Genomic DNA, 115343 nt, shown 5'->3' on the forward strand with positions numbered 1-115343 from the left:
AAAGTTCGATCACTTCGTTATTGCCTGCAAACATAACTGAGTGATCTCCCACTATATCGCCGCCCCGGATAACGTGCACGCCAATCTCTTTTCCTCTCTCACCAACCATGCCTTCGCGCCCGTACATCTCCTCGCGATCTCCTGCTTCCTCTTTGATTATCTCAAGGATTGTCTTTGCAGTGCCGCTTGGTGCATCCTTTTTGAAGTGGTGGTGGGCTTCAGTGACCTCAATGTCATAATCTGAGAGCTGTTTTGCAGCCTCACGGACAAGCTTCCAGAAGATATTTACGCCAACGCTGAAGTTGGTTGAGATTACTGCCGGAATAGTGCCCTCGATATTATTTCTGTTCTCTTCCTTCTGTTCTTCAGAAAAGCCTGTGGTTCCGACTACAACTGCAATGCCGGCTTTCGATGCGGCCTGAATGTTCTTCACCGCAGCACCTGCTATGGTGAAGTCTATCAGGACATCCGGTTTATCCTCAGCCAGAAAAATATCAATGTCATCTGAGCTGACAACCCTTTTACCGAATAGGGTGCCTTCTCCGACATCCACTCCGCCGACAAACTCAAGCGCAGGGTCTTCGTCAATAAGGGTTGCAATGGTCTTTCCCATGCGCCCCAGTGCTCCGCATATTGCTATCTTAGTCATACTGTGAAAGCACCTCCTTAAGTGCGCTGACCTTTTCGTCTTCCATGTAGTCGAGCGGAAGCCTGAGCGGCCCTGCGGCCATGCCAAGAATTCCTGATGCGGCCTTAACCGGAATCGGATTTGTCTCTATGAACATGGATCTGAAAAGAGGTGACATCCTGTAATGGATCTCCTTTGCTCCTGCAAGATCTCCGGACTTAAATTTCTCATACATGGCAACCATCGGCTCAGGCATGATATTCGCTGCAACGCTTATAACTCCGCTTCCGCCGAGTGCAAGGAGCGGAAGGCTCATTGCATCGTCACCGGAAATTACACTGAAATCCTCATCAGCAGTATCTTCAATGACTCTTGACATCTGAACGATATCCCCTGAAGCTTCTTTGACTCCGACAATAGAGGGATGTTTTGCAAGTTCGGCTATCAGATCCGTTGCAAGGTTCTGGCCTGTCCTTCCGGGGACATTATACACAATTACCGGAATGTCAAGATCGGCAAGTTTTGTATAATGCTTAACCAGTCCTGAACGGTTTGGCTTGTTGTAATAGGGGCTTAATACCAGAACACCGTCCGCTCCGAGATCCTTTGCCACTTTGGTGAATCTCAGGGCTTCTGAGGTGTTGTTGGAGCCAGTTCCCGCAAGAACCGGCACGCGACCGTTTACGACCTCAATCGTCCGGCTGATAACTACCTCATGCTCTTCAAAAGTCAGAGTTGCTGATTCTCCGGTTGATCCACAGGGCACTACCCCGTGAACTCCTCTGGAGATAAGAAATTCAATGTTGGAAGACAATCCTTCAAGATCAAGATCTCTCTCTGAATTGTCCTTAAAAGGAGTGATTAATGCTGGATATACACCCTCAAACATGGAGTGTTTATATGACTCTCTTCCTATTTACCTTTCTTGTAATATTGCCGGCTACTCTGTTGCGTACCTTCTTTGAGCTTATCACTGCAACTTCAGATACAGCCAGCTTGTTTGCGTCAAAATCGTTTGTAAACTTCTCACCGTGCTTTGCCAGAAGTTCCTGGCAAAGTGCCTTTATGTATGTTGGTTTAATTCCCATGTTGATTACCTATTGGTTTTTATTATTTATGCGCCTTTGAAGATTAATAATATTTCTGACTGTCTCTACCGGATCTTCACCAAAGATCAGTATTCTGCCCTCTCTTAATGTGCTTTCACGGTTAAAAATAACATCGGGAATATTGTCCTCCCCGCAGCATGCTGCAACGCCCCAGTCCATTGATGCAGCTGTTGGCGGCTCTCTTTCCGGGTCAAAAGATCTGACATCAGGAAAGTAGTCCGAAACTGCCCTGATGAGTTCTTCTGAATATCTGATATTTGCTGCAGATCGTATTGTTCTGTCATATTTCACTGCAGTGAGAATTACTGCTGAGATCTCCTCATCCGCGCCGGGCACAATTCCGGAAGGGATTGTTATCTTCTCTTCAGATACTGTAACTCTCTCTGACGGGCCAAAAACCTCCTGTGGATCTATTGCATTCTCCAGTGCAAAGGCGATGGCCATTCCTGATTCTGGTATAATTTCCGGTTCTAAATCATCTTTAAGGATTTTTAACGCTGTTTTTATCCGCCGGAATATCTCTTCCTTCTCTTCGTTCATCCAATCATGAAATTTCTGTTTTTCAGATATTATATGATCCCTTTGGCTCTATGTATAGGATTGCAGAACAGTTGCGGATGGGTGACTTATTTTACCTTTGAATAAAAGATTATTTTTATGAATCAGCAGGTCGTTACAGATTGCTCAATAGCGGTTGTAAGTTTAATCGCACTTATTATCAGTCTTGCGTTATTTCCGGTCTTCATCCCCGGCGGGTATGCAGTTATTGCTTCCATTGTCCTGTTTATTATTGTTATGACAGCCGGAGGATTTTACATATCAGGGGCATTTCCGGATAAGAATTAACTGTGATTAAAAGGGGGCAGGGTCAATCACCGCTGACTGCACAGGGAAACGTCCTGCCTGAAAAGTTAATTGGTGAAGATATCTGCGGGTTTTCCTGTTGTTAAATATGAATTACAGTCAGAATTTTATTTTTTCCGGAGTGTTAGTACTCCGGACAATATTATTCAGTCGGTAATTTTTCTCTTATTATTGCTTTTATTTCCGGTTTTGGATTTTATTTCTCCGATTCTGGATTTTTTATTTCCGACATTTCCGGTTTTTGTCTTCCCTGCCTGCTCTTTTTTCTGTAATCTGCTTTTATTCTTCTCATCCCAGGCCTTTTTCTGGGCAGACATCTTTTTCTTCTGCTTGTAGTACCACAGTGGATGGGTAACAGATTTGTTTTTGCAGATGGCATCCGGGTTTATGCACAGTCCGTATGTTTTCATTGTCGCGCATCCGGGAGGTGTGTATTCTGTGCCGCCCCTTCCGGAGATATGCTCGACCTGGTACATTGTCTTCTGTACGTCAAAATCCGGTGCTCTCGTATAGACTTCGACTATCTGGTGAAGGTCCATTCCGATTGTGTGCATAAATGCCGTCACGGCAAACCTTGCGGTATGTGGGATGTTTGTCCCTTCAGAGACTGCCGCAATTATTGCTTTCATGCACGGCGGGAATGATCCCTCGTCCAGAGTTCCGAACTGCTCAAATATCATCTGCTTATAATTTACTGAAATTTCTTCAGTTGCCGGTTTTAATAGATCGCATATGGAGTCAGACACAGGAAAAGGAAGCTGCTGGTGGAGTACGGTTCTTATTCTCTCTTTTAACAGCTCATTTCTCTCTTCATTTGTTATTCTGACCATTCCGCTACTCAGTTCACGGTTTATGAGCTGCCATTTTGAATCTCTTAAGTTTGGGACAAGACTTACATATCTGTGCACCGGAATTTCATCAGATGACGGGTCAATTCCCATGCTTTGGGAGATATAATCTTTCTTGTCCTTATCTTCGGTCTGAAGGTAAAAATATGCTTTTTCAGATTCATAGCGGCATATTTTATCTATTACTGCTCTTTCCTTCATGCACGAGACAATTACCCTTGAGATGGCATATGCCATAATCTCACCCTCCGGAAATTCGTTGCGTATATTCTCAAATATGTAAGGGGGTTTTATAGCCTTTTTTACCCTCTCTGCTGCATTTTTTGAGATTTCAGTTCCAGTGCGGCTTTTAAGGAAGTTATCCAGTGAATACGCACTGCTGCTGACGATCTCATGCGCTTCTTTTAAAAAAGGATATTTTGCCAGATCTTTTTTGTCAAATTCGACAGGCATTTTCAGTCTGTTTCAATACGGGGTGCCAGAAGGAATTCAACTTTTCCATTGCCCTGAGCAATTTCAAAGCCGAATTTTACAGGGTGATCCATACCAATATCTATCTCCACTCTGTCTGATTTTCCCATAACTTTCCCCATGTCGCGCAGATAGTCAAGAGAGAAGAGGGATTTTGCTTCAGCAGGTGTGATAGATTCAAGCTGGTCCTGTTCAAGCTCAAGATTGATGTGATCGGTATCTCCGTCTGCCTCCATGAAGAATGTGGGCTTTTCCGGGTTGATTCCAAAGGCAATCTTGTCTGATACGAGTGATGCAGCTTTTATGGAGCTGTTTAAGTCTGAACCTGAGATTACTGCCTTTCCCGGAAGATCAATTGACGGGGGATTTGGATCTTTTCTCACCGTATTTACGTCCAGAAGGGCGATTGAATACTTGTATCCTCCGAATGCCATCTCCATCTTGTGACTGTCATCGGGAATTTCAAGTGAGAGTATTTCATCTTTGCCCATCATTCCAAGAATATTTTTCACCTTGTTGATGTCAAGACCGATCTCGGTTTCGGTTGCATCGTAGGATGTAAAAGCTCCTGAACTGAGGGTTAAAGAGATCATTGCAACGTTTGCCGTATCAACGGCGCGTGTGGTTATTCCGTCAGGGCTTATGTGCAGCCGGCACTCTGTTACCAGGGCGGCGATTACATCAATAGCCTCTTTAAAGACATCTGTGTTTATTTCTGCTTTTAACATTTCTTTCCCCTTTACAAAGTCTATTATAAACTAGATTAGCATAATTTTTAATTATATCTAATGTTTGAACTTTGATATTTAAAAAAAGGAGGATAAATACGGACAATGGGTTCTCAATGGGGAGCAGATAAGTACTATCGCAGGTCAAAGAGCGAAGGTTACAGATCAAGAGCTGCTTACAAACTGGAAGAGATTCAGAAAAAATTCGGACTGATACGTGAGGATGACAATGTGGTTGACCTCGGTGCGGCTCCCGGCAGCTGGATGCAGGTCGTAAAGGGCATTACCGGCGGAATGATCATTGGTATTGATCTCAATACCATAGTTCCCTTAGATGGAACGCATTCAATCAGAGGTGATTTCACAAAAAAAGAGATTCAGGATAAGGTCATCGCTCTGACTGGCGAGAATAATGTTGGTATTGTTCTCTGTGATGCCGCGCCGCAGTTTGCAGGTAATAAGTCATATGATCAGGCAAGAGCTATCGGGCTTAATGAAGGGGCGCTTTACTTTGCGTGCCGGATGTTAAAGCCGGGAGGGAACTTCATCATAAAGTCTTTTCAGGGAGAGATGTTTCAGGAACTTCTTAATGAAATGAGACAGAATTTTTATGCAGTAAAGGTTTACCGGACCAGGGCATCGAGAAGGGGGAGCACTGAAGTATATATTATTGCAAAAAATTTCAAAGGAAAAATAAATGCAGAAACTGACTGATAATTATGGCAGGAAAATTTCAAATCTGAGAATCAGCATCACTTCCCGGTGCAATCTTAACTGTATGTACTGTCATCGTGAAGGGGAGGATAATCCAGGCGCGGAGATGTCACTTGAGGAGATCTCAGATATATTTAATGTGGCATCCGGTTTTGGAATAAGTAGTGTGAAGATTACCGGCGGTGAGCCGACTGTCAGGAAGGACATCTGTGATATTGTCGCTGCGGTTCCTGACTCAATGGAGTCTTCAATGACTACAAATGGTACTCTCCTTGCACCTATTGCGCATGATCTGAAGGATGCCGGGCTTTCAAGAGTAAATATAAGTCTTGATTCTTTAAATCCGGAGAAATATAAGGAGATTGCCGGAAAGGGTATGCTCTCTGATGTTCTCGAAGGCATTGAGGCAGCTGTTGAGGCAAAACTTACGCCCGTTAAGATCAATGTCGTTATGCTTAAAGGTGTAAATGATGATGAGCTTGAGGATTTTGTGGACTTTGCAAGAGGAAGGCGGGAAATTATTCTTCAGTTTATTGAACTGATGGATTTTAATGACCCCGGTGCCATTACAAATGTCGATGAACTTGAGAAAGATCTTCAGAACCGTTCAAAACTGATAATTACGCGCCGGATGCATCACCGGAAAAAGTACTGCCTTGACGGCGCAGAGATTGAGGTTGTCCGCCCTATGCACAATAAGGAATTCTGTGCAAACTGCAACCGTCTCAGAGTAACTTCGGATGGCTGCCTTAAACCATGCCTGCTGAGGCATGACAATCATGTGAATGTCAGGGGCCTTTCTGAGGATGAAATGAATAAAGCTTTTATCCGGGCTGCGGAATTAAGAGAGCCGTATTTTAAGTGATTTCTCTTATAAATCGGTAAATTCCGACAGAATTAATTAAATTCTGTTTTTTGAATTATTTCATATGCTATAGTATAGATTGATGTATTTTTTATTCGCGGCTTATTTGCCGGAATTCTGACTGAGTGATGTCATAATTGACGATTCTGATGTCATAATTGACAGTTCTGGATGTCTTCCTGATGATGGTTCTGTTTTGTTTTATTATCTCTTATTCAGATGCCTGTTCCCTGATCTTTTTGCAAAATTATTTTTTAACAGGGGTTTAACTGGTAGTTATGCTATATGAAAAAAATGAATATAACCATGTGCTGGATAATTTATACAGTAAATCACTTGTTCTTGAGTGTGTAGGTGATTTTAATCCCGTATTGTACTTCTATTTCATGGATTCAGTTGCACATATTGATTATTCCATATGTATTCTTGCATATAATTACCATAACCTCAGGAATAAGATGAATATGGAATACATGCGCTGGAGAATTGATGAGGAGAAGAAAGGGGATCGCGTTTATTTCCCTGAATTTATAAACTGGATGAAGGAGAATCACCGGGATAAATTTGATGCACTGCCTTCACTGTGGAAGGCGATATATGATAAGAGGACTCCGGCGGCTTACAGGAGTTACAGGATTGCAATTGATCCGGATTCAAACCAGCCTACTGAGGTCAGGATGTTTAACAGGTGGATTGATGAGTTCTTCTCATTACAGTTTATCAGAAGTATGTACAAAGGTGCATCTCTGGACCTGCTCTTTACAGAGTTTATGAACTCCCGGCAGAAGTAGGAGAGGGTAGCCGGTTTATACTGAGAATATCGGGGTGTCTGTGTTATGGAAGTTGAAAGGTTATGCTCTGAACTTGTTAAGATAAATACGGAAAATCCTCCGGGGAATACGGAGAGTGCAGTCTCTTTCATTGCAGAACTCTTTGATGAGAGGAAGATTCCGTATGTCATTACCGGAAATGAGGGTGGAAGAGATAATATACTGACTGATTTTGGTGAAATGCCTCTTCTTCTTGCCGGGCACCTTGATGTTGTCCCTGCGATTGCGGACCGCTGGGAGAGAGACCCATTTGGAGGGGATATAGATGGCGGTTTCGTTCACGGCCGTGGTTCGACTGATATGAAGGGCGGTTGTGCGGCCCTACTGTCGGCTTTTTTTATGGAGTATGAGAGAAAGGGCCGGGTCAATGCAAATCTCTGTTTTGTCTGTGATGAGGAGAATGGTGGCAGATACGGGATGAGGCATATTGTTGAGGAGAAGCTCTTTGAACCATGTGACTGCCTTATAGCTGAACCGACTCCTGCACTTAATCCTTCAATCGGGCAGAAAGGTCTGCTGAGGATAAATCTGGACTTTACTGGTAAGCCGGGTCATGGTTCATTATATCCTCATGTAGGTGATAGTGCAATAATGAATGCCCTTGATTTCATGGGTTTTGTCCGTGATCTTGGCAGCCGGGATTTTGAGGTTGAACCCGGATTTTCGGGTCTGATTGATGATTCTGCTACACTTTTGGGAGATATCTTTGATATTTCCGGTATTGAAAATGTGCTCAGGAGAATTACATATAATCCGGGTACGATTAGTGGCGGGGAGAAGACAAACATTGTTGCTGAAAAGTGTTCTCTTGATCTGGAGATGAGGATTCCCTGGGGGTGCAGCCCTGAAGAGCTTTTATGCGAAATTACGGATCATGCCGGTTCTGCCACTATAAAAATTATGGAGTCCGGGAATCCGTCTGTTACGGGAGCGGATACGGATATTGTTAAAAATACCTGTTCTTCCATTGAGGGTGTTTACCAAAGCAGGTCATTTCCTTTTGTTCAGTGGGCGGCTACTGATGCAAGGTTTCTTCGTGATGTGGGTTTTTCTGCCCTTGAATATGGGCCTGGTGAGATAGATCTCCTTCATGCAATTGATGAAAAGGTCTCTGTTGCAAATCTGCGCAGATCGGTTGATGTTTACAGTAGTCTGATCCGCAGGTATGTGTGAATTACAGGTGTGGATGAATTGTTATAAATAAGAGTGTGTTGATCCTGTGTCTGGATTTTTTCCGGTTAATGATGCGGCACCCTTTCGTGATCTTTCTCTGCGCCGGATGTCTGAATATTATATTTTTGGAATCTAGTGGTGTTTTTTTCATTTTAACTGTATTTTTAGGTTTGTTTTTGTCTGATCTGTGTTGTGAATTATTCTTCTGCCGGTCGCGCTTTTTTAATATCTGTGTATCTGCCCATAATGTGGCTTAAAAGACCGGACAATAATTAATTAATATCTGTATTGATCGTTACATGGATATACCATAATGCTCCAACCAGATCCATTTATCCCGAATTTGCTATTATTTCAACAATTGTTGGGGAAGTTATTTATACTATTGGTGTTAATTATGGTCTATGACAGTTGTTAACGGTGTGAACAAAGTTCGGCTTCCTCCATCAGCAAGAACGGTTCTCAACCTGCTTGAAGATGGTGAGCCCAGAACATTCAAGGACATGACTGAAGTGGCAGAGATTGCCCCGAGGACCATACGCTACGCATTAAAGCGCCTGAAAGAGAATGGATATATCATTGAGAAATTCAATTTCCGTGATGCCCGTCAGGTTCTTTACCAGAAGAAGATTCTTATCGAGGATTCATCTGAAGCGGCTACAGCATGAAGTACCCTGTCTGTAATATCACGATATGTGATGAGATTGTCAGAGATTATCTCCCATACATACGGGCAGAACTTGTCTGCCGGCTTGTGCATGATCGTGGTATTCCACAGGTGAAAGTAGCAAAGTGGATGGGTATCTCCCGTTCAGCAGTGTCGCAGTATCTGAATAAAAAAAGAGGGTGCAGAGATGTCAAGATGTCTGAGGAACTTGACAGAATTATAGATTCATGGGCAGATGGTGTCATTAGTGGTGAAGGAGCTGTTACTATATGTGATATCTGCCGCTGTGTTTATATGATGAAAGAAAATTCCGGCTTTTTTATTGAATCTGGTAATAAAGCGGAATCTAAATAATAATTCTTTTTTAGAGAGTTCTTCCTGAATTTTATTGTTAGTCGGCCTCTGTTTTATCGCCCTTTTGTCCCGGTTTTATCTCCTGCTCCGCAGGGTGTGGATAATTTGGGAGGCATTGGGTGCTTTAGCCTTGGTTTTATGGCCGAATCTATTGTATTTGCCTGTTTCCGGCTGGAAAGCCTCCTGTGTAAGTAGGCGATGTCAGTTAAGGGCCGAAATTTATTTTATCTTCTCTTCTCTGTAGTATGAATCAGAATTTCCCGATAATCCTGTCCGGAATTACAGACTCTGTAAATCTCCGCTCAAAATAACTGTCTGTCATGCCGGCTATGTAGTCTGAGACGATCTCAGAAGATGACGCATTTCTGAGATAATCGGGATTTTTACCATATGTTTCGATAAATTCTGAATATATCCTGGATTTTTTATTCTCGTTTTCGAGGTCCTCAAGATAGGTCTCAAAGAGAAATTCATACATAAATACAATCTTTTTCTTCTGTGATGTAAGTTTTTTATTGTTGTATATATATTTATAATTGAATTCTTTAAGTTCCCGGAGTGCACCGGCTGTTCTGTCTGAATAACCTATTGTGGGTTCATCCTCAGTGGAGTTTTTACCGGGATTTTCAACGGGGTTTTTAACTGAATTTTTGCTGGTACCCGGATAGTCTCTGCTGCTGTTTTCAATAAGATCCATAATCAGGCTGTTTACAATCGTCCGGTTGTCAAGCCCAAGTATTTCAGCGGCGCTGCCGGGAAGTTCTACATCTGCCGGCAGAAGACCTATCTCTATAGCGTCCTGAATGTCCCTTCCGATATATGCAATAGTGTCTGCCAGCCTGACCACACAGCCTTCCGGTGTTGAAGGATAGAGACTACTCCCTCTAAGATCTCCGTTTTGTGCGGCATAGATCTTCTCATCAAAGATGTTCCATGAAGAATATCTGCTGTATGAGAGCCGTCCCTGATTTGATTCTCCGTCATGGCATAATATGCCGTCAAGCACCTGAAGTGTCAGGTCTGAATCTTCAATTATGTCCAGGAACCGTATGCTCTGGACATTGTGCCTGAATCTGTATGAATCGTGTTTTTCACTCAGTTCTGAAAGAATTTTCTCTCCTGTATGGCCATATGGCGGGTGACCTATGTCATGTCCGGTGGCGATAGCCTCAATCAGATCTTCATTAAGTCTGAGCTTTCTTCCGATTGTTCTGCCTATCCTTGATACAATCTGTACGTGCAGTGCCCTGTGCGTTATGTGGTCATTTGATACAAGATAGAATACCTGTGTCTTGTCGATATATCTCGAATATGCCCGTGAGTGAATTATCCTGTCACAGTCGCGGGAAAATTCGGTTCTTATATCTTCCGGATATCTCTTCTTTCTTCGTACTGCGTGGGAGTTAAGGGTTGCATAAGGCGAGTAGAATTCTTCTATTCCTTCCTGTATCTTTGAATATGATTTATATGTGCCTTCCTGTGTCTCAGGGTCTGATTTTTCTTTTGGAATTATCTGTCTGGAGATTTTCATGGCTGTATTCTTTCCCGGAAATTCATATCCTGAGTTCACCGCATTAATATCGTTGTATCTTCCGGTTTTTGCCGGTGTTATCTATTCAATAATCAGGTCGGTTATCAAATCTTTTTCCAGTTTTTCGATGCTGATACTCTATGCATATATAATTCCGGAAATAATAAATGGTTTCTGCTGCCGGAAGATGCTGTGCATCTCTGAAAGTTCTGTGGAGATTAGATTCACAATTGTGTATATTTCAAAGTAATTTATCCTGAATTTTCTTTTTTTTATTCCTGAATTCACTTTTTTTGATTAATGCGTGTTTTTAAAATTTGACTCCGATATATCTATGATATTTAAGATTATTCTGAATTCTCTATGCAGAAATTGATACCTTTATTTTTAAAAGAAATTCAATATTAGATCATAATAAATTTTTTTGGAGAAAAATATGGCAGATAACAATAATTCCGAATGTGACGGAAACTGCAGCAGCTGCCCTTCAGCAGCAGGATGCAATGATCCAAAGAAGGCTGAGTCAGGAATTGCGAAGAAAGTGGATATGAATGTGAGGCATGTCATTCTTGTACTGAGTGGCAAAGGTGGTGTCGGCAAGAGTACTGTATCAACAAACCTTGCAATGGCACTCTCCAATAAGGGCTACACTACCGGTATTGCCGATATGGATATTCACGGCCCGAATATCCCTAAGATGCTTGGAATTGAGGCTGAAAAGCTTACATCCTTTGATGGCAAGAAGATCTCACCTGTAAAGATTACCGGTAATCTGTCAGTAGTATCAATGGCATTTCTCCTTCCTGAAAAAACAAGCCCGGTCATCTGGCGCGGCCCGATGAAGAATACTGCAATTAAACAGTTCCTTGAGGATACCGAATGGGGAGAACTTGATTTCCTGGTGGTTGACCTTCCGCCGGGCACAGGGGATGAAGCCCTTGCTGTTGCTCAGCTTGCACCGAATATTGCCGGTGCGGTCATTGTTACAACTCCACAGGAAGTTGCTATCCTTGATTCCTCTAAGTCTGTGAAGTTCATTGAGCAGGTAAACCTCAAAGTTCTTGGAATCATTGAAAACATGAGTGGATTTACATGTCCACACTGTGGTGAAGCGATTGATCTCTTTGGCAAGGGAGGCGGAGAAAAAGCAGCTGAGGAGCTTAATGTTCCGTATCTTGGTTCAATTCCGCTTGACAAAGAGATGTGTGAAGCTGGTGATTCCGGAAAACCATTCATTGTGAGGCGTGACGGAACAGAGCAGAACAAGGTCACCTGGCAGCACGTTGATGATGTAATGGAAAACATTCTGAAGCAGATCAAAGATTAAAAATTTTAAAATAATTACTTTTTTCTGATTATCTATTTATTCTCTTAATTCTCATCAATAATTAATGAAAATAGGTATTATTGGCGGCACAGGTGATATCGGGGAAGGCCTTGCCCATCGTCTTTCGCATGAGCATGAGATAATAATAGGGTCAAGGAATAAAGAGAGGGCCTGTACCATGGGAGAGTGCCTCACTGAAGATCTCCGTGGGAAAGGGATAGAGGCAAAATGCATAGGGGCGACCAATCAGGAAGCTGTTGATGATGCAGATATCGTTATTCTCTCAGTCAATTATAAGCATCTGGAGTCAACACTGGCAGGACTTACCGGTTTTGAAGATAAGATTGTGATTACACCGGTAAATCCGATCTCTAAAAAAGATTACTTCTTTTTTGATCCGCCGGCAGAGGGATCAGCTGCACTTAAGATAAAGAGTCTGCTTCCGGAAAGTTCATGTATAGTTGCGGCATTCAACAACATCTCTGCACAGAAATGGAAGAGGATCAGTGAAGAACTAAACTATTCTGTAGTGGTATGCAGCGATGATGAAGATGCCAAAAAGACTGTGATGGACCTTGTAAACAGCATATCTGAACTGAAAGCTCTTGACGGCGGCCCGCTTGAGATGTCCGGCATTGTTGAGAGTATGACTCCTCTGATTCTGAATATTGCAAAATATAATAATATGAGAGATGTCGGGATTAAGTTCTTTTAACTGAAATGCTGCCCGCTCACGCGGTGAATTTTATGTCTGATATGTTAAAATTCCGGCTGGATTGATCTTTTCCTCCCGGAAATATCACCATTTTTCAGACATCATGTTTTTCTTATTTATGGGTGTCCTGCTGAATTTTAGATTTCCGGGCCGGAAATTCAGGTTTTGACTATGAACTGATATTCGGATCTTCCGGCAGATATTATTTTTTTACTGGTTGCCCGTCATCTATGTTTATCAGTTGTGTGTGTAGATATTATTATATATTGATAGAAGGAAGTAGTTTATTGTCAATTGTTGCCTGTGCCTCTGTTTACCGGCAGGGTAATTCTGATCACTGTCATCTGTTATGGTTTCATATGCAGATGTTCCGGATCAACTATTATAAGTTCTGAGTGTTATCAACAGATGACAGAACCGGAGGAAAAATTATGGCAAATTTAAAAACCCCAAATTCAGATGATGCTGTGCATACATCAATCCGCTCAAAAAATGTAGTTCCGATGTCCGGAATGTGCTCACGCTGTGTTGACGGCTGTAAAGGCAGCTGTGATATCTGGCTTTCATCATTCAGGGGCCGTGAAGTGCTCTATCCAGGCCCTTACGGTGAGGTGACGGCCGGGGCAGATAAGGACTATCCTGTTGATTATTCCCATCTAAATATTCATGGCTATGCTGTTGGTGCAAAAGGGCTTTTAAAAGGTGTAACTGCAAGCCCGGATACGGCAGTCTTTGAGGATGTCAATACGGAGACTGAATATGGCTGGGACATAAAGGTCCCGATGAAAGTCCCCATCTTTACCGGAGCACTGGGTTCTACTGAAATTGCCCGTGTGAACTGGGAGCACTTTGCAGTAGGGGCTGCAATTTCGGGGATAACAATCGTCTGCGGGGAAAATGTCTGCGGTGTGGATCCTGAACTTAAGCTTGATAAGAACAATAAAGTTGCATCATCACCTGAAATGGACAGAAGGATTGAGACCTATAATAAATTTCATAATGGCTATGGTGAGATTCTTGTGCAGCTCAATGTTGAGGATACGCGCCTTGGCACTGCTGAATATGTCTCATCAAAGCATGAACTTCAGACTATTGAGATGAAATGGGGTCAGGGTGCAAAATGTATCGGTGGTGAGATCAAGGTTGATTCACTTGAACGTGCCCTTGAACTTAAAAAGCGTGGGTACATTGTTCTTCCTGACCCCACAAGGCATGAGGTGCAGGAGGCGTTTAAAGCAGGCGCTATACATGAATTTGAGCGTCATTCAAGGCTTGGATTTGTCACAAAAGAGGGGTTCCTGGAGGAGGTGGATCGCCTGCGTGATCTCGGTTTCAGGCGTGTTACCCTTAAAACGGGAGCATACTCTATGAAAGAGCTTGCAATGGCGCTGCGCTATTCATCGGAGGCAAAGATAGATCTCTTAACAATAGACGGAGCGCCGGGCGGGACAGGCATGAGTCCGTGGCCTATGATGAATGAATGGGGTATTCCTACCTTCTACCTCCAGTCGCTTGCATATGACTTTTCAAAACAGCTTGAAACGAAGGGACTGCATGTGCCTGATCTTGCAATTGCAGGAGGTTTTGCAGATGAGGCGAATGCTTTTAAGGCACTCTGCATGGGTGCGCCGTACTTTAAGGCGGTCTGTATGGGGCGTGCACTTATGATCCCCGGAATGGTGGGCAGGAATATCGGCAAATGGCTTGAGAAGGGTGAACTTCCAAAGACGGTATCGAAGTACGGAAATACTGTTGAACAGATCTTTATCTGCTATGAAGAGCTTAAGGAGATGTATGGTGAGGGTATTAAAGAGATTCCTCTTGGTGCAGTTGCCCTTTATACATATACTCAGAGGTTTAAGACCGGAATGCAGCAGATTATGGCCGGAAGCAGAAACTTTAACCTGGGTACAATATCAAGAAATGATCTCATGGCACTGACACCCGAAGCGGCTGAAGTCTCCGGTATATCATATGTGATGGAGTCGTACAGGGATGAGGCTCTGGATATTCTGCTGGATTAAATTCATCTTTTTCTGATCAATTTGCATAAAATATGTGGATATGCAGTATTATGCCGGAATTTTCCCGCGGGATACTTTTTCTGACAAATATGCTTTTTTTTACATTCAGCAGATGATCCGTCAGGGCTTAATGCAGTAATGACTGGTATTATTGCTGATTGAAGCCTTTAATACTGATATAACTGGTGAATTCCCTGCTTTATCTGCCCGGAATTTTTCATAATATGAGGTTTTAATTCTTGTTTCTGCCATCTTCGTTAAAGGAAATGAAAAAGTCCGGTTACGACGAATGTGATGTAATCATTGTAACTCCGGATGCCTACGCTGATCATCCGTCTTTTGCAATGGCGCTTCTGGGCCGGTTTCTTCAGAGAAACGGCTACAGAGTTGGCATAATATCACAGCCTAAATGGCGCAGTCCTGAATCATTCCTTAAACTTGGAGTGCCACGCATTGCCTTTGCAGTCTCCGGCGGCCAGATGGACTCAATGGTGCTGAATTATACGGCAACTAAGAAGCCGAGGCATGAAGATTTATTCTGCGAAGGGGGCAATCCCTATTTTTCAAAGAAAGGGGAGGATAAGAAGTACCGCATACGCCCTGACAGGGTTTTGAATGTCTACTGCAGCCAGATAAAATCGGTATGCAAAGAAAAGCCGGTTATAATCGGCGGCATTGAAGCGTCACTAAGAAGGACTGCCCATTATGATTACTGGTCAGGGAAGGTGAAGCGGAGCATTCTCTTTGATTCAAAAGCTGATATGCTCGTCTATGGTATGGGTGAGTATGCTCTTTTAGATGCTGTCAGGGGTTTTGAATCCGGAATTTCAGCCGGGGATATGCAGGTTGGGAATACTGCGATTGCTGCGCGGAGCACTGACGGATATGAAGATCCGGTAATTCTGCCCTCGTTTGAGGATGCAAAAAATTCAAAAGATGATTTTGCGAGGGCTTATTCTCTCTTTGAGAAGAACCATGATGATAAGGTGCTCTTCCAGAAGCAGGATTCAAGGTATATTATTCAGTATCCACGCCGGAAGATCAGCCGGGAGGAACTGGATTTTATTTATGACAGCCGGTTCATGAGGAAACTTCACCCGGCATATCATGATGTTCCTGCCTTTGAGATGATTAAAAATTCAGTAACATCCCACAGGGGCTGCTTTGGCAACTGTTCTTTCTGCTCTATTGCCTCTCATCAGGGTTCTGAAATTGTGTCAAGAAGCCGTGAGTCGATACTCAGTGAGATCAGGGCAATAGCTGCCATGGACTACTTTAAGGGGACTATTACAGATGTCGGCGGCCCTTCTGCCAATATGTATGGCGCAGGATGCAGGGTTGGCGGCTGTATCTCTCATGACTGCCTTAAGGATGGTTCTGGGTGCAGAAATTTAATTTCCGGAAATTCTGAATATCTTGCACTGTTAAAGGATGCAGGAGAGATAAAAGGCGTTAAGCATGTCTTTGTCAATTCCGGACTGAGGTTTGATCCCTGCCTTATGGATGAGAAATTCCTTGAAGAGATGCTGATTAACCATATCTCAGGCCAGATGAAGGTTGCGCCGGAGTCCGGGTGTGATAAAGTTCTGAAACTTATGAATAAGCCGGTTACATCTGTGTTCTCCGGATTTTTGGCTCAGTTTGACCGGATTAAAAAGAATAACAGTATACGGAAGTATGTTATTCCGTACATCATAGTAGGGCATCCGGGTGAGGGTGATAAGGAGGGTGGTGAAACTGCGGAATTTTTACTTAAAAACAATCTGAAGGGCAGACAGTTTCAGATATTCACGCCCACTCCGGGGACGCGATCGACTGCGATGTACTATCTTGGTTTTGACCCGATAACCGGAGAAAAGACTGTAACTGAGAAGAATATCGGAAAACTTGAGTTGAGGAAGGATAAGATCATCCGGAAGATCTCATGATTTTTCATGTGCTTTGGGCAATGCCTGTAGGAGTCGATGGAATCAGATATTTAATTTCAGGGCAGATATCTGATTAAGAGTTTTGCAGACATTTTGAGATGTTTCTGCTATCCGGATGGTTTTGGTTATGAATAAAAATTATATTCTTGGTTTTGTCTTTGCAGTTGCTCTGATATTTTTCATTTTTTCTGCTCTGTCGTATGATCCTTCCGCAAATAATGATGATTCTGTGTATGTCTTTTCTCCGCTTGAAAAACTGCTTAAAGGGGATTACAACGGGACATCTGACTACTCTGATGTTATGCTGCATGGTGATACAGGACTTGGCACTTTTGACCGCCTTAATGGTGAGATGGTTGCAGTGGACGGTGAATATTATCAGGTGTTTTACAATGGAACGGTTGGTGAAGTCTCCGGCAGTCAGACTGCTTCTTTTGCCGAGGTTAAGGAGTTTAGTCCGGATATTGCCTTTGCGCTTGAATCTCCGGTAAATTATTCCGGCATGAAAGAACTGCTCAAAGGTGAATTTGAATCTGACAGCGGCCTTTCAGTAGTATATGCAGTCCGTCTTGACGGCTATTTCCGTGAGGTTAAGACGAGAAGTGTAAAGGAACAGTCTGAGCCTTACAGACCGCTTGAGGATGTCCTCTCAACAGGCGATCAGGCATTTTTTGAGAGAACGGGTGTAAAGGGTACGGCTGTAGGGTATTATCATCCCTCTTATATGAAAGATCTCACTTCAGAAGGTTTTCATCTTCATTTCATAAGTGATGACCGGAAGTTTGGCGGCCACCTTGTTGAATTTAATATGGATTCCGGAGTTATATCTGCTGACCGGACAGAGAAGGTCGTGCTCAGAACTGCCAAAGAGTGATTTAAATTTAGATGAGTAAAATTCATTCAATATGTTTTTTCCGGCAGAGATAATTATTGATAAAGTCAATTTTTCATGAAGATGAAACTTGGTGTCCTTTTTTCCGGAGGGAAAGATTCAGTATATGCGTGCCATATGGCACTCTTAAAGGAGGAGGTCTCCTGCCTGATAACTCTCAGGTCTTCCAACAAAGAGAGTTATATGTTTCATACCCCTAATATCGACCTGACCATGATGCAGGCTGAGGCGGCAGAAATACCACTATTAAGATATGAAACTGCGGGTGAGAAGGAGAAGGAGCTAACAGATCTGAAAGCGGCAGTTTCTCTTGCTAAGGATAATTTCGGCATTGAAGGTATTGTTACCGGAGCGGTGATGTCGGTCTATCAGGCATCGCGTGTTCAGAAGATCTGTGATGAGCTGGAGCTCTTCTGTTTCAATCCGCTCTGGTATGTAAACCAGGAAAAATACATGAACTCGGTGATTGAGGATGGCTTTGAGGTGATAATTGCCGGCGTTTACTCCTGCCCGTTTGATGAAAAATGGCCCGGCAGGGTTATTGACAGAAAAACCCTTGCTGAACTGAAGAAGATAAGGGATAAGTATCATATCACACTCACTGGCGAAGGCGGGGAATATGAGTCATTTGTCTGTGATGCGCCCTTTTTTAAGAGGAAAATTGTTATCGATGAGTCCTCATGCAGTTACAGAAATTACAATGGCACACTTTCAATAACCTCGGCACATCTGGAGGATAAATGATCATCAGTTATGGCCATCTGAATGCCGGATGTTCACATTATAATCATATCTGGCCCGTTATACTTTCCGGCTTTATGGCTCTTAAACAACCTGAGATCTGCTCTTATTATAACCACATTTTCTCTACAGGACGGCCAGAATCCCGGAGTGAAATATGATTCTTATTACTGATCTATGCTACAAAAAAGGTTCTCTCTCATATTATGAATATGTAAATCCTGTCTGTGAAATCATTGAGGACTCAGGCTTTGAATATGATGTTATACATTACTCTGAACTGTCCGGAGAGATTCCTGAAAAATATTCATCTGTGATATTCTGCGGCACTGCCCTTAAGGACAATCTCTTTATTGAGGATTTGTCACTTATGCAGGCAGTCAGAAGATATAATAAACCTGTAATCGGGATCTGTGCCGGAATGCAGGTTGTTGCTTCTGCATACGGTGGAGATGTGAGGGACTTTAAAAAGATTGGAATGAGCCGGATCAGGTTCTCACCCGGAGATCCGATATTTAGTGATATTCCGGACTTCATCACCAGATCGGGAGCAGTGGCTGAGGATAATTCTGACATGACAGGTAATTCCGGCAGCCCAGTCTATGAATTTGAGGGTTATGAGGTTCATTCACGTATACCTGATATGCCTGAGGATTTCATACCGCTTGCAGAATCCGAAGTTTTTCAGGGTGCATGTGGTCCGTTTGGATCAGCCATATCACCGGTATCCTCCGGCTCAGAAAGATATCCTGAGTTGATCAGGCACAGGGATAAACCGGTATATGGCATTCTTTTCCACCCGGAAGTCCGGAATGTCTGGCTCATCCGGAATTTTGCACGGCTTTCAGAGGGGGGTGAATTCTGATATGGCTGATTCAGGGAAAAATCATGAAATTGCGGGTGTATATCCGGATTACAACGAAATCTGGAAGCGTGCTGTCCGCCTCAACAACTCTTCAAAGGGTACTTCTGACTGTGTATCGCACTGGAGGGATAAAGAGAGTGTCTATGAATTCATCAGGTCAGATGAAATTCTTGGCGGTGAGAGAATAAAGTGGGTTGTGGAATCTCTGGGTCTAAAACCCGGAGACAGGGTTCTTGATATAGGTGCAGGACCGGGAACGATATCACTTGAGATTGCAAAGGTCTGTTCCCATCTTACGGCTGTAGAACCTTCAGATGTGATGGCAGAGGTATTTAAGGAGAGAGCCTGTGAGGCAGGCATTTCAGATTATAATATTGTACAGAAGAGATGGGAGGATATTATTCCCGGAAAGGATATTTTTGGCATGTATGACATTGTAATCTCATCCTTTGCACTTGGAATGGAGGATTTGAGGGATTCGCTGATAAAAATGAATCAGGTATGCCGGGGTTCTGTTCATATCTATTATCATGCAAATCCTCTGCCCTGGGAGGATATGAGAAGTGCCCTGTGGAAGCGACTCCACGGTATAGAATATGTCCCTGTGCCAAAGGCTGATCTCCTGATGGCAGTGTTATATCAGCTTGGAATTTACCCCGACCTTTCCTGCCGGAAATTTGTCTCTGAAAACGATTTTGGCAGTGAAGATGAGATGGCTTCATTTTATGCCTCTAAGATGAGAGTTACAGACGATGCCGGGAAAAAAATAATTGTTGAATATCTTCTGGATATTGCAGATTATAATGATAATAATGGTCAGTTTGTAATTGAGGAGACCGGTATAAAAGCGCACCTGTGGTGGAATTTCCGGCACTGAACAGATCTAAATCATATTTTTTTCCTAAATCTGAATAGATCTGAATATCTCATTTATTCCTTAATCTTGACTTTATCTGCATTTTTTCAGTGCAGATATAAATTCCTCAACTGAACTGTATCTGTTATCCGGATACTTTTCAAGTCCTTTCAGGATGAAATCATCGTATTTCTGTAATTCCGGACTGTAATAAGATGGCGGCTTTGGCTCGTCAGATATTATTGCGGTGGTGAACTCTCCTATTCCATCGCCGGAGAAGGGCAGTTCTCCTGTCAGGAGTTCATAACAGATTACGGAGAGCTGGAATATATCCGTTCTTCTGTCACATCTGCCAAATCTCTTTGGCAGCACCTGTTCCGGTGCAGCATAATGGAGCGAGAAGGCCATTGTGCCTGTTTCAGTATTCTCCATTACAAGTTTTCCAAGACCCCAGTCGGCAATCTTTGGAATATTATCTTCTGTAAGCAGTATATTCTGGGGTTTGATGTCCCTGTGGACTATGCCTCTTTCATGGGCATAAGAGAGGCCCTCTGCAATTCCGGAGATTATGGCGGCAGATTCCCTTTCATCTGCCGGTTTTTTGAGGCCGGCCAGCGAATCTCTGAAATATTCCATCTCCACAAATGGCACCGGAAGAATATTCAGGTCAAAGACGTGGACAATGTTTTTGTGGTCAAGATTTTTCCATATGTTCATCTCCCGAAAGAGGTTAATTCCGGTCTTCTCATCAAGATAGATGGGAATTTTAAGGGCCACAATTTTGCCGTCTCTTCTTCTCTTCACCTTAAAGACCTTTGCCATACCTCCCCTTCCGATAAATTCGTCCTGCATATATCTCTCTTTTAAAATATCGGGGAATGATGACAGTTTTGTATTCTGATCCTTCATCAGGTTTTTATCACTGAAATATTCGGAATATCTCCGGTCGCTGGTGCCGGTAATTACTGTATCATTTGGGTTGAATGCCGGATATCTCTTTATCATAGCAAAATATGAACCGTTTATCAGTAATGCAATAATTCCGGTTGCAACCGTCATATATATCTGCACTTCTGAATCCGGGCGAATTATAAAGAGGGTTGCAGAGAGCAGAAGAACTGTCAGAATCATCGTCAGGCACCAGACAAAAATTCCGTTCCTCTTCTCTATTATTGAATATGCCATGTAAATACACCCCAGTGAGAGCGAGAGGGAGATCCAGGATATGAAGAAGTTTTCAAGCGGACCTGTGCCTCCGATATCTTCAAGTCCGACCCCTGAGGTCATTGTAATGGTGATAAAAAAGAGGTACAGCCCCTGAAGCATATATGCAAGTATGAGAAATGCAGTGAGAAATGGCTTTTTTTTGTAGGTATATCTCTCAGAGGACTCTTTTTCGGCAATGTGGGCAAGAAGCACAACCCATGCTGATATAAAGAGGATCAGAAGAAAGTAGATGTTTGAGAAAAATCTGATTGTATATTTGTCAGTGTATTCATCCAGTGTGCCTGTTGTACTCAGATTCCCGGACTGATTCTCTTTACCTGGCTGATTTTCTTTGCCGGAATAATCTGTTTGAAATCCGTTATCAGCATTGAAAATTCCGTTTACATCGTTGCTATGTGATATTACATTGTTTGTGTCTGATATTATTGTCTCATCATTTCCGGAATGATCCGGATATAATGAATTATTTGCCGGACTACTGCCTGGTGTCTGATTTATGCTGAATGGAAATATTTCATTGTCATCTGCACAGACAGGATTTGCAAGTAATACTAATGAGATTATCAGCAGGAATAAAATCCCTTTACTGCTATTTGTATTTATATCCAAATTCATTACGTTTCCTTTCATTATAATCTCTGCAAACTGTGGCGTATGATCGTTTTGTGCAATATTTCCGTCCGGTTCTGAATTTTGCCACATGATATTTGTTATATGTATGTGTGTGTATGGGCCCAATCATATAATATTCGTTTGATGAAATTTTACCGGAGATTCTATTATAATTTATGATGTATTGATATATTTAAGATTATTTTGAAATATTCTTTGGGGTAGTAAATGCAGTTTTTATTATTATTCCGGATGGCAAAAAGCAGAAAAATGGTTTTAGAACTTATGCTGTAATTATACCTTTCTGCCTGCACAGAAGATCATCTTTCCGCCTTTTGTGCTCCTTGAAAGTTCAATGGTGTTACCATCAAAGATCTCCGTTCTTATTCCTTTTTCTGCTTCATCTCCATTAATATACGTCCCGCCTGTGCTCTTAATATCCTCAATAAACCAACTCTCATTCTCACGTATTATCCGGCAGTGGGGTTTTGATATTCTTGATACAGCGGAATGGAACTCTGAGATGATTACATCCCCCTCTTCTGCTGCATATGTTGAGTCATTGTCTGCACGGCCGATTCTTATCTTATCCTCTGAAATTGGCCATATTCTTCCATCTTCAGGCCCTCCTATGATAATTACAGCCGGAATATCAGGCCTGATTCCTGCCATAATCTCCTCTTTAAGTGCATTCACTCTCTCGCTGATATGCTCAGTTCCGGGTGTCAGGTTAAAGCATGAGAAGATCTGAAGGTTACTGAATACTGAATCAAGCCCTCCGGGCATAAGTGAGTATTTCCATACCGGATGGATGCCTTTTGATGATCTGCTGCTGATGCCTGTCTCCTTTCTGATAACTCCGGCAGTATTCAGTTTCTGAATGTGCTTCTTTGTATTTTCATATGATACACCTACTTCATATGAGATCTCACGTATGTCTTTCGGGACGTTTTCAATGGCTTTAAGGATTTTAAGCCTTGTAGGGTTTGAGAGGACATCAAGGTAATCTGAAAGCTCTTCCAAAAATTCGTCATCGTTTTCAAGATAGACAGTCTCAGGGTTTTTTTCTGCAGGCATTTTCTCTCCGGATCTATTAATTCAGATTATTATGATATTTCAACTTTGATTAAATTGTCTATTTAATCCATCTGAAATATTAATGTTTTTTTATTGCAGCCAAACCATTTTTATCCTGGTTTTTTAAGGGTGATTGTAAGCAGGAATGCTGCTTAATTTATTATCCTGAATTGCTGTCAGTACTATCACTGTTAATAATATAATTATTATGTCCGGAACTATTCCTCTTCCGGTATTGTTTATTACCCGTGTATAACTCTCAGGTTATACTGAATTTAAGAAAATCCGGATTCCGGGATTATAATCAATTACGTAACTTTCAATAATCAGGCTTATTACATCCCGAATACATTTGCGGATGGGATGGAAGGGTGTTGTGTTACACCCAAAGAGATGTCTGGTTTACATCTTATGATTTCAATTGATAACAGGTTTATCAATTTTCATAACATAACTTTCTGATATTAGCTATGTCATCCTCTTCAGGTTCAGACATATTTAAAAATTTAGCGTAAATCCCCTTGGTCTTTAGCCAAGGGGATGTAAGCGACATCATCTTTGTTCTCATATATATATTTCGTAATTGTAGTTTTACCAGAAAATATATGGGGGGTTGAAATCAAACCAGATATATATGTTGAGAGCCTACAAATACTGAATCTATCCTAACAAAGAACAGGAGAAAATGTTCTTTCAGCATTTTGGTGCCTGTAGGTTCATCTACAATTGGGGTTTGGAAAATAAAATCCGAACTTATGAAACAGATGGAAAATCAATATCGAGATTTGCATTACAAAAAATGCTACCTGATTTGAAATCAGAGCATGCATGGATGAAAGATGTCAATTCACAATCAATACAGAGTGCATTGTTAAATCTTGAGAATGCATTTACTCGTTTCTTCCGGGAAAAGAAAGGATTTCCAAAATTCAAATCCCGGAAAGATCCAGTGCAGTCATTTTCAGTTCCACAACACTACATTGTGAATTTTGATGCCCATAAAATTAAATTACCTAAAATTGGATGGGTTAAAACAAAATTACACAGGAAATATGAAGGAGTTGAAAAAACTGCAACAGTGTCAGTCACCTCAACGGGCAAATTTTTTATTAGTATTTTGATAGATGATGGGCAGGAGCAACCTCCTGCACAATATTTTGATGTAAATACAACCGTGGGTGTTGATGTAGGTATCAAAGATTTTGCAATACTTTCCAATGGGGAAAAGATTGACAATCCCCGATATTTGAAACAGTCACTTCTCCGAATGAAAGTGTTACAAAAACGATTGAGTAGAAAACAAAAAGGTTCTAACAACAGAAATAAAGCAAAAAATGCAGTAGCAAAAATTCATGAAAAAATTCACAATCAAAGAAGCGATTTCCAGCACAAACTCTCTTTTAGATTAGTATGCGAGAACCAAGCAATTGCACTGGAAACTTTGAATGTTGAAGGGATGCTAAAAAATCATAAACTGGCACAACATATTGCTGATGCATCATGGAGTTCATTTGTTACTCAATTGGAATATAAAGCACAAAAACAAGGTAAAACTATCTTACGGATTGGACAATTTGAACCATCTACAAAAATCTGTAGTGAATGTGGATATTACAACAGGGATTTGACTTTATCTGATAGGGATTGGATTTGTCCGGATTGTGGGATACATCATGACCGGGATATTAATGCCGCAATAAATATCAGGAAATTTGCTCTTGATAGACAAAATCTAATTGGAATATAATATTTTTACACCTTCGGAACGAGGGGAAGGGCCTGTGGACTTACGAACAATGGTTCGAGGTATGAAGCAGGAAGCCTCTGGGTCTTTAGCCCAGAGGTAGTTCACCAGATAAATAAAGTATCACTGCAAAAGAGGAGAGATGAAAGCGTGGCGCAGTTCACGTAAAAGATCTGATGAAAAAAAATGTGATTAATTTATTTTTTACTGGAGGAATTTTTGTCTGTTTTTCGTGTTGTATTTCTTAAAGCTATTCACTCATCTCTGACAGTGAGGCATTTTTCAATGTCATAAACAAAGATCTTTCCGTCACCGTTCTTTCCGGTATGTGCGTATGTCTTAATGATATCCACAATATCATCTACATTTTTATCTTCAGTCACAATCTCTATCTTTACTTTGGGTATGAGATCTACCAGTATCTCTTTTCCCCTGAACTGAAGTGCAATTCCGCGCTGGGCACCACGTCCGCGTACTTCAGTTACTGTCATTGCATGATGTCCCTTATCCAGAAGGGCTTCAGATACTTTTTCAAGTTTTTCCGGACGGATTACTGCTTCAATTTTCTTCATAATATACCTCACATGCGCACTGATTCACCGTGCTGGGCAATGTCGAGACCGACATATTCCTCTTCCTCTTCTACACGGAGTCCGATCGTCTTTTCCACAAGCATTGCAATCACATAGGTCACAACGAATGCATATACTACTGCAACACCTGCATCAATCAGCTGGATTACAAACTGGTTTACGTTTCCATATATTAACCCATCAATTCCGCATATTGCAGCGGTTGCGAATATTCCTGTTGCAATGGCACCCCAGAATCCTCCTACTCCATGTATTGCCCATGCGTCGAGGGATTCATCAAGGCCCTTCTTTAAACGGAAGAGAAGTGCAGCGTAGCAGAGCAGACCTGCAACAGCACCTATTACAATTGCGGACATTGTGTCAACAAAACCGCAGGCGGGTGTTATTGCCACAAGTCCTGCTATTGCACCTGAGATCATTCCAAGTGAGCTTGGTTTGCCCTTAATCCATGATGCTCCCATCCAGGCAAGTGCACCTGCTGAAGCTGCAACAAGTGTTACTGTGAATGCGTTTGCTGCAATTCCGTCTGCTGCCAGTTCACTTCCGGCATTGAAACCAAACCATCCAAACCAGAGCAATGCTCCACCAAGCAGGGTAAGTGGTATGTTTGCAGGCTCCATAGTCTCCTGCCCGAAACCGAGGCGTTTTCCGATTACAAGGGCAGCGGCAAGCGCTCCAAAACCGGAACTGATGTGAACAACTGTTCCGCCGGCAAAGTCAAGCGCTCCGAGCTGAGATGCCCAGCCGCCTCCCCATGCCCAGTGTGCAAGCGGGTCGTAGACCAGTGTTGTCCAGAGAAGTCCGAATACAATAAATGAACTCAGCTTCACCCTTTCAGCAAAACCTGATGTCAGGATTGCCAGTGTAAGTCCGGCAAAGACAAGCTGGAAGACCATGAACAGAATGTCAGGTATTCCGTCACCATCAAGGCCGACTCCGGCAAGACCAACGTGATCAAGTCCACCTATAAAACCCGCAATGTCGGGGCCAAATGCAAGTGAGTACCCGAAGAGAACCCACTGAATCGAAACAACCGCAAAGGCAACGAATGCAAGAGTGATCATTGAGATGACACTTTTTCTGCGAACCATTCCTGCGTAGAACAGTCCGACACCTGGTGTCATCAGCATGACCATTGCGGTACAGATTATTATAAATGCTGTATCTCCACTGTTAATCATTATTACGTCTCCATTCCGTCATTATGCATTGTGGTATATACCTTTTTACTGCAAATTCCGGATGACTGGTTTTTTGTTGTAATTTGACAGATAGAAGTTGCCTTCCACCATATTTAAATATTCCTCTCATGTCTATATAGATCACAATAATTGGGATAATATTCAGGAAAAGATTATTTTGTTGGAAACAGATGTATTAATTTCTGTCAATCAGTCTCAAAATATTAGTTGAATGGCAGAGGCTGCTGCATCAATGAAAACCAGTGGACAACTGAATAATTTGCAGGTACAAACGGATGCGGTCATTCTTCAAAGTTATGTTTATAGTGATGTAAATATGATGAATTCATATTGGTATGATAACATATCCGGTGTAACCGGATAGAAACTTCCGTTTACATATTAATATATATTTGGCTAATCCAAGTTAATTAGCAATTCGTATAATATCAATTATCAGAATCGGCGGATAGATTGAGTATGTGTGGAATTATCAGTGTAATAGATCGCTCCGGTTCGTCTATGGATGGCGGGGCGATAAAAAAAGCCCTCGCACAAATGAATGAGCGTGGAAACGGAGAGGGTGCAGGATATGCCGTTTACGGGGCATATCCTGATTATAAAGAATACTATGCCCTTCATGTCTTTTATGACAACCTTGCAGAGTCAAAGACTGCGGTTGAGGCCATACTTGAAAAGTGGGGTCACATAGAACATTCTGAAGAGATACCGACGTATGAGCAGTCAAGGCTTAAGAAAACCCAGATCCCCTGGAGGTATTTTTTCAGACCGGACGCTTCACTAATTAGTGGCGGAATTTCCGGTGAAAAGGACGCAGTAATCAGAATAATCAATACTGTTAATACTTCAGTTAATGGTGCATTGATCTTCTCCTCAGGCAAAGATGTAGGTATTTTTAAGGCATCAGGGTGGCCTGAGGAAGTTGCTGACTTTTACAGGATTGAAGATTATGAGGGATATATCTGGCTTGGACATAACAGATACCCCACAAATACAGGTGGATGGTGGGGCGGTGCACATCCTTTCAACCTTCTTGACTGTAGTGTTGTCCACAACGGTGAAATAACATCGTACGGCACAAATGTGCGCTATATTGAAAGCTTTGGCTATAAATGCACAATGCTTACAGATACCGAAGTTGTGGCATACCTGCTTGACCTTCTCGGAAGGAAGCATGAACTGCCCGTTGACCTGGCAGTCAAGGCGCTTGCGCCTCCTTTCTGGGATGAGATTGACAGGATGGATATCAGCAAAAAAGAGCTGTATACTGCCCTGAGGATGGCATATGGCTCAGCACTTATGAACGGGCCATTTGCCATTGTGGTTGCAAATTCTGACAGCATAATGGGCTTCACGGATCGTATTAAACTGAGGCCCATGGTAGCCGCAGAATATGGCGATCGTATGTATATCTCAAGCGAAGAAGCAGCAATAAGAACGATGGAGCCTGTTCTTGATTCTGTATGGATGCCAACAGCCGGAGAACCTGTTATCGGGAGGCTTAGAAGATGAGTATCGGAAGTGTTCCTGTCAAATTCAAAGTGACAATTGACAATGATCGCTGCATGCTCTGTGAACGGTGCATTGAGAACTGTTCATACGGCGTTTTCAGAAGGGAAGGGCAGAAGATAGTCCCTGACTCCAGAAAATGCACGGCATGCCACAGATGTGTTGCCATGTGCCCGCGTGATGCCATTGACCTTGAGGAGAAGCCCAATGACTACAGGAGCCATCCTCTCTGGACAAGGGAAGCCAGGGAGGCAATATATAATCAGGCGAAGAGCGGAAAGATCATTCTCTCCGGAATGGGTAATGCTCTTGATTATCCAATAATTTTTGACAGGCTTGTTCTTGATGCCTGTCAGGTTACAAATCCAAGCATTGATCCATTAAGGGAGCCGATGGAGCTTAGGACATATATCGGGAAGAAACCTGAACGGATAAATATTAAAAAGAATAATTCCGGAGATTACGATCTTAACACGGAGATTGCTCCGAATCTGAAGCTTGAAACTCCTGTGATGATTGGCCATATGAGCTATGGTGCAATATCCCTCAATGCCCAGAAGGCACTTGCAAAGGCTGTGAGCAGTGTAGGGACGTTCATGGGTACAGGAGAAGGTGGTCTTCACAAAGATCTCTACCCATACCAGAGCAATATGATTGTCCAGGTCGCATCCGGACGTTTTGGTGTTGATATCAATTACCTTGAGAGAGGTGCGGCAATTGAGATCAAGATCGGACAGGGTGCAAAGCCGGGTATCGGCGGCCACCTTCCCGGAGAGAAGGTTGCTGAAGATGTCTCAAAGACGAGGATGATTCCGCTTCACAGTGATGCAATAAGTCCTGCACCTCATCATGATATCTACAGTATTGAGGACCTGGTGCAGCTTGTAAGGAGTCTAAAGGAAGCTACAGAATGGAAAAAACCGGTCTTTGTAAAGATTGCTGCGGTTCATAATGTAGCTGCAATCGCAGCCGGAATCGCCCGTTCATCTGCTGATGCGGTAGTTATTGACGGTTTTAAGGGCGGAACAGGTGCTGCACCGAGAGTATTCCGTGACCATGTGGGCATGCCTGTAGAGGTTGCAATTGCGACAGTTGATAAGATCCTCAGAGAACAGGGCATCAGAAATGAGGTGTCAGTCATTGCAAGCGGTGGTATCCGTGACAGTGCTGATGTCACAAAGGCTGTTGCACTTGGTGCAGATGCGGTGTACATCGGTACTGCCGCACTTATTGCAATGGGCTGCCGCGTCTGCGGCTCGTGCTACAGAGGGCTTTGCCCATGGGGTATTGCAACTCAGAGGCCGGAGCTTGTCAGCCGGCTCAATCCTGATGAAGCTGCTGTAAATGTTGCAAACCTGATTAACGGGTGGACACTTGAGCTTGCAGAGCTTATGGGTGCTGCCGGTATCAATTCGATTGAAAGCCTGAGAGGAAACCGTGATCGCCTCAGAGGCTATATGCTTGATGAAGGGATTCTGGATGTTCTTGACGTAAAGATGATAGGTGCATAATCATGGCAGAAGAACTTGTAATTGATGCAGATGGCATTCACTATACCCCGCTTAATAAGATGATCAGGGGAGCCGCTGCTTCAGGCGTTAAAAAAGTTATTTTAAAGAATGTATGCGGGCAGCGCTTCATAGCAAACGGTCTTAAATGTGATGGCATTGAGATTGAGATCCAGGGTGTACCCGGCGGAGATCTCTCAATGTTCATGAACGGGCCGGAGATAACTGTCTATGGCAATGCCGATCATGCGCCGGGCAATACAATGGATGGTGGAAGGCTTATCATTCACGGAAGCACCGGAGATGCCGTTGCACACAGTATGAGAGGCGGTGAGGTGTATGTCCGGGATGATGTCGGCTACCGTGCCGGAATCCATATGAAGGCATATATGGAGAAGAAGCCCGTTCTTGTTGTTGGAGGACAGTCCCGGTCATTCCTCGGTGAATATATGGCCGGCGGAATTCTGGTTGTTCTAGGTCTTGATAAGGACTGTCCGGTTGACGGCAGAGGTGTTGGCAGTGGAATTCACGGCGGCGCAATATATCTGAGAAATGTCTCTCCCGAAGATGTTGATGCCGGAATCGGGGCTAAGGTTATTGTTGCGGATGAGGAGGATATGGAAGTGATTAAGCCATATATTCTGAATTTCTGCAGATACTTTGATGCTGATCCAGAAGAGCTGATGAACAGTCCGTTTGTCAAGATTATACCATCAAGTGCCAGACCTTTTGCAAATAAATACTGTTGGGAGTGAGATTTTTATGAAAAGAAAAAATTATGAAGATTTGAAGGCTGAAGTGTGGGATACCGGCAGATGCTCAGGCTGCGGTGCCTGTATTGCAGTTTGCCCTGCTGACGCAATTGTCTTTTCAACAGATGACGGATCTGATAATCCGGTGAACACAGGCTACTGCAAGGAAGTTGTTGACTGTGTTCCCTGCGGTGCATGCTATGCTGTATGTCCAAGAACTGATGCTGTCACAATTCCAAAGGATGTAACCGGAGAATACAGAAGGATTGTTCCGGCAAAGTCCTCCTTTGAGATTACCGGAAAGCAGAGCGGTGGTGCAGTCTCTGCCATTCTCCTTGACGGGCTTGAGCGCGGGACAATTGATGCGGTAATTACCATCTCTGAGGATGGATGGACAAGAAAACCATACTCTGTAATGATAACTTCAAAGGAAGCAATTCTTATGAAGGCCGGAAGCAGGTACAACTGGCATGTTCCTGTTCTGACTGCGTTAAACGAAGCAGTTGTAGGCAGAAAGTACTCAAAGATAGCTATAGTCGGAACTCCCTGTGTCGTTCAGGCTGCAAGGCTGATGAAAGAGAGCACAAACGATCTTGTTAAGCCGTTTGGCAATGCAATACGCCTCATTGTCGGTCTTTTCTGCACTGAGTCTTTTGATTATGATAAGTTAATGCAGGGTAAACTGAAGGCTGAAATGAACATTGAACCCTGGCAGATCAGACGAATGGATGTTAAGGGTAAACTTGAGATTACCACTGACAGGGAAGTTGTGGATCTTCCTCTTGCAGAGCTTGAAGACTGTATTAAGGAAGGATGCAGAATCTGTACTGACTTTACCGGTCTTATGTCTGACCTCTCGGCCGGATCTGTTGGTTCTGAGCCGGATTATACCACGCTTGTCATCCGGAATGATGCCGGAGAAGGTTTTGTATCCAATGCTGTTGAGAGTGGAAAGCTTGAGATCTCCGGAGAGATCAATCTTGGGCTGATTGAGAAACTCTCACGCGCAAAGCTTTCAAGGGCTTAAATAAAACATATTTTTTTAACCATACTGTGATACTTCATCTCATTTGTACGGAGGTATCGGCAGTAATGATTCCGTATATCCTGTTTACTTATCAAATCCGTTAAATGTGGATTTTTAAAGATTTTTGTTGTCAGTAATTCATTGAAGTCAGATTTCTGAAAATAGATATATGCTAAAAAAAGTTGAATTTATTTCTTTGAGCCGGCAGCGCCGACAACAATTGTGAGTGCTGTTGCGATCTCGTCAAGCTTCTCAACCGGAATTCCCATGACCATGAGATCGTCTTCTATGCCGGAGAATTTTCTCGAACCGTCACATCCGAGTGATACGTTTGGCTCGCCTGTCATGTATGGCTGTGCACATGCGTCTGCACATACTGACTGTATGCCTGAGAATTCAGCCTTGAATCTTCCGCCTGTATGGTATAGGACTGACTGTGCAAATTTCAGCAGTGAGATTGGCTGCGCAATCACTACAACTACATGCGGGTCAAAGGGTGTTTTGTCAAGCGGAGCGTAGAGTGATGCGTAGGTTACGGGTTTGTCGCCTACAGGGTTTTTGATGCGCGGTATGCTTGAGATTGTTCTGCTGCATGCTGCCCATGTATCAAACTTTCCAAGTTTGTAGTAAAATTCACCGCTCTGAAGTGTTGGTGTCAGCTCCTTTAATCCAAGTGCCCATGCACCGCCGGCGCAGAGATGCCTGTCAGGTTTTGCATAGAATATTTTGTCTTCCTTGCCTGCGGAGACAACCATCTGGCAGTGCCTTGCCGCCTCTTCAATCTCCGGAACATTCTCCGGAATTGCATCCTCTGATTTTGCAAATTTGACTGCAACAGGTTTTATCCTGAGGTGCAGGTTGTCAACAAGTGTCTTTGATATCGTTTCATAATCAATTTTTGTTCTCATTTCGTCAGCCATTTTATATCACCATTAATTTTTCTTTTTTGATTGAATTTATAATCCTAAGTTCTCCAGAACATAGATAAAACCTGCCCCAAGAATCAGTATGACTGGTATGAGGTATGCAGGTTTTATCCCAAGCATCTCCGGGACTGTTGTATAGCTCATCTTTTTGTATATGAGGAGGTTTTCTTTTATCTTCGGATAGATGAGTGCAAATAGTCCTGCTCCGAGCATTATGCCTATTATGCCAAAGAAGGCATCAAGGGAACCCTGCCCCAGTGCACCTGCGACAGTGCCCGGGCATAGTCCAAGTACTGCAAACCCGGCACCGAATATCAGCCCGCCGATTACAATAGTTGATACCGAACCGATGTTAATATGCAGTTTTGCATGTTTCAGGTGAATCAGAAGATATACTCCCGGCATCCCGACAAGAATTGCAGTCACCATCAGTTTGACAACCGTAAAATCAGTCAGGAGCAGCTGTCCCAGAATGACATCATAATAGGTGACACCACCCTTTTGCAGGAAGATTCCAAATGCTATGCCTGTAATCAGCCCCAAAATCAGCTGGAATGTCCTGTTTTTGTGATAATCCGAAAGCATTTCAGGTAACTCCGTATATGACAAATGCTGTGGCAATTCCTCCGGCAAACATGAATACAACGGTCAGAATGCTTGTAATATTCATCTGTGTAATTCCGGATATTCCATGCCCGCTTGTGCACCCTCCGGCAAATCTCGCTCCGAATCCCAGAAGTATTCCCCCGGCAGCAGCGAAGAGTGCCCTTAGAAGAGCGTTGTCGCCAAATCTGACCGCAAACATATCAGGCACCATGGATATGGCAAAGATGCCGGATGTCCAGGCTGAGATGAATGCGCCTATGATTATTCCGAGGACAAGCATGACCTGCCAGTCTATGCCTGGTACAAATTTTTCATAGTAAGGATTATCCTCTCTTTTCCCTTTTTTGAATGTGCCTCTTATCATTCCAAATGCCCTTAAATACGAAGTGGAACATCCAAGTGGTTTATCTGCAAAAGCAAATGATATCCAGCTTAATACACCAATTCCTGCACCGGCGATGTAGGGTGACCACTGCTCTGCTGTCAGAATTTCCAACATTTTAATCAGGTTTTCCTCATACTTATTAGATTATAAATATTGGCCTCATCTTTTTGGGCTGAAATATTTATTCCGGAGTTCTCAGGCAGGATGTCATTTCAAACATCCTTGAAATGTATTTTTGCATTAAGAGATATTATATCTTTTGGTTTCTAATATCTTTGAAATGACTTCTGCTGATTATGAAAGCTATGGAGATGATGTCCCACGGGAAATAATTGAGGAAATTGAGGCCAGAGGTGGCATTGAGGGTATAAAAATGAGCCTGCCGGATGATGAATGCTCTGAAAATCAGGCGATAATGCACAGGGCCTGCACCGATCCTGTGCGCCTTAAGATACTGGCGCTCCTGAGCGGAGGGCCGCTCTGTGTCTGTGCAATAAAGGATGCCCTTGAGCTTCCGGATTCAAAACTGTCATACCACCTCAATGTCTTAAAAAAAGCCGGTCTGATCTCCGGAAGGCAGAAATACCGCTGGATTATTTACAGTCTTACTGAACAGGGAGAGATCTGGACCGGATGCGTATGCCGCAGCCGTGATGCTGTCAGTGCCGGACAAAAGATCTGATGCCGGAGAATTGTCCCGTGCAGATTCAGCCAAATGGTAACAGAGAGCAGATTTTTTCATATGATTCCCGGAAATTCTGACATACAGATTCAGCAGATGTTAATCATATTGGATCCATACATTAAAAGGAAATAATATGGATAATGTCCCGCTGAAATTTGTAAACCATAAGATTGAGGAGAATGCCACAAAGGTCACATACAGGCCTGCTGAAAATACCGGTACAGTAATATACAATCTTTCGCTGATTGACAGTGCTGACTACGAATTTGCGGTTGGCATTTTCAGGGAAGCCTTCAGGGCCGGACTTGTAGTGAGTGACAGGGTTTCATTTTTAAAAGAGGGAGATGAGATTGAATCATATAAAATTCCGGAGGGTAAGACCGGCATATGTACAATATGCAGTATGACACTTGATTCTCTGCTTCTCAGAAAAGGTATTCCTATAAATCCCATTGGCGGTGGCATGGTTGAAATTGAAAATATGGTTCCCAGACGGTTCACTGCAATGCTGAAATATGAATATACCACCATTGATCCGATTTCGGTTATGATCTCGCAGGGTAATACAAAGGTGAATGAGGTAATTAAAAACGGCAATGGTTCAATCACCGGAAATATCAGGGAATTTCATATGGAAGCCGAAAGTACGGTCTTTGGTGTTATTGAGGAGCTGAATTCATCCGGATTTACGGGTGTCCTCGATGTCGGTGCACCTAATACGTCACTGCTTGGTGTGCCGGTCACTCCGAACTATCAGGGCTTTGCAATGATAGGCGGCACAAATCCGGTTGCGGCAATTATTGAGTCCGGCAGAAGTGCTGAAGTCAGGTCAATGAAGGGCCTGATTGATATTGGTAAGATAAATTATCTCTCTGATTACTGATAATTTTCTATTTTTTCACCGGATTTTTGGCTGTAAAAATAATCTGTCTGCCTGACTGAACCTCTGAAAATTCAGTGGCCTGTGGACTTGTGGAGGTTGCTCCGGGGTATGAAGCAGGAAGCCTCTGGTCTTTAGCCCAGAGGTGGTTCACTTAAATTCAAATTTAGAATATGAAATATTTCCTGCACCGATCTCGGTTTTAATATTGTATCCTCTCTCAATTCCACAGCCAATCAGGTTCATTCCGGAATATGCTATTATTGAGGTTCTGTAAGGATCCGGCCTGACATTCATCACTCCGCAGCCGGTTGTCACCGGAAATCTGAATCCTGCTTTCTGCATTGAGGCTGCAATTGACATTACTGATACCTCAGAACTTTCAGGAATTTCGCGCACATTTGCAAGCATTGTTCCGTTTCCTGTCTGTGTGGTTTCACTGATAGAAGTCATGCCGGAATTTATAAAGAGCATCAGCGGGTCCACTGTCGTTCCCCGGTATCCAATCAGCTCAGTAAAGCCCATTGGTCTGTTATCCCTGACTTTCATTGTGCCTCCGAATGCCATTCGCACAGGAATGCCGTTCTTCTGGAGGATGCCATCCATTGTTACACTGCATACAGTGATGAAACCAACGTGGCCCTTGGGTATCCTTGGATCACTGTCAATTATTTTATATGATGTAAAGAATCCGTAATCTGATCTGATTACATCATCAAATGCTTTTGTGACTCCTTCTGCCTCTTCTTCAGGAACAAAGGAGAGGTTGTATGCAACATTTCCTGTGCAGGTTTCCGGGTCAAAATTGCTCCGGAATGCAAGTTTTTCAAGCTTTGATATTACAAATCCCACCCTTTCATCCACAAGGGCATTTTCAGATTCTGCGATTCCGGCTTTTGTAAGAACCCGGCCTCTGTTTCCTATCTTTCTTGTAAATCCTGTATCGTCAAGATAACTCAGGTAATACTGCACTGCCCTGTCTGTCAGTACAAAACCCCGTGCTGCCATCATCTCAGAGAGTCTTTTTGCTCCGACAGGTTCCTGGTAATCTTTCAGAATCCTTAATATTTCAATACATTTTCTCTCAGATCTGACAAAACTCATGGTGTGGTAAAAGCTCCTTATATTGTTGATGAAAAATCCGGATGGCCCGCTGATTCTTCTATTTATGTATAATTAATTGTTCTGAACCGGATATAATATATCTGTATTCAAAAAAAGTGGTGTCCATGCTGCAAATCCGCAAAAAAATATATTTAATGTCTGCCCAAACGGGCATCATATTCTCCTGTCCGGCAGGTGGGCCGGTTTTCCGGATGGTTCTTCCTGACGTATGTCTGTTATTACCGGCAGGGTGTGAATTAATATCTGGTGAGATACTGTTCAACTTCCCACGGGTGGACTGCTGTTCTGTATGAATCCCATTCCATCTCTGCGATTGAATTCAGGCCCTCTGTGACATGTTTTCCACATGTACTGCAGAGCAGATCATCTTCCATAAAGTGCCTGTTTGCTGTGATGAGGTCACCTGGCAGTGTGTCTATGTGCGCCTGCTGTCTTTCAGCTTCTGTCATATGGAAGATGTTCTTGCTTGCGTCTGCCGGAGGTTCGATCTCATTCTTTATTCCCTCAATTCCGGCTGCAAGGATTGATGCAAAGGTCAGGTACGGGTTGCAGGTCGGATCAGGGCTGCGCAGCTCAATTCTGGTTGAATTTCCTCTTGGTGCAGGGACACGGACTAAGGCTGTCCTGTTTGATGCACTCCATGCGATGTAAACCGGAGCTTCATATCCGGGGACAAGGCGTTTGTAGGAGTTTACTGTAGGATTTGCAACTCTGGTTATACTCTTTGCATGGTTGAGCACACCTGCAATGAAGTGCTGTGACACTTTTGAAAGCTGAAGTGGTGCATCAGGGTCGAAGAATGCATTCTTGCCATCTTTGAAGAGCGAACAGTTCACGTGCATTCCGCTTCCGTTTATTCCATAAACCGGTTTTGCCATGAATGTTGCATGCAGGTTGTTTAGAAGTGCAATTGTCTTTGTTGCGAACCGGAATGTTACCACATTGTCCGCGGTCTTCAGTGCATCGCCGTATTTGAAGTCTATTTCATGCTGACTCTCTGCCACTTCATGGTGTGATGCCTCTATCTCAAAGCCCATATCTGTAAGTGCCAGTATGATGTCGCGCCTTACATTCTCTGCAAGGTCAGTCGGTGCGAGGTCAAAGTAGCCGCCATGGTCCTGAAATTCTACACTTGGTTCTCCGTTTATCATCTTAAAGAGGAAGAACTCAAGCTCCGGACCTGTGTTGAATGTGTATCCCATCTCTGCTGCTTCAGCAAGGGTCTTTTTCAGGATATATCTTGGATCACCTTCAAACGGAGTTCCGTCAGGTCTGTGGACATCACAGATAAATCGTGCAACACGGGCTTCTTCCGGTCTCCACGGCAGGACTGTATATGTGCTGTGGTCGGGCCTGAGCAGCATATCAGACTCTTCAATGCGGGCAAATCCTTCTATTGATGAACCATCAAAGGATATTCCCTGTGTGAGTGCTTTTTCGGCCTGCATGGCAGGTATCGCGACATTTTTTATCTGGCCCTGGATGTCTGAAAACTGAAGTCTGATGAATTTGACTTTGTCTTTCTCTATCTTTTCCAGCATTCTGGATATTTCTGACATGATTATTACTTGAAAAAAGGTGTATTTATATTTTTCCCGACTTTCAATTTAGCCCGGATATGATCTATATAGATCTAAATATTGATTGTTATTGGCGTATGGCCTGCTTATTTGTCATTCTGAGTTCATTACGTAATAATTTATGGATGTTTCGCATATTACTCCGGAGTATTCGCTCACTCTTTTAAAGTTTTCAACTATGTATGCAAACGGAACAATTCCCGGTTTGTTTGTATCGAAGAAATCATAGGATATTTTATTACATTTCTTTTTGAATTCTTCTATCTCTGCCAGTGTATTATTTGTGAGGTTTATATCTTCGTTAATGAAGGATTTTACGGATGAATTGAGGAGATTTATGGATTCATATGATAATCGGGTAAGGGTGTCCATCATTTTTCTTTCAACGGGGGTGTAAAGGAGTGATTTTATGTTTTCCGCGATATGAACTATCTGATCGCCCACTCTTTCGAGCACTCTTGATATCTGGAGATAGTGGATGGCATTGTCCACATTTATTCCCATTTCCCTTGACAGTGAGACATTTTTTAATAGGAGGTTGTACTGCCTTGAGATCAGCCAGTACATTCTGTTTATATCTCTGTCTCTCAGTATTATGTCATCAGTAAGCTCGCTGTCGCGGGTTTTTAATGCAAAGATGGAATCTTTTGTCATTCCTTCAATGATGACAGTCATTCTTGAAATTACGTTTTCAAACGGCATTTCTCCCGGATTCAGGAGATCCTTTATCACAATCGTCTTTTCAGTCTCTTCTGAGACCTCCTGGCCGATTGAGATCTGGATGAACATTCTGACAACTCTGTGGGCAAAAGAGGGAAGTCTTGTCTGTGATTTTATTTTTATCCGGTTATATCCTGTGACGTAAGCTCCTATGAGTAGTCTGTACAGTACATCCGGATCTTTTATTTCCTTCATATCGAACTCTTTTTCTCTCTCTGCTGCTTTGCCCGATATTTTTGGAGTTATTGTGAGGGTGCCGTCCGGCTGAACAATGAGTCCGAGGGGATCATTTTTTTTAATGTCTGATTTCCTGATCCAGTCTTTTGGCAGGGAGACTATATACGAAGATCCGCCGGTTATCTGAACTTTTCTTATTTCCATGCCTGTTTCACCGTTTTATTGTAGATACGGGTTTTTTAGAATTCTGAAATTCCTGTTATTTTCCGGATTTATTTTTCTGAAACCCTGATCTGTTTCAATCTATATATTATTTTAAAATAGTATATAATCTTCTGGTTTGGCCTCTTTTTTTCACTCACCTGTCTCTGTTAATGATTGTTTTTTTGGGTGCGGGTTTTCTGCTCCACACAGGATTTTTATGGGCTGCCGCAGATGTGAGCGGTATATTCTGATGGTATGCTGCATTTCGGGGCAGGTGTTGATGCTTATGCTGATGCTGTGAAGACTAAGGCTGAGTGTTATGCAGCTAAATGCTAAGGGCTGGTGTGGGTGCTTCTGCTGCGAAATATTCCGGTTTGTGCAGGTGAAAAATTATGAATGATCTGAAAAAAGTGTTCCTTCCGGAAAAATTATGTTCCGGACATTATGTGTGTGGTGTGGAGTGGAGTAGTGTGGAGTGGAGTAGTGTGGAGTGGAGTAGTGTGGAGTGGAGTAGTGTGGAGTGGAGTAGTGTGGTCTGGTGCGTGAATTTGTGGCAGTAGTGGAGATGCAGAGGCAGGTTTGTATATGGGTGTGTTGATTGGCAGGAATGTTGCTATATGTGATGCTATGTGGTGGTGTGCGGGAATGTTGCTATATGTGATGTTATGTGGTGGTGTGCGGGAATGTTGCTATATGTGATGCTATGTGGTGGTGTGCGGGAATGTGCCGTTTGTTCTGAAAATAGATTTTGTGGTTATTTATTGATTATATCATTGTATATCTCTGCGAATGGTGAGTATTTTCTGAAAAAGTCATGCAGAAATACTGAAAATTCCTCACTGTAACAGTCTTCTCCTGAAAATACATTATATCCTTTATTCATTGATTTTCTGACATGCCTGCCAAGTCCTGACTGGAGAACTTCGGGTGAATTCAGTATCTCTTTGGAATTTTTGTATTTTCTCTCAATCTCAACGTAATATCTTGCATTTTCTATGTATGGCCCTGCGTAGGTATTGCCAAGATGTTTGTGGAAGAACTTTTCTGCATGTACTCTGTTCCAGAGAGGCGGGCCTTCACGTTTTATAATTCCCGGAAGATTTTCGTTTAACAGTTCAAAGAGAAGTATGCAGTTGTCTTCTCCCATATATTCGCTGTATCTGCTGACTGAAAATCCGTTTCTCTCAAGCATCTCCTCAATGCCCAATACACTCTTTCTGAGCTGTGGCACTACAATGTCGGGGATTGCATTGGGCGTTTTAAAGACAATTGCGTGGATTGATGTGCCCCTCTCTGCAATTATCTCTTTAAATTCCTCTTCTGTGAGTGCATTCTTTTTCCGGACCTCAAAAAAGATCTCCGAGGGCATTTCAAGATATCCCCTTGCATATTCGGAGAACTCGGCCATCTTTGATGCCGAGAGTGATGCCGCGACATTTCTTCCCGGATCGACGGGATCAACGACAGTCAGTGGCTCATCAAAATCTTTTGTTCTGTGATCTTCAATGTCAATTACCAGACCCGGTTTCCATTCGGATGCCGCTGCTTTTATGAAATTTCCAAATCCGCCGTAATGGTAAACCAGAAGTTCGCAGAGATATCCTGCAAACCCTTCCGTCATATGATCTGAGCCGTACACTCCGCATGATTTTGCAAACCTTTTTGCAAGTAGGATGTCATCCGTAAGTCCGGTCACTTTCTCTTTTATATATCTTGTATGAAATGGGGTTCTGTCAACTGCGCTGAGGATATTTGCTGTTGATCTGATATTATAGCACGGGACAAGATCGATGTCAAACCCTTTGATATTTGTATTGATGTACGGGTGTTCTGCGTATTTTTCAACCGGAACTCCGCCGAATCTGGCAGTTATCTCTTTTGCCAGAGAGAGTCCCTTCTTCTCAAGGTCCTCTCTTGTGACAGACGGGTCAAAGAGCATGAATACGTCAAGATCCCGGTCGCCTGATACCCAGGTGTCGCGTGCAATTGATCCTACAACCATACCTGTTGCATCTTCACTCCTGTCAACTTCGGCAAGCAGTTCTAAGGCTACAGATTCCACTCTGTCCCGCTCTTCCTGCTTTGGCCTGATCGTCAGAAGTATGTTATCTTCGATTTTTGAATATTTCAAAACTTTACCTCCAGAATATCTTCGTACACCGGCCCCTGTGGTGTCAGTGTGCTCTTTTTGAGGTATATCGCTGAAACCTGAAATCTCTCCGGACTGAAACTGAAGTTGTCCTTACAGTTTCTGTAAATTATCTCTTTTAATCCGGGTTCGTATTTTTTAATCCTTGCAAGGGTTGCGTGTGCTTTAAAATCCCTCTTCTCCTTAGGTATGCCTGCCTGGCTGAGCAGTTCCTCAACGGCGCTGAAGAGTTCTTCTGATTCGCCTTCGTCAGTGCAGGGGATCCATATCACCCGCGGGTTTCTTCTGCTGTTTAACTCCGGTTTTCCGGTAGCCATTTCAAAAGGGTTAAAGGAGAGTTTTTTTAGGGCGGTGATAATTTCACTGAGTTTATCCTCATTCACTTCTCCTATGAATTTCAGAGTGATATGTGCAATATCCGGATGTACAAATGTAAGTTTTGCATCTGATTCTTTCAATATGTTATGAACTGTATGGAACTGCTCCTTTATCTCCGGCGGCAGTTCAATTGCCACAAATACCCTTGCCATATCGTTAATATTTGTCCGGCAGTTAAGATGAATTATTCCAATGTTTTGTGAGACATTTGTGGGAAATTTCTGTCTGCCGGAAGATGGGCGTTTGCATCTGCCGGTTTAAAACTGATGGTGGTCGGACATCTGTTTGATTGTCCTAAAATCTGCATATGTTGCTTTTTTTTGAATATAATCAATAAATATTCATTTTTACGGCCGGTGAAAATATTTCGTGATGGATGCGCATGAGTACGAATATATGTCATCATAAACAATAATGTACAGCTATCTACCGGAGGTTTTTTTATTGGGAGAAAATTTAAATATTGTAGTATATACTCTTGAAGTCTGTCCAAATTGTGAATTATTGAAGACTTTTATTAAAGCAAATGGTTTTGAATATTCTGAGCTTGATCTCTCAGATCCAGCTAATATGACTGAACTTCGCCTTAACAATGTCTTTGTCAGGGAAGCGCCTGTTCTTCAGGTGGAGGATACTTTCCTTACATCATCAGAGATTTTTAAAGAGGGTTCAGTAAACGTGGATGTTGTCCTTCCTCTGATAAAAGGTGATTAACTGATGCCGGGAGAAAAAGACCGGGCCTCAAGACAGAAGACCCTTGATGGATTTACTCTCCCTCCGCTTCCGAAAGTCAGGACCTCAACCGGCCATATAATAGACTGGGACCGGGAGAGAATAGTCCGGATGATTCTGAAGGAATCACTTCTTTTAGAGGAGTTTTATGGGGGGAAAGCCGCAGATGAGGAGCTTGCAAGGGATATTGCCAGAAATGTTGAGCAGAAGATCCTTAAAATGGGGCTGAAATTCCTGAGCGGGCCGCTAATCAGGGAAATTCTGAATATCACACTCATTGAAAATGATCTTCACGAATACAGGAATGTTCTTACAAGAGTGGGCACGCCTGTGTACGATGCCCACATGATCGATGTCGGAAAGGGTTTTGAGTCCAAGGATAACGCAAATCTCCAGGAGAACGCTGAGACTTCGCATAAGAAGAAGGCTGACAAGATCAGTAAAGAGCAGTATCTTCTCCAGCTGCCGCCTGAACTTGCAGATTATCACCTCCGTGGCGACATGCACATTCATGACCTGGAATACTTTGGTACCAGGCCGTTCTGCATTGACGGCAGCACTGTCATTCCAATGAGGTCTGCCGGCCGTATCCGGAGTGTGCGGCCTGATGAACTGGCTTTCTCAGGAGATACCCTGCGTACTGATGATCTTGAACTTCTTACAAAGAAGGGCTGGGCCTGTGTGGATAAGGTTACCCGGCGTAAGGTGAATGACGGAGAACTGATCCGGATAAAGACATCGGGTGGCCGCTCACTGTCCGTCACAAAAGAGCACAGGATTCCGGTGCAGAAAGATGAAGGGATGGTTATCAGGAAAGCAGAGGATATAGTAAAGGGTGATATACTCTATGCAATCTCAGATTCAGATTCTGTCCGTGGCGAACCTGTCAGTGAGATTGATCTCATTCATGAACTGATTACATCTGTTCCCGATGACCTGCTGGAAGGGATTTATGTACGGGGAGCCGGAGAATATTTCTCCTCTGTTGTGGAGGCTGGTGAAGCTGAATCATTCCGGGGAATCTCAGAAGCCCTTGGCATCACCCACCAGAAGCAGTGGTATTCCAGGGGTATAATGCCAATCAGGCATTATCTTGAGTTCTGTAATCATTACGGGATAACTGAGAGATCAGGTGTCACAGTCGGGGCGACCGGAAGCACTCATGATCTCCCGGCCATTCTTCCTGTTACTCCTGATCTTATGCGTCTGCTTGGTTTCTTTGTATCAGAAGGAAATTACAATGCTTACCCTGAAAAGGGACAGTATAATCTCGCTATCACAGAAAACCACCAGTCAGCAGCAATCCAGGCATCAGTAACAGAGACCCTGAATACATTTGCAACAGTTACACAGCCTGTTGATGATATAACTACAATTTATGGGGCAGAAGTTGAAAGAAAGCGTGCACTACAGGTATATTTCGGAGGAAAGCTGGTTTATCTGCTATTCCGGTTTGTCTTTAATATTCCTGAAGGAAGTGTGCAGAAACGCCTGCCATGGATAGTCTATCATGCTGATGATGCCCTGCTGCGTGAATTCCTCTCAGCGCTCTTTACCGGAGATGGATCTGCATATTACAGACCGGAAAAATCTGATTGTATTGTTAATTATACAACAGCTTCTGAGTCACTTCGCCAGGAGCTTACACTCCTTCTGACATCACTTGGAATACATCCACATATTACAGAACTGTACAGTGATGATTCCGAGCGCCGGACCCTGTACCGGGTTCAGTTCCAGGGCAGAAAGAATGTTGGAATCTTTTCGGAATATGCTTCATTCCTCGATGAGCGCCAGGCTCATATTGACAGTTTTATTGCAGACTGCCATGAGATCAAAAGTGCCGGCAGACCGGAAAGTGTGGTTTCAGTTGAGCCTGACATCCCTTCCGGATCATATGTTTATGATCTCTTCCTGAAAGGTGATGGGAGCGAGGAGAGCCATACATTTTTTGCATCAGACGGGCTTTTGATTCATAACTGTCAGGACTGGGATCTCAGGTATTTCTTCTACTATGGTCTGATGCCGGATGGAAACGGGACAAAAGCCTCAGTTGCAGGGCCTGCAAAGAGGGCTGAAGTGGCAGTGCTTCATGCCGTTAAGGCTCTTGGGAGTGCCCAGACCAATTTTGCCGGTGGGCAGGGCTATTACAACTTCCTGACATTCCTGGCACCTTATTTTGAGGGTCTGGATTATGAATCCATTCTGCAGCTTATGCAGATGTTTGTCTATGAGATGACCCAGATGATGGTTGCAAGGGGCGGGCAGGTTGTATTCTCTTCAGTGCAGTTAAGCCCCGGGGTTCCAAAACTCTGGAAGGATAAGCCCTGCATATACAAAGGAAAAATCTGGGATGGTGAACAGGCACCTCTGAAGGTTTACGGTGATTTCGAGAAGGAAGTCAGGCTCCTGTTCAGGGCGCTTATGGAAGTCATGCTTGAGGGTGACTACTGGGGCAAACCGTTCAACTTCCCCAAACCTGAAGTGAGCATAGAGCCGGATTTCATGGACGAAGATGAGGAGTTCAACCGGAATAATCCCGGAATACCTTCTTACAGGGATTTATACCTCTTAACTTTTGAGCTTGCATCCAAATTCGGCACACCATATTATGACAATCAGATACCGGCGTATCGTGGCGCAGGCGAAGGTATATCATGCTATCAGTGCTGCGCCTACCAGTTTTCATCAATGGCTGATGATGACGATCACTTCGATGATAAACTCATATTCAAAGACGGGAAGCATTTCTCGATGGGTTCATGGCAGGTTGTCTCTGTCAACTGTCCAAGAGCAGCATACAAGGCTGAGGGCAGTGACGAGGCACTGTTTTCAGAACTGAAGAGGCTGATGGATGTAGCCACTGAGATCTTTAAGATTAAGAGACGCTGGATGGATAATATCCGTGCAAAGGGCAGAATGCCTTTTGCAATGCAGAGGCCGAAGGACCCCAATGATCCTGACAGTGAGATCAGGGGTGAAGTCGCAGTAGATCTTGAAGGTCTGGTCTATACTGTCGGTATTGTCGGTGTAAACGAGATGGTTAAGCATCATACCGGGTATGAACTGCATGAAAACCGTGAGGCATTTAAGCTTGCTGTCCGTGCGATGACTGAGATGGAGCTTTATGCAAAGGAGATCTCATCAAGGCAGGGGATGACCATTGCACTTGCAAGGACTCCTGCTGAGACCACCGGACAGAGGTTTGCAGTGGCTGATCTGATTGAGAGTAATTTCCATGATTATGCGGCTGATGTCGTAAAAGGAGATCTTAAGTCTGCTCTTGAAAACCTTGGAGAATCTTTTGATCTGCCGGTCTATTACACAAACGGCACCCACGTATCACCCGGAGCTGATGTAACACTTACAAAGAGAATGGAGATTGAGCATGTCTTCTTCCCGATAGTTGACGGTGGCAATATATTCCATATCTGGCTTGGTGAGGCAAGGCCCGATCCAAGGGGGCTTATGGATATGGCCATGAATCTCTGTAAAAACACCCAGATCGGATATTTTGCATTCACAAGGGATCTGACTGTGTCCTTAAAGCAGTTTACTGAATATAAGCCCGAAGATGAGAAAGAACCAGTATTTTCTCCGGTTGACAGCGGTATCCGGGTGTGAAGATATGTTTGATATCGACAGGGATATTCTCTCTATAGATATAGGGAAAGGAACCCAGGATATTCTTTTTTTTAACCCGGAAAAACCCGTTGAAAACTCAGTTAAATTTGTTCTTCCCTCTCCGAATGTTGTTGTCGGAAGGGAGATTATGGCGGCAGTAAAGACCGGGCGGCCCATTCACCTGAAGGGTTTTACTATGGGCGGCGGGAACTGTGTAAAGGCAGTGACTGATGCAGTAAATTCCGGAACAGAAGTAACGGCAACTGAGGAGGCCGCACTTACAATAAGGGACAATCCTGATGCTGTGCGTGAAAAAGGGATTGTAATAACATCTGATGCGCCTTCTGATGCCATTGTTATTGAGACCAGGGATTTTATGGAGAGGGAGATAAAAGGTGTCTTTGACTCCTTCTCTCTTGAATATCCCAAAAATTTTGCCTTTGCAGTTCAGGATCATGGGTTTTCTCCGGATATGAGCAACAGGCTATACAGGATGAATCTCTTCAGGGGACTTTTGGATGAGCATGACTGGAGTATCAACTCTCTGACATCAGATCCTCCGCATCCTTCAATGACGAGGATGCAGTCAGTATTAAAGCAGGCACCGGGAAGTCTTGTGACAGATACCGGCCCTGCGGCAATAATGGGTGCATTGTGTGATCCTGTTGTGAAGAAGATGTCAGAATCCGGTCTTGTGCTTGTCAATGCCGGAAACGGGCATACGCTTGTCTTTACGATTAAGGGCAGTGAGATATACGGGATATTTGAGCATCATACAGGAAGGCTCTCAACTTCCGGTCTGCTTAAGTATATTGAGGAGCTTAAGAGAGGCACAATTTCCGGGAAGGAAGTCTTTGATGACAACGGGCATGGTGCGGAGGTGAGAAAGCCTCTGCTGACTGATAATATTGCAGTTACCGGGCCTAACAGGCTTAATCTTCTTCCGGATGCCTACCAGGCTGCACCGTATGGCGATATGATGCTCTCCGGATGTTTTGGCCTTCTCAGATTCTGGGAAGAGCTTAGAGGGTGAACTACGCCACGCTTTCGAAGGGAGACTTCTCGCTTAATCTGTTAAAGTTTTGAATTTTGCAGGCGGTAATTATAGTCCCTCACCATACTTTTATTAATAACTTCCGCTTATGATTTGATATGCCCAGGCCTGAAAAAATTTCTATTATACATCATATGACTATAGAAGGACTGAATATACAAATTACTAAATTAGAGACAAACACAAAAGTGTTAAACAGATTACATTTTATAAAACATCGGTATAGTGGATATAGTGTTGAAAAAGCAGCTGAAATGGTCGGAGTATCCCATAATACAGGTTACATTTGGCAACGGAGATGGAATGAAATAGGTTATAATGGTTTAATTCCTCGCTATGCCGGAGGGAAACCATCAAAACTTTCAGATGAAGAGAAGGAGGATTTATTAGTTAAATTAAAACTAAAGAACCATTGGGCCACTAATGAGGTTAGAAATCTAATAAAACAGGAATATAATGTTGAATATTCAACTAAACAAATAAGATTAATACTCAAAAAATTTGGAATGAAGTATTCTAAACCATATCCATTAGATTACAGAAGGCCAGCTGATGCTGAGGAAATTCTAAAAAAAAATATTGGGGATATTGAAAAAGGCACTATAATTGGTTTTTTTGATGAATCATCTCCACAAACCACGTCAAACTCGCAAAAATTGTGGTATTTCAACAAGGTTCCTTTAATCAAAAATACAACCAAATACAAAGCAAACACATTTGGTTTCTATGCAATCAATGGCAAATCAGTTTTAGAGTTTATGGAACATTCAAAAAAAGAAGATGTATGTTCCTTTTTAGAGGATATAAGAAATCAAAATCCTGAAATACCAATATTGATTGTCTTGGATAACTCTAGATCTCATAGGGCAAATCTTACTATAGAAACTTCTGAAAAGTTAGGCATAAAATTAGCTTTTTTACCCCCATATTCTCCGGATCTTAATCCAATTGAATTCATTTGGAAGAGTATAAAACGAGTTATTTCAGAAACGTTCATCTATAATTTGGAATATATGAAGGATATAATAAAGAGTAATTTCCTAATCTACAGTAGTAAAAAAAGTTATGCTGGAAGTTGGATGAAAAAATTTCTTCCTGAGGAATATATTTAATAAACCATAGGTACTGGACTATAGTAAATGGTCACCTGAAATTAATCAGTTGTGATTATAATTAACCGCCTTTTTTTATGTTCCTGAAATTACTTATAAATAAAAACAGAATCAAATTGTTCCCATGGAAAGGCAGGATTTAATATTTTTTATCGGCGCAATTGCCATAGTAGTAATTCTGGCTCTTGTTGTAAAGCCGTTAATAAACGGAGACCCGATTATTCCCCTGCCTGAAGAATCAAATGATACAATATCAGTCCCGCAGCAGATTCCTGTTCCGCAGGGCGCTATGGATAATCCCTATTCTCCGTCCCTTTCAGTAAATCCTACAGCAGCATCTACTCCTGAATGGGACGGGCAGACTCCGAGAGAGGTGCAGTTTGTAGATCCCTCAACTTACAATATGCAGTGGGAGTCTCAGCTCAAAGACTTTGGGTTCAATGTCCCTGCTGATGAGGAGATAAATGAGACATATGTCACATATGCCGAGATCAACGGTCAGTGGGATGCTACAACTCAGATATTCAATATTCCGTATCCATACTGGATTATGGATGTGACGCTGGAGGATTTTGGTTCTGTTGGTGGTGAGGGTGCAGAAGCAGGTCAGCAGTTCTATCTCACCCCTTCAATAAACATTCAGGTGATGGATGCCGATAAGCCAAACGGCGTTGAATATATCCTTAATACCATGACTGAAGCCCCTCTGCCGGAGGAAGTACTTCTGGAAGGCGTGGATGAATCCGGGGCAACAATTGAGAGGGGAGTGTTTGAAGGTTTCATCTGGCGGCATGAATTTTATGAAGGATTTGGGAATTATTACTTCATAATCCACCCGAATATGCTTCAGTCCTATAAGATAGAGATTAAAATTCCGGCCGGTTATGTCTGATCTGTGTCAGCTTCAGAGTAGTTCCGGTGCGTGCCGGAATTAAAAAAGAGATCTGGATTTGAGCTGAGTCCTGAAAATTCCGGTCTGAAATTTTATTTTTATTTCAGATATTCAGCTTTATTGAGATATTTGGTTTTTTGCATCAGTTTTGTAATTTTTGTAACTTTTTTGCAGATATACTGTGAACAGCTATAAATTCCCTGATAATTTTAGCTGCAACCATTGCAGTCTGGCCTGAATCTGTCGGGCAGACCTCTACATAATCAAATGCAGATGCGTAAGGACCGATCTTTCTGATAACATCTCTGATGTCAAATGTGTCAAGCCCGAACGGTTCAGGTGTTCCAAGTCCGGGAGTCAGGCAGCAGTCGATGGCATCTGCATCAACGGACAGGTAGGTTTTTCTTCCGGAGATTATGCTGATTATTTCATCACAGATTGCAGCTATGCCCCTTCTTCTGACATCATCAGGAGAATAGAGATGAATCCTGTCATTGTCCTGTGCAAGCCGGAATTCTTCTTCAGGGCCGCTTCGTGCGCCGATGATGAATATCTCTGCGCCCATATCAAAGGCCCTTCTGGTGACACAGGCGTGGTTGAAGGGAGTACTGCCGAATTCATCCCTTAAATCCAGGTGGGCATCGCAGACTACATAGCATTCGGGCCTTATGGCATTCATCGCACCTATTGTCAGTGAATGCTCTCCACCGAGAATTACCGGGAATTTATTGTCTTCTGTGAAGTCACGCACTGCTGATTCAACTTCGCATACCACCATCTCAGGAACGGTTGATATTTCAAGATCACCCATGTCGCATACCGCAATTTCAGAGAAATGTATATCTAAATCCGGAAGGTATGTCTCAAAATTCCAGGATGCTTCTCTTATGGCCTTGGGGCCAAGCCTTGTTCCAGGAAGGTACGATGTTGTTCCGTCATAAGGCACACCAAACATTATATAATCAGCATCAGCATATTCGGACTCTGCATCTGCAAAAAAAGGTTTTAGAAAGTATTGCATTTTATCTAATTGTCAAGTTTCTTCTTTCCAAGTGATGAGATGTATGGAATTTCTGAACCAGCCTCAAGTTTTGAAGCTTTATCTTCACCAATATTCATCTCAAACATCTCAAAGTCCTTGACATCCATTAACTGGACTGTGTCGCCTGCTATTGATATGACCTGCGCGCTTCTTCTCTCTACAATCGGGACGTAGGTCTTTGCTGAAACCGGCTGAACGATTGATCTCTTTACGCCGTCAAATATTCCCATTGCATCAATTCTTGACTTTGCAGCACCGTGTTTTCCGGGTTTTGAGGTGGCTATTGAGAGAATTTTACATGGTTCCTCTTCAATTACAACGTAGCGGCCTTCTTTTAATTTTCCAATTTCTGTCTGTTCTTTCATGATGATCAAACTCTATATATTATATCTAAATCACCTTAAATAAAATCAACGAAAAAAGAAAGGTTGGTTACAGGATGCAGAAAGATTTTAAAAAACACTGTGAGGAGATGTCACAGAGGGTAATTGACGGTATTTCCGGGATTGCAGGTACCCGTGAGGGCGCAGGAATTGTCTGTCAGGGTGCTGACGGCACGCCGACAAAACTTATCGACAAAATCGCGGAAGATATTATATTTAATTATATACGGGAGAATAACCTCTGCCGTTATGCGATCAGCGAGGAGGCCGGAATATATGATTTTGGTTCAGGTGAGGGCCGGATTTTTCTTGATCCGGTTGACGGGACGCACAATGCACTGACCGGAAACCCGTTTTATGCTCTCTCTGTTGCCTATGAGTATGAAGGAGAGATTACACATGCATTTGTGAAGGATCTCGCACATGGCGAACTGTTTTATGCCTCTGAAGAGACTGGTGCTGAGGTGGACGGGGAGAAAGTATCTGTATCTGATACTGATCTCCTGGAGAAGGCAACACTCAGCGTCTATGGTAAGAAATTTGATCCGACAACCATACAGAAACTCGGCAAAAAGATAAGGCGGTGGAGGCTGTACGGTGCATCAGCCCTTGAACTCTGCTATGTCGGTGCGGGCCGGCTTGACGGGTTTGTTGATGTCAGGGATACATTAAGGGTCACTGATGCCGCGGCCGGCATGTTTTTCTGTAAATGTGCAGGTGGTGTTGTTACTGACCGGACGGGCGGGCCGGTTAATTTTTCTGATGATGTATCGGACGGGCGCTGCCTTGTTGCGACAAACGGATGTATTCATAGTAAGGTTATCGAATATCTCAGGTGAGAGTAGAAGGGCTGTTAGGTTTTGCATATGAAATTTGGAATTGTATCGCGTCCGGACAATAAGGATGTTTTAGAGTATGCAAAGGAATTTGGTGAATTCATATCCAAAAGAGGGCATGAGGTAATATTTGAGAAGAAGACGGCGGATGCACTCGGCATTGAAGGTGGGGTTCTCTTCTCCGGAATTGATACTGATATTATAGTTGTTATCGGAGGGGATGGTTCTGTTCTTCGGTGTGTCCGGGAGATAAGCAGGCAGATTCCTCTTCTCTGTATCAATAAGGGCCATGTGGGATTTTTATCTGAACTTGAGCCTGATGAGGCAAGGGAGCAGTTTGAGAAGATTGAATCCGGAAATTACACTCTTGAGGAGCGGATGAGGCTTTCAGTGAAGGTTGACGGTTATAATGTCGGTGATGCACTCAATGAGGCTGTCATTGTCACATCGCGTCCTGCCAAAATTCTTGAGTTTACAATAAATGTGGATCATGTTCCGGCTGAGCGGTTCAGGGCGGACGGTGTTCTGATAAGCACGCCTACAGGTTCCACAGGTTATGCAATGAGTGCCGGCGGGCCTATTGTTGATCCCTTTATTGAATGTTTTCTGGTAGTGCCGCTGGCACCGTACCATCTCTCGTCAAGGCCGCATCTCATCAGCATTGAGCGAAGGGTTGGTGTTGAGCTTGACAGCCCCAAGCCGGCTGATCTTGTTATTGACGGTGAGCTTATTATGGAACTGTACAACGGCAATGTTGTTACGGTTGAGAAATCTGAGAATCCGGCATTATTCATCAACCTCGGCAAAAATTTCTTTGCAAAAGTTGACAGCAAACTGAAGAGTGTGTGATTTTTAATCTATTTTTCTGGAATATTTTGGTTGTTTCATTTTCAGAGTAGTAGGCTATTTAACTGCACCATGGGACCTGCCATCCTTAATGCTGAATTTTTTTGTTCCTGTCAGTAGAGTAAATCTGCTCATAATTTTCTGATGGTTATTCTGCAATACCTTCTCCCGTTTGTTCTGACAATTTGTAAAAGGCTTATCAGTTCTGCAGATCAATTCTTTAAACAGGAGGTTTGTGGAAATTGCAGGTTTCAATGAAGCTTGAGGTCAGGGATCTGCCGGGGCAGCTCCTTGAAGCCTTAAAACCAATATCGGAAGTTGGCGGAAATATAAAGTCGGTGATACATAAACGTGATCCGCTGTCTGAAAACGGAACTCTTGACGTTCAGATCCAGCTTGAACTTCCGGAAGGAAAGCTCGATGAGATGCTTGATCTTATTAAGAGAAGTAATGTGAATATTCTGAGGGTTGGTGAGGAGCAGCACCTGATAAGAAAGTCCTTCATTCTTATAGGTCATCTCCTGCATACTGATCTCAGTGACACTGTGCAGAAGATTGATGATACCGGATTTGCAGAAGTGGGTGAACTGTCAATGGTTATGCCGGCGATAAACGAGCCGACATCTGCGAAGATGACAATAAAATCCGACAGCCTGAAGGATATTGACCGTGCCCTCGATATTCTGCGTGATATTGCAGTGAAGAAGGATATTCTGATAATAGAACCACTGGAGGATTTTTAATGAAGATTGCAATAATCGGTTTTGGCTCTGTTGGTAAGGGAATTGCTTCAATAATCAGGGATAAAGGTCTTGGTATTACAGTAACCGCTATTGCCGACTCAAAGAGTGCTGCAATAGATAATGATGGCCTTGATATTCAGTCAGTCTTCACTGCAAAGGAGAATTCCGGAATATGCGGGAAGATCGGGCTGACCCCTGATGATGTCATATCGGATGCTGATTTTGATGTATTAATTGAGGTTACACCTACAGATGCAGAGACCGGAGAGCCTGCACTTGGCTATATACGAAGGGCACTTTCGTCAGGCAGGCACGTCATCACATCCAATAAAGGGCCGGTTGCACTGAAATATCCGGAACTGAAGGCTCTTGCGGATGAAAACGGTGTTGAGTTCAGGTTTGAGGCAACGGTATGCGGTGCAATTCCAATTATATTCTCGCTGCAAAACGGCCTTGCCGGCAATAAAATAAAAAGAATATATGGTGTCTTCAACGGGACATGCAATTATATCCTGACAAGAATGGCTGATGAAAAGCTCACATACAGTCAGGCACTGCTTGAGGCAAGGGAACTTGGATATGCCGAAGCTGATCCCACCTATGATGTCATGGGCATAGATGCGGCGATAAAGCTGGTAATTCTTGCAAATACGGTTCTTGGGTATGAAAAAACCCTTGAGGATGTTGAAATTGTCGGGATAAATATGATAACGTCAGAATCCCTTCAGCTTGCAGGTGAGGATGATCTGACCATACGTCTGATTGGTGAGATTGACTGCGAAAAAGAGATGTTAAGAGTCATGCCGCGTGTTCTTCCGAAGAACCACACTCTTGTGGTTCAGGATACCCTTAATGCAGTTACTGCGGAGACGGATCTTGCAGGGGAGGTTACATTAATCGGGCGTGGTGCAGGCTCTGTAGAGACCGCAAGCGCAATTATTGCGGATCTGCTCTTCATCAGGAAATTAAATGGCCGGTGTGCTTGAGAAGAGGCGTGAGCTTCTTGGGTTTATGAGGGATCTTACCCTCGAAAAAGGATTTTTTACAGTAAATGATATTGCCGGAACTTCAGGCATTCCACGAAGCACTGTGCAGGACTGGGTAAACCGTCTTGCCGGTGAAAAGTGCATTATTTTAAAGGAGGAGAAGAGGGGCAGAGTTCCGGCGAGGTATGTGACCACCGGAACTATGCTTCAGTCGGCATGCAAGAGGATTTTCACAACTGTTGACGGGGATAAGGTTCTGATATTTCATGAGTGCAGAAGCGGCGGCTGTGCGGCATTCTGCCGGCATCATCATGATCTTGCGGGAGGTGGAATCTCAAGGGCGACAAGGGAGGGGACACTGCTCGTTGAGTACGCATCTGTTGCGGAGCATAAGGATGATATGAGGAGAATCGGCCTTTTTCCTGATCCTGCTGTAGGTATTGCCGATGTCAGAAGGTCAGGTGATAATGGTGAGTATATCATTCAGATTATCCGCTGCATTGGCGGGCCGGCTTATTCCCTTACAGATATGATGAGCCTTGCAGAGGGTGTTGTTGATGTTAAGACCAGAAGGATAGAGGGCAGTGTTGTTGAGGGTGAGGTGACGACAAAGGCGCTCAGCCATCTGATAATAGGTATTGATGACACCGATACAGAAGAGGGCGGTGCAACCTTTGCCCTTGCTCTTGGTCTGCTCCAGTACCTGCAGAAGATTAAAGGGGTCATTCCCATAGCCCACCGTGTGGTTATGCTTAAGCCTGACCCTTCTATCTGCACTGCGGGGAATTCATGCAGTTATATTGAACTTGCAGTTGATCCGACTGTTTTTTCCCATGTTAAGGAGCTTGCACTCCGGTTTGTTGAGGATGAGTCATTATCTGAGAACTGGGGTGTTGCGTTCAAATGCGGCTTTGAGATCAGTGATGATCTAAGGAAATTTGGCCGGCTTTCAAGGACTGAGATTCTGGATGAGGTTTTTGCCCGGAATGTTGCAAAGGATAACAGAATGACTCTTCATGGCGGCAGGGGCATTATCGGGGCACTTGCAGCAATAACTTTCCGTGGACTTTCCAATGATATTCAGTTAAATCCGTATGCTGAATATGATGCCTGAACTGTCTGTAATTCAGAACCGTTTGATTAATCAGTTATCTAAGTTGATATTAATATCAGGATAACTATGACAGAGAGAAAATTTTTGGTATATTTACTCCCGGCTCTTCTGCTGGTTTTTGCATGTGTGCTGGTGTCCGGATGTACTGGCGCTGATCAGGCAGGTAATGGCCAGTTAAGCGTTTCAGATGGAAAGACTTCACAGGTTGCAGCACAGGCGGGGGATAAGGTGTCTGTATATTATAAAGGAACACTTGATGACGGTGAGATCTTTGATCAGTCTAAGGAAGGAATCCCTCTGGTATTCGTTCTTGGTTCAGGCCGTATGATCGAGGGTTTTGATGCTGCTGTTTTTGGCATGAAACCCGGAGAGTCAAAGACTGTAACACTTACTCCTGATATAGCATATGGCGAGTACAATGAGGGCCTTCTCTTTCCGGCTAACAGATCATCCTTCCCTGAAGGAGAGGAACCTGAAGTCGGCCAGCAGTTTTATATCTCCGATAATTCCGGCATGCAGTATCCGGTTACAATTGTAGATATTACAGAGGATGAGATTATTCTCGATGCAAATCATCATCTTGCAGGTGAGAACCTGACCTTTGAAATAACACTTGAGTCGGTTGAGAGATAAATTCAAAATTCATCTATTTTTTTATACCTTTTTAGGCAGAGTTCCACAGGCGCTTCTGTTATATATCTGACTGACCTAAGATAGTGGGATGCCAGGGGCAGAGAAAGGAGACCTTTTACTTGTTCATTTTACGAGCAGGACATCGGAAGGCGAAATATTTGAATCATCTCTTGAGGGCGATCCCCAGGAGGTGCGGCTTGGTGAGGGCAAAATAAATCCCGCATTTGAGGAGGCTCTTACAGGCATGAAACCCGGAGATAAGAAAACAGTTACTCTTCCGGCTGAGAAGGCATACGGGAATTACAAGAGCAGGCTCGTCTTCCGGATGAAAAAGAAGCATCTCAATCTTGTGGGAGATCCTGAAAAGGGTGATATGGTAAACATCACACTTCCAAACGGCAAAAAGGCTTTTGTGGAAGTGGTTGAGTCGTCAGGTAAATACCTGAAGGTGGACGGCAATCATCCTATGGCGGGCGAGGATATGGAGTATGAAATTATGCTTGTGGATATACTTCCGGCTGAGAAGATCTGAGCTATGATCCATATGTCTAAGCTGATTATCTGAGTTTTGACCTGGATATATCTATAGGTTTTGCTGTAGGTTTATCCGGAATTTACTATTTTTTGTGGGTATTATTTCTCTATCTTTATCAGTTTTCTCCTCAAATAATAATGAACTGACTGAGTACAATGCCGGAAAAAAATTATGTCACAGACCGGAAGGGGAGGGAGTTTGAGATCTACGATCCTCCTTTTTACAGACCGGAATTCAATAGAGCACACAGGTATATTATTGACGAATATAGGGTGGAAGGGAAGGATATTGCAATATTTATCCCATGTGCGCTTAGAAAACCCTACAGTGAAAGTCCGAGCCACAGGCTTTTTCAGGGAATAATTGACGGTGTTTTAGAACCGGAACAGTATCATAAGGTCATCTTTGGTTCATGCGGGGTTGTTCCGTCAGAGCTTGAACTGATGTATCCGTTTGCCAATTATCATTACATGCTTGGGAAGTGCACTGATGATAAGGTGAAGCAGGACTTTCATGAGATTGAAGTTGGAAAACTTCTGGAATATTTTGATAAGACAAAGGATACTTACCGGATAAGAATTGCCTACTGCATAGGTCCTTTCAGGAAGGCGATGGTTGAAGCCTGCCGGATCTCCGGGACGGAAATGCACCTTCTGCCGTCTGATCCGATGATTGATAAAATGTATGATATTGACTGCCCTTTTCCGGAAGGGAGTCTTTCAATGCAGGAGTATATTGATGAGTTCAGATCCGGCCTGGAGATGGTGAGGGATGAGGTTTATTCCCTGAAATCTCACTGATCTTCTTCAAGCTTTTTTCTTAGAGCAGTTATTTTATCCCTCAGCATTATCGCCCGTTCGAATTCAAGTGATTCTGCTGCGATATTCATGTCAGCTTCAAGTTCAATGATGACATTTGGTATCTCTGAGTTTGGTATATGTTTTATATCCGTAATTTCAGTCTCTTTCTCTTTTACAGGCTTAATGATGGTTTTAGGTGTGATACCATGCTTGTTATTGAATGCTATCTGCATTTCCCTTCTTCTCTTAGTCTCATTAAGTGCTTTCTTCATTGAGTCCGTTAATTTATCGGCGTACAGAACAACATGGGCATTGACATTTCTTGCTGCACGTCCTATTATCTGAATCAGGCTCCTTGCATCCCGTAAAAATCCTTCCTTGTCAGCGTCAAGTATCCCGATAAATCCGACTTCCGGAATGTCAAGACCTTCTCTGAGGAGGTTTATTCCGACAAGGACATCAAAACGTCCGAGGCGCAACTGCCTTATTATCTCGGTTCTCTCAATGGTTTTTATGTCTGAATGAAGGTATCTCGTCTTGATGCCCTTTGATGCCAGAAATTCGGAGAGTTCCTCAGCAAGCCTTTTGGTGAGGGTTGTGATGAGCACCCGGTCCCCTTCTTCAATGGTCTTTTTAATCTCAGAGAGGAGATCATTCATCTGCCCTTCAATAGGCCTCACTTCAACTTCAGGATCAGTAAGACCTGTCGGCCTGATGATCTGTTCCACAACATCGGCAGAATGCTCCTTTTCATAATCTCCCGGAGTTGCGGATACAAAGATGATATTTCTCATATACTCCTCAAATTCACCGAATACGAGCGGCCGGTTGTCAAAAGCAGAAGGAAGCCTGAATCCGTAGTCCACAAGCGGCACTTTTCTTGACCGGTCGCCGTTGTACATGCCTCTCACCTGCGGGAGGGTCTGGTGGCTCTCGTCAATGACCATCAGGAAGTCATCCGGAAAATAGTCGAGGAGGCAGAATGGTTTCTCGCCGGGATTTCTCTTATCAAAAAACCGTGAATAATTTTCAATGCCTTTGCATGACCCTGTCTCTTCGATCATCTCAATATCAAAGAGGGTTCTCTGCTTTAAGCGGTGTGCTTCAATTGCGCCGAGTTTGGGTAGCTGCTCTTCAAGTTCAGCCCTTATCTTTTTAATGGCATCTTCCTTCTCCTCTTCCGGAATTACGTAATGCCTTGCAGGATAGATGAAGAAATACTTCATTGATTCTGTTCTTTCACCGGTGTTTCTGTCAATCTCAGATATTCTCTCAATTTCGTCCCCGAAAAATTCTATCCTGATTATATTGTTGAAATATCCGGGGATGAGATCTATGGTGTCTCCCCTGACCCTGAACCGTCCCGGAGCAGGTTCGGTGTCATTTCTCTCATAGAGAATGTCCACAAGTCTGCCGAGAAGTTCATTTCTCCTGATACGGTCCCCGGTTTTGATCTCAAAACCGAGTTTCTGAAAATTCTCAGGATTGCCAAGACCATAGATGCATGAAACTGAGGCGACAACTATGACATCATCCCTTGAGAGAAGTGATGCCGTTGTTGCAAGCCTCATCTGCTCAATTTTTGGATTTATCTGTGCATCCTTCTCGATATACTGGTCTTTCTTTGGTATGTATGATTCCGGCTGGTAATAATCATAATAAGACACGAAATATTCAACCCGGTTCTCCGGGAAAAATTCCTTAAATTCGTTATATAACTGTGCTGCGAGTGTCTTGTTGTGTGCAAATACAAGTGTCGGCTTCTGCACCTTCTCAATCACATTTGCGATGGTGAAGGTCTTTCCTGATCCGGTTACACCGAGAAGAGTCTGACATCTCTCTTTTTTGTCAATGCCTTCAGTTAATTTATTGATAGCTTCCGGCTGTGAACCGGCGGGTCTGTAATCCGAAACAAGCCTGAATTTATCTTTCTCTTTTTCTTTCTCTTTTGTCATATCCGGCATACCTGTGTATAATTATGTCATTTTATTGCACTGAGAAGACTGAGATCACGTTTAAAGGAAGGGTTGGGAGTCATACGAGGTTTTATTCCATTTGCTGGGCGCTGTTTTGCATTTTGTGCTAAATCCGGTATTGTGAGAGTTTTCCTGTTTTTGATTATCTTTCAGATATTATTTTTTTTATTTCCGGGAGGTCTTCTTTGACTGTTAACCAGACAATTTCGATATTGACTCCAAAATAAGCATGAATGAGTTTATCACGCATGCCTGCCAGTTCTTTCCAGGGGACTTTAGGGTATTTTTCCTTATTTTCCGGTGGTATTTTTTTAACAGCCTCACCGATAATTTCAAGTCCTCTTATTACGGCAAACTGTGTTTTTTCGTCAAGGGCAAAGTCGTCCTCTGTTGTGTCCCCTACAAATGATTCGATCTTTTCAATTGCTGTGATGATATCGTTGAAATAGTCATCAGCAATTCTGTTTTTTCTCATGCAAAGATCGCCTCGCTTAGTACTTCTTTTCCGATATTTGTTTTTAGCGAGTTTTTTACGACCAGATCTACCTTTATCCCATGCAGGCAATGTGACAGGTAATCTTCAAGTCTCATGAATTTAATAAATCCGGGAATCTCTGAAAATGAGACCAGTATATCTATGTCACTTTCATTGTCTTCTTCCCCGCGTACATATGATCCAAAGAGACCTATTTCAGATATTTTAAATTCCTCTTTAAGGTAAGTCATCTCTTTTTTTAATATTGAGATTATTTCATCCCTGTCCGGCAGTGTGTGAGGTTCATCTGTTTTGGTCATAGTTGTTCTTATATGGGTTATTAACAGCTTTAATTATATAATTTCCTTCTTCCTGTTCTACTGGGGGGAATGAGTCTGTACGGGTGTATAGTTATGGGATTTTCAGTTTAATTCTCACCAAAAGCCTCTTTCTTCCTCAGGAGCCGGTTGTATTCTATCGCAAACCTGTGTGCCTCGTCCCTGATCTCCTGAATGAGAAATGAAGCCGGATCATTCTTCTTAACCGGAAGCGGAGCTGATAGTCCGGGCACGAATATCTCTTCTTCACGTTTAGCAACCGAAATTATGGGTATTTTCAGGTTAAGGTCTTTGAGAACCGCTGCTGCGGATGAGAGCTGGCCCTTACCGCCGTCAATGATTATAAGATCGGGCATCAGAGAGTTGTCTCCGTTCTCTTCACTCTTCCTGTTCTCACTGCTTTCCCTCTGCAACCTTGAATATCTTCTTCTGACAACCTCGGCAATTGCTGCAAAATCGTCAATGCCTTCCACCGTCTTAATTTTAAACCGCCTGTAGTTTCTCTTGTCCGGTCTGCCGTACCTGAACTGCACCATTGACCCCGTCATAGCAGTGCCGGAGAGGTGGGATATATCAAAGCACTCGATGACATCCGGATTTTCAGGCAGGTGAAGGCGTTTTTTCAGTGCCTCAACATTCTTCTCACCCCTGAAGAAGACTGACTCGATATTCTTTGCAACAAGGTCAAGGAGATTTTTCTTATCACCCTTCTGCGGGACTGTCAGTTTAACCTTTCTGCCCCGCATATCTGAGAGGAAGTCCTCAAGTGACGGGTCAGGAATTTCCGGAAGGATAATCTCGGACGGAATTTCATTCTCAGAATAATACTGCACAATAAATTCTTCAAATGTCTCTTTATTCCCGTCAAAGACAAACTCCTGCTTGTCCCCAAGTGTGCCCTTGTAAACCGAAAAGAGCATGATATAAATGACACCTTCTCTTAGAGTGTAATTTATTACATCCTCATCTCTGTCCTTCTTCCGGTCAGCAAACTGCTTCTCAGAGAGATTTTTAATCGCCGATATGGTATCCCTCATCTCAAGTGCCTCTTCAAATTCCTGCCTTTGAGAGTGTGATTTCATCTTTTCTTCAAGATTCAGGAGAACATCTTTTGTATGCCCTCTCAGGATTGATTCGGCATTTCTGATTCTTTCGTTGTAATTTTCTTCAGATATCGCACCTGTGCAGGGGGCACTGCATGATCCGATATGATATCTCAGGCATGCACGTTTCGGCATTCTCCTGCATGACCTGAGTCCGAAAATCTTTCTGAGGGCAGAGAGGATATAATCCCTCTCCCTGGCAGATACAAACGGGCCGAAAAATTCCCCTCTTCCGGTCTTCTTTCTTGCAATGCCTATTGCCGGGAATTTATCATCGCTGATACGGATATATGCGTAATTTTTGGAATCCCTAAGATCAATATTGTATTTTGGTTTATATCTCTTGATTAGGTTATTCTCAAGAATCAGCGCTTCAACCTCGGTTCCGGTGACGATATAGTCAAAGTCCTCGGCAACTTTCAGCATTGCCCCGGTCTTTGGGTCATGGTGGCTTTTGGAAAAATAAGATGATACCCTCTTCTTCAGGTTCTTTGCCTTGCCCACATATACGACATTTCCGTCTCTGTCTTTGTACATGTAGCATCCGGGATCTTCCGGAAGAGTCGCTGTATCCATAATATTCTCATTCCTGCTTATATGGCCCTGTAAACTGTACTGGTTATATGGCCGTACTGATTGTATTGCTATGGTATTTTTGTGTCATCTGTATATTTGTCTGATCTTTTCAGTATCTGTTGTCAGTTGAGCATCTTTGCAAGAAACTGTCCGGTGTAGCTTGCCGGAGATGCAGCAACCTCTTCAGGAGTTCCGGAGGCTATGATCTCACCACCCTTCTCACCACCCTCAGGGCCGAGATCTATTATATGATCTGCTGATTTGATGACATCAAGATTGTGCTCAATTACCACAACTGTATTTCCCTTCTCAACAAGGCTGTCAAGAACGGATATCAGCTTTTTGACATCATGGAAGTGAAGCCCGGTTGTCGGTTCATCAAGAAGATAGACTGTATTTCCGGTGGCCTTCTTTGATAATTCCCTTGTGAGTTTAATCCTCTGTGCTTCGCCGCCGGAGAGTGTGGTTGAACTCTGGCCGAGTTTTATATATCCAAGGCCCACCCTGCATAATGTTTCAAGCTTTGACCTGACTGTGGGGACATTCTCAAAGATATAGTATGCCTCCTCAACAGTCATATCAAGGACATCTGCAATTGATTTATCCTTGTATTTAACTTCAAGTGTCTCTGCATTGAATCTTCTGCCTTTGCACTCCTCACATTCGACATATACGTCCGGCAGGAAATTCATCTCAATTTTAATCAGGCCCTCACCGCCGCAGGCTTCACATCTCCCGCCTTTCACATTAAAGGAGAATCTTCCCGGTTTATAACCCCTGATCTTTGCCTCCTTTGTCTCTGCAAAGATCTTTCTGATCTCGTCAAAGACCTTGGTGTATGTCGCCGGATTTGACCGTGGTGTTCTTCCGATAGGACTCTGGTCGATGACTATGACTTTGTCCACCGGAATGTCAGATTCAAGGGTATCATAATCTCCCGGACTGGTCTTTGATTTATATACCTCCTTCATCAGAGCCCTGTAAAGGGTGTCATATATCAGGGTTGATTTCCCTGAACCCGATACTCCGGTGACTACAGTCAGAAGTCCGGCAGGGATGGCGGCACTGACATCTTTTAAATTGTTCTGCCTGCACCCGTTTATCCGGATGAAGGATTCTGCTTTTCTTCTTTTTGCAGGTGTATCTATCTTCTCCTTTCCGGAGAGGTACAGTCCGGTAAGGGACTCCGGATTATTTTCAATATCCATCGGAGTTCCTTTTGCTATTACATCTCCCCCGTGGACACCTGCACCCGGCCCCATGTCTATGACATAATCCGCATTTCTGATTGTATCCTCATCATGCTCCACGACAACAAGAGTGTTGCCGAGATCACGCAGGCGGTGCAGAGTTTCAATCAGTTTATGGTTGTCCCTCTGGTGAAGGCCGATTGAAGGTTCATCAAGGACGTACAGAACTCCGGTAAGGTTTGATCCGATCTGGGTTGCAAGCCGGATTCTCTGTGCCTCTCCGCCGGAGAGTGTGCCTGCATTTCTTGATAGAGTAAGATAGCCAAGGCCCACCTGTTCGAGGAAACGAAGTCTTGAATTGATCTCCTTTAGTACCTGTTTTGCGATCTCCTGCTCTTTATCAGTCAGTTCAAGGCCGCTGAAAAATTCAATGGCGCGGCTGATAGAAAGATCGGTTACATCCGCAATTGTCCTTCCGCCTGTCCGGACAGCAAGAACTGAAGGCTTAAGCCTCTTTCCGTCACATTTCGGGCACTTTGAGATCTTCATGAATTTCTCAAGCTCTTTTCTCCGGTACTCCGACTTGGTCTGTGAGTACAGCCGTTCAGCCTGAGGCAGAAGACCCTCCCATGAACCGTTGTGTGACCAGTGCGCTTCTCCCCCTTTCATCTTCATATCAAACCGGATCTTCTCATTCGATCCATGCATGAGTGCTCCGTACTGTTTATCTGTCAGGTCTTTTATCGGCGTGAAGACATCAAAGCCGTAATGGGCTGCAACAGCAGCAAGATACTGACTTCTGTATCCGTCAAGGAAGTTTCTGTATGTCGCAACCGCACCATCGGCTATTGATCTGTTCTTATCCGGAATTATGAGGTCAGGGTCAAAGTCCATCTTTATGCCAAGTCCGTTGCATTCTCCGCAGGCGCCAAAGGGGCTGTTAAATGAGAACATTCTCGGCTGAAGCTCTTCAAATGAAAATCCGCATACAGGACATGCCATCTTTGAGGAGTAAATCTTTTCAGAGATCTCTTCTGAATTATCTCTGCCTGAACCACCGGCATCATCCGGATTTTCATTTTTATGCCTCTCTTCAGCTTCTTCTTCCCCTGATAACTTATCTTCAGCCGAAATTCCGGTGACGAAAACAAGACCGTCAGATTTCTTTATTGCAGTCTCAACTGCCTCGACAAGCCTTGATCTCTCTTCTGAAGGGTCAAGCCTGTCAATGACAATCTCAATGTCATGCTTTACATATCGTTCGAGAGTGATCTCCTCATCAGTCCTGATGATCTCACCATCAACCCGGACTCTGGTGAAGCCTTCTGAGTCGAGATCCTTTAACAGCTGCTGGTATGTGCCTTTCTTCTGCCTCACAACCGGAGCAAGTACTGTTACCATCCCTTTAAAATCCTCAGATACTGCATCAGAGATCTTTTCAGGTGTCCTTGATTCTATTCTGATGTTATGCTCCGGGCAGTATGGTGTTCCGATTCTTGCGAAGAGAAGCCTGAGATAATCGTATATCTCCGTTACTGTTCCGACAGTACTTCTCGGGTTTTTTGATGTTGTCTTCTGCTCTATTGATATTGCCGGGGAGAGGCCGTCTATTGAGTCAACATCCGGCTTGTTCATTAAGCCTAAGAACTGTCTCGCATAGGCTGAGAGCGATTCAACATATCTTCTCTGCCCTTCTGCATATATTGTATCGAAAGCAAGGGTGGATTTGCCTGAACCTGAAACTCCGGTTATGACGACAAATCTGTCACGCGGGATTTCAACACTGATATTTTTCAGGTTGTGCTCTCTTGCTCCCTTTATTGTAATATTTTTCATTTCCCTGTATCAGAAGAGTTTTGGATCTTATTATAAATGAGGATTCAGGCATGCGGGGTGAAAGTAAAAACTCTGTATTATTTCTTTAATATTGGTATTTGGGCAGGAATTGGGGTCTGAATTGTGTGGTCATTCATTTTGATGCGTTAATTCCGGCAATGTTACTGCATATGCCTGATCCGATAGTGAGATATTTTTCTGGATGATAAATAATCCGGGGTTTTTTATATCATGTCTTCTGAATCTTTTGCAACTGATAATACCATACATTCCGGCGGGCTTGCACCTGTATCCGGAAGAGATCTGCTTATCCTTATTCTTGGTAGTTATCCGGGTGAGGTGTCTCTTAAGGTGTCAGAATATTATGGCAACCGGAGAAACCATTTCTGGAGATTAATGGAGGAGATTCTCGGCATTGATTCATCTCTGTCTTATGATGAGAGAATTGAGGCGATTAAATCAGAACGGATTGCATTATGGGATGTATTATATGGATGCAAAAGGGAGAAGAGCAGTGATCACAGCATATCATCAGCTATGCCAAATGATATATCCGGATTTCTTGAAGAAAATCCTTCTGTGAAATATATTATTCTGAACGGAAAGACGGGTGCAGGAAAGTGGTTTTACCGGACTCAGAAGGATATTCTGGTGTGTGATGATATTACTGTCAGGATTTTTCCCTCGACAAGTCCTGCAAATGCTGTGTTCTCATTTGAAGAGAAACTTAAGGAGTGGGGAATAATGCGAAAATGGCTTTTGAGGATATAATTATCCCCCATATTATTTGACATTATAATGTTTTATCATAAAATCCCTGATTTTTCCAGATTCAGGCCGGCCTTTGTCAGGGCGGTTAATCAGGTTGTCGATCACATTTATCTTTGATATTATTCTGTCAATGTATTCATTTTCTTCCGGAGTTACGCAGCCTGTTATTGCCTGAAGTGGGTTTTTGATCTCATCATTTAATACCGCAGGATCTTTAAGGTTTTTTTAATCTGCTCAGGACTTTCTTTTTTCTGTTTTTCCATTCGTGAAACAGCCTCTTCTGGTCAACCGTTTACATGCCACATCACAATCTGTGCATCACCTTCTGTGGCATAAATTAAAACTGTAAAATTAATTAAAACTGTAATGCTTCCTTAAAAAGTCCCTGATCTTCTCAGATTCAAGCCACCCTTTGTCAAGCCGGTTTACAAGCCTGTCAATAACCTTTGCCTGTGAGAGAATTCTTTCTGTATATTCCCTCTCTTCAAGTGTGACGTAGCCTATAATTGCCTGGAGAGGATTTCTGATCTCATCATTCAGTATTGCAAGATCTTCAAGATTTTTTTCAATCTGTTCGAGGCTCTTCCTCTGCTGCTTTTTAAGCTCCATCAGCTCGGTAATCTCAGTAAATATTGCAGCAAACTGGCCGATTTTCGGACAGTATGAATAGACATGGTAATACCTGTTTAAATATGGATTATAATTGTCGAACTCATCCGGAATTCCGGTCATTGCCACCTGGCCATATCTTTCAATTAAGTATTTTCCGGAATCCGGGAATATTTCAAACATTGTTCTGCCTTTGATCTTATCAGCAGAAAGCCCCGTCATATTCTCAAAAGCCTGGTTTACTTTAAGAAATCTGTAGTCAGCAGGTTCACCGTTTTCATCGGTTATCAGCTCATGGAGTACAAATCCGTTTGTCATCGTTGAAAAGAGTTCTTTATACTCCATTTCACTTATTTTAAGAGCTTTTTCAGCATTTTTTCTCTTTGTTATGTTTAGTGATGACTCAACAGCTCCTATAACTTCACCATTGTCATCAAACACAGGGTATGCGAGAACTTTTACATCTGTATTATTGTAATTAAGTTTCTCCTCAATGAACGGTTTTTTATTTTCTATTGCTTTTTTAACAGTACAGTTCTCACACGGGCTGTCCCTGTTGTACCACAGTTTGTAGCAGACTTTTCCTATGAGATCCTCAGGTTTCATCCCCAGGGAATCTGCCGGGTCCTGATTGGCCCAGATAATTTCAAAATCTGTATTGTAATATACAAGGTTCTCGTGTATGGCGTTTAATATTGTAACTTTATCCTTCTCGGATTTTATAAGAGCTTCTTCAGTTTCTTTTCCGGCAGAGATATCTTCTGCATAAAAACAGATACAGTCCTGATATTCAGGTGATCTTTTTTTATCCCTGAGCAGGTTTGCAGTTATTTTTACGGGGTAATATTCTTTATTTTTCTGCTTAAATCTGGATTCAAAGGTAAATGCGTTGGAATTACTGTCTCTGTCACCCGATTCTGAATCCCATATTGTAAGCATCTGGTAAATATCTTCAAATCTGCTTATCTTTTTTCCGGATGAATCTATTACATATTGTGGCCTGAATAATTGATTAAGGGTTATTCCATAGATATTTTCTGCTTTATTATTGAGATAGATAACTTTTCCGGATTTATCTGTAAGTATCACTTTGTATGGTGATTTATCTATTATGTCCTTCATAAGACTGTTTTCCGGTGTGAAATAATCCTGTCTGTTCATGGCAGTTTCTCTTCGTTTATTCTGTGAATCATTGGATGTCTCTGTTGTATAATATTTTTTGTACTTACTGGTCAATCTCTGATTCTGATTGCTCTTATTATCTGGATATATTCATTATTCTGATTGTTTCCGGGGTGACAAATGCTGTTTTGTAATTGATTTTATGTTTATTTGAGGTTTTCACAATACAGATATATAGATTATCTTCGTGTATATCCAACTATTGTCATCTAATTTCTCCCTCTCCTTTTTATAATGCAGTAATCCATTACCTGAATTATTTTTTTTGGTATAGGTTATATTTAAATTTGGCTAAATATTATATCCTCTGACGACAATTCTGCTAAATAGGTGTTATAAATCATGGCTGATTTGAAAAATGGTGATACTGCTCCCGAATTTTGTTTAAAGGATATGAAGGAGATGGATGTCTGCCTCTCTGTATTGAAGGGAAAGTGGGTGGTCTTATATTTTTATCCAAAGGACAACACTCCCGGATGTTCGATGGAGGCAGAAACATTTACGGCTATGGAGGAGGAATTTAAATCCTTTAATGCCGTTATTGTTGGAATAAGCCCTGATTCCTGTGAGAGCCACAGAAAATTTTCTGAGAAGCATTCGCTTTCCATTCTGCTGCTTTCTGATCCTGGGCATGAGGTGCTTGAGAAATATGGTGTCTGGAAGCAGAAGAAGATGTTTGGCAATTCATTTCTGGGTGTTGAGAGGAGCACTTTCCTGATAGATCCGGAAGGGAATATCAGAAATGTCTGGCATAAGGTTAAAGTGAAAGGGCATGCTGAGGCTGTTCTTGATAAAATTAAATCACTTTCCGGTTAATCTCGCTAACTGCCTGAAATGATCCGGATTTGGATTTTAGGGAGTTCTTAGGGGGATTTATCCTTTTAAATCCCATTTGACCTGTTATCTCTGCATTATTCTGGTCTCTTTTTTTAATGCTATACAGCCTCTGCAACTGCAAAGTGCCATCCTGTAAGTGGTGACTTCCTGAATGCGGCGGTCCACGTCTCTCCTTCTTTTTCATATTCCACAGTTCCACTCTCTTCTGAAAGCATTTTTTCAACTGCCTTTCCAAAGGAACTGTTTTCAGTCATAAGTGATATGTCCTGTGAGATCTCTCCTTTTTCCGAACTTAGTGCAAATTTGCCTTCATTGTCAATTGCATAATATACGGTTGAAGCCGGAAGTTTTTCATTGAGTGTTTCAGTAACACTGTCAGCATATACTGAAGCGCCGAGTATACCGATCACCTCTTCATTCACAATTACAGGTACTGCTACAATCGCGGCATTTTTTCCGGTTGAGTGGCTTATCACAACTGTCCCTACCGACTCTTCTCCGGAGAGCACAACCGGGAAATATGATCTATCTTTGAGGTTTGAATCTGCAAGGTCATCCACAACAGTGTAGTATGAACCATCGGTATTGGCGTACCATAGTCTGGTATCAGGTTCTTTCTCTTCAAGAGTTCTTAATAGAGGTTTAATCTTCTGCCATTCTCCTGAACGGACTTCGTTTGTCATAGCAAGCACCTCAAAGGGGCGAAGAATGCTTTTTATCTGACCTTCTGTAACTGCAATCACGGCAGTCAGCGTTGGATCCGTCTTTGAATTGTCAAAATCCGGAGATATAACTGAATCTTCCCCGTCATTGCCGTATTTATTAATAATTGTTTCATATGTTCCGTCTGCTTTCATAGAATCAAGTGCATTCTGCCAATTTTCAATTGTTTCATCCGGAATTTTCTGGTTAAATGCGATATATACTTCATTGCTCCTGACCGGGTACACAGATACGATGTCCCCGGCTGAATATCCTTCTTCTTCTGCGATATATGCGGCATTCAGACTGCTTCCAAACCAGAGATCAATCTCTCCGTTCATCAGTTTATTGAGGCATGTTTTATCATCCTGAAGGGATATGGTATTCTGGAAATTACTGTCAGAAAGGAACTGCTGGCGGGTGTCATCCTTTACAACCCCGATTTTGCCTGTTTTCTTTGCGGCATCCAGACTGTTTATCGTAATTCCGGAGCCTGATTTTGCATACAGCACATAATCAAACGATCCAATCGGCCCCACCCATCTGAAGAGCGGCTCTCTCTCTTCATTAATTCCTGCCGAGTATAATACTGCATTTGGTTCTTTCAGTGCTGCATCATAACTTTCTGACCAGGGGAGGAGTTCTATTGTTGCTTTCTGGTTCAGCCTCGATAATATCTCTTTTACTATTTCTGTTGACTGGCCGGCGATCTCACCGTTTTTATCCCTATAGTTGAAAGGCGGAAATTCTTCGGTCATTATATTCAGACCGGATTCGGAAACAGTTTCTTCCGTTGTTATGGCTGCCTGAGAAGAATCTCCCGCTGTGCATCCGCATATAGCTGCTGATAAAGCTGTCATTATAATGATTAAAGCACATATTCCTGAATATCTCATAATTATGCCCCCCTGTGGTCAAATCAGATCTGTAATTACCGTATGAGGATAAATATTTTTGTGTGGCGCTTCATGAGTGATTTCTTTTACTGACTTTCAGGCCCTGCTGAGGTTCTTCTGGGAAACAGAGGCCTAAATGCCGGTAGTAGAGTAACTCAGGTTCATAATGCAACCCTCTGATAAAGTCAGGTTTTCTACAGAGCCAGAATTTTCGTAACTGTTATCATCAATGTTATGCTATCATTCCATGGTCAATTATGAAACCCGGGATTACCTGTATATTCACGATCACCCTCCTGCTCATAATTATTTTGACAGTTTCAGCAGGCTATATCTGCCCTGTTCAGCAATCTCCGGCTTCATCTGCCGTCAATGTGGTGGAATCTCCTCCGGCAGTATTTAAAGATCAGGAATTTTCTTTCCAGTTCCTGAGGACAGTTGGCGCCTCGTATTCGGGAGAGGCTGATATCGGTGAGTGCCTTGCCACTGCGTCCCGGATCAAAGAAGGAGACTTTGAGAGTTGGTACAGCGAATGGAAAAATACCGCAGACACCTTCAGGACTGCGGGTGACAGGAGCCTCGCAGCCGGGCACAGGCGTACCGCAATGGAAGCATACTACCGGGCTGCAACGTATTACCGCACAGCCGAGTTCTTCCTGCATGGTAATTCCACAGATCCCCGCATCGTTGAGACCTGGGGAAAGAGCCGGGAAACATTCTGCGATGCACTTGCACTCGATGCTGTCCCGTACGAGATTGTCAGCATACCTTATGAGAATACAACGCTGCCGGGTTACTTCTATATGGTCGATAATTCCGGGACATCACGTCCGCTCCTCATCGTCCAGACTGGCTTTGACGGTTGCCAGGAAGAACTTCATCCATATGCAGTGGAAGGGGTAAAACGCGGATACAATGTCCTGACATTCGAAGGGCCGGGCCAGGGCGAAGTGATACGGGTTCAGAATATTCCATTCCGTTCCGACTGGGAGAATGTTATTAAACCTGTTGTGGACTATGCGGTGAGCCGGCCGGAAGTCGATGAAGAACGTATTGCGCTCTGGGGAATTTCCCTTGGGGGCTACCTCGCACCCCGCGGTGCTGCATATGAGCTGGGGATTGCAGCGCTGGTCACGGATCCGGGCACCTACGACGTCGGAGAGAATCTCCTGCGGAACCTGCAGGAGGGCGGAGGAGCGGCCGCGAACATGACCAAAGAAGACCTGAGGGAATGGCTGCGGACGGATCCTGCTGAGTTCAACGACGCTATCCGAAAAGCAATGGCAGACGATACCGGCACCCGCTGGCTGAACGAGAATGGTATGTTCGTCTTCAGTGCCGGCTCTCCGGCACAGTTCTGGGCGAAATGGATGGATTTTTCACTTGTAGGAACTGCCGGAAAGATACAGTGCCCAACGCTGGTCTGTGCCGGTGCGGCTGACCACTTCGATCCGGACGGGGTGCAGGCACAGGCGCTCTACGACAACCTCACCTGTGAACGTAAACTCATGGTCTTCTCCGACGAGTACGGTGCCGGGTCGCACTGCCAGCTCGGAGCATTTGCACAGTCTTTTGGCGCCAAGTTCGACTGGCTTGATGATACGATGGGAATGGACGGATAGACAGGCTGTTACCGGACCGCCCGGCCCCACAAACGCCTGTGCTGATGTGGAGGAGTTGAGGGGTAGATATTTACCGTCCGTTTGCTATTTCTGTTCCGGACTAAAATATAATCCTGAAAGAATCAGGATCTAAACTTATATCCTCTTTTCTCATCAATATGTAACGGCTTTAAGGATCTGATTATGACTAAATCTTCCGGCATGAGATATTTCTGGATAATAATGAAGTTTTTAATATGAAATCCGGACATCAGTTATCACTTTTTTATGCTTTTATGGCGGCCGTGCTCTTTGGCGGGTGTGCTCCTGTTGCGAAGGTTCTGCTTGAGAATATAAGCCCTGCAATTCTTGCCGCTTATCTTTACATGGGAAGTGGTATCGGTCTTTATCTGTATCTCCTGATTTGCCGCATTTTCGGGAAGAAGAGGCATGTTAAGGAGGCCGAACTTAAACGTGAGGATTATCCGTGGGTAATTGCAGTTACAGTATTCGGCGGTGTCCTTGCACCTGTCACTCTTATGTTCAGCCTTGATGCCACACCTGCGGCAACGGCGGCCCTTCTTTTGAACTTTGAATCTGTTGCCACGACCCTGATAGCTGTATTTCTCTTCAGGGAAGCAGTAGGCAGAAGAATATGGGCAGCGCTTGGTCTGATTACATTCTCATGTATTCTTCTCTCATATGATCCGGACTCTGCCTTCGGTTTTTCTCTTGCAGCATTCGGCATACTCCTTGCCTGCACTTTCTGGGCCTGCGACAATAATTTTTCGAGGGTTATTTCTTCAAAAGATCCAATTCCTATTGTGGCTGCGAAGGGTGTTTTAGCCGGAATTATATCCTTTATGATTGCAATAGTTCTTGGTGAGTCCATGCCGGCAGCAAATGATGCCGGCGCTGCTCTCATCTTTGGTTTTCTCAGTTACGGTGGGCTTACAAGTGTGCTCTTCCTGCTTGCATTAAGGGGCATAGGTACTTCGAGAACAGGAGCACTTCTTGCTGTTTCTCCATTTTTTGGCGTTGCAGGTTCATTTATTCTCTTTGCTGAAATTCCGGGACAGATGTTTTACATCTCACTTCCGGTTATGGCTGCCGGGGCATATCTTCTTTTGACAGAGAAGCATTCCCATCTCCACACCCATCGTGCAGAAATTCATGAACACAGGCACAGTCATGACGATCTGCATCACGGGCATGAGCATACTCCTGATGATCCTCCTGTGTCATCTTCCGGAGAGCATTCACATTTCCATGAACATAAGGAATTATGCCATGAGCACAGCCATACTCCGGATATTCATCACCGCCATGAGCATAAGTGATCTCCATTGTCTGATTTTGGCCCGGATTCACCGTTTTCCGAACCATCATATCTTCACACAGTGCCCCATTTAACATTGCTGTCAGTGTAAAGTACCTCTGAATTTAATGGCTTCTTGCGTGCCGCTATTTCGCTATAATTTCCCATTTTCAGACGGTTTTGTCCCCAATATGGGCGTAAATCCTCTTCATGATCAGAGCGCCTGTTAATTTGCGGATCCAGGTTCATTCCGGCATTTTTTAACGTACTGTTCTCTCTCGTCTGAGCAATTAAATGTGGATTCTTTCATATTTGGTCGTTATATGTCTGATCTGGCATATGAGATTATATTATATTTCTCCTCGGTGCTGATGTGGGTGAATATGTCATCAGCTTTATATATCATGCAGTGTGATTATCGATTAAGCCCTAAGGGGGTATTACTAATGGGATATAGATGGAAGAACAAAATTGATGTTGATGAAGCGGTTGTGACAATTATGAACAATCTTGATAGGGGCGAGAATATGTCAAACTGGTTGATAAAGACAATTAATCAGTCAATTAAGGACTCTGACCCGGATATGGGGACTTACTTTTTTGCAGAATTAAAAAAGCATGCCCCAAACGGTCTGAGATATTTTGAGGATGATTATTAATTCCTCATAAATTCAATTTATTCCTGGATTAAAAAAGGATTCTCCTGCTTTTTTCAAAACAGTGCATCAGATTAGTTATGCAGGTATTGTATGGTGTATCTATACCATATTTATGTCCGGTTTTTGAAATATATCCGTTTAACAGATCAATCTCTGTCCTTTTCCCGCTTATGATGTCATAATACATTGACGGGTAAACATCTCCGAATGCATTTAACTGATAATTTTTAAGATAACTGATGTACGAATCAGGATCTTCCCACGGCAGATCTATTCCTTCAGCCTCTGCAACAAGGAATGTTTCATTTATCAGTCCGGAAATTGTCTCTTTTAGGTCATCATCCCCAAGTTTTTTAATAGGTGCTTTTAATATGGCGGCCAGTGGATTTACTGCAATATTCAGCAGTGATTTTGACCAGATTTCTGCTCTTATGTCGTCCGATTCTCTGACCTCTATGCCGCATTTTTTCAGCAGTGCAATAAAAGAGATGAATTTATCCGTTTCTTTGCTGCTGCCCTGAATGTCAGGATATATACCGGTTTTTACAGGATCGCTCTGGCTGTTGATAATTACATGCCCGTCAGATACAAAACCAAAATTTGTGCTTACAGTGCCACCTATAACAAGAGGGGAATATCTGCCGATTATATCTTCATTGCCAATTCCGTTCTGAAAGCTCACTGCTGTGGTATCTCTGAGAACTTTGGAATATTCATTGCAGATATTCTCTGTATCTGTCCCTTTTGCGGTGATTATAGTATAGTTATAATTTTTTTCTGGCAGCATATCAGGAGATGTATAACATATGATCTCTCTGATCAGATGTTCGCCCCATATGCCTGACAATTCAAGTCCTTTTTCATAAATGGCCTTTGCATGTTTTTCCCTGCATACGACAGATACTTCTGAATGCCCGGATAATACGGCTGCAAAGGATAAACCAACTGCCCCGGCACCAAGTATTAGTACAGATGGGCTTTTTTCTGGCATTTCAGTTACAGTTATTGTTAATCCTGCTTAAACATTTGCTGTATATCCTCTCTGTTTCGGTCTGATTATTTACCATTTTAATATTTCATCCATTGTTTCGTTCCGGAAGAAAAGGACAAATAAATGGTTATTTATCCGATAAAAACAACCTCATCTTATTATTCTTATTTGGTGTCTGTTATGTTCAGGAGAATTTTATTCCCTACCGATTTTTCGGAGAGTTCATTCCGGGCCTTTGACTGCGTAAAAAGTTTCAGAAAGGCCGGAACAGAAGAGGTCATTATACTTCATGTTCTTGATGAGCATGAGGTTGATCTTGTCAAGACCGGAATCGGGTGGTTAAACTCGGAAAAGATGACGGAGTATGACTCTGCGATTGAATCCAAGATGAAGGAGAATGCCCGGCAGAAGGCTGAGAATATGAAAAATGCCCTTGCTGAAACCGGAATTAATGCCCGGATTGTTATTGTAAAGGGCGTTGTTGATAAGGAGATACTGTCATGTGCACAGAGGGAGAGGGCATCAGTCATTGTCATGGGAAGGCACAGCAGTGACAATCTAAAAGAGATAATTCTTGGTACAACATCAGAGAGAGTGCTTAAGCAGGCAAAGATGCCTGTACTGATGATAAATGAGGGTCTGACTTCCGGATGCGACCTTGAGTAGGGGGAGGGCAGATTTCCGGACAGGAAATATATCGTCCTTTGGATATGCTGCCGGAGTTGCAGTTGATATCTGATAATATTTAAGCAGTTTCAGTTACTGTAAGTGTTACCTGGAATGGGTCAGTCTTCGTGACCATCTTCACTGACACCTGATTAGTTTTTCTTGTTTATCAACAGATATGGTTGTTACGAATCGGAAAAAATATATGTGATATTGTTGTGATAACTATCTGTATGGCATCACCAATACTGGCATTAATAATGTCATTTTTTATTCCTGGCCTCGGACAGTTGTACACCGGGCAGTTTTTGAAAGCTGTTGCACTGTTTATTCTTGCAATTTTATTTGGTGCACTCTCGACTATGATTATCGGAATTCCATTTTATATCATTGTGTGGATATACAGCATGTACGATGCGTATGAATCTGCTTCTGATTGATGTCCGGATTTTTACTCCGGATTTTTTTCTGATTTGGGATATTTCTGAACCTTAATATTTTTGCCGGAATTTTATCCTGTAATGACCTGCCGGCACAACCTTTTACCCGGACGTTCTCTTTGGTAAATTGATTTATGGCTCTGTGCATTTCTTCCGTCTGACGGTTGTGGGCAAATTATAACTGCTCTGAGGGTTGAATACTGAATTATCAGAAGGAGATTTCAAAATGAATACATCACCAACCGGCAATACTTTTATGGACGAATCTGAGCTTAAGAAGATCAATGCAAACGGAATTGATATTGCTTATCGTGAATTCGGGTCAGGAGAGCCTCTGCTGATGATAACCGGATATTCGGCTACAATGGATATGTGGTCCACCGCTTTTTTATCAGAACTTTCCAGGAATTATCGTGTAATCGTTTTTGATAACAGGGGCACAGGTTACTCGTCATATGATGACCGGTATTTTACAATTCCACTCTTTGCAGATGATTCTAAAGCACTTCTTGAGGCGCTTGGTGTGAGTGAGGCACACATACTCGGATGGTCAATGGGAACAAATATTGCGCTTGAAATGGCGATAAAATATCCTGAAATCCTGAAATCTTTGATCCTGTATGCTGCTGACTGCGGTGGAAAAGAAGCCTTAATGGCTGGCCCTGACATTTATGAGATGCTCGCAGACACTTCCGGCACAGATCAGGAGCGTGGCATGAGGCTTTTAGGATTACTCTTCCCGGAGAGGTGGTTTGAGGAACATCCGGATATAATGTCATATTTTCCTGTTGTAACAGAAACCATATCGCCTGAAGTTGTGGCAATGCAGTATAAAGCAATGGAAATCTGGAATGGTGCAGATTCTAAACTCCATGAAATAGACAATCCTGTTCTTATCATAACCGGCACTGAGGATATTTTAACTCCTCCGGAAAATTCAGTGATGATTGCAGAAAAGATATCTGGTTCATGGCTTATCCGGTTAAAAGATTCAGGTCACGGAGCAATGTATCAGTATCCTGAAAATATGGCATCAGCAGTTAAATTATTCACCGATTCTGAGGTATCTCATCCTTAGTATGTGAGATTCTGACGAGTCATCTCAGGACATCCGAATAATATCACGGTCCGGAATTGATTTATTCCTGACCAGGAAGCAGTTTTTTTTACATGAGGGATATATTATGCCTGTCAGGTTTTCCTGAATGGATTCTTTTATTGATTTGTAGGTTATAATTACTTCACAAGTTTTACCCGGACATAAACATGGCAGACAATAAAAAATCAGGGTTAATGGATACAAATGCAGGTCTATCGTCAGATTTACTTGATCTTATTATGTCTTACCCCTGTGCTGAGGATACTGATAATGACAGGAATTTTCTGAATCTTCTCTTAAATTCAATTCCTGATCCTCTTTTTATCAAAGACATTCATGGTGTTTATACCGGAGGAAACAGTCATTTCTTCAGATTTCTTGGAAAATCACGTGATGATGTGATAGGGCATCTGGTCTATGATTTCTTTGAGGAGGATTTTGCATCTTCCTGCAATGCGGTTGATAAATGTCTTATTAACAGCCCCGGTACACGGGAATATGAGACCAGACTCAGATTTCCGGATGGAAAAGATCACAATGTGGTCATCTTAAGATCTGCTTTCACTGATAATGACGGAAATCCTGCGGGTATTATCGGGATACTGAAGGATGTCACTGAATTAAGGGATAAAGAAGCTCTCATAAAGACAAGTGAGGAGAAATTTGAGAAGGTATTCAGAATAATACCTGATCCGGTTGTGATTTCACGTCTTGAAGACGGGAAAATAATTGATTTTAATAACTCATTTGAGAATTTATTTAAATATAAGCTTAAGGGGGAGATCCGCCCTCTTACGGAACAGGATAAATTATGGGAAGACTCCGGGAAGAGGCTGGAATTTATAAATCTTATTCTTAAAGATGGTTTTGTTGAAAATTATTATGCCGATTTTCTGACCCGCGACGGAAGAACCTTAAAAATTCTGATCTCAGGTTCTTTATACTATATACATAAAAAACCGCATGTACTTGCAGTTTTAAGGGACATAAGTGAATTATATGAGATTCGTGATGATCTTGAAATTGCCAGGAAAAAATATCAGGCAATATTTGAGAATGCAGGGACCGGTCTTATAGTTGCAGATGCAGATCTGAAGATAAAACTGTCAAATACTCATCTCCGTAAGATGCTTGGTTATCTCCCTGAAGAGATTGACGGTAAACTATTCCTGTCCGATATTGTTGATGATACTGAGAAGGAGAGGATTGAGGAATTCCGGCGGAAAAGAATGAAAGATATGTCTGTTTTGCCACTGAGCCATGATCTGATACTTAAATCTGCCAAAGGTGAGAGAATATACACACATATCGGCGTATCCCATATGCCCGGTTTGGACAGAATATTAATGTCAATGGCTGATATCAGTGAGCGTATCTCTGCTGAAAGGGCACTTGCTGAGAGTGAGAAATTTAATAAAGATCTCATTAATAATCTTCCGGATTACATCGTCATCTATGATATTAACGGAAAGGTGATCTATATAAATCCTTCCGGATCAAAAGCAATCGGATATTTCAGGAAGGATCTTGTCGGCAGAAGTCTGACGGATTATATACATCCGGATGATCGCGGCCTTGCAAAAAAGATGTTAAATCTCAGGCTTTCAGATTCACTTAAGGGTGAATATGAGATCAGACTGATCTCAGGTTCCGGCGATGTAATTATAGTTAATATAAGAGGACGGCTCATTGAGTTTGATAAAAAACCGGCAGTGATGCTTGTCTTAAATGACATCACAAAAAGAAAGGAACTTGAGAGAAACCTTGAGATGAAGGCCGAAGAATTCAGGCTTTTATCCGAATCAAAAGCACTTGCAAATAAAAAACTCAATCTCTTAAGCAATATTACCAGGCATGACATACTCAATCAGATTACAGTTTTATCTGCCTATGAAGAACTTGTACAGGAATCAGTTGAAATGAATGATCCTGACACTGCCCTGAAATATCTGAATAAGGCCAGTGTCGCAACCGAAAAGATCTCCGGACAGATTCAGTTTACCAAATATTACCAGGATATTGGGATAGATGCACCTGAATGGCAGAATGTCTCCGGGGTTATATCTGAGGTTAATGAGAAGGAATTTTTCCCGCCCGGACTTGTGGGTATTCCGGACGGCAGCATTGAGATTTTTGCTGACCGGATGCTTGAGAGAGTATTTTATACGCTTTTTGATAATTCCATGAGGCATGGTTTAAATTTAACTGCAATTAATGTCAGGTATGAATTTTTTGAGAAGGAATTACTGATATTTATTGAGGATGACGGCGGAGGTATTCCTCCGGAGAAGAAGATAAAGATCTTTGATGTTGGATATGGCTCAAATACCGGTTTTGGCCTCTTTCTGGCACGTGAGATTCTGGAACTATCGGGAATTTCAATACATGAAAACGGTGTCTATGGTGAGGGTGCACGCTTTGAGATACTTGTGCCTTCAGGAAACTGGCGTTTTTGCAGAGATGAAGTTCCGTCTGAAAAATCCGGAAAATATGAAGTAGATCTATAACAGGGACATAATGGGATTTTTAGTGATCTGAGTGAAAGACAGTGAATTTACAGCATACTGCGGACTGTACTGTCCGGACTGCATACATTTCAGGAATAATCACAGTCCTGTTGCCTATCAGCTTAAAAAAGAGCTTGGGCGTGCTGATTTTTTTAATTATTCAAAGGTTAAATCGCCGCTTGTACCTGAATATGAGGATTTTGATACGTTTATCTCTCTGCTTGACCGTCTTATTGCCCATCAGTGCCGTTATGGCTGCCGGAAAGTCGGTAGCTGCATTTATTCCGGCGGTGAACCCTGCCCTATAGTTCTCTGCTGTAAGGAGAAGGGGTATTCCGGCTGCTGGGAGTGTGACAGTTTCAGGGACTGTGATAAATTTGATATTATCAGGAAATTCTGCGGTGACTGCAATGTTAAAAATCTTGAACTGATTAAGATTTACGGGCCGGAAAAATGGGTTGAGAAGAGGCATCCGTTTTACCGTTGGGACTGATTTCCGGTTCTTTCATATTAATCCATTATTTGTCAGAGAAGTTTTGTCTGGGTTGTTGGTTTAGGCACTTTAACGACAAGAACCCTGAAGATCTCACTGTCACTGTTTATCAGGCGGTGTGGAATATCCTTTGGACTGTTGATGATCATATCCTCCGATACCTCTTCCTCTTCTTCACCTATCTCAACTATTCCTTCACCTTTAAGGACATAGAAAAATACATCCACCGGTGTTTTATGCCTCTTTAATGATTCTCCCTTTTTCAGGGTAATCACAACAGCAGTTGCATTTTCTGTGTCATATACCTGTTTTGCATCTACTTTGTGAGGATTTGGGCTTACCGGAAGTTCCGCTAGTTTTTTAATTTCCATAAATATCACCAGTAATTGATATAATACCCGGATATGGGATAATAGTATCCATGATTTTTACGTTGGAAAAGAAGATATGAGTCTTCACCTTTAGCCTGTAAAAAGTGTGATGATTTTAACTTCAGATATTTTCGAAGCCATGCATATTGGTATATGTATAAATCCCTTATTTTATTCTGACAAATCATGAGCAAAAAAAACCGAAATAAAAATCCGGATTCATATGTCCGTAATAATTATGATCATTCTGAGGACTATTCCGGGAGAACGGGATTCAATAAAGGCAGATTATCCTTTATACTTTTTTCATCTGTGATGGTTCTGGCAGTTCTTATGACTGCCGGATGCACGGGCAACAGTGCAGGTGGTGCTTCAGACATTACCGTTACAGGCGGAGGAAACGGTACGGCTGACAATTCCGGTGGTACTACAGATAATTCTGAAGATTCGGCTGATTCAGGCATTAACTCTGAAATCACAGATGGTTCAGATGGTTCCGGAAAAATCACAGAATCTGAATATGTAACTGAAAATGTTACAGCAGTATCGGGAGATGAACTCTCCGGCACAGACTGGCTCCTTACTTCATATATGGGAGTTAACGGAGGAATGAATGAAGTTCCGGAAGGGATTGATGCAACGCTTACGTTTGTAAATGAGAGTATCCTTGGCGGAAATTCCGGGTGCAACAGTTATTCAGCAGACTACAAAGCAAAAGACGGAGTGTTTAAAACCGGAATCATAGTTTTTACAGCTATGTACTGCACAGATGCGACAATGGAATTTGAGAATGATTATCTCGAACTTCTTCAGAAAGGCAGTTCTGCTGTTATGTCAGATGGAAAACTTGTAATTTCAGATGAAGAAGGTGGTGTTCTTCTTAACTTCCTGCCATTTAAAATCTCAGGGAGTTCGTGGGAACTGATTTCAATGAATGATGGTAAAGAAGCAGTTCTCTCTCTTCCTGAGAATATCGGAATAACACTTGAATTTTCGGATGACAAAGCTTCCGGAAATGCGGGCTGCAACAATTATTTCTCTTCTTACTCAACAGATGAATATTTCGGGATCGAATTCAGTGCCATAGGTTCAACAAGGATGTACTGTGAAGAGGCTGTTATGGTATATGAGTCAGCATATCTTAAAAATCTTGAATCGGTCAGCAGATATTATTTTAACGGTAAATCCCTGATTTTCAGGGATGATGACGGAAAAACACTGATGACATTTGTGAAATCAGGTAAATCCTGAATATTTCCGGAATATTTCCGGCACTTAATCAATTATAATCTCATATTTTTCCAGCAGGCCCAAAATTCCCGGGTATGAAAATTTTGCGCCCTTAAGCTGGTTTATCTCAGGATCAAATGAGTAATTCACTGCTGTTCTGAAGTCTGCCTTTTTTAAGTCACACCGGCTGAAAAGAGTACCTGAAAGCTCACAGTTGTGGAATTGTGCACCTTTAAGCTTACACTCTGTGAATTCGGCTTCTTTTACACTGCACTCTTTAAAATTTGTATTCATCAGATTGTTTCTTAAAAATATGGAATAATCGAGTATGCAGTCTTTAAATTTCACCTCAAAGAGAAATTCTTTGCAGTAGCTGAAATCCACACCCATTATTTTGCAGTTTATAAAATTAACTGATTTCAGCCCGGAATTTTTGAACAGTGCCGCACTCAGGTTACAGCCTTCAAAGAGGCAGTCCCTGAATTCATTGTCAGATAAATCGGAGTTTTCATAATTACAGTCTCTGAAGGTGCATGAATCAAATTCACCCCCGCAGAAAGATTTATCTGAGTAATCCAGCTTTTTTGAGAGTTCACCGCAATGAAAATATTCTGTCATAATCCCGTTATCTTCTGGTTATCTTCCGGATCTTTTCCTGATTATTATGTCAGTCCGGCAAAATAATATATTACCGGAAAATTCTCATCCGGATTTTTACTGCCGGACATCTCCCAAACATATCTCTGAATGTCCTGTTCTCCGGAATACCGGTCAGCCAGAATGTTCAGTTAAAACATTATCTGCACCTATGTGTGGTTTTTATATGTCTTCAGCAATTCTTTTTATGACCAACGCCCGCAGCGCTGAAATTTTCCGGCTCTGAAATTATATGTCTGTATGAGATTTTGCCCGACTTTTATGCTGTCTCTGGATTTTAAGTTTAAAATAGCTTTTTTGTCGGATGTGGATGAATATTCACTGAGTTTTTACTTTCGCCCCACGCGGCGTGAATTTATATCTGAGTTAGTATTATTATATTATTGTCGTGAGTGAGCAGAACATTACATGATGGTCCTTATCTGACATCTAAGGATTGCCTGCCTGCCCTGCTGTGATCTCCGGCAAAGAAGAATAAGAAGAAGTATGCCTTATTGCGCTCCTAACATCTAATATAGGCATCTTCTTTCTGCATAAATTGTGTTCTACACAAAGAGATGTCAGATACCTCAAAACTCTTTAATAAACCTCCTGTTCTTCCTGTCTGAAGACAGAATTTACAGGAAACCTCTCTTTTTATCTGTTTTGGCCTGATTTATGGTCATTTTTGTTCTGATTTCTTCTCACATTTATTTCATCTCTGATACAGTTTTGGTCCGCATAATGTCATGTAGCATTATGTAACATTTATCCGTGATGGTTATACAATATTGATCATGGCCGACTCAAAGGTTGTAAGGGTGCAGCTGGATGCACTTGAAACCGCGCTTAAATATGGTAACAGCATCAGCGAAGGCATCAGGACCATGGAAAAACTCTTAAAAGAGAAGGATAAAAAAGGTGGCTTTGATATTGAAGCTGTCCGGATTGTTGTACGGGAAGAACTTGACAGCATCGGACGCTACTGACTGCGGTGTACAGGTTGCCTGACAGTTACAGAATACTGCTTCATCCGTCTGCGGCAGAAGATAAATTAAAAGACCGGATTCTTGAAATTCAGAATGCACTTCCTGATTTTACGGTGCAGAAATCCCCGACAATCTGCATCGCAGAGTTTAAAGCCGGAGAAAGTGCCGGTAAAAAAGAGATAAAGCTGGCTGTCGAATCATCTTTCTCTGATTATAATCTGATTGGATGTTATATCTCAGGCTTTGGATATTCGCGGAAAAATAAGTCATACTCAGTTGATTTCCCTGTGATATTCAGTCGTGGAATGGTAAGTGAGGTGACAGCCATTGGAAGTGTGAATAACGAGACAGCCATCAGAGGATATAATAACGAGACACTCAGCAAAAACCCCACCTGTCTGACTTTGTTTCCGGAAAAATTAAGGAAATGCCTTTTATCTGAGATCTCCGGCATAACAGATCTGAATGTCACACAGTCTCCCTGTATTCCTCTGGCAGAAGGTCTCAAAAGGAAAGAATTACTAAAGATTAGGAAGCATAACGGAGATAAAATCAGTATCATAGATGAAATTCTTCTGAGAACTGTCTGGAAGAGTGGCAGATCTCCGAAGTACAGGATCAGGAATTTCTGTTTTGAATTTGATGTGGTCAGAATTGTTCTGGAGAAGAACGGTAAAAAGTACCTTGAATATGATCTCATATCAAAGGGCTGGATAAAATATCCGGGACCGTCCGGCTGGGCAGGTACCTTTAACAATTACCGCCGGATTAAAGGCTATGAGATTAAAGGTTATGAATCTTTATCCGTTAATTCATCTAACAGCCCTTCAAAATGGCTTATCGGAGATCTGCATCTTGGCCATTATGATATGATCCGGAAAACAGCAAGGCCGTTTGATACCAAAAATCCTTCTGAGATGGATAAAATACTGACTGAAAACTGGAATCTTGCTGTAAAACCGGATGATGAGATATTCTTCCTTGGTGATCTGACATATAATAAAAATCCGGAATCTGTACAGGACCTGCTCACAAAACTCAACGGAAAAATTGTTTTTATCAGGGGCAATCATGATAGATCTGTCAAAAATGCAGAGGAATCTGTTGAATATTCATATAATGGCTACAATTTCTTTATGATACATAACCCCGGACATGCACCAGAAGATTATGACGGATGGATCATCCACGGGCACACTCATAACAGCCGGATGTGTGAGTATCCTTTTATTAATTTTAAGTCCCGGACTATTAATGTCAGTTGTGAAGTTATATCGTACCGGCCCGTATTATTTGATAATATTATCAGCATAATCAGCCATCCGGAAAAATACCCTGCAAAGATTATGGCATTAGAAGATGTTTTTGAAAAGAGGAATTAATATGGGGGCCGGCAACAGATTTGTGCCATAGTGCTCCCTCCCCGGATTTAATCCTGAATAAGATTTTTAGAATTCAGATGAAGTGGTTGATCACATTCTCACATATGTCAGCCGAATAATCAGCAACTCTTCTCATACTGTCTGATATGCCCACCAGGTGTGTCGCTACAGAGGCATCATAGGTCAGTGCAATATCGTTTATCTCCCGGCATACCCCGACATTTTTTCCTGCCATATCAATAAGCTTATTTGCTGTTTTAATATCTCCGTTAAAGAATGAACTGATGCTGTTTCTGAAAATGTCAACTGCCTCGGTACTTGTCTTTGATATCTGTTCTGTCAGTTCAGGTGATATGTCGCCTGAATTAATATATTTTGAATTTTTTGCAATCCTGCCTGCATGGTCCCCCACCCTCTCAATAATTCTGCTTGTAAGGAAGTAGCTTACAGCCATATCATTTGGGATCTCCATTTTTCTTCCGAGATTTAGATCATTTAACAGGAGATTGGACTGTCTTGCAATCAGCCAGTGAAGTCTGTCCACATCATTGTCTCTCAGTATTACATTGTCTGCAAGGTTATGATCATTCTCCTTCAGTGCATTCATAGCATCCTGATGCATCTTTATGACAATGACTGACATTCTGGAGAGTGTACTGTTAAGCGGCATCTCGGAAGGATTCAGGAGGTCTTTTATCTCTATTGTACTGTCTGTCTCATCAACAACCTCCTGCCCTATAGCCATTGATGTGAATTCACGCACTTTTACGGTTGCAAAAGCCGGAAGTCTTCCATGTGCCCATATTCTCATAACCGTATATCCGGAGATGTAGGCTCCGATCATGCACCTTAAAAAATAGGTTTCATCAGTTGATGCGCTGACCTCAAACTTCCAGATTTTCCGGATCTGCTCTCCGCTTGTATTAGGGGTTATAAGTATTGTTCCGTCATCCTGTTCAATCAGACCAACAGGATCGTTCTTCTTAATCCGGCTCTTTATAACCCAGTTCTTTGGGAGGGATACAATGTAGGAAGATCCTCCGCTCATCTGAACCTTTCTGATGTCCATATATATATTTCTCTATTTCAGAATATATAATCTGCCCAGACAATATTTGTATATGTGTGGGTTTAGCCAATATATTTTATTTCGATCATCCCTTTATAATCCGTCTGATGTATTTATAGTGCTGATATGAAAATTATGGATAAATATTATAATTGCGGAAAATTCAGGCAAAATATATTCGCAATCATAACTGTCAACAGATCTTTTTCTGTTCGGATAATTCTGTGTGATATCTCAGGAAAAATAAGCGGCGGTGTTCTCCGTCCGGATTTAAAGGGTTTGTCCAGTGTCTCTCTCTTCCGGTCTTAACGGTTCGCCCGGAGAGGGAATATTTCCCTCCGGAAACAGCATGAGAAAATTCTGGGACAGATCTGTTAAAGGTGTTCTCTTTGTTGCAGCGATCTTTGGAGTGCTGACAGTATTCTTCATACTGTTATTTCTATTAAAAGACGGAATTGCGGCATTTTACAAATTCGGACTTATTGACTTCCTCTTTGGCCCTGTCTGGAATCCTGCCGGGGCCGTCCCTGCATATGGTACACTGCCGCTCTGGGTGGATACAATTCTTGTCACCATTGGTGCAATAGTAATTGCTGCACCTCTTGGTGTTGCAGGCGCAATTTATATCTCGGAGATTGCGCACCGGAGAGTTAAAAATGTTGTAAAACCGGCTATAGAACTTCTTGCAGGCATACCATCTGTCGTATTCGGTTTTTTTGGGCTTATTGTTCTTACAGACTGGCTAAGGGTTACATTTGATGTCCCTTCCGGTGAGTCCTGGCTTGCAGGTTCAGTTCTTCTTGGCATAATGGCACTTCCGACAATCATCAGTGTGTCTGAGGATGCAATAAGTGCTGTTCCGAAGAGCTTTAAGCACGGATCTCTGGGGCTTGGTGCGACAAACTGGCAGACCATAAGCCGGGTACTCGTCCCTTCAGCCCTCTCAGGTATTACAGCGGCAGTAATTCTTGGTATGGGTCGTGCAATCGGCGAGACAATGGCAGTGATGATGGTAACCGGAAATGCGGCAATAATTCCCTCACCTATAACTGATGTACTTTCACCCGTAAGGACACTTACAGGCACAATTGGTATTGAGATGGGCGAAGTTGCGGTTGGAAGTGATCACTATCATGCTCTCTTTGGTGTAGCTGTGATTCTGCTGGTAATTACTCTTGCAGTAAACCTCTCTGCCCGGAAGATACTGAAGAAGATAAATGAGAAGCAGGCAGGCACAGGCGTGAGGAAAGAGAAGAAGACCGGTTTCATCTCTCTACCGAATGATCATCACCTCACAAAGAAGTTCCGTAGCAATAAAAACCTGATAATTGCAGGATTGCCGGTACTTTTGACCCTGATAGTTGCAGGCATAATTCCGGCGGTGATACTTGCAGTTCTTGCTGCCTGCGCTAATTTCCTCTCTGGCAGATTATCCCCCAGACAGACTCAGGCGATTGCCTACAGCCTTCTGTATGCCGCAATCGGCATTGTTCTGCTGGCCCTTGCAGTCATTCTCTTTGACATCTTCTCTAAAGGTCTTCCTGCCATATCATGGGAGTTCCTCACTGAATCTCCAAGAAATCTCGGACGTGAGGGAGGCATATTCCCTGCAATAGTGGGTACACTATACCTTGTTGCCGGAGCAATAGCGATGGCCCTTCCCATAGGCATTGGTGCTGCGGTTTATATGACCGAATATACAAAAGAGGGGCGTTTTTCCGGGATCATAAGATCAGGCATTGATCTTTTAAACGGAACACCGTCCATCGTATTCGGTCTCTTTGGCTTCTCATTCCTTGTTCTCTTCCTGAACTTCGGCGTGAGCCTCATAGCCGGACAGATAACCCTTGCGCTGATGGTGCTTCCTACTATTATCCGGACAACTGAAGAGGCACTGAAGAGTGTCCCGCAGTCTGTCCGTCATGGCAGTCTCGCGCTTGGTTCAACAAAATGGCAGACAATATACAGGGTGGTAATCCCGCCGGCAATACCGGGAATAATTACGGGGACAATACTTTCCATTGGCAGGGCCGCCGGAGAGACTGCTCCTATTCTGTTTACGGCAGTAGTCTTCTCGTCAAGATTCCTCCCTTCATCTGAGTTTGACCCGGTGATGGCACTGCCATATCACCTCTATATTCTCTCAACAAATGTCCCCGGTGCGACAGAAAACCAGTACGGAACGGCAGTTGTACTTGTCACGATTGTGGCAGTTATCTACCTCTTTGCAGTATTAATCAGAAATCATTACCAGAAATCAGTCAGGTGGTAAAATATGGACAATAACGATAAAATTCTTGAAACAAAGAACCTTGATCTCTATTACGGGGAAAAGCAGGCACTAACGGATGTAAACCTCCCCATAGCAAAAAATAAAGTGACGGCACTGATCGGCCCTTCCGGATGCGGCAAATCAACCCTGCTCCGCTGCTTCAACAGAATGAACGACCTTGTGGACAACTGCCGGATTACCGGAAAGATACTTTATCATGATGAGGACATCTTCCGGCCGGGAAATGATGTGGTTGCTATGAGAAAGAAGATTGGCATGGTCTTTCAGCAGCCAAATCCTTTCCCCAAGTCAATTTATGACAATGTCGCATACGGGCCGACAGTTCACGGGCTTAAGGACAGGAAAAATCTGGATGCAATCGTGGAACGGAGTCTGAAAAATGCCGCACTATGGGAAGAAGTTCATGACCGGCTTGATGACCCTGCAATGGGACTTTCCGGAGGGCAGCAGCAGAGACTCTGTATTGCAAGAACACTTGCCGTAGAACCGGAGGTAATTCTTATGGATGAACCCTGTTCTGCACTTGATCCAATTGCTACATCTAAAATTGAGTCACTGATTGATGACCTCAAAAAGAATTACACTGTAATAATTGTCACGCACAGCATGTCGCAGGCATCAAGGGTGAGTGATTTTACCGGATTCATGTATCTTGGAAAGCTCATAGAATACGGCGGTACCGAGAAGATCTTCACAAGCCCGGATGAAGAACTGACTAACAACTATATTACCGGAAGATTCGGATAGAAGGGATTAAAATGTCTGATAAACTGCACTCTGAGCTTGAAATACTCAGAAAAGATATTGTTGAAATGGGTGAATTTTCTATAGGGATGTTCTCTGAGTCCCTGACTGCACTGAAGAAACTTGACAGGGATCTCGCAGAAAAGGTCGATGCAAAGAAGATAAGGCTCTCAGAATTCAATGAAAATATAGAGGAGAGGACTATGAGAATTCTGACTCTTTATCAGCCGGTTGCTGATGATATAAGGGCAATATTCTGCATTATACAAATGAATACCACATTTTACCGTCTGGGCAGAAACGGGCGTGAAATTGCCCGTCTTGTTATGATCCTGCCGGATTCCCCGCATCTTGGCATAATTAACAGTCTCTGCCATATGGCTGAATGTGTAATTTTAATGCAGAAGGATGTCCTTGATGCGTATAAGTCCGGAAATACCGAAAAGCTCCTGAACCTTGAGCATCGGGATGATGATATTGATAATATGCAGGGTTCAGTCTTCAGGGAGAGCCTCACCTACATGATGGAGGATAACCGGAATATCTCACGCTGTGTTGAATATGTAATGGTCTCACGATATCTTGAAAGGATGGGGGATCATGCATGCCTGGTGGGTGAGAAGGTTTATTATATGATTGAAGGCGAAAAACTTGAAACAAATTAATTTACTGTGACAGCAATAGTAAACAAATTAATTTGTAGTAAGGATAACCGAATAAATATAATTTGCAGTCAGGTGTTTTTTTATGAAGGTGGCAAATCCCGAAAATCCGGAATATTTTACCAACAGGGAAGTTTCATGGGTCGAATTTAACAGAAAGGTCCTTGAGGAAGCCTTTGATAAGAGACATCCTCTTCTTGAAAGGGTAAAATTCCTCTCCATTTTTTCAAGCAATCTCGATGAGTTTATGATGATCAGAGTCTCCGGACTGAGAAGGCAGATTAAGTGCGGCGTTCTTGAAATCCCTCCCGACGGCATGACTCCGACAGAACAGATGATTGCCATACGAAAGGAGTTAAAAGAGCAGATCCACATGGCTGACAGCTGTTTCAGGGATGATCTCCTCCCTGCACTTAACAAAGAGGGTATTCACATCCACAGGTGCAGGGATTTAAACAAAAAGCAGAAGAAATATCTGAGAGATTATTTTGAGAGAGAGATCTTTCCGGCACTGACTCCCATGTCCTTTGATGTCGGCAGGCCTTTTCCGTTTATATCAAATCTGAGCCTTAACCTTGCTGTAATTATTGATGATCCGCAGAGGGGTATGGCCTTCTCCCGGCTTAAGATCCCAAGAGACATCTTCCCGAGGTTTATTGAACTTCCAAGGGATGAGAAACCCCTTACTTCTGAAAAAAAGTCAGGAAAAGAATTTCATTTTGTATTTATTGAGGACCTCATCTCGTCTAATATTGACCTTTTATTTCCGGAGATGAACGTGGTCAACAGTTATCCCTTTGTTGTCACCAGGGATGCTGATATTGAAATAGAAGAGGATGAAGCTTCTGATCTTTTAACTGCCATAGAGGAGAGTGTTGAACAGAGAAGGGTCGGCCATCCCATACGCCTTGACGTAAACCGGTCAATGCCTAAGTGGGTGCGGGCAATTCTTGCCAAAAAGCTTGATCTCTCTTCAGGCGGAGTTTATACGATAGATGACCCACTCAGAAAATCCGATCTGATGGAGCTTTTAAGCATTGACAGGCCTGATTTAAAGGATAAACCTTTCATTCCTGCATATCCGTGCGGGCTTGAAGACGAAAGTGTGGATATATTCTCTAAAGTCCGTGAGGGTGATATTCTCTTTTATCATCCTTATGACAGTTTTACGCCGGTTGTGAACTTCATCAAGCAGGCAGCAGCAGATCCGGGTGTAATTGCAATAAAACAGACATTATACCGTGTAGGTTCAAAATCTCCGGTTGTTGAGGCGCTTAAAAAAGCACGGGAGAACGGAAAACAGGTATCTGTCATTGTTGAGTTAAAGGCACGCTTTGATGAGGAAAATAATATTGTCTGGGCAAGGCAGCTTGAGGAGGTCGGGGTGCATGTCGTCTATGGCATAGTCGGGACCAAGGTGCATGCAAAGCTCTGCATGGTTGTCAGAAGGGAGAAGGAAGGCATCAGGACATATGTCCATTTCGGAACAGGCAATTACAATCCGGGCACTGCACGGTTATATACTGATATCGGAATCCTGACCTGTGATCATGAGGTTGCCTCAAGTGTAACTGATCTCTTCAATGCCCTTACGGGCCATTCCAATAAAAGAGAGTATGATTCACTGCTGGTTTCATATGGTAAATACGGGCATATGCGTCAGAATGTTATTGATCTGATCAATAGTGAAGCAGAATTGCATAAAAAAACAGGTGACGGCTATATTGCCTTTAAGCTCAATCAGCTTACAGAACCTGGTGTGATTACTGCTCTTTACCGCGCATCAGCTGCCGGGGTAAAAATTGACCTCAATGTAAGGGGCATATGTGCACTCAGGCCCGGAATAAAAGGTGTCAGTGAAAATATCACCTGCACGTCAATTGTCGGCAGATTTCTGGAGCATTCAAGGATATTGTACTTCAGAAACGGCGGTGATGAGATTGTCCTTACCGGAAGTGCAGATATGATGCCGAGAAATCTTATCAGGCGTGTTGAGGTGTTGGGAATTGTAAAGAACCCTTATATCAGAGAGGCCCTTAAAAAAATCCTCAGGGTTCATCTGGCAGACAATGTCAACGCAAGAAGGCTTCTTTCGGATGGCAAATATGAACGTATTGTGCCCGGAAAAGATGATGGCTCATGCAATGCTCAGATCTGGATGACAGAGCACAGGGGTGAATGGAATGACGGTCATCCATGACGGTCATTCCTGATATTTATTCATGAGATTTATTTTGACTGCCGGAAGAAGAGAGATATTTATGCAGGGTTATGATAAGGTCTGCAATTGGTAACTCAGTGACTCTCAACTATAATTATTGGCATATTTTTTTGATTCAGCATGAAAATCTTATATATTTCAAAACGAATTGTTAAAATGAGTTATTCAATAACAGATCAGATAATTCTGAGTAATGTCTAAACTATGCCGGCTGATGTATCAATGAAATATTCTGAGTGGATGTCTGAACTATGCCGGCTGATATGTCAATAAAATATTCTGAAAATCCGGAGGAATCATGCTTGATGATGTATTAATGAAATATCCTGATCCGGATGTGGATTATGGAGAGTTAATCAGTCCTTTTCAGGCTGAAATAGGTCATCTCCAGAGGGAAATCCTGGACCTTAAAATTCCGGTTATGATTATCATTGAAGGCTGGGATGCTTCGGGTATATCTGATATATGCAATAAACTTATCAGATATCTTGATCCCAGGAGTTACCGGCTCTATCCTGTGGGCCGTCCGAAGGAAGTTGAGGCTGAGATGCCTTTTCTCTGGCGTTTTGCTCTTGTCGCTCCGGAGGAAGGAAAGCTCTCTGTCTTTGATCGTGCGTGGTACAGCCGCATGATTATTGAGAACAAAGAAAATCTCAAAGATGTTTTTAGAATTAAGGTTGAAGACATAAAAGCATTTGAGAGGCATTTCTGTAATGACGGCGGGGTTTTGATAAAAATATTTCTCCATATCTCACATAAAGAGCAGAAAAAACGGTTTAAAGAGGCCGATTCTGATCCATGCCGGTCTTTTTATCTTAAAAATATTGACTGGAATCCGAAGAAGGAATATCCGGAATATTTCAGTGTTATTGATGAGATCCTGTTCCGGACAAATACGCCAAATGCTCCATGGGAAGTAATACCGGCTGAGAATCTTGATTATGCTGTTTACCGGGTTTATAATACAGTAATTGACCGTCTGAAGAGTTCTATTTCAGATAAGAAGGAGGGTGCAGAGGGCATATGTTATGAATGCCCGCTCCTCTCCTCCGGCTACTGTCTTCCTGAGCCCCATCCTCCAAGAGTTCTTGACAGAAAGGAGTATAAATCAAAGAAGAAGGAGCTTGGAAAGAGACTTTCGGAACTTCAGGTTGAGCTTTATAAGCATAAAATTCCCCTTGTTGTTTTATATGAGGGCTGGGATGCTTCCGGGAAGGGCGGCGCTATTACCAGATTTACAAGATATATCAATCCGAGGGGTTACAGAATTGAGCCGATAGGCCCTCCGGATGTGAAAGAAAAAACGAGAGGTTATCTCTGGAGATTCTATAATCGGTTGCCACGTCCGGGAAGAATCGTTATCTTTGACCGGACATGGTACGGCAGGGTGCTTGTTGAGAGAGTTGAGGGGTTATGCTCTGAATATGACTGGAAGAGGGCATATGGTGAGATCACCGAATTTGAGCATTTTATTGATGAATGGGGTGGTGTTATCGTAAAGTTCTGGATACATATCAGTAAAGAGGAACAGCTTGAACGTTTCAGTGCCAGGGAAACTGATCCTGACAAAATGTGGAAGATCACTCCTGAGGACTGGCGAAACCGTGAGAAGTGGGATCAGTATGAAGAAGCTGTATGTGATATGATCTCACTTACACATACTCCCTGCTGTCCATGGACCATTGTCAGTGGTAATGACAAATACAGTGCAAGAATTCAGACATTTGAAGCTGTCATTGCTGCTGTAGAAAAAAAGCTAAGTTCATTGAAGTGATAATATGGCAAATAAGAGATATTCCGGCAGAGATCAGATTGATGCAGGCTACTGTCTTTATGGTGCACAGTCTATTCTGCCATTAATCTCACAGCTTGAATCAGAAGTCGACGGTGTCAAAATTGCGGATGACATCGAATATGTCCACAGATGCAGGGTTGCATCAAGGCGTATCCGTGCCGCTCTTCCTATATACCGGGACTGCATCCCGCAAAAAGAGTTCAGAAAATGGAAAGTGGAGATAAGGGATGTGACCAAATCCCTTGGCGAGGCGAGGGATGCAGATGTCCAGGCTGATTTTCTGGAAGGGTTTATTGGGGAGCATAATTTCAGAGGCAGTGATTACCGGACGCTTTTCACACCGGAAATTAAGCCTGTGGAGGATTATAGTTCAGTCTCCGTCAGCAGTCCGGTAAGTAATGAGATTTCCGGTGTTCCGGATAATTCCGGATTAAATAAAGGCCCTTCTGAAATTCAGGGTATGACTTTTGGCGGGAAAATAAAGAGATTATTCAGGAAAATTTCGCCTGCAAAGGAGAAACTGCCATCTGTGGAGGAGGATACTGAACCGGAGAGGAATTTTTCCGGGAGAGATCCTGTTAACTTTAATTTTGAGAGCGCCGGTTATTCTTATCTTCCGGGACTTGAATGCCTTAAGACGAGAATCTGCCAGAAGAGAGAGGCGATTCAGCCCCACGTTATTGAATCAATGGAGAAGTTTGAAGAGTCCGGTGTTCTTGATGAGATGAAGGACTATTTCCATGAAATTACAGTGCAGGGGAAGATGTATGGTCATGATGTTCACTCGCCTTACTCTTATGAACAGGCATTCCTCAATATTTCACTGAGACTTGAGGATCTCTTCTGGCATGAGAAGTATCTCTTTGATCCTGACAGGACTGAAGAGCACCATATGATGAGAATTTATGCTAAAAAACTCCGCTATACCATGGAGGCATATGGTGATCTCTATCCGGACGGGTTAAAGCCACAGATTAAAGCTATAAAGAAACTTCAGGATTTCCTGGGTGATATTCATGACTGTGATGTCTGGTCTGATTTCCTGCCGGAATTTAAGGCGGAAGAGAAGAAGAGGTCTGTTGAATATTTTGGAAATGACAGTTTTTTTAAGGTTCTCATTCCCGGAATTGATTATCTCTGTGATGACAGAATCGGGAGGAGAAAAGAGCTGCACTCCGGACTTGTGGAGTACTGGACTGAGCTTGAAGGGGCAAAATTCTGGGATGAGATAAGGTCTGAAATATCCATGCCGCTTCAGAATGTCTTCTCCAATGTGGCTGCATCAGGTGATGCGAAGGAGTTAAAGATTGCACTGATTGGGGACATCCATGCAAATCTTCCGGCACTCGAAGCGGCACTTGCCGACATTAAGGAGAGGGGTGCGAATATTGTTATCAATGCCGGTGATATTGTGGGCTATGGTGCATTTCCGGATGAGGTGATCACACTTCTGAGGGATAATTATGTTATAAATATCTCCGGTAATTATGATCTCTCGGTTCTGAAAGCCGGAAGTACCAGTGGTGTGGGAAAGAGAAAGAGGAATGAGCTGAAGAAACACAATAAGATTTACAACACCATCTCTCCGTCCAACAGGAAGTTTCTCCGGACACTTCCAAAGACACTTGATCTGGTATTCGGAGGGAAGAGGATATATATCTCGCATGGCGATAAAAAATCTCCTGTTAAGGCTTTTACTGAAAATTCCACAAAGGCTGAGCTTCTTGATGCATATAAATTTACAAAGGCCGATATTATCGTGACCGGACATTCACATAAGCCCTTTGCCGTGGAGACTGACGGCAGATGGTTTATCAATACCGGAAGCGTGGGTATGCCAAAGGACGGCGATCCAAGGGCTTCATATGCCCTTCTGACACTGAATCCTTTTTCATTATATCATATCCGTGTTCCCTATGATTACAGGAGATCAGTTGATGCCATCTATGAGGACCGGCTTTCAGAGTCCTATGCACGGATATACAGGGAAGGAAAACCGGTTGATATTATCCGGCATTCCGGTGGCGATGAAAGTTGATAACTGAATCTGAAGTGAAGGGAATTTTTGCTCTGCTGGAATCTGTCAGTGCCGATATAGATCACGCCTGTCAGGTTGCGAAACTGAGCAATTCTTTATTCAGTGAACTATCAGTGCTCCATAAACTTGGAGAGGATGAATTACGTCTGCTTTATTATAGCGCAATGCTTCATGATATTGGGATTTCAGTCTCTGAAAAGGGCCATCATAAAAATTCCTATGGACTTATTATCTCGGATCAAACCCTTAATCTGACGGATGTTGAGAGGGCTGTAATTGCCAATACTGCAAGGTATCACAGAAAAGCAGGGCCAAAGGTTTCCCACAATGAATTTATGGATTTGTCCGGTGAGGACAGGCGTGTTGTGGAGGTTCTCTCTGCTATTCTGCGTATTGCTGACGGTCTTGACAGGACGCATATGTCACTGATATACCGGCTGTCATGCAGAATTTCTGATAAGTATGTCTGGATCAGGTGTTATTCAGATTACCATTCCCGTTTTGATGAAGAGGCAGCGCTTAAGAAGAGTGATCTGTTTGAAAATATTTTTGGTCATAAGGTGGTTATTGAGTGGGAGACAGGTTAGAGGAGAAGGTTGTTTCATTTATTGATCTCGGAACAAATTCGGTCAGGCTTTTGGTTGTGAGGATTAACAGGAATTATTCCTATAAAATTCTTCGCAGGCAGAAAGATACTATTCGCCTGGGAGATGGTGAATTTGATAAGAAGATCCTCTCTGAAGCAGCTATGGAAAGAGCAGTTTCTGCATGCCGGCAATATGTAGATATATCACGCAATTTCGGTGCTGAAGAGGTGATCGCCGTTGCAACCTCAGCTACAAGGGAGGCTAAAAACCGTGATGAGCTTATCCGGTGTATGTCAGAGTGTGCCGGAGCTGATCTTAATGTGATTTCCGGAGAGGAAGAGGCCCGCCTCATCTATCTTGGTATCTCAAGCGGAATTGAGATTGGAAAAGAGAAGTATTTTTTCTTTGATATCGGCGGAGGAAGCACAGAAGTTATTGTCGGCGATCAGTCCGGGCATAACTATCTCAGAAGCCTTAAGCTTGGAGCAATAAGGACGACAGGCAGGTTTTCTCTTGATGCAGATGACGGTATTCTCTCTGATAAGGATTTTAAGTATTTATGTGGCAGCCTCAGAGACAAGGTGCACCATGTTGTAAGGGAGACACGGAAATATAATATTTCTGAAGCTTACGGCAGTTCAGGCACTATTATTTCAGTAATTACTGCTGCAAAGAAGATTTCAGATGCCTGCATCAGTGAGAGTGACGATGGAGTTTATAGTGGGGATTATGAGGGCTGTCAGTATTTCGCCAATATTGAGGATATTCAGGCTCTGCTGGAGCATTTAAGAACAATACCAAATGATGATAAGAAGAAGATCCCCGGAATAAGTCCTGAGAGGGCAGATATAATCCTTGCCGGCACTGCAATACTGTACACCGTAATGAAAGAATGCGGAATAAAAAAAATTACTGCATCAGATAGAAGCCTCAGGGACGGAATGCTTGTGGATTATCTCTCAAAGATACCGGGTTTTCCTCATGCGGAGAATATGCCCGTCCGGAAGAGAAGTGTAAGGCAGCTTGGACGTTCATGCAGAATTGATGAAAAGCATGCAATGAAAGTCTCCGGTCATGCCCTCTCTCTCTTCGATTCCGGAATTGTAGCCGGTGTCCATAATTATGGCCCTAAAGAGAGGGAGTATCTTGAATATGCTTCATATCTCCATGACATCGGGCAGTTTTTATCCTTTTCCGGGCATCAGAACCATTCATATTATGTGATTACCAGGTCACAGCTTCTTGGATTTGACCAGAAAGAGATAATTATTATCGGCCTTATTGCCGGATATCACAGGAAAAAAATGCCTAAGAGGTCTGATGAAGGTTTTTCTTCTCTGAATCCCGAAGATCAGAAGAGGGTGACCTTTCTCTCTGCTCTGCTCAGAATTGCAGAATATCTTGAACGAAGTCATGATGAGAGAGACCGGATCTGTGAATTTGTAATTCCGGATGATAACTGTCCAAAAATCCGGATAAGCTCTGAAGAGGACTGTAGTTCTGAAATTCAGCTGATTGAAAATGATATGAAAAACCTGAAAAAGGCATTTGGGCAGGAGATCTTTGTTTCTGCTGAGAATCTGTCTCAATATCAATGAATGAACTGCTGCCTGTTCATGGTCGGGCGGAGTCACTGTTCAGTTGAAGTGGGTGCGACAAGAAAAGCTGTAACATAGATTGCGTAAAGCTATCCATTTCGTTTGGGATATCTCTACCGCAGCATGCATTTCTGGTAACGGAATTGTGTGAAGCCTGTGGGACAACGTGGAGAAAATCAGGAGTCTAACCTGATCAATCTGCCAGAGAAAGGATGCCATGGAGAAGCAAACGCTGAATCATCGTATGGGTCGTAAACTGAGACAGGCGTATTTAGACTGACACGCCCGAACCAAAATGGTATGGAATCAGGTTATGTTGGAAACGCTGACAATATAACAAACGAACAGATGGTTCCCGGCCTAAAGATGGCTCCTAAAGCATCTATATTATCTATGTTATGGAACTTGGTAATCCGTATATACTCCCAATTTGGGTATGGAAGTCGTGAGACCGACAAATGGTATAGACGGAACAGGATGTCCTAAAAAGCTAAGGCCTGCCGTAACGGGCAGGATAGGGGTTGTTGCCTCGACCTGAAAGGGTGCTGACGTGGGACAGGTATTCCTAAGCAATGAAGGAAGGTAAACTTATGAAAGTATGTCATTCAACGACGCATAATTGCGAGAAACATACTGACAGGGATCTTGCCCGGCAATGGAACTCCATTGACTGGGACAAAACAAGAGACACTGTTAACCGGCTACAGATCCGGATTGCAAAGGCAACAAAAGAAGAAAATTGGAATTTGGTGAAACGTCTTTCTTACCTGTTAACTCATTCAAGATCAGCAAAATTGCTGGCTGTACGAATTGTTACACAGAACAAAGCTATGGCGTCAAAATAGAGTTGGATTTATAACTCCCTAAATCCCTCTCAAAACAGCCTACATTCCTTTTAAATTTTGATCTGACTTTCAATTCTAAATCAATGGTTTCATATATGTGGTGATATATATCACTATGGGTGTCATACATACGGAAATACACTCGTCACAACAAAAATGGAGATGTTAAGACCTACTTTGCTGAAGTTGAATCTGTTCGAATTGATGGAAAAGTTGTCCAGCGATACATCCGACCTTTAGGGACTGATCCATCTTTTCCAAATAATTTTACTATAGATAAAGACCATTTTTCTTTTTTAGCCAATCAACTAACTGAAAGAGAATTAACTCCAAATGAGGTATTAGATATGTTGGAAAATATGGGACACCCTGTCTCGCGTGAATCCCTTAAGAGTGTAGGTATTACCTACGACTTTGGAAAAAAAACGTACTCTATTTCCCTTTCCCACCCAAAGAACTCAAAAAAATCCATAACAGATGCCCAGTCTGTAAAAAAAGACTCTACGTCCAAAAAGCAGCTAAAAGAATAGTTAAAACATTATCGGGAGAGATCAGGTTTAATATAGTTTATAAATACTGTAAAGAACATGGTGCGTGTAATGAACCATTAATCTCAATTTTCAATCAAATATGCCCTGCCGGACGCAACTTTGATACTAAAATAATGGTTGCTGTTGGTTTATTGCGATTTCTTTTTGATTTCCAAAGAGATGAAATAAGAACCATTCTTTTATCTCGAGGAATTAGTATTTCAACTGGTGAAATATCTAATCTGTCTAAAGAGCTTTTGTTAAGGTTCTATGCTCTGCACAAAAGACATATGCCTCAAATGAAGTCCTTTTTTGAGAGAGAAGGTGGCGCAAAGCTTCACCTGGATGGGACCGGAGAAGCAGGAAATGAAATTGTTTTTATGGCAAAGGACGGGGATACAGGAATTACAATGGATGCCCAAATTATACCAACAGAGAGCAAAAAATATGTTAAAATCTTCCTGAATAACTTAAAATCACTATTGGGGGACCCAATAGTCATTGTTAGAGATATGAGCAAGCAGATTCGAGATGCAGCATTTGAGATTTTTCCTGACGTAAAGCACCAAATTTGTCAGTATCACTTCGTTAAAAATCTTGGTAAAACCATTTTTAAAACCAGATACTCTACTTTTCGCAAAGATATTGTGAAAATGAGGATCCTAAGTCAAATCAAGAAAATGAAAGGGGACCTCAGTGCAATAAAACATCATGGTTCTGAAAAAGATATATTCTTCGCAGAGCAAAAATGGATTATTCTTGCTATAGAGCATCTTCTTATCTGCCGTGAAAGGAGTTCAAATTACCCATTTGGTTTACCCTACTTTGAAATAATGAATAGAATTTTAGATGTCCAAATAATGGCCCACAAAATATTAGAATGGAATATGGCCCATAAAGTTAACGTATGTGAAATTAAGGAGTTTTCTGAAAAATTAGATGATATCACAAACAATGCAGGCATAAACTCCCAATATTCTAAAATTCAAAAGATATGGGAATGGTTTGAGAAAGTGAGGATTACTTTAAGGGTTGGCAGGCACTTAAGTCAAAATGGAAGTGATATGATAACCACAAATGCTCAAAATATGAGAGACGATTTTGAGATCATTCTGAATGCCATTGACATAGATGGAGTAACCAAAGGGGGCGAATTACTCCGCGGAGCAAGGCAAATAACAAACAACTGCAGAAAACACATGGATGAACTTTTTGTGGAAGTAAAAGACACATTTGGTAATGTAGTTGACATTATGAGAGATAATAATATTGAAGAACGCGGCCATAGGTGGAGTAGAATGCACATACGAAGACGAACCGGAAGAAATAGAACTACAAACGAAATGGCACAATATGGTGCACTAATGGCCATTTTCTCAAACCTTGAGAATGAAACTTATGTGAGAGAAATTCTCTATGACATAAAAGATTTTATTCGAGAGATACAGGATATTACAGCTGAAGAGATCAGCAGTGCAAGTGAACTGGTGAGGCCATATGCACATAAAGAAATTGTACATTCTGACAGTAAGAGATTGGAGTATTTGGAAGAATTCATAAACTTGCTTGAAGGTGGACGTTCAGCTGAAAAATGGCTATCAAAATTCAATATTTCCAACCGAATAATGACGCCATAGGAACAAAGGTAAGCGTACACCCGGCATAGACGGAGAAATCTGGAACTCAGCATCTGCAAAGATGCAGGCAGTTCTGAGCCTCACAGACAAAAATTACTGTGCAAAACCATTACGACGTATTTATATCCCTAAACCTGGTAAGAAAACAAAGCGACCAATCTCAATTCCATCCATGTATGATCGGGCAATGCAGGCTCTCTATGGATTGGCCCTACAACCAATCGCAGAAACAACAGCAGACCCACGTTCATTTGGATTTAGACTTTTCAGATCAGCACAGGATGCATCAGAATATGCATTTACGTGCTTAGGAAGAAAGACATCATCCATATGGATTCTGGAAGGAGACATCCGGGGATGCTTTGATAATATTAACCATGTGTGGCTTAAGGAACACATACCTATGGATCAATCAATCCTTACACAGTTCCTAAAATCGGGATTTGTCTTTGATAATGTTCTCTTTCCGACAGATAAAGGTACTCCACAAGGAGGCCTTGTGTCTCCAATTCTTGCGAATATGACACTCGATGGAATTGAACATATTCTTGATGAACAATTCCAAAATATGAAAGTTCACTTTATTCGCTATGCAGATGACTTTCTGGTCACTGCACCTACAGAGGAAATCGCAAAAGAAGCAAAGGAGATAATAAAAGAATTCCTCGCAATAAGAGGCCTGGAATTATCGGAAGAGAAAACGTTGATTACTCATATCAACAATGGCTTTGACTTTTTGGGGTACAATTTCCGGAAATATAAAGGAAAACTCCTCATTAAACCATCGGAGAAATCAATCAAGTCAATTACTGATAAAATTAGGACTAAAGTTAAAAAAGCCCGAGCATGGTCTCAGGAGGAATTGATAAAGGTATTAAATCCAACCATACGAGGTTGGGTAAATTATCATCGTCATAATGCAGCCAAGGAAACTTTCCAGAAATTAGATCACTATCTCTGGACAGTAACCTGGAAATGGGGTAAACGTCGACACACTAACAAAGGTCGCAAATGGGTAGCAAGTAAATATTGGCATGTGGAAGGCAAAAGAAAATGGGTTTTCAAAACAGAAGAGAATACGTTAATACAATTCTCGGAAGCTCCCATCCGTAGACATTCTTGCCCAAAGCTTAATGCTAATCCCTATCTTGACAGGAAATATTTCCTCGAAAGAAAGGAGAGAATGAGAAGACAAACGCCATGGATCCAAACTAAATTATCTTATTTTGCACTGCCGCCCGCTAACGGGTAGTGGAATGCGTGAGCCGTATGCGGTGAAAGCTGCAAGTACTGGTTCTTGGAAGGGGGGGAGGTGGTAACACTTCCTCCCTATTCGACAATATGCAGTTTAATCAGGTGGACTTTTTGTCTGGAAAGTCAGACAGGACTGTACATCTCGTATAGTCCGGAATTTTTCAGGAATTCTTTTAAATTTTCAATCCCGCCGTCAATATAGACTGCGCCTGCAAATGCTTCCATACATTCCGCAAGTACTCTTCCTGAGGTCCATACATGCTGTATCTCCTCTCCCTTTCCCCAGAATACAAAGTCTTTCAGTTCAAGTTCTTCGGCAAGTTTTCTCAGAATACTCATATTGACAATATTGGTCTTTGTAACTGATATCTTTCCTTTTTCACTTATCCCTGAGTTTATAAGATGCTCTATTACCACCAGATCGATTGCCGCATCACCAAGCGTTGCCAGGTGATCCATATTCCACCCGTCCGGAAGATTGTTCTCCTTTCCGAATGCAAGCCTCGTGAGTGCCTTTTCCAGTAAATTCCGGCTGACAAATCTGTATCCTGTCTTCTCTTCGAGAATATCCAGTCTCTTCTCTGAATATATCATAAAAATCAGAATAGTATTTGTTCTTCAGGCATATCCGGTTATCTCATAATCTATCTCTGAAGATCTGTCTGCACATTCTTTACCGTGTTTTATCATATCCCTGATCATGTTTTCAAGGACTTTTGGATATACAGCTCCTATGAGATCTGATACTGGTTTTCCCCCGCAGAAATACTTGAATGTTGGTGTTGACATGACCCCGTATCTCTCCCTTATCCATGACGATCTGCCAACGTCAATCCTTCCAAAGATTATTTTGTCGCCGTATTCTCCGGCAAATTTTTCAAAATATGGTTTCATTGTCCGGCAGTGTGAGCATGATTCACTGTAATACATTACAATGGCAGGTTTTTTGCTGTTCTCAATCTTTTTTTCCCAGTTTTTTTCATCCAGTTCCAGTATTATATCTTCTGACATTTCCAAACCTCCTGATTTGTGGGTTATTTCTACTATGTATCTGCATTTGCTGGCAGTTTACTTTTAAATAATTCCTGTCTGCTTCAGTCTGTGTAATCAGTATAATCTGTGATATTGGCATCAGCAATAATAAAGGTCTCCCCACTCTTTGAATTATACCCGGCAGTGCCGGAAGCTGGTTGTAATATCTTTTATTTAGTGGAATTATCCCAATTGAGCCTATATATAATCCTGGAAACTCTTATTCTGATGAACTCCGGAAGTCTGGTTATTCTGAAAAAAAGTAAATGTTGGTATGATTCTGAACAATTCAGAATAATTATTGGTTATTCCGGGCAGTTCTGATATTACATTCTCAGATGTTCTTTAGTGCGACAATATCTGTTACGCCGGTAAGTTTCCAGATGTTTGATCTCTCTTCTGCTGCAATGGATTCAATTTCGTCAGATGGGTCATGCCCAAGGGCTGCAAGAATATTCTGTGACAGACTGTTCTTTCTGATCATATCGACAAACATATTCCTGACCTCTTTTTTTGTGATTGAGTCCTCCTCCTGGATGATATAACCCTGCATTGTCATGAAGGTATAGCATGAGAGATCTTTTGTATATCTCTCAACTTCGACTGAGACATGCGGATTTTGTTTATACAGATCATTCTTGCGCCCGTATTTGGTTGACAGGAAATACAGGAATTTTCCGTCAAATACATATAGAAATGGTGCCAGATACGGGTATTTTTCCCCCTGAAATGCAATGCGGCAGATATATCCGTCTGAGATCAACCTGTCATATTCTTCTTTTTCCATTTTTGGAATTTTAACTATATCCAAAATTATCACTCCGTTAATCAGTCTTTATTGTTTTCCCATATATATTTTTCCAATTGATTTTTCCAATTGATTTTTCAGTTTTTTTATTCCGGAATTTCTGTATTATGGATGTCAGGGTTGATCTGTTTATTATATTATCCTATGCAGATTGAGCTAAACAGGTATTCGGGTTAAAATCAGGAGGTGTCTTCCATATCATTACTGTAATTGCCATAATTGTTTATATTGTGTGTTTGTCATAATCATTTATGTTGTGTGTTTGCTATAATTGTTTATATTGTTTTCCCTCCCATAATTGCATATATTATTTGATGTATTATTGCCGGATATTATGGTGGTGCATTTATATGTGCTATTTTGATCCGGCAAAATACCCAAATTATCTTATTGATATAAATCAATTTATCTGCATCAGAAACTGCCGGAGATTTTTATGAATCATGTTTATGTAATCGGGCACAAAAATCCCGATACCGACTCAATTTCGAGTGTAATAGGGTATTCCAGTTTTTTAAATCAGAAATCGCCGGGGAAGTATCTGCCGGTCAGATGCGGGGAAATCAGTAATGAGACTGAATTTGCGCTTGACAAATTCGGTCTTTCTGCTCCTGAATTAATCGACAGTGTTGAGCCTAATATCTCAGATCTTCCTTTTATTTATTCAATAAGCGCACGTGAGGATGTTCCCACAATTGATATAATTGAGATGATGGATGAGAATAATGTGCGAAATCTTCCGGTTACCGATTCAGAGGGGCGGCTTAAAGGGCTTATGAGTGAGCATGGTCTTGCCCAGGCATATATCGGGAGGCAGAAGATTGAGCAGCTCTCAATAACACCGATAAAGCCTGAGACACTGGGAAGAATCCTTCAGGCTGATCTCATTGTTCCTACAAGGGATCTCTTTGAGGGCAAGGTTTACATTGCCATTGATGCGCTCCATGTAACTCTTTCCCGGCTTACTGAAAATGATGTGGCAATTGTCGGAGATAATGAACCTGCACAGCTTGCGCTGATCTCTGCAGGGATTGCTGCACTGATAATTGCTGACGGAGCACCTGTAGGTGAGAGAGTTATCAATGCAGCAAAAAAGAAGGAAGTTGCACTTCTTGCAACAAAGCTTGATGCCTTTGGTGTGGGAAAGATGATCAACCTCTCACTGCCTGCCGGAGAGATTATGGCAACCGATGTTGAAATTCTCAGGAAGGACGACTCAGTTGAATATGCGAAGCAGATTGTTTCAAGTTCAAGGTACAGAACCGCCTGTGTTGTTGATGAGGATAAAAAGCTGCTGGGTATGATCTCAAGGAATACATTTCTTGATGAGGTGCAGAAGCAGGTCATTCTTCTGGATCATAATGAATTTACACAGGCAGTTGACGGCATTGAATCCGCAGAAATCCTTGAGATAATTGATCACCACCGAATCGGGGCTGTTACCACATTAAAGCCTATAAGCTTCTTAAATGAGCCTGTCGGATCTACAGCCACAATAATTGCCGGAAAGTTTTATGAGTCCGGCATTACTCCTGAGAAAAATATTGCCGGAATTCTCCTCTCCGGAATTTTGTCAGATACCATGGTTCTGCGCCTTTCGACAACTTCTGATAAGGATCGGGCAATGGTGGACTATCTTGCAGGAATTGCAGAGGTTGACCCTGTTGAATTCGGTACTGAACTGATTAAGAGAAGCATGCAGGTGGAAGGCGATTCAATGAATGAACTTCTTATGAGGGATGTAAAGAAGTATGAACTGTTTGGCCGTGATGTTGTCATCTCACAGGTGATGATTCCGACATTTGAGTTTGCGGAAGAGAATAAAGATGAGATCTCAACAGAGATAAATAACCTCAGAGCTGTCCGGAATGCGGATGTTTACGGTGCAATGTTTACATCAGTATTTGATGACGGCAGCCTGCTCTTTTTATCAGCAGATGAACATATTGTCTCAGCATCCGGTGCAAAGGATCAGCCATTAATGCTTAAAGGTGTGATGTCAAGGAAGAACGACTTTATCCCGTGGTTTGGAAAGATCTTAAAAGAGTTCTGGGTCTAAGATATGTTGCCGGAAAAAAAGATTTTTGAGTATGAAATTTCCGGAAAATACAGAACCTGTATCTATAATGTCTGATATGAGGGGGAATGGATAAAAAATTCCTCAATAATTTCCTCTCAGCCGGATGTTTTATCACATCCAGAATTTCTTCTTCTCTCTTCTACCAAGAATGTACCCGATAAATCCTGCCAGCAGTGCAGTAATTATCAGTATTGCAGCAGAGAGGAGATCTACGGAGGGTATTTCGTTTTTGGTCAGTTCTGCATTTAATTTCAGTTTTCCTCCGTCTCCGACCGAGACCTCAGAACAGAATTCTGTATAGCCGTCCATAATGAGGGTTATGTTGTGAGATCCGGTTTTAACTTTGATCCCGTCTGCCGGTGTAGTGCCTGAGAATGTACTGTCAATAATAATCCCTGCACCGGAAGGGCTGGAATATATACTGAGGGTGGCAGCAGGTTCTTCAGCCGGCACACATGGCTGGGGCGGTTCGGGCATGGCAGGATCGGTTATCGGCAGTGCCAGAAAATATATTCTGCCATCATTTGAGGCGACTGCCATTCTCGTCCCTTCAGGTGAGAGTGAGACAGCCCTGACATTGCCTGATGCCCTGTAACTCAGGATTTCACCATCATCTCTCCTGAAAAGCCTTGCATAATAGTCCTCTCCTCCGGTAGCGAAGAATCTGCCTTCACGTGATATTGAGAGGCTGTTTACCGGCTGAATGTTTCTTTTTCGCTCTGCTTCGTCTCCGGAGATCTGGTAGATGATGGTTGTTCCGCCTGATCCGCAGACCCCGGTATATTTTCCGTCAGGGGATATGGCAACATCATTCACCTGTTCTGAGATCTGCTGATACCATACCATATCTCCGGAGAGACTGTACAGGTACAGTCCGAAGAGTCTTTTTCCGGCTGTGATATATTCTCCGTTTTCTGATATTGAAACTGAGCATATGTCACCACCGTAGGTATTTCCTCCCGGCTGCTTTGACCAGACGGGATCGCCTGTTCCGGTGAAGAGGTACAGGTATCCGTCATCTGATCCGGCAGTTATATATTCACCCGTTTTTGAGACTGATACATCGTACATCTCCCCCCCGGCCTGTTTGCTCCAGAGATATTTCCCTTCTCTGTTATAGACATACAATTCCCCGCCCCTTGCTGCTGCTGCACATATCTCTGCATTTTCAGCAATACCAACTCCGTTTACAGCTGAGGGCAGCTTCTTCTCCCAGATAATCCTGCCATTGCTGTTTAAGAGGTATAATCCGGAATTTACACCTCCTGCAATGATGTAATTTCCATCGGGAGATATCTCCGTGTCAGGAAAATTTGTCTGCTCTTCAAATGTCCACAGAAGGGTTGTAGTTTCTCCGGCAGAAACAGGCATTATAATGAGAAAAATGAGAATTGTCAGTGTGAGGGCCGGTTTGGATATGTACCGGACAATCTGTTCTTCTGTGGTCATTTCATCATTCCCCGTCGTCCAGATTAATGACATCATCTGAAAAGCTTGTAAGCTGGGATATTATTATCGGGTCAAGCCCCCGCTCAATGGCGAGGAATATCCCTGATATATTCAGTATTTTAAGTTTGCTTGATACAAAATGCATAAACTTTGCAAGATTTTCAGATGAGAGGTATATCAGCATGGCATTAACTGAATCTATAAGCACATATGTTTTGTCCTCGGTTACATTTGCAAGTTCATTTGAGACAGCAATCGAAAGTCCGGTAAGGTCAGACGGATTATTGACAAAAACTGCGTTTGGTATCCCCTCCGGTTTTTTTCCCATTGCAAATTTTGAAATGGCATCTATAAATGATACTTTGTCGAGGCTGACCCCTCCTTTTTTGTATAATTCGTTGAGATAACTTGCCGGTTCATTTATTGTTATGATTATAACTCTGTGATTATTGTCTGTCAGCTCTTTAATCAGGGCTACATTGTTCTTTTTTATATGTGATGCCTCAGAGAGGACGAGATATATCCGGCCGTCATCAGGATCTGTTTCAAAAATATCCATTGTTATCTATCCTGTTATAAATCGTCTGAAATAATCCGGAATTTCTTTTCTCCTCTCAATTATTGATTTATTGAGTTCATTCAGGTTATTATTTATCTGCTCAATATTTTTCATCTGGATTATGAGTTTGGATATTATTATCTCTTTTCCAATATCTCCTGACTGAAGATCTGTTATAATCTCTTCAAGGTTGTCGGTTACTATGGAAGTTGGGTTTTTCAGCCTGAGCGCTGATTCATTCATGTATGAGAGCATCTCTTCATAACTCTCCTGGCGGTAAATTGAAGAGCCGATTATTCCCGCAGCAGCTCCAAGTGTGTCTATTTCGGATTTTGTCCATTTTCTTTCTTCTTTTGATTCATCAAACCCTATAAATCCCCACCATCTGTCAAGTATGAATACCGGAGCAATGACCATTGATTTCACGCCGAGTTTTTCCATATTGTTTCTCTCTGGTTCATCAACATCGCTGATGTCAGCATATATGGTCTCTTTTTTACTCAGCACCCTCTCCCATCTTGGCACACCTGCTCTCTCATATGTCAATTTCTGCATGTCGGGATTTTTAATCTGACCTGTAAAACCATCTGCTGTCCATTCCGATATCCCGTTCATCATTATTTCTCCGGAAAGAGAGTCGGCAGTATTCTCAAAGAGATATATTCTGGCAACACCTGTTGCCTCTCCGAGATCTGAGAGAAATGCTCCAATATTCTCCTTCCATGAGACTGATTCAAGGAAGAGGCGGGAATGTCTGCCAATTACCTCAAGTATTTTATCACGTCTTCTGAGGCTCTGAGTCATCTCCTTTTTTTCAGTAATGTCGAGAAATGTTGCAACAAATGTGTTATCCTTTATTATGTGATTGACTGTAGCGGCTACATATCTCTCTGAACCGTCTTTTTTTTTCAGTCTGAATTCAAATATCCGTGAGAATCCTGCCTTATCGTCTGAAAAGCGCTTGTATTTTTTATAAATGTATTTTAGATCATCAGGATTGATGAAATCAGGCCATTTCATATTATTCTCTATCTCATCCCTGCTGTAGCCGGATATCTCCGAAAAAGCCCTGTTTGAGAGAAGAACATCTTCATTACTGCTACATAAGATAAGTCCTGCACCGGCATATTCGAAAATATTTTCGTAATAACCGCTGTTATTTTCCATATCCGTTTATTGTGCCTTTTGAATTATATAAGTATGGAATTGGTGTATCTGCCGGTTATGGTGATCCCTTTTGTGGTGCATATCATGGATATATGCTACGGGCATATCATGATTTTTCAGACTGTGCCGGTTTATTGGATCTGCTGAAGAATAATATCTGTATTGTTGTATATCTTTCTCCCTGACATCCCGGATGATCGTAAAATTCCGGGGCAAAAGCGAAGATGTATTTATTTCTTTATTCCAATTCTGTTGGTAATGAGTCTGTCGTCAGTAAAAAAACGGGTATTTGAGATACTCAATGTAGCAGAGGATGGTGATAATGTCAGCCTTGCATTTGATATCTTTATATTTGCAATAATTGTTTTGAATGTGGCTGTGCTGATACTGGGTAGTATCAGATCGGTTCTTGAAAAATACTGGCTTCTTTTTATTATCATTTCTGTCATTACAATGATTATATTTGTCATTGAATACGGCCTGAGAATCTGGTCCTGCACATCTGATCCCAGATATTCCGGACCTGTTAAGGGCAGAATCCGCTGGGCAATGACCCCTTTTGCACTCATTGATCTGCTTGTAATACTGCCTTACTTTGCATTCCTTTTATTTGGGATAGATCTGACAGCCCTTGTTATTCTGAGAATTTTCAGGCTGCTTAAGGTTGTTAAATATTCAGATTCTCTTTCTTTAGTTGTGGGAGTTATTAATAATGAGAGAAAAACCCTTTTTACAACATATGCTGCCCTGATGATAGTTCTTCTTGTTGCCGGAACACTGATGTACCAGGTTGAAGGTTCGGTACAGCCTGAGAAATTTGCCAGCATTCCGGATGGCATGTGGTGGGGTGTAATCACCCTTGCAACAATCGGATACGGTGATGTTGTGCCCATAACAGCAGCCGGAAAACTTCTTGGGAGTATTATTGCACTCATCGGAATCGGACTGTTTGCTTTGCCTGCCGGTATTTTAGCATCCGGATTTTCAAGGGAGATTGAAAGAATACATCGCGCTGAAAATGATGAGGAGATATATCTCTGCCCTCACTGTAAACAGGAAGTGACAAAGAAGGATTTATGGAAGAAATAACTGATGATAGATATTTGCTTAAATACCGGAGAATTTCTGGAAAAATGTTTTCTCAGGGCAATAATATAAAAAAAGTAAAAAAGTAATAAAATTAAAAAGAATTAAAAATTTAATATATATTTTTGCTGGTCATCTCATATTGTTTATATCATATCGTGATAATGGCTCAGCGGCTCAATTGTGACCTCTTCCTTCTTAATGACCTCAATTGCAAGTGCCGCTGCTTTGGCTGCCTGTACGGTTGTGATATACGGGATGCCATAATCAAGGGCAGCTCTCATTATCTGCATATGGTCCTGCCTTGAATATTTGTCAGACGGGGTATTTATTATCAGTTTGGCATCTCCTTTTCTCATCATATCAATGATGTTTGGTGAGCCTTCCTGAACCTTTCTGACAAGATTTGCCTCCAGTCCGTTCTTTGAGAAGAATTCCACCGTTCCTTTGGTTGCAAGGATATTCAGGCCGAGTTCATTCAGTTTTAAGGCGACCTCAAGAAGTTCGTTCTTATGCTCGTCCCCTCCTGAGATGAATACCGTTCCTTCGAGCGGAAGCTCATTGTCGGCTGCAATACATGCCTTATAATAGGCACGTCCAAAGTCATAGTCAATACCCATAACTTCGCCTGTGCTCTTCATCTCCGGACCAAGAACTGCATCAACTCCGGGCAGTTTGTTAAACGGAAGAAGAACTTCCTTTACTGCAACGTGGTTGATCTTCCTCTCCTTAAATCCTGTTTCTGATATTTTTATGCCTGCCATTGCCTTTGCAGCAATTTTCGCCAGCGGAATTCCGGTTGCCTTCGATACAAAAGGCACAGTTCTGCTTGCCCTGGGGTTTGCTTCAAGGACATATACAACATCGTCTTTTACAGCATACTGTATATTGATAAGCCCGCAGACACCTATGCCAAGAGCAAGCTTTCTGGTGTAATCCCTAACCGTCTCAATTACGTCATCACTGAGGGACTGGGGGGGTATAACACAGGCCGAATCTCCGCTGTGCACACCGGCTTCCTCAATGTGCTCCATAATTCCGCCTATGAGGACATCTTCTCCGTCACAGACTGCATCGACATCAATCTCAATTGCATTCTGAAGGAATGAGTCAAGGAGTACAGGGTGCTTCTTTGATACCCTGACAGCTTCTTTTATGTAATTCTGAAGCTCAATGTCATCGTGGACAAGCTCCATCGCCCTTCCGCCGAGGACATATGAGGGCCTTACCAGAAGCGGGTAGCCGATTCTCTTTGCTATCTCAAACGCTTCCTCTTCAGAGTATGCAGAATCATTTGCCGGTGAGGGGATTTTAAGATCATCGAGCAGCTGACTGAATCTGTCCCTGTCCTCTGCCATGTCCATCGCTGCCGGAGATGTGCCGAGAATCTTTGTACTGAGTCCTTCTTCCTGAATAGCCTTCTCAATCGGCATTGCAAGGTTGACTGAATTCTGTCCGCCGAACTGAACCATGACCCCGGAATAGTCATCCTTCCTGAGAATGTTCATAATATCCCCAAGCTTCATAGGTTCAAAGAAGAGACGGTCTGAGGTGTCAAAATCGGTTGAGACAGTTTCAGGGTTGTTGTTTACTATGTGAACTTCAGTCCCTTCTTCCCTCAGAGCCATTACGGCATGAACAGTGCAGTAATCAAATTCGATTCCCTGCCCGATTCTGATAGGGCCTGATCCGAGAATGAGCACCTTATCCTTTCCGTTCTTCTCAATCTCGCATTCAAGTCCGCGGGTTGAGTAGTAGTATGGTGTCTTAGCCGGAAATTCAGCGGCACAGGTGTCAACCATTTTGTACACCGGATCTCCGGCTATCTTTATAATGGCTGCTTTATCAAGGCCGGTTATCTCTGAGATTTCTTCCGGTGTAAAACCATAGTCAACTGCCTTTATGATCTCTGCATCTGATGGACTGCCTGATTTGAGCCTGTTTTCAGTTTCAATGATATTTGCAATCTTCTGGAGGAAGAAAGCGTCAATCATTGTAAGTTCTGAGACTTCCTCAACTGAAAATCCCTGCCTGAAGGCATCAAAGAGGCATCCGAAACGCTCGTCTGTCGGATGTTTGAGCAGCATCCTTATTTCGGAGTGGTCGGTGTGCACATTGATGTCAGTATCCAGTGACCTGAGGGATTTCATGAAGGCCTCTTCAAGAGTCCGGCCTATTGCCATGACCTCTCCGGTGCTCTTCATTGCTGTTGTGAGGGTTCTGTCTGCACCCTTGAATTTGTCAAACGGCCATCTGGGGACCTTGACAACTACATAGTCAATTGCAGGCTCAAACGATGCGGCAGTGCATCCGGTCACAGTGTTTGTGATCTCGTCCAGGCGAAGCCCTATAGCAATCTTGGATGCAACACGGGCAATAGGATATCCGGTTGCCTTGGATGCAAGTGCGGATGATCGTGATACACGCGGGTTTACTTCAATTACCCTGTAATCGCCGTCTTTGTATGCAAGCTGTACATTGCATCCGCCCTGAACGTCAAGTGCCCGGATAATCTTTATTGAGGCTGTCCTTAACTTCTGGAATTCATCGTCCCTGAGTGTAAGGATGGGCGCAACAACGACACTTTCTCCGGTGTGCACACCCATTGCATCGACATTCTCCATGCCGCAGATGATTATGCATGTGTCAGCTGCATCACGCATGACCTCAAATTCTATCTCTTTCCATCCGATGACACTCTCTTCAATCAGTACCTGATGAATTCTTGATTTCTGAAGACCAAGCTCGACAATTCTCTTAAGTTCCTCAGGACTGTTGGCGATTCCGCCACCTGCGCCTCCAAGGGTGTATGCCGGTCTTATTATCGCCGGAAGGCCGACTGTTTCAAGGGCTTCGTCAAGCTGGCTCATCGATTCAAGGATGATGCTCTTTGGTACAGGTTCGCCTATCTCATTCATCAGGTCCCTGAACTGTTCACGATCCTCACCGCGGTAGATTGCCTCAAGCGGAGTGCCGAGAATTTCGACACCTTCAAGTGCACCCATCTCGGCTAATTCGGCGGTCATGTTGAGGGCTGTCTGACCCCCCATTCCGCTCAGAATTCCGTCCGGCTTCTCCTTCTCTATTATTTTTGCAATAACGTCAGCCCTTAGCGGCTCGACATATATTACATCTGCCATGTCAGGGTCGGTCTGGATGGTTGCAGGGTTTGAGTTTACAAGGACTACTTCAATTCCCTCTTCCCTCAGTGCACGGCAGGCCTGTGACCCTGAAAAATCAAATTCCGCTGCCTGTCCGATCTGAATCGGACCTGATCCAATGAGGATTACTTTTTTAATATCATCTCTTAGCGGCATATTCAGGGAATCCTCCTGTACATCATATCAAATACCGGACTTTCAGTGTCACGCGGACCTCCGAAAGCCTCCGGGTGGAACTGGACAGCATAGACATCAAGATCATCTGAGTAGATGCCCTCTACTGAGTTGTCATTGACATTTTCAAATAATACTCCGCAGTCACCGGGCAGTGTGTCCCTGTCAACGGCGAAGCCGTGGTTCTGGGTTGTGATATAAATCGATCCGTCTTTATGCCTTACAGGCTGGTTTGAACCCCTGTGGCCAAATTTCATCTTGTATGTCTCAGCACCAAAAGCGCGGGCGAGGATCTGGTTGCCCATACAGATGCCAAATACCGGGATCTCTCCCATGAAGTGCTTTGCACATTCAACTGCATCGGTTGCGAAGGCAGGATCGCCCGGCCCGTTTGTGAAAAATATAGCTTCAGGTTTGCAGGCCTCAACTTCTGAGGCTTTTGCATTGTACGGGAACATATGGAGATCAGCCCCGCGTTTCCTGAATGACACCGCGATATTTTTCTTAATTCCAAGATCAATTACGGCAATTCTTTTGCCCTTACCTTTAATGCGGCATGGCTCTTTTATTGACACCTGCGGCAGGAGATTAATATCAGATATTGGCTTTGCAGCTCTTGCAAGTTCAACTGCATATTCCGGACTGTTATCTCCTGTTACAAGTGCGGCTCTCAGTGAACCTTCAATTCTTGTTTTTATTGTGAGTTTTCTGGTATCAACACCTGAGATTCCCAAAAGGCTGTTCTCTTCAAAAAAAGTTTTTAGAGGTTTATTCGCTGCCGGTCTTTTACATACCTCATGGACGACGCACCCATGGGCATTGACCTTTGGACTCTGAAAGTTCTGCTCGTCCACTCCGTAATTACCGATGAGCGGATATGTGAACATGAGAATCTGACCAGCATAGCTGGGATCAGTAAGAGACTCCATGTAACCGCTCATCTGGGTCGTAAATACGAGTTCACCGGTGCAGGAACCTTCAGCACCAAAACCGTTCCCGACAATATATTCGCCGTTTTCCAGACCCAAAACTGCTTTCATCTGTTAATCATTATACCTTGGTGGTGGAAGGTATTAATAACTGGGGATAGCAGCTTTCCATCCGGAAAAATACTTTATAATGGATCATCAAAACAAATTTCTATTTATATTGCAGTTCAAACCATAATTTATGACTGAAGCAGTTAAGATTGAGATTATAGGTTTTTCAGATTCTTCATGCGGGCCTTTTCCGTGTGACGGGGACCGGACATGTGAACTTGAGAAGTGCGCACCGTCTGAGAACCTTGTGAAGGCATATGAAGCTCTTAAAGAGAGGCTTGAGCATATTTACGGTGGAAATATCACAATGAAACTGACACTTCTCGATGACGGAGTGCCTGAAGATATTATTATGCTGATTGAAGAGCACCATCCGCCTATCCCCATTGTGATGGTTAACGGAAATCTGACACCACTTGGGAGGATATCACTTCCGCTGATTAGAGAAGAGATAACAAAATATCTCTGATAAGACTGATAATAAGAGATTGTTGTATAATTATCCGGAATTAATCAGATTATTTCTGTTACTCCGTTTTTTTCTTTTTCCGGCATTTTTGTTATGTGAGCGCATGCAGATGTCAGCTAATCCTATCTGAAATTATCTGTCATTCACTTTATTATCTTATTTATTCCGGCATTTGGGCTTATTTTTTGCTGATGGCTATACTGCTGCGTATGTTTTAAATGAAAATTTATTAATGTTATTACAAAATATTCTGTAACACCGGCAGTCTGTTACGGCGTGACTGCTATCAGATAAAAATGGAAGAAATAACATGATAGACAAATTCATTGAAGGCAACAAACGGTTTATTGAAGAGGATTTTAAGCAGGACAAAGAGCATTATGAACAGCTTTCCCAGAGTCAGAGCCCGACTGTGCTCTGGATTGGATGTTCTGATTCCCGTGTAGCTCCTGAGAGGGTTGCGGGTGCAAAATCAGGCGAGATATTTGTTCACCGGAATATTGGCAATATTGTACCTGTGAGTGACTGGAACTTTGCAACAGTTCTTGAGTATGCTATCCGTCATCTTAAGGTGGATGATATTGTGATCTGTGGTCATTCAGACTGCGGAGCAATTAAGGCACTCTGCGGTAAAGCCGGTGATGACGCATATATTCCATTATGGCTTGATAATGCAAATCCGGCGATGGAAAGGGCGGGGGAGAGACCCGATACTCCGGAGGGTGAGAAGGAATGGAGACGAAAGGTTGAATATGAGAATGTTAAACTTCAGCTGGAGCACCTGAGGGTATATCCGATTGTAAAATGGGCTGAAAAGATGGGTAAAGTTGAACTTCACGGTTTATACTTTGATCTGGATACAGGAGATCTCTCAAAGATCTATTAATTCTGATTTTTTTATCATCTCATATTCTGGTTGGCATAATTATTTAAGTAAGGTTTATCTTCGTTTTGATATTGTGGTTATTACTCCGGATTTGATGAAGATCCGACTGCGTTAATTAACAGCATTTCCGGATTGTTTTAATAAAATTGATGTGAATATAAAATAATTGCTTTTTGATATAGATTGTTGGCCGGAGGGTTGCTGTAAATGGCGGTAATAAAGGAAGTTGAACTGCTTGGTTTTGATGTATGGCAGTTGTCAAAGATATGCCTGCTGGTTTTATTAGTCATGGGTTTTGTTATAAGCCTTATAATTGGAATATTTGCTGCCTTTGGGCTGATTCTGCCACCTTCATTTTTTATTGCCTTCTCCGGCGGAGAATGGACGGTTCTGGATGCAATTGTTAATTCACTTTTCTGCTCTCTCTTTTCCGGAATGGCGGGTCTTGGAATCGGGGTTTTGTTTGTGATAGTTTACAATATGCTCTCAGGATACTTTGGTGGAGTTATGCTATATACATATGAGGAAGAACTGCCCGATGACATCCTTAATGAAGGTGATTCCGGTAAAGAATCTCACAATGAAATGATTGGCTATGAATGAGGGCGGCATTATGCTGCTTTCTCTTCTTCGTTTTTGCCGGGGGTTTAAACTCTGAATGTCCCCGGAAAATAACGCAATAATTCTGAAAATAATGTATTAAAAAAGGTTATTCCCTGTAGAGGGATACCACTTCACCTATAACGATTATTGCCGGA

Annotated in this window: 107 protein-coding genes (2 of these 107 only partly in view); 66 read left to right on the plus strand and 41 right to left on the minus strand. The window is 42.7% G+C overall.

The window, feature by feature from the left end; translation table 11 throughout:
• The 4 genes in view from dapB to L6E24_RS13735 are tightly spaced (at most 9 nt apart) and all read right to left on the minus strand, a layout consistent with a single transcriptional unit that may run on beyond the window.
• Nucleotides 1-649 carry the 5' portion of a 4-hydroxy-tetrahydrodipicolinate reductase gene (gene dapB, locus L6E24_RS13720; RefSeq protein ID WP_257742513.1) on the minus strand. The gene continues 119 nt to the left of window position 1, outside the view, so 649 of the gene's 768 nt are visible here — the first part of the coding sequence; its start codon is at nt 647-649; its stop codon lies beyond the left edge, outside the window.
• Nucleotides 642-1517 carry a 4-hydroxy-tetrahydrodipicolinate synthase gene (gene dapA / locus L6E24_RS13725; RefSeq protein WP_257742514.1) on the minus strand — a complete coding sequence of 292 codons (876 nt, stop codon included), beginning with the start codon at nt 1515-1517 and terminating at the stop codon, nt 642-644. Before dapA ends, dapB begins: the two co-directional genes overlap by 8 nt.
• Before the next feature lie 7 nt (nt 1518-1524).
• The gene (locus tag L6E24_RS13730; RefSeq protein ID WP_257742515.1) at nt 1525-1716 is read right to left on the minus strand and encodes a 30S ribosomal protein S17e; all 192 of its coding nucleotides are present in this window, start codon (nt 1714-1716) and stop codon (nt 1525-1527) included.
• A 9-nt stretch (nt 1717-1725) separates the two neighbouring features.
• Nucleotides 1726-2277, minus strand: a complete 552-nt coding sequence (locus L6E24_RS13735) for a thiamine-phosphate synthase family protein (RefSeq protein ID WP_257742516.1) — start codon at nt 2275-2277, stop codon at nt 1726-1728.
• A 117-nt stretch (nt 2278-2394) separates the two neighbouring features.
• Between L6E24_RS13735 and L6E24_RS13740 the strand changes: the two genes are divergently transcribed.
• Nucleotides 2395-2583: a hypothetical protein gene (locus L6E24_RS13740; RefSeq protein WP_257742517.1), complete on the plus strand. Its 189-nt coding sequence runs from the start codon at nt 2395-2397 to the stop codon at nt 2581-2583.
• Between the two features lie 164 nt (nt 2584-2747).
• On the opposite strand, the gene L6E24_RS13745 is transcribed toward L6E24_RS13740, so the two are convergent.
• Complete coding sequence (locus L6E24_RS13745) at nt 2748-3902, minus strand: DNA primase large subunit PriL (RefSeq protein ID WP_257742518.1); 1155 nt, start codon at nt 3900-3902, stop codon at nt 2748-2750.
• Nucleotides 3903-3904: 2 nt separating this feature from the next.
• Nucleotides 3905-4648, minus strand: coding sequence for a DNA polymerase sliding clamp (locus tag L6E24_RS13750; protein WP_257742519.1), 744 nt, complete (start codon nt 4646-4648; stop codon nt 3905-3907).
• 105 nt (nt 4649-4753) lie between these two features.
• On the opposite strand from L6E24_RS13750, the gene L6E24_RS13755 reads away from it, so the two are divergent.
• From L6E24_RS13755 to L6E24_RS13780, 6 genes are all read left to right on the plus strand, one after another.
• Nucleotides 4754-5362 (plus strand): RlmE family RNA methyltransferase, encoded by a 609-nt coding sequence (locus L6E24_RS13755; RefSeq protein ID WP_257742520.1) that lies wholly within the window; start codon nt 4754-4756, stop codon nt 5360-5362.
• A complete protein-coding gene (gene moaA / locus L6E24_RS13760) occupies nt 5346-6227 on the plus strand; it encodes a GTP 3',8-cyclase MoaA (protein WP_257742521.1) in 882 nt (293 codons plus the stop codon). The genes L6E24_RS13755 and moaA overlap by 17 nt, the downstream gene beginning before the upstream one ends.
• Nucleotides 6228-6505: 278 nt before the next feature.
• Nucleotides 6506-7018: a hypothetical protein gene (locus tag L6E24_RS13765; RefSeq protein WP_257742522.1), complete on the plus strand. Its 513-nt coding sequence runs from the start codon at nt 6506-6508 to the stop codon at nt 7016-7018.
• A gap of 45 nt (nt 7019-7063) precedes the next feature.
• The gene (locus L6E24_RS13770; RefSeq protein ID WP_257742523.1) at nt 7064-8230 is read left to right on the plus strand and encodes a M20/M25/M40 family metallo-hydrolase; all 1167 of its coding nucleotides are present in this window, start codon (nt 7064-7066) and stop codon (nt 8228-8230) included.
• Between the two features lie 404 nt (nt 8231-8634).
• The gene (locus L6E24_RS13775; protein ID WP_257742524.1) at nt 8635-8898 is read left to right on the plus strand and encodes a MarR family transcriptional regulator; all 264 of its coding nucleotides are present in this window, start codon (nt 8635-8637) and stop codon (nt 8896-8898) included.
• Entirely contained in the window at nt 8895-9251 is a 357-nt protein-coding gene (locus L6E24_RS13780) for a transcriptional regulator (RefSeq protein ID WP_257742525.1), read from the plus strand. Before L6E24_RS13775 ends, L6E24_RS13780 begins: the two co-directional genes overlap by 4 nt.
• A 250-nt stretch (nt 9252-9501) precedes the next feature.
• Here the strand turns inward: L6E24_RS13780 and L6E24_RS13785 are convergent, their stop codons facing one another.
• The gene (locus tag L6E24_RS13785; RefSeq protein WP_257742526.1) at nt 9502-10782 is read right to left on the minus strand and encodes a deoxyguanosinetriphosphate triphosphohydrolase family protein; all 1281 of its coding nucleotides are present in this window, start codon (nt 10780-10782) and stop codon (nt 9502-9504) included.
• On the opposite strand from L6E24_RS13785, the gene L6E24_RS13790 reads away from it, so the two are divergent.
• The 9 genes from L6E24_RS13790 to L6E24_RS13830 all read left to right on the plus strand — a co-directional run bounded on the left by L6E24_RS13790 (nt 10781) and on the right by L6E24_RS13830 (nt 20151).
• A complete protein-coding gene (locus L6E24_RS13790) occupies nt 10781-11032 on the plus strand; it encodes a hypothetical protein (RefSeq protein ID WP_257742527.1) in 252 nt (83 codons plus the stop codon). The two genes, L6E24_RS13785 and L6E24_RS13790, sit on opposite strands and share 2 nt — an antisense overlap.
• Nucleotides 11033-11218: 186 nt before the next feature.
• The gene (locus L6E24_RS13795) at nt 11219-12109 is read left to right on the plus strand and encodes an Mrp/NBP35 family ATP-binding protein (protein WP_257742528.1); all 891 of its coding nucleotides are present in this window, start codon (nt 11219-11221) and stop codon (nt 12107-12109) included.
• A 64-nt stretch (nt 12110-12173) separates the two neighbouring features.
• The gene (gene npdG, locus L6E24_RS13800; RefSeq protein WP_257742529.1) at nt 12174-12824 is read left to right on the plus strand and encodes an NADPH-dependent F420 reductase; all 651 of its coding nucleotides are present in this window, start codon (nt 12174-12176) and stop codon (nt 12822-12824) included.
• A gap of 431 nt (nt 12825-13255) precedes the next feature.
• On the plus strand, nt 13256-14848 hold the full coding sequence (locus L6E24_RS13805; protein WP_257742530.1) for an FMN-binding glutamate synthase family protein: 1593 nt from the start codon (nt 13256-13258) through the stop codon (nt 14846-14848).
• Between the two features lie 266 nt (nt 14849-15114).
• A complete protein-coding gene (locus L6E24_RS13810) occupies nt 15115-16776 on the plus strand; it encodes a YgiQ family radical SAM protein (protein ID WP_257742531.1) in 1662 nt (553 codons plus the stop codon).
• Nucleotides 16777-16903: 127 nt separating this feature from the next.
• Nucleotides 16904-17650, plus strand: coding sequence for an acetolactate decarboxylase (locus L6E24_RS13815; RefSeq protein ID WP_257742532.1), 747 nt, complete (start codon nt 16904-16906; stop codon nt 17648-17650).
• An 81-nt stretch (nt 17651-17731) separates the two neighbouring features.
• Nucleotides 17732-18412 carry a diphthine--ammonia ligase gene (locus tag L6E24_RS13820; RefSeq protein ID WP_257742533.1) on the plus strand — a complete coding sequence of 227 codons (681 nt, stop codon included), beginning with the start codon at nt 17732-17734 and terminating at the stop codon, nt 18410-18412.
• Nucleotides 18413-18566: 154 nt separating this feature from the next.
• Nucleotides 18567-19274 (plus strand): glutamine amidotransferase-related protein, encoded by a 708-nt coding sequence (locus L6E24_RS13825; RefSeq protein ID WP_257742534.1) that lies wholly within the window; start codon nt 18567-18569, stop codon nt 19272-19274.
• 1 nt (nt 19275) lies between these two features.
• Nucleotides 19276-20151 (plus strand): class I SAM-dependent methyltransferase, encoded by an 876-nt coding sequence (locus L6E24_RS13830; RefSeq protein WP_257742535.1) that lies wholly within the window; start codon nt 19276-19278, stop codon nt 20149-20151.
• A gap of 72 nt (nt 20152-20223) precedes the next feature.
• Here L6E24_RS13830 and L6E24_RS13835 read toward each other — a convergent pair whose 3' ends face one another.
• Together L6E24_RS13835 and L6E24_RS13840 are read right to left on the minus strand one after the other, a co-directional pair.
• Nucleotides 20224-21972 (minus strand): serine/threonine protein kinase, encoded by a 1749-nt coding sequence (locus L6E24_RS13835; RefSeq protein ID WP_257742536.1) that lies wholly within the window; start codon nt 21970-21972, stop codon nt 20224-20226.
• A 291-nt stretch (nt 21973-22263) separates the two neighbouring features.
• Nucleotides 22264-23046 (minus strand): FHA domain-containing protein, encoded by a 783-nt coding sequence (locus L6E24_RS13840; RefSeq protein WP_257742537.1) that lies wholly within the window; start codon nt 23044-23046, stop codon nt 22264-22266.
• Nucleotides 23047-23731: 685 nt separating this feature from the next.
• On the opposite strand from L6E24_RS13840, the gene L6E24_RS13845 reads away from it, so the two are divergent.
• Nucleotides 23732-24793 carry an RNA-guided endonuclease TnpB family protein gene (locus L6E24_RS13845; RefSeq protein WP_257742538.1) on the plus strand — a complete coding sequence of 354 codons (1062 nt, stop codon included), beginning with the start codon at nt 23732-23734 and terminating at the stop codon, nt 24791-24793.
• 251 nt (nt 24794-25044) lie between these two features.
• On the opposite strand, the gene L6E24_RS13850 is transcribed toward L6E24_RS13845, so the two are convergent.
• Both L6E24_RS13850 and L6E24_RS13855 read right to left on the minus strand, forming a co-directional pair.
• Nucleotides 25045-25362, minus strand: a complete 318-nt coding sequence (locus L6E24_RS13850) for a P-II family nitrogen regulator (protein ID WP_257742539.1) — start codon at nt 25360-25362, stop codon at nt 25045-25047.
• Nucleotides 25363-25370: 8 nt separating this feature from the next.
• Nucleotides 25371-26564, minus strand: coding sequence for an ammonium transporter (locus tag L6E24_RS13855; RefSeq protein WP_308219131.1), 1194 nt, complete (start codon nt 26562-26564; stop codon nt 25371-25373).
• 480 nt (nt 26565-27044) lie between these two features.
• Between L6E24_RS13855 and L6E24_RS13860 the strand changes: the two genes are divergently transcribed.
• From L6E24_RS13860 to L6E24_RS13875, 4 genes are read left to right on the plus strand one after another with little or no spacing between them, the layout of a single operon-like run.
• Nucleotides 27045-28097: a class II glutamine amidotransferase gene (locus L6E24_RS13860; protein WP_257742540.1), complete on the plus strand. Its 1053-nt coding sequence runs from the start codon at nt 27045-27047 to the stop codon at nt 28095-28097.
• Nucleotides 28094-29605, plus strand: coding sequence for a glutamate synthase-related protein (locus L6E24_RS13865; protein WP_257742541.1), 1512 nt, complete (start codon nt 28094-28096; stop codon nt 29603-29605). Before L6E24_RS13860 ends, L6E24_RS13865 begins: the two co-directional genes overlap by 4 nt.
• Before the next feature lie 2 nt (nt 29606-29607).
• The gene (locus tag L6E24_RS13870) at nt 29608-30357 is read left to right on the plus strand and encodes a GltB/FmdC/FwdC-like GXGXG domain-containing protein (protein WP_257742542.1); all 750 of its coding nucleotides are present in this window, start codon (nt 29608-29610) and stop codon (nt 30355-30357) included.
• 7 nt (nt 30358-30364) lie between these two features.
• Nucleotides 30365-31381, plus strand: a complete 1017-nt coding sequence (locus L6E24_RS13875) for a Coenzyme F420 hydrogenase/dehydrogenase, beta subunit C-terminal domain (RefSeq protein WP_257742543.1) — start codon at nt 30365-30367, stop codon at nt 31379-31381.
• A gap of 188 nt (nt 31382-31569) precedes the next feature.
• On the opposite strand, the gene L6E24_RS13880 is transcribed toward L6E24_RS13875, so the two are convergent.
• Genes L6E24_RS13880 through L6E24_RS13890 form a run of 3 tightly spaced genes read right to left on the minus strand, consistent with a single transcriptional unit; the run spans nt 31570 to nt 33412 of the window.
• Nucleotides 31570-32301: a DUF169 domain-containing protein gene (locus L6E24_RS13880; RefSeq protein ID WP_257742544.1), complete on the minus strand. Its 732-nt coding sequence runs from the start codon at nt 32299-32301 to the stop codon at nt 31570-31572.
• A gap of 36 nt (nt 32302-32337) precedes the next feature.
• The gene (locus L6E24_RS13885; RefSeq protein ID WP_257742545.1) at nt 32338-32892 is read right to left on the minus strand and encodes a YeeE/YedE thiosulfate transporter family protein; all 555 of its coding nucleotides are present in this window, start codon (nt 32890-32892) and stop codon (nt 32338-32340) included.
• Nucleotide 32893: 1 nt separating this feature from the next.
• On the minus strand, nt 32894-33412 hold the full coding sequence (locus L6E24_RS13890) for a YeeE/YedE thiosulfate transporter family protein (RefSeq protein WP_257742546.1): 519 nt from the start codon (nt 33410-33412) through the stop codon (nt 32894-32896).
• 166 nt (nt 33413-33578) lie between these two features.
• Here L6E24_RS13890 and L6E24_RS13895 point away from each other — a divergent pair, with 166 nt between their 5' ends.
• Together L6E24_RS13895 and L6E24_RS13900 are read left to right on the plus strand one after the other, a co-directional pair.
• Nucleotides 33579-33980, plus strand: coding sequence for an ArsR/SmtB family transcription factor (locus tag L6E24_RS13895; protein ID WP_257742547.1), 402 nt, complete (start codon nt 33579-33581; stop codon nt 33978-33980).
• Nucleotides 33981-34116: 136 nt separating this feature from the next.
• Entirely contained in the window at nt 34117-34866 is a 750-nt protein-coding gene (locus L6E24_RS13900) for a DUF128 domain-containing protein (RefSeq protein WP_257742548.1), read from the plus strand.
• A 147-nt stretch (nt 34867-35013) separates the two neighbouring features.
• On the opposite strand, the gene L6E24_RS13905 is transcribed toward L6E24_RS13900, so the two are convergent.
• The 5 genes from L6E24_RS13905 to thpR form a co-directional block, all read right to left on the minus strand.
• Complete coding sequence (locus L6E24_RS13905) at nt 35014-35967, minus strand: DUF128 domain-containing protein (RefSeq protein ID WP_257742549.1); 954 nt, start codon at nt 35965-35967, stop codon at nt 35014-35016.
• Between the two features lie 257 nt (nt 35968-36224).
• Complete coding sequence (glnA, locus tag L6E24_RS13910) at nt 36225-37529, minus strand: type I glutamate--ammonia ligase (RefSeq protein WP_373021081.1); 1305 nt, start codon at nt 37527-37529, stop codon at nt 36225-36227.
• Nucleotides 37530-37661: 132 nt separating this feature from the next.
• Nucleotides 37662-38669, minus strand: a complete 1008-nt coding sequence (locus L6E24_RS13915) for a phosphate signaling complex PhoU family protein (RefSeq protein ID WP_257742551.1) — start codon at nt 38667-38669, stop codon at nt 37662-37664.
• Nucleotides 38670-39423: 754 nt separating this feature from the next.
• Entirely contained in the window at nt 39424-40800 is a 1377-nt protein-coding gene (gene cca, locus L6E24_RS13920; RefSeq protein WP_257742552.1) for a CCA tRNA nucleotidyltransferase, read from the minus strand.
• Nucleotides 40797-41348 (minus strand): RNA 2',3'-cyclic phosphodiesterase, encoded by a 552-nt coding sequence (thpR, locus tag L6E24_RS13925; protein WP_257742553.1) that lies wholly within the window; start codon nt 41346-41348, stop codon nt 40797-40799. Before thpR ends, cca begins: the two co-directional genes overlap by 4 nt.
• 292 nt (nt 41349-41640) lie before the next feature.
• Between thpR and L6E24_RS13930 the strand changes: the two genes are divergently transcribed.
• The 5 genes from L6E24_RS13930 (at nt 41641) to L6E24_RS13950 (ending at nt 48610) form a co-directional block, all read left to right on the plus strand.
• On the plus strand, nt 41641-41910 hold the full coding sequence (locus tag L6E24_RS13930; protein ID WP_257742554.1) for a glutaredoxin family protein: 270 nt from the start codon (nt 41641-41643) through the stop codon (nt 41908-41910).
• A gap of 3 nt (nt 41911-41913) precedes the next feature.
• The gene (gene nrdD, locus L6E24_RS13935; protein WP_257742555.1) at nt 41914-45552 is read left to right on the plus strand and encodes an anaerobic ribonucleoside-triphosphate reductase; all 3639 of its coding nucleotides are present in this window, start codon (nt 41914-41916) and stop codon (nt 45550-45552) included.
• A 4-nt stretch (nt 45553-45556) separates the two neighbouring features.
• On the plus strand, nt 45557-46585 hold the full coding sequence (locus L6E24_RS13940; RefSeq protein WP_257742556.1) for a DUF1786 domain-containing protein: 1029 nt from the start codon (nt 45557-45559) through the stop codon (nt 46583-46585).
• Nucleotides 46586-46704: 119 nt separating this feature from the next.
• Nucleotides 46705-47718: an IS630 family transposase gene (locus L6E24_RS13945; RefSeq protein WP_257742557.1), complete on the plus strand. Its 1014-nt coding sequence runs from the start codon at nt 46705-46707 to the stop codon at nt 47716-47718.
• Between the two features lie 124 nt (nt 47719-47842).
• Entirely contained in the window at nt 47843-48610 is a 768-nt protein-coding gene (locus L6E24_RS13950) for a hypothetical protein (RefSeq protein WP_257742558.1), read from the plus strand.
• Nucleotides 48611-48752: 142 nt separating this feature from the next.
• Here L6E24_RS13950 and speB read toward each other — a convergent pair whose 3' ends face one another.
• Nucleotides 48753-49631 (minus strand): agmatinase, encoded by an 879-nt coding sequence (gene speB, locus L6E24_RS13955; RefSeq protein ID WP_257742559.1) that lies wholly within the window; start codon nt 49629-49631, stop codon nt 48753-48755.
• A gap of 5 nt (nt 49632-49636) precedes the next feature.
• Complete coding sequence (locus L6E24_RS13960) at nt 49637-50017, minus strand: translation initiation factor IF-5A (RefSeq protein ID WP_257742560.1); 381 nt, start codon at nt 50015-50017, stop codon at nt 49637-49639.
• A gap of 74 nt (nt 50018-50091) precedes the next feature.
• Between L6E24_RS13960 and L6E24_RS13965 the strand changes: the two genes are divergently transcribed.
• The 8 genes from L6E24_RS13965 (at nt 50092) to L6E24_RS14000 (ending at nt 56528) form a co-directional block, all read left to right on the plus strand.
• Nucleotides 50092-50874 (plus strand): bifunctional fructose-bisphosphatase/inositol-phosphate phosphatase, encoded by a 783-nt coding sequence (locus L6E24_RS13965; RefSeq protein WP_257742561.1) that lies wholly within the window; start codon nt 50092-50094, stop codon nt 50872-50874.
• Between the two features lie 27 nt (nt 50875-50901).
• On the plus strand, nt 50902-51720 hold the full coding sequence (locus L6E24_RS13970) for an NAD(+)/NADH kinase (protein ID WP_257742562.1): 819 nt from the start codon (nt 50902-50904) through the stop codon (nt 51718-51720).
• A gap of 251 nt (nt 51721-51971) precedes the next feature.
• Nucleotides 51972-52460 (plus strand): amino acid-binding protein, encoded by a 489-nt coding sequence (locus L6E24_RS13975; protein WP_257742563.1) that lies wholly within the window; start codon nt 51972-51974, stop codon nt 52458-52460.
• Nucleotides 52460-53446: a homoserine dehydrogenase gene (locus L6E24_RS13980; RefSeq protein ID WP_257742564.1), complete on the plus strand. Its 987-nt coding sequence runs from the start codon at nt 52460-52462 to the stop codon at nt 53444-53446. Before L6E24_RS13975 ends, L6E24_RS13980 begins: the two co-directional genes overlap by 1 nt.
• A complete protein-coding gene (locus L6E24_RS13985) occupies nt 53430-54560 on the plus strand; it encodes a sugar-specific transcriptional regulator TrmB (protein ID WP_257742565.1) in 1131 nt (376 codons plus the stop codon). Before L6E24_RS13980 ends, L6E24_RS13985 begins: the two co-directional genes overlap by 17 nt.
• A gap of 66 nt (nt 54561-54626) precedes the next feature.
• Nucleotides 54627-55193: an FKBP-type peptidyl-prolyl cis-trans isomerase gene (locus L6E24_RS13990; RefSeq protein ID WP_257742566.1), complete on the plus strand. Its 567-nt coding sequence runs from the start codon at nt 54627-54629 to the stop codon at nt 55191-55193.
• An 88-nt stretch (nt 55194-55281) separates the two neighbouring features.
• Nucleotides 55282-55725 (plus strand): FKBP-type peptidyl-prolyl cis-trans isomerase, encoded by a 444-nt coding sequence (locus L6E24_RS13995; RefSeq protein WP_257742567.1) that lies wholly within the window; start codon nt 55282-55284, stop codon nt 55723-55725.
• Between the two features lie 158 nt (nt 55726-55883).
• Nucleotides 55884-56528, plus strand: a complete 645-nt coding sequence (locus L6E24_RS14000; RefSeq protein ID WP_257742568.1) for a DUF5591 domain-containing protein — start codon at nt 55884-55886, stop codon at nt 56526-56528.
• On the opposite strand, the gene uvrB is transcribed toward L6E24_RS14000, so the two are convergent.
• The 5 genes from uvrB to uvrA all read right to left on the minus strand — a co-directional run bounded on the left by uvrB (nt 56522) and on the right by uvrA (nt 64022).
• Complete coding sequence (gene uvrB / locus L6E24_RS14005; RefSeq protein ID WP_257742569.1) at nt 56522-58483, minus strand: excinuclease ABC subunit UvrB; 1962 nt, start codon at nt 58481-58483, stop codon at nt 56522-56524. The genes L6E24_RS14000 and uvrB overlap by 7 nt on opposite strands.
• Before the next feature lie 163 nt (nt 58484-58646).
• A complete protein-coding gene (locus L6E24_RS14010; RefSeq protein ID WP_257742570.1) occupies nt 58647-58979 on the minus strand; it encodes a HepT-like ribonuclease domain-containing protein in 333 nt (110 codons plus the stop codon).
• Nucleotides 58976-59299 carry a nucleotidyltransferase family protein gene (locus L6E24_RS14015; RefSeq protein ID WP_257742571.1) on the minus strand — a complete coding sequence of 108 codons (324 nt, stop codon included), beginning with the start codon at nt 59297-59299 and terminating at the stop codon, nt 58976-58978. Before L6E24_RS14015 ends, L6E24_RS14010 begins: the two co-directional genes overlap by 4 nt.
• A gap of 107 nt (nt 59300-59406) precedes the next feature.
• Nucleotides 59407-60996, minus strand: coding sequence for an excinuclease ABC subunit UvrC (gene uvrC, locus L6E24_RS14020; RefSeq protein WP_257742572.1), 1590 nt, complete (start codon nt 60994-60996; stop codon nt 59407-59409).
• Between the two features lie 122 nt (nt 60997-61118).
• Complete coding sequence (gene uvrA, locus L6E24_RS14025; RefSeq protein WP_257742573.1) at nt 61119-64022, minus strand: excinuclease ABC subunit UvrA; 2904 nt, start codon at nt 64020-64022, stop codon at nt 61119-61121.
• Nucleotides 64023-64253: 231 nt separating this feature from the next.
• On the opposite strand from uvrA, the gene L6E24_RS14030 reads away from it, so the two are divergent.
• Nucleotides 64254-64793 (plus strand): DNA-deoxyinosine glycosylase, encoded by a 540-nt coding sequence (locus L6E24_RS14030; protein ID WP_257742574.1) that lies wholly within the window; start codon nt 64254-64256, stop codon nt 64791-64793.
• Nucleotides 64794-65144: 351 nt separating this feature from the next.
• Here L6E24_RS14030 and L6E24_RS14035 read toward each other — a convergent pair whose 3' ends face one another.
• Nucleotides 65145-66638, minus strand: coding sequence for a PAS domain-containing protein (locus tag L6E24_RS14035; protein WP_257742575.1), 1494 nt, complete (start codon nt 66636-66638; stop codon nt 65145-65147).
• A gap of 288 nt (nt 66639-66926) precedes the next feature.
• Here L6E24_RS14035 and bcp point away from each other — a divergent pair, with 288 nt between their 5' ends.
• The gene (bcp, locus tag L6E24_RS14040) at nt 66927-67400 is read left to right on the plus strand and encodes a thioredoxin-dependent thiol peroxidase (RefSeq protein ID WP_257742576.1); all 474 of its coding nucleotides are present in this window, start codon (nt 66927-66929) and stop codon (nt 67398-67400) included.
• Nucleotides 67401-67519: 119 nt separating this feature from the next.
• Here bcp and L6E24_RS14045 read toward each other — a convergent pair whose 3' ends face one another.
• Nucleotides 67520-69019, minus strand: a complete 1500-nt coding sequence (locus L6E24_RS14045; RefSeq protein WP_257742577.1) for a transporter substrate-binding domain-containing protein — start codon at nt 69017-69019, stop codon at nt 67520-67522.
• A 257-nt stretch (nt 69020-69276) separates the two neighbouring features.
• On the opposite strand from L6E24_RS14045, the gene L6E24_RS14050 reads away from it, so the two are divergent.
• The 3 genes from L6E24_RS14050 (at nt 69277) to L6E24_RS14060 (ending at nt 72597) form a co-directional block, all read left to right on the plus strand.
• Nucleotides 69277-70641, plus strand: a complete 1365-nt coding sequence (locus L6E24_RS14050) for an alpha/beta hydrolase family protein (protein WP_257742578.1) — start codon at nt 69277-69279, stop codon at nt 70639-70641.
• A gap of 236 nt (nt 70642-70877) precedes the next feature.
• The gene (locus L6E24_RS14055) at nt 70878-71960 is read left to right on the plus strand and encodes a DMT family transporter (RefSeq protein ID WP_257742579.1); all 1083 of its coding nucleotides are present in this window, start codon (nt 70878-70880) and stop codon (nt 71958-71960) included.
• A gap of 424 nt (nt 71961-72384) precedes the next feature.
• Nucleotides 72385-72597, plus strand: a complete 213-nt coding sequence (locus tag L6E24_RS14060) for a hypothetical protein (RefSeq protein ID WP_257742580.1) — start codon at nt 72385-72387, stop codon at nt 72595-72597.
• A gap of 28 nt (nt 72598-72625) precedes the next feature.
• On the opposite strand, the gene L6E24_RS14065 is transcribed toward L6E24_RS14060, so the two are convergent.
• On the minus strand, nt 72626-73588 hold the full coding sequence (locus tag L6E24_RS14065) for a ketopantoate reductase family protein (protein WP_257742581.1): 963 nt from the start codon (nt 73586-73588) through the stop codon (nt 72626-72628).
• Between the two features lie 180 nt (nt 73589-73768).
• Here L6E24_RS14065 and L6E24_RS14070 point away from each other — a divergent pair, with 180 nt between their 5' ends.
• The 5 genes from L6E24_RS14070 to L6E24_RS14090 all read left to right on the plus strand — a co-directional run bounded on the left by L6E24_RS14070 (nt 73769) and on the right by L6E24_RS14090 (nt 78793).
• On the plus strand, nt 73769-74254 hold the full coding sequence (locus L6E24_RS14070; RefSeq protein WP_257742582.1) for a universal stress protein: 486 nt from the start codon (nt 73769-73771) through the stop codon (nt 74252-74254).
• 308 nt (nt 74255-74562) lie between these two features.
• Nucleotides 74563-74694: a hypothetical protein gene (locus L6E24_RS14075; protein ID WP_257742583.1), complete on the plus strand. Its 132-nt coding sequence runs from the start codon at nt 74563-74565 to the stop codon at nt 74692-74694.
• A gap of 226 nt (nt 74695-74920) precedes the next feature.
• Nucleotides 74921-75772: an alpha/beta fold hydrolase gene (locus tag L6E24_RS14080; RefSeq protein ID WP_257742584.1), complete on the plus strand. Its 852-nt coding sequence runs from the start codon at nt 74921-74923 to the stop codon at nt 75770-75772.
• Between the two features lie 188 nt (nt 75773-75960).
• Nucleotides 75961-78300, plus strand: coding sequence for a PAS domain-containing protein (locus L6E24_RS14085; protein WP_257742585.1), 2340 nt, complete (start codon nt 75961-75963; stop codon nt 78298-78300).
• A 31-nt stretch (nt 78301-78331) separates the two neighbouring features.
• Complete coding sequence (locus L6E24_RS14090) at nt 78332-78793, plus strand: DUF3795 domain-containing protein (protein WP_257742586.1); 462 nt, start codon at nt 78332-78334, stop codon at nt 78791-78793.
• Between the two features lie 32 nt (nt 78794-78825).
• Here the strand turns inward: L6E24_RS14090 and L6E24_RS14095 are convergent, their stop codons facing one another.
• Nucleotides 78826-79164 (minus strand): cupin domain-containing protein, encoded by a 339-nt coding sequence (locus L6E24_RS14095; RefSeq protein WP_257742587.1) that lies wholly within the window; start codon nt 79162-79164, stop codon nt 78826-78828.
• 186 nt (nt 79165-79350) lie between these two features.
• On the opposite strand from L6E24_RS14095, the gene L6E24_RS14100 reads away from it, so the two are divergent.
• Nucleotides 79351-80415, plus strand: a complete 1065-nt coding sequence (locus L6E24_RS14100; protein WP_257742588.1) for an META domain-containing protein — start codon at nt 79351-79353, stop codon at nt 80413-80415.
• Between the two features lie 24 nt (nt 80416-80439).
• Here the strand turns inward: L6E24_RS14100 and L6E24_RS14105 are convergent, their stop codons facing one another.
• Nucleotides 80440-81012 carry a pentapeptide repeat-containing protein gene (locus L6E24_RS14105; protein ID WP_257742589.1) on the minus strand — a complete coding sequence of 191 codons (573 nt, stop codon included), beginning with the start codon at nt 81010-81012 and terminating at the stop codon, nt 80440-80442.
• A gap of 815 nt (nt 81013-81827) precedes the next feature.
• Here L6E24_RS14105 and L6E24_RS14110 point away from each other — a divergent pair.
• Entirely contained in the window at nt 81828-82019 is a 192-nt protein-coding gene (locus L6E24_RS14110) for a hypothetical protein (protein WP_257742590.1), read from the plus strand.
• A 14-nt stretch (nt 82020-82033) separates the two neighbouring features.
• A complete protein-coding gene (locus L6E24_RS14115) occupies nt 82034-83401 on the plus strand; it encodes a metallophosphoesterase (protein WP_257742591.1) in 1368 nt (455 codons plus the stop codon).
• A gap of 73 nt (nt 83402-83474) precedes the next feature.
• Here the strand turns inward: L6E24_RS14115 and L6E24_RS14120 are convergent, their stop codons facing one another.
• Nucleotides 83475-84470 carry a phosphate uptake regulator PhoU gene (locus tag L6E24_RS14120; protein WP_257742592.1) on the minus strand — a complete coding sequence of 332 codons (996 nt, stop codon included), beginning with the start codon at nt 84468-84470 and terminating at the stop codon, nt 83475-83477.
• 349 nt (nt 84471-84819) lie between these two features.
• Between L6E24_RS14120 and pstA the strand changes: the two genes are divergently transcribed.
• The 12 genes from pstA to ltrA all read left to right on the plus strand — a co-directional run bounded on the left by pstA (nt 84820) and on the right by ltrA (nt 100672).
• Nucleotides 84820-86742, plus strand: a complete 1923-nt coding sequence (pstA, locus tag L6E24_RS14125) for a phosphate ABC transporter permease PstA (protein ID WP_257742593.1) — start codon at nt 84820-84822, stop codon at nt 86740-86742.
• Between the two features lie 3 nt (nt 86743-86745).
• Nucleotides 86746-87510 carry a phosphate ABC transporter ATP-binding protein PstB gene (gene pstB / locus L6E24_RS14130; RefSeq protein ID WP_257742594.1) on the plus strand — a complete coding sequence of 255 codons (765 nt, stop codon included), beginning with the start codon at nt 86746-86748 and terminating at the stop codon, nt 87508-87510.
• A gap of 11 nt (nt 87511-87521) precedes the next feature.
• Nucleotides 87522-88172, plus strand: a complete 651-nt coding sequence (gene phoU / locus L6E24_RS14135; protein ID WP_257742595.1) for a phosphate signaling complex protein PhoU — start codon at nt 87522-87524, stop codon at nt 88170-88172.
• Nucleotides 88173-88254: 82 nt separating this feature from the next.
• The gene (gene ppk1 / locus L6E24_RS14140; RefSeq protein WP_257742596.1) at nt 88255-90369 is read left to right on the plus strand and encodes a polyphosphate kinase 1; all 2115 of its coding nucleotides are present in this window, start codon (nt 88255-88257) and stop codon (nt 90367-90369) included.
• Nucleotides 90370-90688: 319 nt separating this feature from the next.
• Nucleotides 90689-92164, plus strand: coding sequence for a polyphosphate:AMP phosphotransferase (gene pap, locus L6E24_RS14145; protein WP_257742597.1), 1476 nt, complete (start codon nt 90689-90691; stop codon nt 92162-92164).
• A gap of 4 nt (nt 92165-92168) precedes the next feature.
• Nucleotides 92169-94223 carry a CHAD domain-containing protein gene (locus L6E24_RS14150; RefSeq protein WP_257742598.1) on the plus strand — a complete coding sequence of 685 codons (2055 nt, stop codon included), beginning with the start codon at nt 92169-92171 and terminating at the stop codon, nt 94221-94223.
• The gene (locus tag L6E24_RS14155; protein WP_257742599.1) at nt 94220-94810 is read left to right on the plus strand and encodes an HD domain-containing protein; all 591 of its coding nucleotides are present in this window, start codon (nt 94220-94222) and stop codon (nt 94808-94810) included. Before L6E24_RS14150 ends, L6E24_RS14155 begins: the two co-directional genes overlap by 4 nt.
• Nucleotides 94795-96408 (plus strand): Ppx/GppA phosphatase family protein, encoded by a 1614-nt coding sequence (locus tag L6E24_RS14160; RefSeq protein WP_257742600.1) that lies wholly within the window; start codon nt 94795-94797, stop codon nt 96406-96408. The genes L6E24_RS14155 and L6E24_RS14160 overlap by 16 nt, the downstream gene beginning before the upstream one ends.
• Nucleotides 96409-96980: 572 nt before the next feature.
• On the plus strand, nt 96981-97253 hold the full coding sequence (locus L6E24_RS14165; protein ID WP_257742601.1) for a reverse transcriptase N-terminal domain-containing protein: 273 nt from the start codon (nt 96981-96983) through the stop codon (nt 97251-97253).
• Between the two features lie 119 nt (nt 97254-97372).
• Complete coding sequence (locus L6E24_RS14870; RefSeq protein ID WP_505481583.1) at nt 97373-97783, plus strand: IS1634 family transposase N-terminal domain-related protein; 411 nt, start codon at nt 97373-97375, stop codon at nt 97781-97783.
• Nucleotides 97784-97917: 134 nt separating this feature from the next.
• Nucleotides 97918-99420 carry a transposase gene (locus L6E24_RS14175; RefSeq protein WP_257741295.1) on the plus strand — a complete coding sequence of 501 codons (1503 nt, stop codon included), beginning with the start codon at nt 97918-97920 and terminating at the stop codon, nt 99418-99420.
• Between the two features lie 37 nt (nt 99421-99457).
• Nucleotides 99458-100672 carry a group II intron reverse transcriptase/maturase gene (gene ltrA, locus L6E24_RS14180; protein ID WP_257744046.1) on the plus strand — a complete coding sequence of 405 codons (1215 nt, stop codon included), beginning with the start codon at nt 99458-99460 and terminating at the stop codon, nt 100670-100672.
• Between the two features lie 125 nt (nt 100673-100797).
• Here ltrA and L6E24_RS14185 read toward each other — a convergent pair whose 3' ends face one another.
• From L6E24_RS14185 to L6E24_RS14195, 3 genes are all read right to left on the minus strand, one after another.
• Nucleotides 100798-101268, minus strand: a complete 471-nt coding sequence (locus L6E24_RS14185; protein WP_257742602.1) for a ribonuclease III domain-containing protein — start codon at nt 101266-101268, stop codon at nt 100798-100800.
• A gap of 24 nt (nt 101269-101292) precedes the next feature.
• Nucleotides 101293-101685 (minus strand): thioredoxin family protein, encoded by a 393-nt coding sequence (locus L6E24_RS14190; protein ID WP_257742603.1) that lies wholly within the window; start codon nt 101683-101685, stop codon nt 101293-101295.
• A gap of 355 nt (nt 101686-102040) precedes the next feature.
• Nucleotides 102041-102517, minus strand: a complete 477-nt coding sequence (locus tag L6E24_RS14195; RefSeq protein ID WP_257742604.1) for a pyridoxamine 5'-phosphate oxidase family protein — start codon at nt 102515-102517, stop codon at nt 102041-102043.
• 433 nt (nt 102518-102950) lie between these two features.
• Between L6E24_RS14195 and L6E24_RS14200 the strand changes: the two genes are divergently transcribed.
• Nucleotides 102951-104573, plus strand: coding sequence for a putative manganese-dependent inorganic diphosphatase (locus L6E24_RS14200; protein ID WP_257742605.1), 1623 nt, complete (start codon nt 102951-102953; stop codon nt 104571-104573).
• Nucleotides 104574-104705: 132 nt separating this feature from the next.
• Here L6E24_RS14200 and L6E24_RS14205 read toward each other — a convergent pair whose 3' ends face one another.
• Genes L6E24_RS14205 through L6E24_RS14215 form a run of 3 tightly spaced genes read right to left on the minus strand, consistent with a single transcriptional unit; the run spans nt 104706 to nt 107769 of the window.
• Nucleotides 104706-106043, minus strand: coding sequence for a PEGA domain-containing protein (locus tag L6E24_RS14205; protein WP_257742606.1), 1338 nt, complete (start codon nt 106041-106043; stop codon nt 104706-104708).
• 4 nt (nt 106044-106047) lie between these two features.
• Nucleotides 106048-106602: a DUF7504 family protein gene (locus L6E24_RS14210; protein ID WP_257742607.1), complete on the minus strand. Its 555-nt coding sequence runs from the start codon at nt 106600-106602 to the stop codon at nt 106048-106050.
• A gap of 6 nt (nt 106603-106608) precedes the next feature.
• Nucleotides 106609-107769, minus strand: a complete 1161-nt coding sequence (locus tag L6E24_RS14215; protein ID WP_257742608.1) for a PAS domain S-box protein — start codon at nt 107767-107769, stop codon at nt 106609-106611.
• A 258-nt stretch (nt 107770-108027) separates the two neighbouring features.
• Here L6E24_RS14215 and L6E24_RS14220 point away from each other — a divergent pair, with 258 nt between their 5' ends.
• Nucleotides 108028-108858 carry an ion transporter gene (locus tag L6E24_RS14220; RefSeq protein ID WP_257742609.1) on the plus strand — a complete coding sequence of 277 codons (831 nt, stop codon included), beginning with the start codon at nt 108028-108030 and terminating at the stop codon, nt 108856-108858.
• A 143-nt stretch (nt 108859-109001) separates the two neighbouring features.
• On the opposite strand, the gene carB is transcribed toward L6E24_RS14220, so the two are convergent.
• Nucleotides 109002-112172 carry a carbamoyl-phosphate synthase large subunit gene (gene carB, locus L6E24_RS14225; RefSeq protein WP_257742610.1) on the minus strand — a complete coding sequence of 1057 codons (3171 nt, stop codon included), beginning with the start codon at nt 112170-112172 and terminating at the stop codon, nt 109002-109004.
• Nucleotides 112173-112174: 2 nt separating this feature from the next.
• Nucleotides 112175-113230, minus strand: coding sequence for a glutamine-hydrolyzing carbamoyl-phosphate synthase small subunit (gene carA / locus L6E24_RS14230; protein ID WP_257742611.1), 1056 nt, complete (start codon nt 113228-113230; stop codon nt 112175-112177).
• Between the two features lie 130 nt (nt 113231-113360).
• Between carA and L6E24_RS14235 the strand changes: the two genes are divergently transcribed.
• From L6E24_RS14235 to L6E24_RS14245, 3 genes are all read left to right on the plus strand, one after another.
• Nucleotides 113361-113699: a hypothetical protein gene (locus tag L6E24_RS14235; protein WP_257742612.1), complete on the plus strand. Its 339-nt coding sequence runs from the start codon at nt 113361-113363 to the stop codon at nt 113697-113699.
• Between the two features lie 310 nt (nt 113700-114009).
• Nucleotides 114010-114585, plus strand: a complete 576-nt coding sequence (locus L6E24_RS14240) for a carbonic anhydrase (protein ID WP_257742613.1) — start codon at nt 114010-114012, stop codon at nt 114583-114585.
• Nucleotides 114586-114792: 207 nt separating this feature from the next.
• On the plus strand, nt 114793-115188 hold the full coding sequence (locus L6E24_RS14245; protein ID WP_257742614.1) for a hypothetical protein: 396 nt from the start codon (nt 114793-114795) through the stop codon (nt 115186-115188).
• Between the two features lie 106 nt (nt 115189-115294).
• Here L6E24_RS14245 and cobA read toward each other — a convergent pair whose 3' ends face one another.
• Nucleotides 115295-115343, minus strand: partial view of a uroporphyrinogen-III C-methyltransferase gene (cobA, locus tag L6E24_RS14250; protein WP_257742615.1) — the end only. The gene runs 677 nt beyond the window's last position; only the last 49 of its 726 coding nucleotides appear in the window; its start codon lies off the right edge, out of view — the gene reads right to left on this strand; it ends in the stop codon at nt 115295-115297.

It is taken from the genome of Methanoplanus endosymbiosus (assembly GCF_024662215.1).
Classification (GTDB): Archaea; Halobacteriota; Methanomicrobia; order Methanomicrobiales; family Methanomicrobiaceae; genus Methanoplanus; species Methanoplanus endosymbiosus.

What these genes read in the sequence shown, in the direction of transcription:
- L6E24_RS14185 (WP_257742602.1), bottom strand. Translation starts at nt 101,268, where the DNA reads ATGATATATTCAGAGAAGAGACTGGATATTCTCGAAGAGAAGACAGGA.
- uvrA (WP_257742573.1), bottom strand. Translation starts at nt 64,022, where the DNA reads ATGAAAAATATTACAATAAAGGGAGCAAGAGAGCACAACCTGAAAAAT.
- L6E24_RS13870 (WP_257742542.1), top strand. Translation starts at nt 29,608, where the DNA reads ATGGCAGAAGAACTTGTAATTGATGCAGATGGCATTCACTATACCCCG.
- L6E24_RS13835 (WP_257742536.1), bottom strand. Translation starts at nt 21,972, where the DNA reads ATGAATTTGGATATAAATACAAATAGCAGTAAAGGGATTTTATTCCTG.
- L6E24_RS13755 (WP_257742520.1), top strand. Translation starts at nt 4,754, where the DNA reads ATGGGTTCTCAATGGGGAGCAGATAAGTACTATCGCAGGTCAAAGAGC.
- L6E24_RS13780 (WP_257742525.1), top strand. Translation starts at nt 8,895, where the DNA reads ATGAAGTACCCTGTCTGTAATATCACGATATGTGATGAGATTGTCAGA.
- L6E24_RS14205 (WP_257742606.1), bottom strand. Translation starts at nt 106,043, where the DNA reads ATGACCACAGAAGAACAGATTGTCCGGTACATATCCAAACCGGCCCTC.
- L6E24_RS13965 (WP_257742561.1), top strand. Translation starts at nt 50,092, where the DNA reads ATGCAGAAAGATTTTAAAAAACACTGTGAGGAGATGTCACAGAGGGTA.
- L6E24_RS14015 (WP_257742571.1), bottom strand. Translation starts at nt 59,299, where the DNA reads ATGACCAAAACAGATGAACCTCACACACTGCCGGACAGGGATGAAATA.
- L6E24_RS14190 (WP_257742603.1), bottom strand. Translation starts at nt 101,685, where the DNA reads ATGTCAGAAGATATAATACTGGAACTGGATGAAAAAAACTGGGAAAAA.
- L6E24_RS14050 (WP_257742578.1), top strand. Translation starts at nt 69,277, where the DNA reads ATGAAACCCGGGATTACCTGTATATTCACGATCACCCTCCTGCTCATA.
- glnA (WP_373021081.1), bottom strand. Translation starts at nt 37,529, where the DNA reads ATGCTGGAAAAGATAGAGAAAGACAAAGTCAAATTCATCAGACTTCAG.
- L6E24_RS13880 (WP_257742544.1), bottom strand. Translation starts at nt 32,301, where the DNA reads ATGGCTGACGAAATGAGAACAAAAATTGATTATGAAACGATATCAAAG.
- L6E24_RS14010 (WP_257742570.1), bottom strand. Translation starts at nt 58,979, where the DNA reads ATGAGAAAAAACAGAATTGCTGATGACTATTTCAACGATATCATCACA.
- L6E24_RS13945 (WP_257742557.1), top strand. Translation starts at nt 46,705, where the DNA reads ATGCCCAGGCCTGAAAAAATTTCTATTATACATCATATGACTATAGAA.
- L6E24_RS13795 (WP_257742528.1), top strand. Translation starts at nt 11,219, where the DNA reads ATGGCAGATAACAATAATTCCGAATGTGACGGAAACTGCAGCAGCTGC.
- L6E24_RS13985 (WP_257742565.1), top strand. Translation starts at nt 53,430, where the DNA reads ATGGCCGGTGTGCTTGAGAAGAGGCGTGAGCTTCTTGGGTTTATGAGG.
- pstA (WP_257742593.1), top strand. Translation starts at nt 84,820, where the DNA reads ATGAGAAAATTCTGGGACAGATCTGTTAAAGGTGTTCTCTTTGTTGCA.
- L6E24_RS13805 (WP_257742530.1), top strand. Translation starts at nt 13,256, where the DNA reads ATGGCAAATTTAAAAACCCCAAATTCAGATGATGCTGTGCATACATCA.
- phoU (WP_257742595.1), top strand. Translation starts at nt 87,522, where the DNA reads ATGTCTGATAAACTGCACTCTGAGCTTGAAATACTCAGAAAAGATATT.
- L6E24_RS13735 (WP_257742516.1), bottom strand. Translation starts at nt 2,277, where the DNA reads ATGAACGAAGAGAAGGAAGAGATATTCCGGCGGATAAAAACAGCGTTA.
- L6E24_RS14070 (WP_257742582.1), top strand. Translation starts at nt 73,769, where the DNA reads ATGTTCAGGAGAATTTTATTCCCTACCGATTTTTCGGAGAGTTCATTC.
- pap (WP_257742597.1), top strand. Translation starts at nt 90,689, where the DNA reads ATGCTTGATGATGTATTAATGAAATATCCTGATCCGGATGTGGATTAT.
- L6E24_RS13770 (WP_257742523.1), top strand. Translation starts at nt 7,064, where the DNA reads ATGGAAGTTGAAAGGTTATGCTCTGAACTTGTTAAGATAAATACGGAA.
- L6E24_RS14165 (WP_257742601.1), top strand. Translation starts at nt 96,981, where the DNA reads ATGAAGGAAGGTAAACTTATGAAAGTATGTCATTCAACGACGCATAAT.
- L6E24_RS13825 (WP_257742534.1), top strand. Translation starts at nt 18,567, where the DNA reads ATGATTCTTATTACTGATCTATGCTACAAAAAAGGTTCTCTCTCATAT.
- L6E24_RS13860 (WP_257742540.1), top strand. Translation starts at nt 27,045, where the DNA reads ATGTGTGGAATTATCAGTGTAATAGATCGCTCCGGTTCGTCTATGGAT.
- L6E24_RS13730 (WP_257742515.1), bottom strand. Translation starts at nt 1,716, where the DNA reads ATGGGAATTAAACCAACATACATAAAGGCACTTTGCCAGGAACTTCTG.
- L6E24_RS14095 (WP_257742587.1), bottom strand. Translation starts at nt 79,164, where the DNA reads ATGGAAATTAAAAAACTAGCGGAACTTCCGGTAAGCCCAAATCCTCAC.
- L6E24_RS14245 (WP_257742614.1), top strand. Translation starts at nt 114,793, where the DNA reads ATGGCGGTAATAAAGGAAGTTGAACTGCTTGGTTTTGATGTATGGCAG.
- L6E24_RS13885 (WP_257742545.1), bottom strand. Translation starts at nt 32,892, where the DNA reads ATGCTTTCGGATTATCACAAAAACAGGACATTCCAGCTGATTTTGGGG.
- npdG (WP_257742529.1), top strand. Translation starts at nt 12,174, where the DNA reads ATGAAAATAGGTATTATTGGCGGCACAGGTGATATCGGGGAAGGCCTT.
- L6E24_RS13900 (WP_257742548.1), top strand. Translation starts at nt 34,117, where the DNA reads ATGGATAATGTCCCGCTGAAATTTGTAAACCATAAGATTGAGGAGAAT.
- L6E24_RS14030 (WP_257742574.1), top strand. Translation starts at nt 64,254, where the DNA reads ATGTCTTCTGAATCTTTTGCAACTGATAATACCATACATTCCGGCGGG.
- uvrC (WP_257742572.1), bottom strand. Translation starts at nt 60,996, where the DNA reads ATGGATACAGCGACTCTTCCGGAAGATCCCGGATGCTACATGTACAAA.
- carA (WP_257742611.1), bottom strand. Translation starts at nt 113,230, where the DNA reads ATGAAAGCAGTTTTGGGTCTGGAAAACGGCGAATATATTGTCGGGAAC.
- L6E24_RS13975 (WP_257742563.1), top strand. Translation starts at nt 51,972, where the DNA reads ATGAAGCTTGAGGTCAGGGATCTGCCGGGGCAGCTCCTTGAAGCCTTA.
- L6E24_RS13950 (WP_257742558.1), top strand. Translation starts at nt 47,843, where the DNA reads ATGGAAAGGCAGGATTTAATATTTTTTATCGGCGCAATTGCCATAGTA.
- L6E24_RS14150 (WP_257742598.1), top strand. Translation starts at nt 92,169, where the DNA reads ATGGCAAATAAGAGATATTCCGGCAGAGATCAGATTGATGCAGGCTAC.
- L6E24_RS13810 (WP_257742531.1), top strand. Translation starts at nt 15,115, where the DNA reads ATGAAAAAGTCCGGTTACGACGAATGTGATGTAATCATTGTAACTCCG.
- L6E24_RS13875 (WP_257742543.1), top strand. Translation starts at nt 30,365, where the DNA reads ATGAAAAGAAAAAATTATGAAGATTTGAAGGCTGAAGTGTGGGATACC.
- L6E24_RS14100 (WP_257742588.1), top strand. Translation starts at nt 79,351, where the DNA reads ATGAGCAAAAAAAACCGAAATAAAAATCCGGATTCATATGTCCGTAAT.
- L6E24_RS13865 (WP_257742541.1), top strand. Translation starts at nt 28,094, where the DNA reads ATGAGTATCGGAAGTGTTCCTGTCAAATTCAAAGTGACAATTGACAAT.
- L6E24_RS14105 (WP_257742589.1), bottom strand. Translation starts at nt 81,012, where the DNA reads ATGACAGAATATTTTCATTGCGGTGAACTCTCAAAAAAGCTGGATTAC.
- L6E24_RS13905 (WP_257742549.1), bottom strand. Translation starts at nt 35,967, where the DNA reads ATGAGTTTTGTCAGATCTGAGAGAAAATGTATTGAAATATTAAGGATT.
- speB (WP_257742559.1), bottom strand. Translation starts at nt 49,631, where the DNA reads ATGCAATACTTTCTAAAACCTTTTTTTGCAGATGCAGAGTCCGAATAT.
- uvrB (WP_257742569.1), bottom strand. Translation starts at nt 58,483, where the DNA reads ATGACAAAAGAGAAAGAAAAAGAGAAAGATAAATTCAGGCTTGTTTCG.
- L6E24_RS14175 (WP_257741295.1), top strand. Translation starts at nt 97,918, where the DNA reads ATGGTTGCTGTTGGTTTATTGCGATTTCTTTTTGATTTCCAAAGAGAT.
- nrdD (WP_257742555.1), top strand. Translation starts at nt 41,914, where the DNA reads ATGCCGGGAGAAAAAGACCGGGCCTCAAGACAGAAGACCCTTGATGGA.
- L6E24_RS13850 (WP_257742539.1), bottom strand. Translation starts at nt 25,362, where the DNA reads ATGAAGAAAATTGAAGCAGTAATCCGTCCGGAAAAACTTGAAAAAGTA.
- L6E24_RS13845 (WP_257742538.1), top strand. Translation starts at nt 23,732, where the DNA reads ATGTTCTTTCAGCATTTTGGTGCCTGTAGGTTCATCTACAATTGGGGT.
- dapA (WP_257742514.1), bottom strand. Translation starts at nt 1,517, where the DNA reads ATGTTTGAGGGTGTATATCCAGCATTAATCACTCCTTTTAAGGACAAT.
- L6E24_RS14210 (WP_257742607.1), bottom strand. Translation starts at nt 106,602, where the DNA reads ATGGATATTTTTGAAACAGATCCTGATGACGGCCGGATATATCTCGTC.
- L6E24_RS13840 (WP_257742537.1), bottom strand. Translation starts at nt 23,046, where the DNA reads ATGCCTGCAGAAAAAAACCCTGAGACTGTCTATCTTGAAAACGATGAC.
- ppk1 (WP_257742596.1), top strand. Translation starts at nt 88,255, where the DNA reads ATGAAGGTGGCAAATCCCGAAAATCCGGAATATTTTACCAACAGGGAA.
- L6E24_RS14215 (WP_257742608.1), bottom strand. Translation starts at nt 107,769, where the DNA reads ATGGAAAATAACAGCGGTTATTACGAAAATATTTTCGAATATGCCGGT.
- L6E24_RS13790 (WP_257742527.1), top strand. Translation starts at nt 10,781, where the DNA reads ATGGCTGTATTCTTTCCCGGAAATTCATATCCTGAGTTCACCGCATTA.
- L6E24_RS14240 (WP_257742613.1), top strand. Translation starts at nt 114,010, where the DNA reads ATGATAGACAAATTCATTGAAGGCAACAAACGGTTTATTGAAGAGGAT.
- L6E24_RS13915 (WP_257742551.1), bottom strand. Translation starts at nt 38,669, where the DNA reads ATGGAAATAAGAAAAGTTCAGATAACCGGCGGATCTTCGTATATAGTC.
- L6E24_RS14060 (WP_257742580.1), top strand. Translation starts at nt 72,385, where the DNA reads ATGGGATATAGATGGAAGAACAAAATTGATGTTGATGAAGCGGTTGTG.
- L6E24_RS13740 (WP_257742517.1), top strand. Translation starts at nt 2,395, where the DNA reads ATGAATCAGCAGGTCGTTACAGATTGCTCAATAGCGGTTGTAAGTTTA.
- L6E24_RS14120 (WP_257742592.1), bottom strand. Translation starts at nt 84,470, where the DNA reads ATGGACATCAGAAAGGTTCAGATGAGCGGAGGATCTTCCTACATTGTA.
- L6E24_RS13970 (WP_257742562.1), top strand. Translation starts at nt 50,902, where the DNA reads ATGAAATTTGGAATTGTATCGCGTCCGGACAATAAGGATGTTTTAGAG.
- L6E24_RS14000 (WP_257742568.1), top strand. Translation starts at nt 55,884, where the DNA reads ATGCCGGAAAAAAATTATGTCACAGACCGGAAGGGGAGGGAGTTTGAG.
- L6E24_RS13830 (WP_257742535.1), top strand. Translation starts at nt 19,276, where the DNA reads ATGGCTGATTCAGGGAAAAATCATGAAATTGCGGGTGTATATCCGGAT.
- moaA (WP_257742521.1), top strand. Translation starts at nt 5,346, where the DNA reads ATGCAGAAACTGACTGATAATTATGGCAGGAAAATTTCAAATCTGAGA.
- L6E24_RS13765 (WP_257742522.1), top strand. Translation starts at nt 6,506, where the DNA reads ATGCTATATGAAAAAAATGAATATAACCATGTGCTGGATAATTTATAC.
- L6E24_RS13895 (WP_257742547.1), top strand. Translation starts at nt 33,579, where the DNA reads ATGACTTCTGCTGATTATGAAAGCTATGGAGATGATGTCCCACGGGAA.
- L6E24_RS14220 (WP_257742609.1), top strand. Translation starts at nt 108,028, where the DNA reads ATGAGTCTGTCGTCAGTAAAAAAACGGGTATTTGAGATACTCAATGTA.
- L6E24_RS14085 (WP_257742585.1), top strand. Translation starts at nt 75,961, where the DNA reads ATGGCAGACAATAAAAAATCAGGGTTAATGGATACAAATGCAGGTCTA.
- L6E24_RS13775 (WP_257742524.1), top strand. Translation starts at nt 8,635, where the DNA reads ATGACAGTTGTTAACGGTGTGAACAAAGTTCGGCTTCCTCCATCAGCA.
- L6E24_RS13820 (WP_257742533.1), top strand. Translation starts at nt 17,732, where the DNA reads ATGAAACTTGGTGTCCTTTTTTCCGGAGGGAAAGATTCAGTATATGCG.
- L6E24_RS13745 (WP_257742518.1), bottom strand. Translation starts at nt 3,902, where the DNA reads ATGCCTGTCGAATTTGACAAAAAAGATCTGGCAAAATATCCTTTTTTA.
- L6E24_RS13960 (WP_257742560.1), bottom strand. Translation starts at nt 50,017, where the DNA reads ATGAAAGAACAGACAGAAATTGGAAAATTAAAAGAAGGCCGCTACGTT.
- thpR (WP_257742553.1), bottom strand. Translation starts at nt 41,348, where the DNA reads ATGGCAAGGGTATTTGTGGCAATTGAACTGCCGCCGGAGATAAAGGAG.
- L6E24_RS13995 (WP_257742567.1), top strand. Translation starts at nt 55,282, where the DNA reads ATGCCAGGGGCAGAGAAAGGAGACCTTTTACTTGTTCATTTTACGAGC.
- bcp (WP_257742576.1), top strand. Translation starts at nt 66,927, where the DNA reads ATGGCTGATTTGAAAAATGGTGATACTGCTCCCGAATTTTGTTTAAAG.
- L6E24_RS13815 (WP_257742532.1), top strand. Translation starts at nt 16,904, where the DNA reads ATGAATAAAAATTATATTCTTGGTTTTGTCTTTGCAGTTGCTCTGATA.
- L6E24_RS13890 (WP_257742546.1), bottom strand. Translation starts at nt 33,412, where the DNA reads ATGTTGGAAATTCTGACAGCAGAGCAGTGGTCACCCTACATCGCCGGT.
- L6E24_RS13785 (WP_257742526.1), bottom strand. Translation starts at nt 10,782, where the DNA reads ATGAAAATCTCCAGACAGATAATTCCAAAAGAAAAATCAGACCCTGAG.
- L6E24_RS14110 (WP_257742590.1), top strand. Translation starts at nt 81,828, where the DNA reads ATGGCCGACTCAAAGGTTGTAAGGGTGCAGCTGGATGCACTTGAAACC.
- L6E24_RS13980 (WP_257742564.1), top strand. Translation starts at nt 52,460, where the DNA reads ATGAAGATTGCAATAATCGGTTTTGGCTCTGTTGGTAAGGGAATTGCT.
- pstB (WP_257742594.1), top strand. Translation starts at nt 86,746, where the DNA reads ATGGACAATAACGATAAAATTCTTGAAACAAAGAACCTTGATCTCTAT.
- L6E24_RS14200 (WP_257742605.1), top strand. Translation starts at nt 102,951, where the DNA reads ATGAATCATGTTTATGTAATCGGGCACAAAAATCCCGATACCGACTCA.
- L6E24_RS13990 (WP_257742566.1), top strand. Translation starts at nt 54,627, where the DNA reads ATGACAGAGAGAAAATTTTTGGTATATTTACTCCCGGCTCTTCTGCTG.
- L6E24_RS14065 (WP_257742581.1), bottom strand. Translation starts at nt 73,588, where the DNA reads ATGCCAGAAAAAAGCCCATCTGTACTAATACTTGGTGCCGGGGCAGTT.
- L6E24_RS13855 (WP_308219131.1), bottom strand. Translation starts at nt 26,564, where the DNA reads ATGATTAACAGTGGAGATACAGCATTTATAATAATCTGTACCGCAATG.
- carB (WP_257742610.1), bottom strand. Translation starts at nt 112,172, where the DNA reads ATGCCGCTAAGAGATGATATTAAAAAAGTAATCCTCATTGGATCAGGT.
- L6E24_RS14235 (WP_257742612.1), top strand. Translation starts at nt 113,361, where the DNA reads ATGACTGAAGCAGTTAAGATTGAGATTATAGGTTTTTCAGATTCTTCA.
- L6E24_RS13940 (WP_257742556.1), top strand. Translation starts at nt 45,557, where the DNA reads ATGTTTGATATCGACAGGGATATTCTCTCTATAGATATAGGGAAAGGA.
- L6E24_RS14045 (WP_257742577.1), bottom strand. Translation starts at nt 69,019, where the DNA reads ATGAGATATTCAGGAATATGTGCTTTAATCATTATAATGACAGCTTTA.
- L6E24_RS14055 (WP_257742579.1), top strand. Translation starts at nt 70,878, where the DNA reads ATGAAATCCGGACATCAGTTATCACTTTTTTATGCTTTTATGGCGGCC.
- L6E24_RS14080 (WP_257742584.1), top strand. Translation starts at nt 74,921, where the DNA reads ATGAATACATCACCAACCGGCAATACTTTTATGGACGAATCTGAGCTT.
- L6E24_RS13750 (WP_257742519.1), bottom strand. Translation starts at nt 4,648, where the DNA reads ATGTTAAAAGCAGAAATAAACACAGATGTCTTTAAAGAGGCTATTGAT.